This is a genomic window from Mesorhizobium sp. 43Arga, assembly GCF_053714255.1.
This window is the reverse complement of sequence record NZ_JBSKBO010000007.1, coordinates 166228-280521: the sequence shown is the minus strand read 5'-3', so window position 1 is coordinate 280521 and position 114294 is coordinate 166228. Positions and strand designations below refer to the sequence as shown.

General features: G+C 63.0%; 102 protein-coding genes, 1 tRNA gene, 2 pseudogenes and 1 riboswitch (2 of these 106 cut by a window edge). Of the genes and pseudogenes, 48 read left to right on the top strand and 57 right to left on the bottom strand.

Going from position 1 to position 114294, the window contains the following annotated elements; translation table 11 throughout:
- Positions 1 to 393, top strand: the 3' portion of a protein-coding gene (locus ACWGS8_RS24285; RefSeq protein WP_454583278.1) for a histone deacetylase family protein. The gene continues 510 nt to the left of window position 1, outside the view; 393 of the gene's 903 nt are visible here — the last part of the coding sequence; its start codon lies off the left edge, out of view; it ends in the stop codon at positions 391 to 393.
- A 13-nt stretch (positions 394 to 406) separates the two neighbouring features.
- Here the strand turns inward: ACWGS8_RS24285 and ACWGS8_RS24280 are convergent, their stop codons facing one another.
- Positions 407 to 670 carry a DUF6460 domain-containing protein gene (locus ACWGS8_RS24280; RefSeq protein ID WP_454583277.1) on the bottom strand — a complete coding sequence of 88 codons (264 nt, stop codon included), beginning with the start codon at positions 668 to 670 and terminating at the stop codon, positions 407 to 409.
- Positions 671 to 1109: 439 nt separating this feature from the next.
- Between ACWGS8_RS24280 and ACWGS8_RS24275 the strand changes: the two genes are divergently transcribed.
- The 10 genes from ACWGS8_RS24275 to ACWGS8_RS24230 all read left to right on the top strand — a co-directional run bounded on the left by ACWGS8_RS24275 (position 1110) and on the right by ACWGS8_RS24230 (position 11192).
- Positions 1110 to 1727, top strand: a complete 618-nt coding sequence (locus tag ACWGS8_RS24275; RefSeq protein ID WP_454583276.1) for an outer membrane protein — start codon at positions 1110 to 1112, stop codon at positions 1725 to 1727.
- 174 nt (positions 1728 to 1901) lie between these two features.
- Positions 1902 to 2288: a hypothetical protein gene (locus tag ACWGS8_RS24270; RefSeq protein ID WP_454583275.1), complete on the top strand. Its 387-nt coding sequence runs from the start codon at positions 1902 to 1904 to the stop codon at positions 2286 to 2288.
- 50 nt (positions 2289 to 2338) lie between these two features.
- Positions 2339 to 3013, top strand: a complete 675-nt coding sequence (locus ACWGS8_RS24265) for a response regulator transcription factor (RefSeq protein WP_454583274.1) — start codon at positions 2339 to 2341, stop codon at positions 3011 to 3013.
- On the top strand, positions 3010 to 4443 hold the full coding sequence (locus ACWGS8_RS24260) for a sensor histidine kinase (RefSeq protein WP_454583273.1): 1434 nt from the start codon (positions 3010 to 3012) through the stop codon (positions 4441 to 4443). The genes ACWGS8_RS24265 and ACWGS8_RS24260 overlap by 4 nt, the downstream gene beginning before the upstream one ends.
- A 103-nt stretch (positions 4444 to 4546) precedes the next feature.
- Complete coding sequence (locus ACWGS8_RS24255; RefSeq protein WP_454583272.1) at positions 4547 to 5572, top strand: glycosyltransferase family 2 protein; 1026 nt, start codon at positions 4547 to 4549, stop codon at positions 5570 to 5572.
- 204 nt (positions 5573 to 5776) lie between these two features.
- Complete coding sequence (locus ACWGS8_RS24250; RefSeq protein WP_454583271.1) at positions 5777 to 7270, top strand: hypothetical protein; 1494 nt, start codon at positions 5777 to 5779, stop codon at positions 7268 to 7270.
- A 213-nt stretch (positions 7271 to 7483) separates the two neighbouring features.
- The gene (locus ACWGS8_RS24245) at positions 7484 to 9370 is read left to right on the top strand and encodes an acyltransferase family protein (protein ID WP_454583270.1); all 1887 of its coding nucleotides are present in this window, start codon (positions 7484 to 7486) and stop codon (positions 9368 to 9370) included.
- 96 nt (positions 9371 to 9466) lie between these two features.
- Positions 9467 to 9540 (top strand) — tRNA-Gly (locus ACWGS8_RS24240).
- 211 nt (positions 9541 to 9751) lie between these two features.
- Positions 9752 to 10501: a glycosyltransferase family 25 protein gene (locus tag ACWGS8_RS24235; protein ID WP_454583269.1), complete on the top strand. Its 750-nt coding sequence runs from the start codon at positions 9752 to 9754 to the stop codon at positions 10499 to 10501.
- A 19-nt stretch (positions 10502 to 10520) separates the two neighbouring features.
- Positions 10521 to 11192, top strand: a complete 672-nt coding sequence (locus tag ACWGS8_RS24230; protein WP_454583268.1) for an FkbM family methyltransferase — start codon at positions 10521 to 10523, stop codon at positions 11190 to 11192.
- A 580-nt stretch (positions 11193 to 11772) separates the two neighbouring features.
- On the opposite strand, the gene ACWGS8_RS24225 is transcribed toward ACWGS8_RS24230, so the two are convergent.
- On the bottom strand, positions 11773 to 12762 hold the full coding sequence (locus ACWGS8_RS24225) for a LysR family transcriptional regulator (RefSeq protein WP_454583267.1): 990 nt from the start codon (positions 12760 to 12762) through the stop codon (positions 11773 to 11775).
- Between the two features lie 311 nt (positions 12763 to 13073).
- Here ACWGS8_RS24225 and chvE point away from each other — a divergent pair, with 311 nt between their 5' ends.
- The 4 genes from chvE (at position 13074) to araD1 (ending at position 18444) form a co-directional block, all read left to right on the top strand.
- Positions 13074 to 14144, top strand: coding sequence for a multiple monosaccharide ABC transporter substrate-binding protein (chvE, locus tag ACWGS8_RS24220; protein WP_454583266.1), 1071 nt, complete (start codon positions 13074 to 13076; stop codon positions 14142 to 14144).
- A 187-nt stretch (positions 14145 to 14331) separates the two neighbouring features.
- A complete protein-coding gene (mmsA, locus tag ACWGS8_RS24215) occupies positions 14332 to 15864 on the top strand; it encodes a multiple monosaccharide ABC transporter ATP-binding protein (protein ID WP_284273298.1) in 1533 nt (510 codons plus the stop codon).
- Positions 15861 to 17147 carry a multiple monosaccharide ABC transporter permease gene (gene mmsB / locus ACWGS8_RS24210; RefSeq protein ID WP_454583265.1) on the top strand — a complete coding sequence of 429 codons (1287 nt, stop codon included), beginning with the start codon at positions 15861 to 15863 and terminating at the stop codon, positions 17145 to 17147. The genes mmsA and mmsB overlap by 4 nt, the downstream gene beginning before the upstream one ends.
- Before the next feature lie 304 nt (positions 17148 to 17451).
- Positions 17452 to 18444 carry an AraD1 family protein gene (gene araD1 / locus ACWGS8_RS24205; protein WP_454583341.1) on the top strand — a complete coding sequence of 331 codons (993 nt, stop codon included), beginning with the start codon at positions 17452 to 17454 and terminating at the stop codon, positions 18442 to 18444.
- A gap of 42 nt (positions 18445 to 18486) precedes the next feature.
- Here araD1 and ACWGS8_RS24200 read toward each other — a convergent pair.
- Together ACWGS8_RS24200 and ACWGS8_RS24195 are read right to left on the bottom strand one after the other, a co-directional pair.
- Positions 18487 to 18561, bottom strand: a pseudogene (locus ACWGS8_RS24200) (amino acid ABC transporter); the annotation flags it as partial.
- A 28-nt stretch (positions 18562 to 18589) separates the two neighbouring features.
- Positions 18590 to 19684: a 2'-deoxycytidine 5'-triphosphate deaminase gene (locus ACWGS8_RS24195; RefSeq protein WP_454583264.1), complete on the bottom strand. Its 1095-nt coding sequence runs from the start codon at positions 19682 to 19684 to the stop codon at positions 18590 to 18592.
- A gap of 138 nt (positions 19685 to 19822) precedes the next feature.
- A riboswitch (SAM riboswitch) is annotated at positions 19823 to 19900 on the top strand.
- 55 nt (positions 19901 to 19955) lie between these two features.
- Here ACWGS8_RS24195 and ACWGS8_RS24190 point away from each other — a divergent pair.
- Entirely contained in the window at positions 19956 to 21146 is a 1191-nt protein-coding gene (locus ACWGS8_RS24190) for an O-succinylhomoserine sulfhydrylase (protein ID WP_454583263.1), read from the top strand.
- A 33-nt stretch (positions 21147 to 21179) separates the two neighbouring features.
- Here ACWGS8_RS24190 and ACWGS8_RS24185 read toward each other — a convergent pair whose 3' ends face one another.
- Complete coding sequence (locus tag ACWGS8_RS24185) at positions 21180 to 22331, bottom strand: ceramide glucosyltransferase (RefSeq protein WP_454583262.1); 1152 nt, start codon at positions 22329 to 22331, stop codon at positions 21180 to 21182.
- Between the two features lie 221 nt (positions 22332 to 22552).
- Between ACWGS8_RS24185 and apaG the strand changes: the two genes are divergently transcribed.
- The gene (gene apaG / locus ACWGS8_RS24180) at positions 22553 to 22945 is read left to right on the top strand and encodes a Co2+/Mg2+ efflux protein ApaG (protein ID WP_010913396.1); all 393 of its coding nucleotides are present in this window, start codon (positions 22553 to 22555) and stop codon (positions 22943 to 22945) included.
- A gap of 37 nt (positions 22946 to 22982) precedes the next feature.
- On the opposite strand, the gene ACWGS8_RS24175 is transcribed toward apaG, so the two are convergent.
- From ACWGS8_RS24175 to ACWGS8_RS24165, 3 genes are all read right to left on the bottom strand, one after another.
- A complete protein-coding gene (locus ACWGS8_RS24175; RefSeq protein ID WP_454583261.1) occupies positions 22983 to 24017 on the bottom strand; it encodes an Hsp33 family molecular chaperone in 1035 nt (344 codons plus the stop codon).
- Positions 24018 to 24183: 166 nt separating this feature from the next.
- Positions 24184 to 25095 carry an ornithine carbamoyltransferase gene (gene argF / locus ACWGS8_RS24170; RefSeq protein WP_095198318.1) on the bottom strand — a complete coding sequence of 304 codons (912 nt, stop codon included), beginning with the start codon at positions 25093 to 25095 and terminating at the stop codon, positions 24184 to 24186.
- A 16-nt stretch (positions 25096 to 25111) separates the two neighbouring features.
- A complete protein-coding gene (locus ACWGS8_RS24165) occupies positions 25112 to 26311 on the bottom strand; it encodes an acetylornithine transaminase (protein ID WP_454583260.1) in 1200 nt (399 codons plus the stop codon).
- Between the two features lie 358 nt (positions 26312 to 26669).
- Between ACWGS8_RS24165 and ACWGS8_RS24160 the strand changes: the two genes are divergently transcribed.
- Entirely contained in the window at positions 26670 to 27188 is a 519-nt protein-coding gene (locus tag ACWGS8_RS24160; RefSeq protein ID WP_019863137.1) for a GcrA family cell cycle regulator, read from the top strand.
- A 96-nt stretch (positions 27189 to 27284) separates the two neighbouring features.
- On the opposite strand, the gene ACWGS8_RS24155 is transcribed toward ACWGS8_RS24160, so the two are convergent.
- The 3 genes from ACWGS8_RS24155 to ACWGS8_RS24145 all read right to left on the bottom strand — a co-directional run bounded on the left by ACWGS8_RS24155 (position 27285) and on the right by ACWGS8_RS24145 (position 30494).
- Positions 27285 to 28292, bottom strand: a complete 1008-nt coding sequence (locus ACWGS8_RS24155; protein ID WP_140888139.1) for a magnesium and cobalt transport protein CorA — start codon at positions 28290 to 28292, stop codon at positions 27285 to 27287.
- Between the two features lie 96 nt (positions 28293 to 28388).
- Entirely contained in the window at positions 28389 to 29114 is a 726-nt protein-coding gene (gene phoU, locus ACWGS8_RS24150; protein ID WP_454583259.1) for a phosphate signaling complex protein PhoU, read from the bottom strand.
- A 114-nt stretch (positions 29115 to 29228) separates the two neighbouring features.
- Positions 29229 to 30494, bottom strand: a complete 1266-nt coding sequence (locus tag ACWGS8_RS24145; protein WP_454583258.1) for an ATP-binding protein — start codon at positions 30492 to 30494, stop codon at positions 29229 to 29231.
- A gap of 113 nt (positions 30495 to 30607) precedes the next feature.
- Between ACWGS8_RS24145 and ppk2 the strand changes: the two genes are divergently transcribed.
- Positions 30608 to 31516, top strand: coding sequence for a polyphosphate kinase 2 (ppk2, locus tag ACWGS8_RS24140; protein ID WP_454583257.1), 909 nt, complete (start codon positions 30608 to 30610; stop codon positions 31514 to 31516).
- 57 nt (positions 31517 to 31573) lie between these two features.
- Here ppk2 and ACWGS8_RS24135 read toward each other — a convergent pair whose 3' ends face one another.
- The 3 genes from ACWGS8_RS24135 to ACWGS8_RS24125 form a co-directional block, all read right to left on the bottom strand.
- On the bottom strand, positions 31574 to 32338 hold the full coding sequence (locus ACWGS8_RS24135) for an enoyl-CoA hydratase-related protein (protein WP_245437728.1): 765 nt from the start codon (positions 32336 to 32338) through the stop codon (positions 31574 to 31576).
- Positions 32335 to 32973: an acyl-homoserine-lactone synthase gene (locus tag ACWGS8_RS24130; protein WP_454583256.1), complete on the bottom strand. Its 639-nt coding sequence runs from the start codon at positions 32971 to 32973 to the stop codon at positions 32335 to 32337. Before ACWGS8_RS24130 ends, ACWGS8_RS24135 begins: the two co-directional genes overlap by 4 nt.
- A gap of 98 nt (positions 32974 to 33071) precedes the next feature.
- Positions 33072 to 33803 (bottom strand): helix-turn-helix transcriptional regulator, encoded by a 732-nt coding sequence (locus ACWGS8_RS24125; RefSeq protein WP_454583255.1) that lies wholly within the window; start codon positions 33801 to 33803, stop codon positions 33072 to 33074.
- A 260-nt stretch (positions 33804 to 34063) separates the two neighbouring features.
- Between ACWGS8_RS24125 and ACWGS8_RS24120 the strand changes: the two genes are divergently transcribed.
- Entirely contained in the window at positions 34064 to 34915 is an 852-nt protein-coding gene (locus ACWGS8_RS24120) for a transporter substrate-binding domain-containing protein (RefSeq protein WP_454583254.1), read from the top strand.
- Positions 34916 to 34946: 31 nt separating this feature from the next.
- Here the strand turns inward: ACWGS8_RS24120 and ACWGS8_RS24115 are convergent, their stop codons facing one another.
- Positions 34947 to 35360: a tellurite resistance TerB family protein gene (locus tag ACWGS8_RS24115; protein WP_454583253.1), complete on the bottom strand. Its 414-nt coding sequence runs from the start codon at positions 35358 to 35360 to the stop codon at positions 34947 to 34949.
- Positions 35361 to 35533: 173 nt separating this feature from the next.
- Between ACWGS8_RS24115 and ACWGS8_RS24110 the strand changes: the two genes are divergently transcribed.
- Complete coding sequence (locus ACWGS8_RS24110; RefSeq protein WP_454583252.1) at positions 35534 to 37180, top strand: lysine--tRNA ligase; 1647 nt, start codon at positions 35534 to 35536, stop codon at positions 37178 to 37180.
- Here the strand turns inward: ACWGS8_RS24110 and ACWGS8_RS24105 are convergent.
- The 8 genes from ACWGS8_RS24105 to ACWGS8_RS24070 all read right to left on the bottom strand — a co-directional run bounded on the left by ACWGS8_RS24105 (position 37146) and on the right by ACWGS8_RS24070 (position 46609).
- Positions 37146 to 38003: a thermonuclease family protein gene (locus ACWGS8_RS24105; RefSeq protein ID WP_454583251.1), complete on the bottom strand. Its 858-nt coding sequence runs from the start codon at positions 38001 to 38003 to the stop codon at positions 37146 to 37148. The two genes, ACWGS8_RS24110 and ACWGS8_RS24105, sit on opposite strands and share 35 nt — an antisense overlap.
- Positions 38004 to 38012: 9 nt before the next feature.
- Positions 38013 to 38651: a S24 family peptidase gene (locus ACWGS8_RS24100; protein ID WP_454583250.1), complete on the bottom strand. Its 639-nt coding sequence runs from the start codon at positions 38649 to 38651 to the stop codon at positions 38013 to 38015.
- Positions 38652 to 38777: 126 nt separating this feature from the next.
- The gene (locus ACWGS8_RS24095; RefSeq protein WP_454583249.1) at positions 38778 to 39323 is read right to left on the bottom strand and encodes a thioesterase family protein; all 546 of its coding nucleotides are present in this window, start codon (positions 39321 to 39323) and stop codon (positions 38778 to 38780) included.
- Between the two features lie 9 nt (positions 39324 to 39332).
- A complete protein-coding gene (locus tag ACWGS8_RS24090; RefSeq protein ID WP_454583248.1) occupies positions 39333 to 41552 on the bottom strand; it encodes a 3-hydroxyacyl-CoA dehydrogenase NAD-binding domain-containing protein in 2220 nt (739 codons plus the stop codon).
- A 14-nt stretch (positions 41553 to 41566) separates the two neighbouring features.
- Complete coding sequence (locus ACWGS8_RS24085) at positions 41567 to 42775, bottom strand: acetyl-CoA C-acetyltransferase (RefSeq protein WP_454583247.1); 1209 nt, start codon at positions 42773 to 42775, stop codon at positions 41567 to 41569.
- A 32-nt stretch (positions 42776 to 42807) separates the two neighbouring features.
- Entirely contained in the window at positions 42808 to 43977 is a 1170-nt protein-coding gene (locus tag ACWGS8_RS24080) for an acyl-CoA dehydrogenase family protein (RefSeq protein WP_454583246.1), read from the bottom strand.
- A gap of 102 nt (positions 43978 to 44079) precedes the next feature.
- Positions 44080 to 45870, bottom strand: coding sequence for an acyl-CoA dehydrogenase (locus ACWGS8_RS24075; RefSeq protein WP_454583245.1), 1791 nt, complete (start codon positions 45868 to 45870; stop codon positions 44080 to 44082).
- A 280-nt stretch (positions 45871 to 46150) separates the two neighbouring features.
- Entirely contained in the window at positions 46151 to 46609 is a 459-nt protein-coding gene (locus ACWGS8_RS24070) for a MerR family transcriptional regulator (RefSeq protein ID WP_202359559.1), read from the bottom strand.
- Between the two features lie 451 nt (positions 46610 to 47060).
- On the opposite strand from ACWGS8_RS24070, the pseudogene ACWGS8_RS24065 reads away from it, so the two are divergent.
- The 5 genes and pseudogenes from ACWGS8_RS24065 to ACWGS8_RS24045 all read left to right on the top strand — a co-directional run.
- Positions 47061 to 50627, top strand: a pseudogene (locus ACWGS8_RS24065) (peptidoglycan-binding protein); the annotation flags it as partial.
- Between the two features lie 300 nt (positions 50628 to 50927).
- Complete coding sequence (locus ACWGS8_RS24060) at positions 50928 to 51113, top strand: peptidoglycan-binding domain-containing protein (protein ID WP_454583340.1); 186 nt, start codon at positions 50928 to 50930, stop codon at positions 51111 to 51113.
- Between the two features lie 191 nt (positions 51114 to 51304).
- Positions 51305 to 52228 (top strand): sulfite exporter TauE/SafE family protein, encoded by a 924-nt coding sequence (locus ACWGS8_RS24055; protein WP_010913372.1) that lies wholly within the window; start codon positions 51305 to 51307, stop codon positions 52226 to 52228.
- Positions 52228 to 53019: a TIGR02186 family protein gene (locus ACWGS8_RS24050; protein ID WP_454583244.1), complete on the top strand. Its 792-nt coding sequence runs from the start codon at positions 52228 to 52230 to the stop codon at positions 53017 to 53019. The genes ACWGS8_RS24055 and ACWGS8_RS24050 overlap by 1 nt, the downstream gene beginning before the upstream one ends.
- A gap of 175 nt (positions 53020 to 53194) precedes the next feature.
- Complete coding sequence (locus ACWGS8_RS24045; protein ID WP_454583243.1) at positions 53195 to 54451, top strand: Hsp70 family protein; 1257 nt, start codon at positions 53195 to 53197, stop codon at positions 54449 to 54451.
- On the opposite strand, the gene ACWGS8_RS24040 is transcribed toward ACWGS8_RS24045, so the two are convergent.
- On the bottom strand, positions 54359 to 55354 hold the full coding sequence (locus tag ACWGS8_RS24040; RefSeq protein ID WP_454583242.1) for a LysR substrate-binding domain-containing protein: 996 nt from the start codon (positions 55352 to 55354) through the stop codon (positions 54359 to 54361). The two genes, ACWGS8_RS24045 and ACWGS8_RS24040, sit on opposite strands and share 93 nt — an antisense overlap.
- 278 nt (positions 55355 to 55632) lie before the next feature.
- On the opposite strand from ACWGS8_RS24040, the gene ACWGS8_RS24035 reads away from it, so the two are divergent.
- From ACWGS8_RS24035 to ACWGS8_RS24025, 3 genes are read left to right on the top strand one after another with little or no spacing between them, the layout of a single operon-like run.
- Complete coding sequence (locus ACWGS8_RS24035; protein ID WP_454583241.1) at positions 55633 to 58563, top strand: molybdopterin oxidoreductase family protein; 2931 nt, start codon at positions 55633 to 55635, stop codon at positions 58561 to 58563.
- On the top strand, positions 58560 to 59294 hold the full coding sequence (locus ACWGS8_RS24030; RefSeq protein ID WP_454583240.1) for a 4Fe-4S dicluster domain-containing protein: 735 nt from the start codon (positions 58560 to 58562) through the stop codon (positions 59292 to 59294). Before ACWGS8_RS24035 ends, ACWGS8_RS24030 begins: the two co-directional genes overlap by 4 nt.
- A gap of 2 nt (positions 59295 to 59296) precedes the next feature.
- A complete protein-coding gene (locus ACWGS8_RS24025; protein ID WP_454583239.1) occupies positions 59297 to 60232 on the top strand; it encodes a dimethyl sulfoxide reductase anchor subunit family protein in 936 nt (311 codons plus the stop codon).
- Positions 60233 to 60234: 2 nt separating this feature from the next.
- Here ACWGS8_RS24025 and pdeM read toward each other — a convergent pair whose 3' ends face one another.
- The 5 genes from pdeM to ACWGS8_RS24000 all read right to left on the bottom strand — a co-directional run bounded on the left by pdeM (position 60235) and on the right by ACWGS8_RS24000 (position 66263).
- Positions 60235 to 60951, bottom strand: a complete 717-nt coding sequence (pdeM, locus tag ACWGS8_RS24020; RefSeq protein ID WP_454583238.1) for a ligase-associated DNA damage response endonuclease PdeM — start codon at positions 60949 to 60951, stop codon at positions 60235 to 60237.
- Positions 60948 to 63482 (bottom strand): ligase-associated DNA damage response DEXH box helicase, encoded by a 2535-nt coding sequence (locus tag ACWGS8_RS24015; RefSeq protein WP_454583339.1) that lies wholly within the window; start codon positions 63480 to 63482, stop codon positions 60948 to 60950. Before ACWGS8_RS24015 ends, pdeM begins: the two co-directional genes overlap by 4 nt.
- Positions 63483 to 63579: 97 nt before the next feature.
- On the bottom strand, positions 63580 to 64440 hold the full coding sequence (locus tag ACWGS8_RS24010) for a C40 family peptidase (protein WP_454583237.1): 861 nt from the start codon (positions 64438 to 64440) through the stop codon (positions 63580 to 63582).
- 30 nt (positions 64441 to 64470) lie between these two features.
- Positions 64471 to 64821, bottom strand: a complete 351-nt coding sequence (locus ACWGS8_RS24005; RefSeq protein WP_454583236.1) for a MarR family winged helix-turn-helix transcriptional regulator — start codon at positions 64819 to 64821, stop codon at positions 64471 to 64473.
- A 77-nt stretch (positions 64822 to 64898) separates the two neighbouring features.
- Entirely contained in the window at positions 64899 to 66263 is a 1365-nt protein-coding gene (locus ACWGS8_RS24000; RefSeq protein ID WP_454583235.1) for a leucyl aminopeptidase family protein, read from the bottom strand.
- A 131-nt stretch (positions 66264 to 66394) separates the two neighbouring features.
- On the opposite strand from ACWGS8_RS24000, the gene ACWGS8_RS23995 reads away from it, so the two are divergent.
- The gene (locus ACWGS8_RS23995) at positions 66395 to 67216 is read left to right on the top strand and encodes a tetratricopeptide repeat protein (RefSeq protein ID WP_454583338.1); all 822 of its coding nucleotides are present in this window, start codon (positions 66395 to 66397) and stop codon (positions 67214 to 67216) included.
- An 86-nt stretch (positions 67217 to 67302) separates the two neighbouring features.
- Here the strand turns inward: ACWGS8_RS23995 and ACWGS8_RS23990 are convergent, their stop codons facing one another.
- From ACWGS8_RS23990 to ACWGS8_RS23950, 9 genes are all read right to left on the bottom strand, one after another.
- Positions 67303 to 68325, bottom strand: a complete 1023-nt coding sequence (locus tag ACWGS8_RS23990) for a type II secretion system F family protein (RefSeq protein ID WP_454583234.1) — start codon at positions 68323 to 68325, stop codon at positions 67303 to 67305.
- Between the two features lie 9 nt (positions 68326 to 68334).
- Positions 68335 to 69348: a type II secretion system F family protein gene (locus ACWGS8_RS23985; RefSeq protein ID WP_454583233.1), complete on the bottom strand. Its 1014-nt coding sequence runs from the start codon at positions 69346 to 69348 to the stop codon at positions 68335 to 68337.
- Between the two features lie 20 nt (positions 69349 to 69368).
- A complete protein-coding gene (locus ACWGS8_RS23980) occupies positions 69369 to 70877 on the bottom strand; it encodes a CpaF family protein (protein WP_454583232.1) in 1509 nt (502 codons plus the stop codon).
- 6 nt (positions 70878 to 70883) lie between these two features.
- Positions 70884 to 72173: an AAA family ATPase gene (locus tag ACWGS8_RS23975; protein WP_454583231.1), complete on the bottom strand. Its 1290-nt coding sequence runs from the start codon at positions 72171 to 72173 to the stop codon at positions 70884 to 70886.
- A 45-nt stretch (positions 72174 to 72218) separates the two neighbouring features.
- Entirely contained in the window at positions 72219 to 72956 is a 738-nt protein-coding gene (locus ACWGS8_RS23970) for a CpaD family pilus assembly protein (RefSeq protein ID WP_454583230.1), read from the bottom strand.
- Positions 72957 to 72970: 14 nt separating this feature from the next.
- Entirely contained in the window at positions 72971 to 74497 is a 1527-nt protein-coding gene (locus tag ACWGS8_RS23965) for a type II and III secretion system protein family protein (protein ID WP_454583229.1), read from the bottom strand.
- Positions 74494 to 75309: a Flp pilus assembly protein CpaB gene (gene cpaB, locus ACWGS8_RS23960; RefSeq protein ID WP_454583228.1), complete on the bottom strand. Its 816-nt coding sequence runs from the start codon at positions 75307 to 75309 to the stop codon at positions 74494 to 74496. The genes ACWGS8_RS23965 and cpaB overlap by 4 nt, the downstream gene beginning before the upstream one ends.
- Before the next feature lie 214 nt (positions 75310 to 75523).
- On the bottom strand, positions 75524 to 76042 hold the full coding sequence (locus tag ACWGS8_RS23955; RefSeq protein WP_454583337.1) for an A24 family peptidase: 519 nt from the start codon (positions 76040 to 76042) through the stop codon (positions 75524 to 75526).
- A gap of 174 nt (positions 76043 to 76216) precedes the next feature.
- Positions 76217 to 76393, bottom strand: coding sequence for a Flp family type IVb pilin (locus ACWGS8_RS23950; protein WP_454583227.1), 177 nt, complete (start codon positions 76391 to 76393; stop codon positions 76217 to 76219).
- A 356-nt stretch (positions 76394 to 76749) separates the two neighbouring features.
- On the opposite strand from ACWGS8_RS23950, the gene ACWGS8_RS23945 reads away from it, so the two are divergent.
- The 3 genes from ACWGS8_RS23945 (at position 76750) to ACWGS8_RS23935 (ending at position 78559) form a co-directional block, all read left to right on the top strand.
- Positions 76750 to 77172: a pilus assembly protein N-terminal domain-containing protein gene (locus ACWGS8_RS23945; RefSeq protein WP_172234562.1), complete on the top strand. Its 423-nt coding sequence runs from the start codon at positions 76750 to 76752 to the stop codon at positions 77170 to 77172.
- 138 nt (positions 77173 to 77310) lie between these two features.
- Positions 77311 to 77901 (top strand): TadE/TadG family type IV pilus assembly protein, encoded by a 591-nt coding sequence (locus tag ACWGS8_RS23940; protein WP_454583226.1) that lies wholly within the window; start codon positions 77311 to 77313, stop codon positions 77899 to 77901.
- A gap of 34 nt (positions 77902 to 77935) precedes the next feature.
- A complete protein-coding gene (locus tag ACWGS8_RS23935; RefSeq protein WP_454583225.1) occupies positions 77936 to 78559 on the top strand; it encodes a TadE/TadG family type IV pilus assembly protein in 624 nt (207 codons plus the stop codon).
- A 6-nt stretch (positions 78560 to 78565) separates the two neighbouring features.
- On the opposite strand, the gene ACWGS8_RS23930 is transcribed toward ACWGS8_RS23935, so the two are convergent.
- A complete protein-coding gene (locus ACWGS8_RS23930) occupies positions 78566 to 79489 on the bottom strand; it encodes a phosphate/phosphite/phosphonate ABC transporter substrate-binding protein (RefSeq protein WP_454583224.1) in 924 nt (307 codons plus the stop codon).
- Between the two features lie 279 nt (positions 79490 to 79768).
- On the opposite strand from ACWGS8_RS23930, the gene ACWGS8_RS23925 reads away from it, so the two are divergent.
- The 9 genes from ACWGS8_RS23925 to ACWGS8_RS23885 all read left to right on the top strand — a co-directional run bounded on the left by ACWGS8_RS23925 (position 79769) and on the right by ACWGS8_RS23885 (position 89467).
- Positions 79769 to 81010 (top strand): phosphopentomutase, encoded by a 1242-nt coding sequence (locus ACWGS8_RS23925; RefSeq protein ID WP_454583223.1) that lies wholly within the window; start codon positions 79769 to 79771, stop codon positions 81008 to 81010.
- Positions 81003 to 81893, top strand: a complete 891-nt coding sequence (mutM, locus tag ACWGS8_RS23920; protein ID WP_454583222.1) for a bifunctional DNA-formamidopyrimidine glycosylase/DNA-(apurinic or apyrimidinic site) lyase — start codon at positions 81003 to 81005, stop codon at positions 81891 to 81893. Before ACWGS8_RS23925 ends, mutM begins: the two co-directional genes overlap by 8 nt.
- A 31-nt stretch (positions 81894 to 81924) precedes the next feature.
- Positions 81925 to 82698: an enoyl-CoA hydratase gene (locus tag ACWGS8_RS23915; RefSeq protein WP_454583221.1), complete on the top strand. Its 774-nt coding sequence runs from the start codon at positions 81925 to 81927 to the stop codon at positions 82696 to 82698.
- A gap of 181 nt (positions 82699 to 82879) precedes the next feature.
- Positions 82880 to 83146, top strand: coding sequence for a 30S ribosomal protein S20 (rpsT, locus tag ACWGS8_RS23910; protein ID WP_010913342.1), 267 nt, complete (start codon positions 82880 to 82882; stop codon positions 83144 to 83146).
- Between the two features lie 926 nt (positions 83147 to 84072).
- Positions 84073 to 85545, top strand: a complete 1473-nt coding sequence (dnaA, locus tag ACWGS8_RS23905; protein ID WP_454583220.1) for a chromosomal replication initiator protein DnaA — start codon at positions 84073 to 84075, stop codon at positions 85543 to 85545.
- A gap of 305 nt (positions 85546 to 85850) precedes the next feature.
- A complete protein-coding gene (dnaN, locus tag ACWGS8_RS23900) occupies positions 85851 to 86969 on the top strand; it encodes a DNA polymerase III subunit beta (protein ID WP_010913340.1) in 1119 nt (372 codons plus the stop codon).
- Between the two features lie 83 nt (positions 86970 to 87052).
- The gene (gene recF / locus ACWGS8_RS23895; RefSeq protein ID WP_454583219.1) at positions 87053 to 88192 is read left to right on the top strand and encodes a DNA replication/repair protein RecF; all 1140 of its coding nucleotides are present in this window, start codon (positions 87053 to 87055) and stop codon (positions 88190 to 88192) included.
- Positions 88193 to 88223: 31 nt separating this feature from the next.
- Positions 88224 to 88976, top strand: a complete 753-nt coding sequence (locus ACWGS8_RS23890; protein ID WP_454583218.1) for a molybdopterin-synthase adenylyltransferase MoeB — start codon at positions 88224 to 88226, stop codon at positions 88974 to 88976.
- Positions 88977 to 88990: 14 nt separating this feature from the next.
- Complete coding sequence (locus ACWGS8_RS23885; RefSeq protein WP_454583336.1) at positions 88991 to 89467, top strand: GNAT family N-acetyltransferase; 477 nt, start codon at positions 88991 to 88993, stop codon at positions 89465 to 89467.
- Positions 89468 to 89517: 50 nt separating this feature from the next.
- Here ACWGS8_RS23885 and ACWGS8_RS23880 read toward each other — a convergent pair whose 3' ends face one another.
- Positions 89518 to 90519, bottom strand: coding sequence for a 2-hydroxyacid dehydrogenase (locus tag ACWGS8_RS23880; protein WP_454583217.1), 1002 nt, complete (start codon positions 90517 to 90519; stop codon positions 89518 to 89520).
- 148 nt (positions 90520 to 90667) lie between these two features.
- Between ACWGS8_RS23880 and ACWGS8_RS23875 the strand changes: the two genes are divergently transcribed.
- Complete coding sequence (locus ACWGS8_RS23875; RefSeq protein WP_032932909.1) at positions 90668 to 91228, top strand: SH3 domain-containing protein; 561 nt, start codon at positions 90668 to 90670, stop codon at positions 91226 to 91228.
- Here the strand turns inward: ACWGS8_RS23875 and ACWGS8_RS23870 are convergent.
- Together ACWGS8_RS23870 and irrA are read right to left on the bottom strand one after the other, a co-directional pair.
- Complete coding sequence (locus ACWGS8_RS23870) at positions 91218 to 91685, bottom strand: DUF4260 domain-containing protein (protein ID WP_454583216.1); 468 nt, start codon at positions 91683 to 91685, stop codon at positions 91218 to 91220. The genes ACWGS8_RS23875 and ACWGS8_RS23870 overlap by 11 nt on opposite strands.
- Complete coding sequence (irrA, locus tag ACWGS8_RS23865; protein ID WP_454583335.1) at positions 91682 to 92113, bottom strand: iron response transcriptional regulator IrrA; 432 nt, start codon at positions 92111 to 92113, stop codon at positions 91682 to 91684. Before irrA ends, ACWGS8_RS23870 begins: the two co-directional genes overlap by 4 nt.
- A 242-nt stretch (positions 92114 to 92355) precedes the next feature.
- On the opposite strand from irrA, the gene fabA reads away from it, so the two are divergent.
- The 4 genes from fabA (at position 92356) to ACWGS8_RS23845 (ending at position 96687) form a co-directional block, all read left to right on the top strand.
- Entirely contained in the window at positions 92356 to 92871 is a 516-nt protein-coding gene (gene fabA / locus ACWGS8_RS23860; protein ID WP_454583215.1) for a 3-hydroxyacyl-[acyl-carrier-protein] dehydratase FabA, read from the top strand.
- A gap of 49 nt (positions 92872 to 92920) precedes the next feature.
- Positions 92921 to 94141 carry a beta-ketoacyl-ACP synthase I gene (gene fabB, locus ACWGS8_RS23855; protein ID WP_454583214.1) on the top strand — a complete coding sequence of 407 codons (1221 nt, stop codon included), beginning with the start codon at positions 92921 to 92923 and terminating at the stop codon, positions 94139 to 94141.
- A 31-nt stretch (positions 94142 to 94172) separates the two neighbouring features.
- The gene (gene fabI, locus ACWGS8_RS23850; RefSeq protein ID WP_454583213.1) at positions 94173 to 94976 is read left to right on the top strand and encodes an enoyl-ACP reductase FabI; all 804 of its coding nucleotides are present in this window, start codon (positions 94173 to 94175) and stop codon (positions 94974 to 94976) included.
- A 166-nt stretch (positions 94977 to 95142) separates the two neighbouring features.
- Positions 95143 to 96687, top strand: a complete 1545-nt coding sequence (locus ACWGS8_RS23845) for a putative bifunctional diguanylate cyclase/phosphodiesterase (RefSeq protein WP_454583212.1) — start codon at positions 95143 to 95145, stop codon at positions 96685 to 96687.
- 5 nt (positions 96688 to 96692) lie between these two features.
- Here ACWGS8_RS23845 and ACWGS8_RS23840 read toward each other — a convergent pair whose 3' ends face one another.
- From ACWGS8_RS23840 to rimP, 10 genes are all read right to left on the bottom strand, one after another.
- On the bottom strand, positions 96693 to 97703 hold the full coding sequence (locus ACWGS8_RS23840; protein WP_454583211.1) for a class I SAM-dependent methyltransferase: 1011 nt from the start codon (positions 97701 to 97703) through the stop codon (positions 96693 to 96695).
- A gap of 124 nt (positions 97704 to 97827) precedes the next feature.
- Positions 97828 to 99975, bottom strand: coding sequence for a polyribonucleotide nucleotidyltransferase (gene pnp, locus ACWGS8_RS23835; protein WP_454583210.1), 2148 nt, complete (start codon positions 99973 to 99975; stop codon positions 97828 to 97830).
- A 408-nt stretch (positions 99976 to 100383) separates the two neighbouring features.
- On the bottom strand, positions 100384 to 100758 hold the full coding sequence (rpsO, locus tag ACWGS8_RS23830) for a 30S ribosomal protein S15 (protein WP_269465810.1): 375 nt from the start codon (positions 100756 to 100758) through the stop codon (positions 100384 to 100386).
- A gap of 78 nt (positions 100759 to 100836) precedes the next feature.
- Positions 100837 to 101931 carry a magnesium/cobalt transporter CorA gene (gene corA, locus ACWGS8_RS23825; RefSeq protein ID WP_454583209.1) on the bottom strand — a complete coding sequence of 365 codons (1095 nt, stop codon included), beginning with the start codon at positions 101929 to 101931 and terminating at the stop codon, positions 100837 to 100839.
- A 44-nt stretch (positions 101932 to 101975) separates the two neighbouring features.
- Positions 101976 to 102953, bottom strand: coding sequence for a tRNA pseudouridine(55) synthase TruB (gene truB, locus ACWGS8_RS23820; RefSeq protein ID WP_454583208.1), 978 nt, complete (start codon positions 102951 to 102953; stop codon positions 101976 to 101978).
- Entirely contained in the window at positions 102953 to 103438 is a 486-nt protein-coding gene (gene rbfA / locus ACWGS8_RS23815) for a 30S ribosome-binding factor RbfA (RefSeq protein WP_454583207.1), read from the bottom strand. Before rbfA ends, truB begins: the two co-directional genes overlap by 1 nt.
- A gap of 126 nt (positions 103439 to 103564) precedes the next feature.
- The gene (gene infB, locus ACWGS8_RS23810) at positions 103565 to 106147 is read right to left on the bottom strand and encodes a translation initiation factor IF-2 (protein WP_454583206.1); all 2583 of its coding nucleotides are present in this window, start codon (positions 106145 to 106147) and stop codon (positions 103565 to 103567) included.
- A complete protein-coding gene (locus ACWGS8_RS23805; RefSeq protein ID WP_454583205.1) occupies positions 106144 to 106794 on the bottom strand; it encodes an RNA-binding protein in 651 nt (216 codons plus the stop codon). The genes infB and ACWGS8_RS23805 overlap by 4 nt, the downstream gene beginning before the upstream one ends.
- Positions 106795 to 106832: 38 nt before the next feature.
- Positions 106833 to 108428, bottom strand: coding sequence for a transcription termination factor NusA (gene nusA / locus ACWGS8_RS23800; RefSeq protein WP_010913320.1), 1596 nt, complete (start codon positions 108426 to 108428; stop codon positions 106833 to 106835).
- Positions 108429 to 108476: 48 nt separating this feature from the next.
- Positions 108477 to 109124: a ribosome maturation factor RimP gene (gene rimP / locus ACWGS8_RS23795; RefSeq protein WP_454583204.1), complete on the bottom strand. Its 648-nt coding sequence runs from the start codon at positions 109122 to 109124 to the stop codon at positions 108477 to 108479.
- 286 nt (positions 109125 to 109410) lie between these two features.
- Here rimP and ACWGS8_RS23790 point away from each other — a divergent pair, with 286 nt between their 5' ends.
- Positions 109411 to 109575, top strand: a complete 165-nt coding sequence (locus ACWGS8_RS23790) for a hypothetical protein (protein WP_454583203.1) — start codon at positions 109411 to 109413, stop codon at positions 109573 to 109575.
- Positions 109576 to 109597: 22 nt separating this feature from the next.
- Here ACWGS8_RS23790 and trmB read toward each other — a convergent pair whose 3' ends face one another.
- The 5 genes from trmB to ACWGS8_RS23765 form a co-directional block, all read right to left on the bottom strand.
- The gene (trmB, locus tag ACWGS8_RS23785; protein WP_454583202.1) at positions 109598 to 110299 is read right to left on the bottom strand and encodes a tRNA (guanine(46)-N(7))-methyltransferase TrmB; all 702 of its coding nucleotides are present in this window, start codon (positions 110297 to 110299) and stop codon (positions 109598 to 109600) included.
- Positions 110300 to 110325: 26 nt separating this feature from the next.
- Positions 110326 to 111591 carry a methionine adenosyltransferase gene (gene metK / locus ACWGS8_RS23780; protein ID WP_454583201.1) on the bottom strand — a complete coding sequence of 422 codons (1266 nt, stop codon included), beginning with the start codon at positions 111589 to 111591 and terminating at the stop codon, positions 110326 to 110328.
- 170 nt (positions 111592 to 111761) lie between these two features.
- Entirely contained in the window at positions 111762 to 112181 is a 420-nt protein-coding gene (locus ACWGS8_RS23775; RefSeq protein ID WP_454583200.1) for a helix-turn-helix domain-containing protein, read from the bottom strand.
- A 138-nt stretch (positions 112182 to 112319) separates the two neighbouring features.
- Entirely contained in the window at positions 112320 to 113912 is a 1593-nt protein-coding gene (gene lnt, locus ACWGS8_RS23770) for an apolipoprotein N-acyltransferase (RefSeq protein ID WP_454583199.1), read from the bottom strand.
- Positions 113913 to 114112: 200 nt separating this feature from the next.
- Positions 114113 to 114294, bottom strand: partial view of a VOC family protein gene (locus tag ACWGS8_RS23765; RefSeq protein ID WP_454583198.1) — the final stretch only. 289 nt of this gene lie beyond the right edge of the window; the window shows 182 of its 471 coding nt (coding positions 290-471); its start codon lies beyond the right edge, outside the window; it ends in the stop codon at positions 114113 to 114115.

Here is a 114294-nt window from a genome sequence, read left to right as displayed (position 1 = left end):
GACGAGCCAGGTGTGTTCACCTTCTCCATGCATGGCGAGCGCAACTATCCCGTGCGCAAGATCGCTTCCGATCTCGATATCGCGCTTCCCGACGGCACGGGCGATGCCGCCTATCTCCGGAGGCTGGCCACGATCCTGCCGGAGCTGGCGGCCCGGGCGCGCTGGGACATCGTTTTCTACAATGCCGGCGTCGACGTCCATGCCGAGGACCGGCTTGGCAGGCTGGCGCTTTCCAATGACGGCCTGCGCGGCCGCGACGAGATGGTCATCGGCCATTTTCGTGCGCTCGGCGTGCCGGTCTGCGGCGTCATCGGCGGCGGCTACTCCACGGACGTGCCGGCCCTTGCCGCACGGCACGCCATCCTGTTCGAGGTCGCCTCGGCCCACACCTAGATTGCGCTAAAAGTCACTTCCGATAGTTGGCGATCCTGAGCAGGATGAAAGCCGGCACGACGATCGCGGCACCAAGCAGGATGTAGCCGAGGAAGCGGTCAATGGCGTGGAAGCCCAGGTTCCAGAGGTCGATGAAGAACTTCTGGATGCCGTAGAAGACATCCATCGGCAACCAGCCGAAGGCATTCATGACAAGGCCGACGAGGAACGACACCACCAGCAGCTTCAGGATCACCCTGAGCGGCGAGTCGCCGAGGAAGCGCGTCAGTGTGGACAAGGTCGTCTCCAGATTGAGATGCCCGGACTCACGGGCACGGCCCAGAGATACGTGCTTGGCGGCCTTCCATCAAGCCAGTGCGGTTTATGCCGAGAAAGCCCGGAGCAGGAGATCGAGACTCCGAGCTTCGGACGGCCCGCAATTCTTAAATATGGGTAAACAAGATCATTCTAATTTGTTGAAAATAAAGCACAAAATCGTCATTTTCCAATTTTGCGCAATGTGCGTGCAATTTTCACCTGCGAGACAGTCGGCGTCTTTCAGGTGACTGGTTGCGCGCCGCTCCGACCCCTACCACAGCTGGCGAACGCCAGTTTCGGGACCGTGCAGCCATCCCTGAAAGACACCGAACCGGAGCCCGGCCGCCGCAACGGCCAAGTTCCCCAGGAGTTAACCTGCGTGTCGATTGCTGGATGCGCGTTTGTGTTGGAGTAATGCTGTGTCCTCTCGCGTAAAGATCGTCCTGACGGCGGCTGGCCTCGCCTTTTGCCTTCTCGGGCCGGCGATGGCCGCCGACCTTTCACCCACCTACAACGACCCGCCCGCCTTTCAGTGGAGCGGCGCCTATGTCGGCGTCCATGGCGGCACGGCGTTCACCGGAATGCCAAACCCGTTTGCAGGCCGCAATGGCTTCAGCGGCGGTGTCCAGGCCGGCTACAACCAGCAGATGGGTCCCACCGTTCTCGGCGCCGAGATCGAAGGCTCTTATCTCGGCGGCGCCGAACACGACGTCCAGGGCGGCAAGATCAAGGAGAAATGGCGCGGCGCCGCCAAGGCCAAGGCTGGATTGAGCTTCGACCAGACGCTGCTGTTTGGCACCGGCGGTGTGGCCCTGACCAAATTCGACAAAAGCGACAACGTCAGCAGCACCGACGGATGGAAGGTCGGCTACCTCCTGGGCGCCGGCATCGAGCAGGGCTTCGCCGGCGGGCTGTCCGCCAAGGTCGAGTACGACTATGTCCGCACCCCCGGGGTCGAGACGACATCGGCTCTTGGCACGTCGAAGGCAACGATCGGCAGCCATGAACTGAAGGCCGGCATCAATTACCGGTTCTAGAACGAGCGAACCGGATTGCGCGATGCCGCTCTGCATCGCGCGATCCGGTGTCTCCATATGCACCGCACAGGACAGTGGCTTTTTCCACGATGCCCGCTTTCCGCGCCGCGCTGTAATGTCGATGCAATCTTCGCGATCTAGGTCCGCGCGTGAATTTTCACCATGGAATCCGATATGTCCACGCGTGGCGCCAGCCTCCTGACACGGGCCTTGAAGGCCATCTCCATCGCAATCGCGCTCGCGGGTTGTGCCTCCGATATCATGAAGAACTATGTCGGGCAGCCGGTCGAATCGGTCGTCCTCGATTATGGTCCGCCAACCGCCATCGTCGATCTTGGCCAGGGCGAACGCGCCTATCAGTGGCGCAAGGTGTCAACGTCGGCGGTTTCCGGGACATCCAGCGGCGAGGTTCGCGAGACAAAACACGGAACCGTCTACGAAGAGACCGAGACGCCCGGCTATATCGAGCGTCAGGAATGCTTCTACACATTCTATGCCCGCGCTTCCGGCGGTCGCTGGTTCATCACCAATTTCCGCCAGCCAAAGCTGGAATGCGAATGAAGTGCCGCGGCCGCAGACCCCGACCGGCCGCGGGATAAAGGAGAATATTCATGCGCGTCCTGTTGATCGAGGACGAACCGGAAATGGCCTCCGTGCTGAAGGCCGCTCTTGAGCGTGTGGACATCATCGTCGACCATGCCGCGACATTGGCCGATGCCGAGGCAATGGCCCGCCTGGGCTATCACGACGCGGTAGTGCTGGACCGCCGGCTGCCGGATGGCGACGGTCTCAGCCTCATACCGCGCCTGCGTGCCTTGCATCTGGATGTGCCTGTCATCGCACTGACGGCGATGAGCGGGTTGGACGACCGGGTCGCCGGGCTCGATGCCGGCGCCGACGATTACATGGTCAAGCCCTTCGCCACGGTGGAACTCGTCGCGCGGCTTCACGCCTTGCACCGGCGCTCGTTCACCTCGCGCGCCAACCAGACAATGGTCGGCCGCCTCACCTATGATTTCCGCCATCGCGAGGCGCTGATCGAGGATCAGGCGCTCGATCTGCCGCGGCGCGAAAGGCTGGTGCTTGAAACGCTGATCCGCCGGCCGGGCCGGACCATCATGCGCGGCGCGCTGGAAGAGGCCGTATACGCGCTCGACGACGAGATCGGCTCCAACGCGCTCGATGCGCATATTTCGCGACTACGCCGCAAGCTCGACGATGTCTCCGCCGGCATCGAGATCCGGGCGATCCGCAATCTCGGCTATCTCTTGCGGGCGGTCTCGTGAAGAAGAAGGGCCGGCCAGGCTCGCTGCAATGGGTCCTGGTCCGGCGGCTGATCCTGCTGCAGGCGGCCACGCTGCTCATCTTCATCGTGCTTTGCGCGGCAGCCCTTTGGATCGCCAATCCGCGTCTTTTGATCGACAATGAGGCCGCCGTCGCGGCCGTCAAGGATGCGGTCGACCGGGACAAGGACGGCAGGCTGATCGTGCGTGAAACGGAGGAACTCACGGCGTTTCGCGAGAGCTTCCCCAATGTCTGGTACATCGTTCGCGACGGCAGCGGCGGGAGCGTCCGTGCCGGCAAGATACCCGACATCTACACCAAGAGCTTCGGCGAGTTGCTTGACGGGGCCGATCACGCCACGATCGGGTTCTCCGACAAGGACATGCGGCCGGAAGCCTATATCGAAAACGCTTCGACGAGGGCCGGCACGGTGCAGATCATCGCCGCGACGCAGTCGTCGCGCCAACAGACAGATGGCCTCGAGATCAACATCTCGGCCACCGTCGAAGTCGCGCGCAATCCGGACGGCAGCAGGAACTGGGAGCGCGCGCTGCCGGCGCTCGCGCTCGTCGTCGCGATCCTGCTTTTGCCCATCATCCTCGTCATGGGCACGACGACGCTGGTGACGACGCCGGCCGTGGTGCGCCGCTCCTTCGCCGGTCTTGTCGAAACGGTCCGCCAGGCGGCGCGCATCGATATCGGCACCCGCGCCATGCAACTGCCGGTCAAGCAGGTGCCGCAGGAAATCGCGCCGCTCGTGCACGCCTTCAACGAGGCGCTTGCCCGCCTCGCTCAGGGCTACGACCGCCACAATCGCTTCCTCACCGACGCGGCGCATGAACTGCGCACGCCGATCGCCATCCTTCGTACGCGGGCCGAATTGCTGAAACAGGAGCCGCAGAGCGCGCGGCTGCTGCATGACATCGAACGCCTGTCGCATCTTGCCCAGCAACTGCTCGACCATCAGTTGCTCGACCGCCCGTCGGACCAGCGCCAGATCGTCGATCTCGACGATCTCGTCAGCCGGGTGGCGGCCGACTTCGCACCGCTCGCCATCGAGGCTGGCTATGACCTTGCCTTCGAGCCGTCGCCAACCAAGGCCCGAGTAGAGATCAATGTCCTGCAGATCGAGCGGGCGCTCGCCAACCTCGTGCGCAACGCAATCGAGCATGGCGGCGGCAGCGGCACGATCACGATCGCCATCGACGGGACCGGTGGCGTCGAGGTCCGCGACGAAGGGCCGGGAATTCCGGCGGAAGAGCGCGAGAACGTGTTCGAGCCCTTCTACCGCTTGCAGCCGCAGTCGCGCGGCGCGGGGCTGGGACTGAATCTCGCCCGGCAGATCGCGCTGCTGCATGACGGGACGATCCGCATCTTGATGGGCTCATGGCGCGGCGCCCGCATCCGCATGGAGTTACCGGTGCTTTCGTGACGTGCCGAGCCCATGGCGGCCGGCCGCCAGTCCTTCCCTGCGATTTATCTGTTTTCTAACCAATTGCCGCTATTGCCATTGCAAGAGCGGGAGCCAGGCTTTGGTGGGAACGGGAAAAATCGGCGCGCACCGCGCGGTCAAGCTGTCGGTTGTCGTGCCATGCTACAATGAGCGCGACGGCGTGGCCGAACTTCATCGACGCGTCAGCGCCGTATGCCTCGAGCAAAGCCCTTCCTACGAGATCGTGCTTGTCATCGACGGGGCGACCGACGGCACACGCGAGGCCATTTTCGAACTGGCCGAAAAGGACGACCATGTGGTCGCCATCGACCTTGCCCGCAATTACGGCCACCAGATCGCCTTGAGCGCGGGGCTGGAGTTCTGCCGCGGCGAGCGCATCCTCATTCTCGACGCCGACCTCCAGGATCCACCCGAATTGCTCGGCGCGATGATGGCGAAGATGGATGAAGGCTTCGATGTCGTCTACGGCCAGAGGGTCAAGCGCGACGGCGAAGGCTGGTTCAAGCTGGCTTCCGCCTCGATGTTCTACCGCCTGCTCGGCCGGATGGTCGATGTCGAGATCGCACCGGATTCCGGAGACTTCCGGCTGATGAGCCGCCGGGCCCTCGACCATCTGAACGCGATGCCCGAACGCTACAGGTTCATTCGCGGCATGGTGAGCTGGATCGGGCTGAGGCAGGTAGCCTTCCCCTATGAAAGGCACCGGCGCTTTGCCGGCACCACCCACTATCCGCTGAAGAAGATGGTTCTTCTGGCGGTCGACGCAATGACCAGCTTCTCGATCGTGCCGTTGCGGTTTGCCTCGCTGCTGGGGATGATGTTCGGCCTGCTCGGCCTGGTCGTGCTCGGCTATACGCTGTTTGAATGGTCCAGGGGCAACGTAGTGCCCGGCTGGACGAGCCTTGCGGCGATCATGCTGATCCTGGGCAGCGTCCAGCTTCTGGTGTTGGGCATTTTCGGCGAGTATCTCGGCCGCATGTACATGGAGACGAAGCGGCGGCCGCTCTACTTCGTCAACGAAATCGTTTCGCGCGACCTGCCGGCCAAGGGCAGCGACCTGCCCGTCCATCGCCTGCAGGAGATGGCGAAAAGAGCCGCGCGTGGCTGAGGCAAAGGTCGAGCGGATGCAACGGGAACGGCATGGGCAGGATGCGGTCGGCTCTTCCGTCTGATCTCTCGCGGATGCAGCGCTTTGGCGCCGCCATGTCTGCCGGCCTCATCGCAGTCGCGAAGGCGACACCGTCACCTGGAGCCGCGAAATGAGCCAGGCCACAGCAATCGTGGCGGCGAAGCCGCCACCCGGAGCCGTGACATGAACCAGGCCGCTGCAATCGCGACGGCGACGCCGTCGCTCGGGGACGCGCAACGCAGCAGGCTGATACTTTGCCTTCTCTGCGCTTGCCTGGTGGCCTATTGGCTTGCCACCAGTGCCAGCGCGATGCTTCAGGATCCCGACAGTTGGTGGCAAGTGAAAGTCGGATTGGACTTTCTGGGAAACCGGACGTTTCCCGTCGTCGACCCCTATTCCTATACGTTCGCCGGTCAGCCCTGGATCGCCAAGGAATGGCTGGGGCAGGTCTTTCTGGCCCTCGCCTACCGTGCCGGCGGCTGGAATGGCGTCGTCACACTGATCATCGCCACGATCAGCCTGACGGTCTTCCTGACGGGATGGTTCCTCAGCGCATGGCTAAAGCCGACACTGGCGATAGCGCTGGCCTTCGCCGCGGCTTTGCTGATCGCCCCGATCTATACGGCCCGTCCACACATCTTCACCTTGCCGATCATCGTCGTCTGGACGGCAATGCTGTTTCGCGCCGCGCAAGACGAGAGAGCCCCGCCTTTGTGGCTGCTGGTGCTTGTGGTCTTGTGGGCCAACCTTCATGCCACGTTCACCCTGAGCTTCGTCATCGCTGCCTTTGCCGGGCTCGATCTCCTGGCGCGCTCGGGTCTGTCGAAACCCGCTCTCCTGGCAAAATGGGTTGCTTTCGGCCTGCTCTGCCCAGTGGTCAGCCTGATGCATCCTTACGGGGTGAAGGCCATCCTGGCGACGTTCACAGTGGCCTATGGCAACGAGGCGGTGCCACTCATCCTGGAATGGCGGGCGTTCAACGCGCAGGAGCAGATCTTCCAGGAAGCGGTGATGCTGTTGGCGCTTTTTGGACTTTTGGTATCGAGGCTGCGGATCGGCTGGGCCAAGGCGGTGTTCATCGTCTTCGCCTTGCATGTCTATCTCACCCATCTGCGGTTTGTATATCTGCCCTTCCTGCTGATCCCCCTGGTGATCGCGGTCGAGGTCGCCCGGCAATACCCCTCGATCTCAACCACGACCTGGCTGGCGGAAAAGCGTGACGGACTGGAAAAACTCTTCGCCAGCCGGTTTTACGCGATCTGCGGCGCAATGGCTGTCCTGCTGGTCGGTGCGGTCTTCATCCTCGGCAGTGCCTACCAGGTGTCGCCGAGCCCGAAGACAGCGGCCAGCGGCGCCCTCGCATATGCAAGGGATCACCAGCTTTCCGGCAACGTGCTGAATTCCTATAATTTCGGCGGCACGCTGATTTTCCACGGCATCAAGACCTTCGTCGACGGCAGGACGGACCAGTTGTTCCTGGGCGGCTTCACGAAAGCCGACGACGCGACGGGACACAGCGACGGAAAACCGCTGCTCGAGGCGCAGCTGAAGAAATACGCCATCGGCTGGGCACTCCTGACGGCCGACGATACCCGCATCCCCTTCTTCGCGGAGTTGGGCTGGAAGCGAGCCTATGCGGACGACGACGCCGTGATCTACCTGCCTCCCGGCGCCTGACTTACAGCGTCCGGACGAAACCGGTTCCGTCCGCGTTCGACGGTCTGGCATCTGCCTTGACATGGATGTTGCAGTGCAGCAAACTTGTGTTGCAGAGCACAGTCCGTGAAACCACGAGCCACGATTTTTCGAACGACGGGGACATCGCCGCATGAGGAGCATGTCAGGTTCCGCCGCCCGGCTGCTACGGGCCACGGCCTACGGACCCGCCGAATGAACTACAGGCGCGATATTGATGGCCTGCGAGCCATTGCGGTGCTGCCCGTCGTGCTCTTCCACTTCGGCGTATCCGCCATTCCCGGCGGCTTCACCGGTGTCGATATCTTCTTCGTCATATCGGGCTATCTGATCAGCGGCAGCCTGCTCGACGATCTCGAGCGCGGCCAGTTCTCGATCGGCCGCTTTTACTGGCGCCGCGCGCGGCGCATCCTGCCGGCGCTGACCTTCGTCATCCTGCTCGCCAGTATCGCTGCCTGGTTCATCCTGCTGCCGTCGGATCTCCATGAGTACAGCCTTAGCGTAATCGCGGCCTCGACCTTCTGGTCGAACATCTATTTCTGGAAGACGACCAACTATTTCTCCATCGACGCGGAACTGCGGCCGCTTTTGCACACATGGTCGCTTTCGGTCGAGGAGCAGTACTACATCTTCGCGCCGATCCTCGTCTATCTGATCTACCGATACGCCTCGAAGCGCTGGCTGACGATATTGCTGCCGATTGCCATAGGCAGTTTTGCCCTGGCGGTCATGGCAACCACGCTGGCGCCGACCGCCGGCTTCTACCTCTTGCCGACGCGCATCTGGGAACTGGCGCTGGGCGCCATGCTGATGCTGAGAAAGCCGCCGGCGCTTGCCAGCCGTCCGCTGACTGAACTGATCGGGCTGGCCGGTTTTGGCCTGATCACCTTCGGCTTCCTGACGATTTCGGAGAGCGATCCCTTTCCGGGCTACAATGCCCTGTTTCCCTGCATCGGAACGGCGCTGCTCATCTATGCCGGCCAGCCCCATGCGGACAGGTCGGTCCCTGTCGCCACGCAAGTGCTGCGGCTGACACCGCTGGTGTGGATCGGCCTTATCTCCTATTCGCTCTATCTCGTTCACTGGCCGATCAATTCGTTCGTCCACTATCTCTCGCTCAAAGCCATCGGCGTGCCGACGATCATGGCGATGATCGTGGCCAGCGTCGCGCTGGCGACGTTCTCGTGGAAATATGTCGAGCAGCCCTTCCGCCAGAAGCGGGCCTTCACCGCCCCTCTGCCCATCTTCGCCTTCTCGGCGACGGCGATCGCCCTGCTGTGCGTCGGCGGCTTGGCCGGCGCGCTGGGCAAGGGTTTTCCGCAACGCTTCCCGGACTTCTCGACGGAACGGGTCCTGGTGGGTGACTGGCGCAATGGCGTCTGTTTCAACGAGGGCGCGAGCCGGATCGAGAACTGGAACCTCGCCGACTGCACCCGAACGCATGGCTTTCCCACCAATGTGCTGCTGTGGGGCGATTCCTTCGCCGCGCACTACGTATCGGGGCTGGAAGCCAATGCGCAGAAAATCCAGGCCAACGTCATCCAGTATACCTATGCCGGCTGCCCGCCCAATCTGAGCTACTTCTCCTATGCCCGGCCGGCCTGCACGCGCTTCAACGAACGGGCGCTGTCGATCATCCGCGATGCCAACATCCAGGCGGTGATCCTGAGCGGCAGATGGACCGACTACCAGGCAAGGGGCTTCGACGGTCTGCAGAAGACGGTCGACCGGCTGCGCGACATGGGCGTCAAGGTCTATGTCATCGGCCAGTCTCCGGAGTTCATCGCCGACGTCCAGAAAATCGCTTTCTTCGCAAGACGGGAGCACGTCGCGAACACATCCTGGCCGATGGCCATGGATCCGGACATCAACAAGCAGGTACTGCCATTCGTCAAAGGGGCGACTTTCATCGACCCGCTGGCCTATCTGTGCGACGCAGCCGGCTGCTCCTACGCCGACGCCGGCACCAGGCAGTTCCTGTACTTCGACTACGGTCATTTCTCGTCCGCCGGCGCGACGCTCGCCATCTCGAAATACTGGCCAAGCTTTGCCGCCAGCAACAAGGTCGCCAAGGCAAAATAGCAAGCGCGCCAGCGCTGAGGGAGGCGCGAAAGCGTTTGTTCGCGGGATCGCTTTGCGATTGCCCGAGGGCCGAACCTCATGGTAACGAGGGCACGCGCGGGTATGATGTAATGGTAGCCTGTCAGCTTCCCAAGCTGAACGCGCGGGTTCGATTCCCGCTACCCGCTCCAGCTTGTGCCCGGGCGCAATTGCGCCCCATGACTCTTCCTCACAGTTTTTGCGCAGGGTGGAGGAAGGTGGGGGAAAATTAAAGGCGCCTGACTGGTACTCTCATGACCATGCTGCTATTGCTGCCCAATTGGTGGGCCGCCTGACTAGCTATGGAAGTATAGGCTACCGATAGTTTAGTTGTTGGTCGCGGGGGCGACAATGAAATGCTTGGTGATTAATCTTGACCGATCAGTTGATCGGCTGGCCTCGGCTCGAGCGGAATTTTCTCGTATTGGCATTGATTTCGAGCGCGTTGCCGGTATCGACGCAATGAACGGGGTTCCGTTTACCGCGCCGCCGCTGACTGAAACGGAAATCTGTTGCTTTCTCAGTCACCGCCGCTGCTGGAAAAGCATCGCGGACGGTCCCGACGAGTATGTCGCGGTATTCGAGGACGACGTTGTTTTTAGCCCGGACGCGGGTAGCGTTCTGGCTGATGATAGCTGGATTCCGCCAAATGCCGATATCATCAAGCTGGAAACATTCCTCAGCCGAGTAAGGCTCGGGAGCCGGCACATCCCCGTCAAAAACGGATACTCGGCAAGGCGGCTTCTCGGGCAACACTTAGGTTCGTGCGGCTACGCGATTTCTAGAAGTGCCGCCTACGGCCTGCTCAGAAACACGGAACGCTTCAGGGCAGCAGTCGACGTCGCCCTTTTCAGCCCAAATCAGATGACGGCCGCGCGCAACACGATCTACCAATTGATGCCGGCTCTCTGCGCCCAAGGGGCTGTCGTTGGGACTGAGGGACCTTTGAGCTTGATCCAACTTGCTCCCAGGCCCCATGTAGACAAGCGAATGGCCGACAGAATCCATTCAGAGGCGACGCGCATTTTCTGGTACTTGCGTAACAGGAATTTCCTATCGACAGAGAAAGTTGACGCTGTGCGCCTAGGCGGCCCCTTAGTTTACCCAAAATAAAAACGGGTAGATCACGAATATGTTTGCGTTTCCAAGCAGCTTTTTTGAGATGTGGTTGAGATGGCATGGTTACAGGAAATACAAGCGCCGTAGCCGCCACTCGCTTAATCGGGCATGCTTCAAGCTCATATCTCTGATGCGGCGTCTCCCCGCCAATTCTCTCATTATCGATGCGGGTGCCAATGTCGGCGATGTAACGGCATATTTTCTAGGCCAGGGAATGCGAGTGATCGCATTTGAGCCGGATCCGACAGCGCTGGCGATTCTTCAAAACAGGTTCTCCGGCAACGACAAGGTGACCATTGAAAACAAGGCGGTCGGCGCGAAAGCCGGCCACGCACCTTTCTTTCAAACCGCAGCCGTCAGAAAAGGTGCCGTCTATCAAACAGAATGGTCATCGCTTGATCGGCGCGACGTGCACGCTGAAGCCGTAACGAGCGTCGAAGTTGTCGACCTCGTGGCCTACATCAATGCACTGCCGCGGAAGGTTTCCATCCTTAAACTTGACATCGAAGGAACAGAGGCCGAGGTATTGGAGGCTATTCTTGATGCTGGGCTTGAGACAAAAATAGACCTGATCGTCGCCGAGACACACGAGCGCTTTTCGCCAGAATTGGCGATGAGGATAAGCGCGTTAAAGGAGCGGATAGCGGCAAGGCACATAACCAACGTCGAACTCGGATGGCGCTGACCAATTAGGGCTGGCGTCTGCCGGATGTCAGCGGTCAATTTCGTCACAGACGAGTGATCGGTGCCAACCGGCACCGATTGTAAGATGCAGGCTTTCGATAGCCGCGCAATGACGACACCGGCCACGCCGCGGTAGCCGGCCTTTTCGTCAACGATTCGTCACCACCAGACCCGCTCGCGCCAGCAACGCACACGACGGCGGCCATGGCGCCAGTACTGACGGCAAACCCGTCTCCAGCCGCGGTGCCGCCGTCTTCCTCGGTGATAGTAGCGACGACCCCCACCACGGCGTGAGACCTTTTCCACCTCGACGTCTTCATCGCCTTCGAAGACCGCCGGGTCCGGCTTGTCCAGTTGATCTAGAATTCCGTTGCCCTGAGGAATACCGGCAACCGCGCGGCGGGGTCCGACTATGCCCGCAAACGCCACGGCCCCCGCAACGCCCAGCATCCCTGTGAGAAACAACCGACGTTCCATCAAAACCTCCCGAGTTGTTGACATCGGCACCTCGTTCCCTTGCCCAAAACAACTCCAGCGAGCATGCCGATTGGCCTGAACGCGCGACTGCACTTCTGGTTCCATCACCCCACTTCGCGCAGGATGAAATCGTGGAGCATCTTGGCGGCCGGCGACAGCGCGCGATTCCTAACCGTGATCAGGCTGTAGGGCCTGACCTCGATGTCGAATTCGGTCTGGACGACATCGATGGCGCCGGCGAGTCCGTCGGGGTTCTGGATGAATTTCGCCACCTGCACCGAGACCGGCGCGATGGCGTCGGACTGCGCGACCATGACCAGCGTCAGGAGCAGCGAACTGGTGTTGAGGATCCGGTCCGGCAGCGCGATGTTGCGATTGAGGAAATTGCTCTCCATCGCCTGACGCAAGGGCGAGCCGCCCGACTGGAAAACCCAGTCATAGGCGGCGGTGTCTTCCAGCCGCACCACGCTGCCCCTGGTCAGCGGGTGGCCACGACGCACGATCAGACAGGCTTTCTCGACGCCAATGACACGCGATTCGAACAGCCGCGGATTGAGATCGTCGGGGATGCGCGCAATGATGAAATCGTGGCGCGTGGCGATCAGTTCGCGCGCCAGCACATTCGAGGTCTCGACCTGCATGGTGATTTCGATGCGCGGATAGATGCGGCGGATTTCGCGGATCGCCGGCACCGCCAGTTCGATCGCCGGCGCCGTCACGGCACCAAGAAACACGGAACCGCCCTTGCCCGCCTTGAGCTCGGAAATCTCGCGATCGACCTCGCGCATCTCCAGCAGGATCGAACGCCCACGCCTTGCCAGCGCCTTGCCGTAGGGCGTCAGCGTGATGCCGCGCGGCAGCCTCTCGCACAGCTTGACTTCGAGCACCGCCTCCATCTCGGCAATCATGCGCGATGCCGCCGGCTGTGAAATGTTCATCACCTGCGCGGCCGCGCTCACGCGACCGTGATCATCGAGCGCGACGATCATGCGCATATGACGCAGGCTGAGTCCGCTGCGCAGCAGGGTTTCGCCATCGCCTGGGGTCTCGTTGTAATCATTTGAACCCGCAGCCGGATTCCGTAGCACCGCCATAATTTTCCCTGCCTCCGCTCGCGGTCGGCCGGCATTTGCCAGCAACCCGTCACGCGTCATAACATATACCACTTGCGGTATAGCAACCATCAAAGATCGCATTTGACAGTTATGGCAAAAGGACGGCAACGTCAGCGCGTTCCGAGACGCAACGGTCGCCGACGATAAAATCGTATCGATTGAAATAAGCGGCTCGGGGCCATGGGAGGATACCGGAGATCGATATGACGGCAGCAGTGCCTTGGCGCTTCTGCACGATTGCGCGGCCCGCGACCCCCGGGGTGCTGCGTCCATCAACCAGGGAGAGTTACGTGAAAATCATCAAGACACTGGCCGCAGTCGCGGCGCTTGGCATCGCTGCCATGACCTACTCGGCGCACGCGGCCGACAAGGGTCTCGTCGGCGTGCTGATGCCGACCAAGACTTCGCAGCGCTGGATCAATGACGGCGACGCCGTCAAGTCCCAGCTCGAGGCTCTCGGCTACACCGTCGACCTGCAATATGCGCAGGACGACATCCCCAACCAGCTCAGCCAGCTGGAAAACGAAATCACCAAGGGCCCGAAGGCGCTGATCATCGCCTCGATCGACGGCACCACCCTGTCGGATGCGCTGCAGAAGGCCGCTGACGCGGGCGTCGTCGTCGTCGCTTATGACCGCCTGATCAAGAAGACCGGCAATGTCGACTATTACACCACATTCGACAATTTCGGCGTCGGCGTGATCCAGGCGAATTCGCTAGTCAAGGGCCTCAAGGAGCGCTTCCCGAACACCAAGCCGTGGAACGTCGAACTGTTCGGCGGCTCGCCCGACGACAACAACGCGTTCTTCTTTTACAACGGTGCGATTTCCGTCCTGCAGCCGCTGATCGATGACGGCTCGATCAAGATCAAGTCCGGCCAGATGGGCATGGACAAGGTCGGCACGCTGCGCTGGCTCGCCGCCACCGCCCAGGCGCGCATGGACAACCTGCTCTCCGCCAACTATTCGGACGGCAGCCGCGTCGATGGCGTTCTGTCTCCCTATGACGGCCTGTCGCGCGGCATCACCGCCTCGCTGCGCGCCGTGGGCTACGGCACTGCCGCTCAGCCCTGGCCTATTGTGACCGGTCAGGACGCCGAGACCGCCTCGGTCAAGCTGATCATCACGGGCGAGCAGTACTCGACCGTGTTCAAGGACACACGCGACCTGGCCAAGGCCACTGTCGGTCTGGTCGACAAGGTGCTGTCGGGCGGCAAGCCCGACGGCCTCGACACCAAGACCTACAACAACGACGTCAAGGTCGTTCCCTCGATCCTGTTGACGCCGCATGAGGTCGACAAGACGAACTACCAGAAGCTGGTCGTCGACTCCGGCTACATCAAGGCCGAAGACCTGAAGTAATCTCTGTTATAAAATCTGGGGTCCTGCGCGACGCAGGGCCCCTTTTCGTTCACAAGCGACCCCGGTATTGTTACTGCCGGCCTAGAGCAGTTCCAGGAAAAGTGCGTAGCGCTTTTCCCGGGAAGAAAGCGTAGCGCTTTCCCCTTGGGAATTGCGTAAAAACAAGAAAGTCTGGGAGCTTGCCCTTATGACCTCGACGATTTTGGAGATGCGCGACATCACCAAGACGTTTCCCGGCGTGAAGGCGCTGTCGAATGTCAACCTCAGTGTCGAGGAAGGCGAAATCCACGCCGTGGTCGGCGAGAACGGCGCCGGCAAGTCGACGTTGATGAAGGTGCTGTCGGGCGTCTATCCCGCGGGCACCTATGACGGCCAGATCATCTTTCAAGGCCAGGAATGCCAGTTCAAAGGCATCCATGACAGCGAACACAAGGGCATCGTCATCATCCACCAGGAGCTTGCGCTGGTGCCGATGCTGTCGATTGCCGAAAACATCTTCCTCGGCAACGAACACGCCAAATATGGCGTGATCGACTGGGACGCCAACGAGGCGCGCACCAGCGCGCTGTTGAAGAAGGTAGGCCTCAAGGAAGACCCCAAGACGCTGATCACCAATATCGGCGTCGGCAAGCAGCAGCTGGTCGAGATCGCCAAGGCGCTGAGCAAGGAAGTCAAGCTCCTGATCCTCGACGAGCCGACCGCATCGCTCAGCGAAAAGGACAGCCAGGCGCTGCTCGACCTCTTGCTCGAATTCAAGCGGCAAGGCATGACCTCGATCCTGATCTCGCACAAGCTCAACGAGGTGAACCGTGTCGCCGACAAGGTTACCGTGATCCGTGACGGGCGCACCATCGAGACGCTGGCCAGGAAGGACATTTCGGAGGACCGCATCATCACCTCGATGGTCGGCCGCTCGCTCGACGACCGCTATCCGCCGCGCGAACCAAAGATCGGCGAGGTCGTCTTCGAAGTGAAGAACTGGTCGGTCTATCACCCGATCCATGCCGAGCGGCAGGTGATCAAGGGCATCGACATCAACGTGCGCAAGGGCGAGGTGGTCGGCATAGCCGGGCTGATGGGCGCCGGCCGCACCGAATTCGCCATGAGCCTATTCGGCCGTTCCTATGGCCGCCGCATCACGGGCGAGGTGCTGCTCAAAGGCAAGCCGATCGATGTCTCATCCGTCAGCAAGGCGGTCGAACATGGCATCGCCTACGTGACCGAGGACCGCAAGACCTATGGTCTCAACCTGATCGACCATATCAAGCATAACATAACGCTTGCCAATCTCGGCGGCGTGTCGCGTCACAGCGTGATCGACGATCTGCGCGAGCTCGCCGTCGCCAACGACTATCGCAAGAAGACCAACATCCGCGCTTCGAGCGTCTATCAGATGACCGGCAATCTTTCGGGCGGCAACCAGCAGAAAGTGGTGCTGTCGAAATGGCTGTTCGCCGATCCGGACCTGCTGATCCTGGACGAGCCGACGCGCGGCATCGATGTCGGCGCCAAATACGAAATCTACACGATCATCGCGCGTCTTGCCTCGGAGGGTAAGGCGATCGTGGTCATCTCGTCGGAAATGCCGGAATTGCTCGGCATCACCGACCGCATCTACGTCATGAACGAAGGCCGCATCGTCGGCGAAATGCCCGCGGCGGACGCAAGCCAGGAAAAAATAATGCGCGCCATCGTTCGCGGAGAAGGAAAAGCAGCATGAGCACCGACAGCGCCCCCGCCCCGCAGGGCAACATCGCCGAGGACCAGCGTCCACGCATTGCCGTCTCGGCGCTGACGACGAACCTGCGCGAATACGGTCTCATCATCGCGCTGATCGTCATCATGCTGTTCTTCCAGTTCACCACGTCGGGAACGCTGTTCAAGCCGGTCAACCTCAGCAATCTGGTGCAGCAGAACTCGTTCATCATCGTGATGGCGCTGGGCATGCTGCTGGTCATCGTTTCCGGCTATATCGACCTCAGCGTCGGCTCGGTCGCCGGTTTCATCGGCGCGCTGGCGGCAAACATGATGGTCATCTGGCAGCTGGGACCGCTCAGCAATCCACTGGTGGTTTCGATCGTCTGCCTGGTCGTGGGCGGCCTGATCGGTGCGGCGCAAGGCTATTGGATCGCCTATCACCGGATACCGAGCTTCATCGTGACACTGGCCGGCATGCTGATCTTCCGCGGCATCTGCCAGGCACTGCTGGGCGGCGGTTCCTCGGTGGGCCCACTTCCGGATGGCTTCAAGGCGCTGAGCTCCGGCTTCATCCCGGACCTTATCGGCCCGCTGACGCTGATCCCGCCGACGGTGAACGCCGCCGGCAAGACCATCGTGGGCAGCGGCCTGACGCTGCACATGACGACGATCGTGCTCGGCCTGATCGCCGTGGTGGCCTATGCCTATTTCGGCGTGAGGACGCGACGCAAGCGCGAGCGCCACGGCTATGAGGCCGAGCCGTTCCCGCTGTTCGTCGTCAAGACGCTGGTCGCCAGCGCGCTGGCGCTGTTCCTGGTCTATGAGTTCGCCAGTTACAGGGGCCTGCCGGTGGTGCTGCTCGTCATGGGCGTGCTGATCTCGCTGTTCGTCTTCGTCACCAAGCGCATGACCATCGGCCGCCGCATCTACGCGATGGGCGGCAATCCCAAGGCCGCGCAGCTGTCGGGCATCAACACCGAGCGGCTGACACTGCTGGTGTTCATCAATATGGGCGTGCTGTCGGCGCTGGGCGGCCTGATCATCGCGGCTCGCCTTGGCCAGGCCGTGCCGGCGGCCGGTCTGGGCTCAGAGCTCGACGTTATCGCTGCCGTCTTCATCGGCGGCGCCTCGGCGATGGGCGGCGTCGGCCAAGTCATCGGCGCGGTGGTCGGCGGCTTCATCATGGGCGTGATGAACAACGGCATGTCGATCATGGGCGTCAATGTCGACTGGCAGCAGGTGGTCAAAGGCCTGGTCCTGCTCGGCGCCGTGATCTTCGACGTCTACAACAAGAACAAGGCCTGACAGGGGCAATTCCAGGAAAAGCGCGTCGCGGTTTTCCTACAGGAATTGCGCGGAAACAAAATACCGGGAGCGGATCGACCACTCAAAGCTGAACCGCTCCAGCGAGGCAACAAGGAAGGCATACGGGTCACATCGCGGCGCTGCCGGCAACCAGCCGGTGCGAAGAAGTTCCCTCAAGGAACCAGGCCCCGCGAGCGCAATCCGAACGGAGAATTTCACCCGTGGCATGGGCGACGTCCCAGCCGCGCTTGGGAAGGTTTGCCGCGGCGGCAGCCATGCCAAGGCACATGAGAGAGGATTGATCATGCTGATCTCGCAGATTCTCGATGACGCCGAGACCATCCGCGTCGTTGCCCGCAATGGCGGCAGGACCCGGATCATCAACGGCGCCCGCAGCGTCTATTCGCTGGCGATGGAGGCGGCCCGCACCGGCGTCGGGCTGGCCACCCTGATCGAGCGCAAGGGGCTCGGCGAGACGGTCGATCTCGATGCCGCCTACAAGAAAGGGCGGCTGTTGTCGCCGATCAATCACCCCGATCCGGCGCATCTGCATCTCACAGGCACCGGCCTGACCCATCTCGGCTCGGCCGCGACGCGCGATTCCATGCACAAGAAGCTCAGCGCCGATGGCGAGGAGCAGCTTACCGATTCCATGAAGATGTTCCGCATGGGGCTGGAGGGTGGCAAGCCCGCCAAGGGCCAGGTCGGCGTGCAGCCGGAATGGTTCTACAAGGGCAACGGCACGATGGCCGTGGCGCCGGGTGCCGCACTCCTGTCACCGGCCTTCGCCAAGGACGCCGGCGAGGAACCCGAAATCGCCGGCATCTATGTCATCGGCGATGACGGCGCCCCCTTCCGCGTCGGCTTCACGCTGTCGAACGAGTTTTCCGACCACGTGACCGAGCGGGTGAACTATCTCTTCCTCGCCCATTCCAAGCTGCGTAACGCCTCGTTCGGACCGGAGATCCTGATCGGCGACCTGCCTGCCGACATCCGCGGCACCTCGCGGATCGTGCGCGACGGCGAGACGCTGTGGGAAAAGCCGTTCCTGTCGGGCGAAGCGAACATGTCGCACACCATCGCCAATCTCGAACACCATCATTTCAAATATTCGGCGTTCCGCCAGCCGGGTGACGTGCATGTGCATATGTTCGGCACCGCGACCCTGTCCTTCGCCGACGGCGTCAAGACCGAGGCCGGCGACGTGTTCGAGATCGAGGCCGGGGATTTCGGCCTGCCGCTGCGCAACCCGCTCGAGCTTGAGAAGCCGGTGAAGGTGGCGGTGAAGGCGCTTTGAGAGCGTGATCTCCCCCTTGTGGGGAGATCAGCAGCTTCAGCCTCAATAAATATCGAAGTCGAAATACTTCGCCTGGATCTTCTTGTAAGTGCCGTCGGCGACGATCGCGTCGAGGGCAAGTATCTTGCCTGGCGGCAATCGGGGTTCAGCGCGCGGCGCGGAAATGCTTGGAGAGCTTCAGGCCCTGTGCCTGGTAGTTGGAGCCGAGATCGGTGCCGTAGAGCGCCTGCGGCCGCTTCAGCATGTGCTCGTAGACCAGCCGGCCGACGATCTGGCCATGGTCGAGGATGAACGGCACTTCGTGGCTGCGCACTTCAAGCACCGCCCGGCTGCCGGTGCCACCGGCCGCCGAATGGCCGAAGCCCGGATCGAAGAAGCCGGCATAATGGACGCGGAATTCGCCGACCAGCGGGTCGAAGGGCGTCATCTCGGCGGCGTAGAGCGGCGGTACATGCACCGCTTCCTGGCTGACGAGGATGTAGAATTCGTCGGGATCGAGCACCAGCTCGCCGGCGCCGCTCTTGTGGATCGGTTCCCAGAAATCGACGACATCCTGCGCGGCGCGCTTGTCGACATCGACAAGGCCGGTGTGATGCTTGCCGCGATAGCCGACCAGCCCGTCACCATCGCCCTTGAGATCGATCGACAGCGCGATACCGCCGCCCGAAATATTCGGCGGCTCGGTGGCGACCAGCATCTGCGCGCGATGCAATTCATGCAATTCGGCTTCCGAGAGCAGCGCGTTGCCGGTGCGGAAGCGGATCTGCGACAGGCGCGAACCGGTGCGCACGACGATCGGGAAGGTGCGCGGGCTGACTTCCAGGTAGAGCGGACCGTTGTAGCCGGCGGCGATCTTGTCGAACTCGTGGCCACGGTCGGTCATGACACGGGTGAAGATGTCGAGCCGCCCGGTCGAACTCTTCGGATTGGCCGAAGCGGACACAGCTGGGGGCAGCGCAAGGCTTTCCAGCAGCGGCACGATGTAAACACAGCCCGTTTCCAGCACCGCGCCGTCGGCGAGGCTGAACTCATGCAGCTTCAGCCGATCGAGTTTGTCGGCGACCCGATGATCCGGACCCGGCAGGAAGGACGCCCGCACCCGCCAGGCCCTGTCGCCGAGCCTGAGATCGAGGCTGGCTGGCTGGATCTGGTCGGCGTCGAGCGCGCGCGGCGACTTCAGCGCGCCGGACTGGAACAGCGCCGAGATGTCCTGATCGGGAAGAATGCCTGTCTGCCGCAAGGCTCCGCTCCTAGGCCAGACGAATTTCCTGCCAACAGATTCTCGCCGCAAAACATCGAACAGTCTTGCGGAACCTGCCTGGTACAAACCTCTTAATGAAGCCGGCAATTGACGCAAGCGTGGTACGGGTCTAAAGGGTCGTTATCCCGTGGTGATTTGGCCGGTCGGCTTGCAGCCACGTTAAACAAGTCGCTAAAGGACCGTTGGCCGCGAGGCCGTATGGACCGGTTGCGACTTTCGCGGCCGGTTTTTTTGTGTCTGGAACAAAGCTATGAGCAGCAAGAAGCGCAACTGGAAGCCTCAGACAGCCCTCGTGCATGGCGGAACCCTGCGTTCCGGCTTCGGCGAGACCTCCGAGGCGATGTACCTGACCCAGGGCTATGTCTATCAAACGGCGCAAGCCGCCGAAGCCCGCTTCAAGGGCGAGGAACCCGGCTTCATCTATTCGCGTTACGCCAATCCGACCGTCGACATGTTCGAAAAGCGCATGTGCGCGCTGGAAGGCGCCGAGGACGCACGCGCCACGGCATCGGGCATGGCGGCAGTGACGGCGGCCCTTCTTTGCAGCGTCAAGGCCGGTGACCACATCGTGGCGGCGCGCGCGCTGTTCGGCTCCTGCCGCTGGGTGGTCGAGACGCTGGCGCCGCGCTACGGCATCGAGGCGACGCTGGTCGACGGCACCGACATCGCCAACTGGGAAAAGGCGGCGAGGCTCAACACAAAACTGTTCTTCCTGGAAAGCCCAACCAACCCGACGCTGGAAGTGGTCGACATCGCCGCCGTGGCCGCGCTCGCCAACTCGATCGGCGCGCGGCTTGTCGTCGACAATGTCTTCGCCACGCCTCTCCAGCAGAAGCCGTTGCAGCTCGGCGCGCATATCGTCGTCTATTCGGCGACCAAGCACATCGATGGCCAGGGCCGCTGTCTTGGCGGCGTGATCCTTTCGGACAAGAAGTGGATCGACGAGAATTTGCATGATTATTTCCGTCACACAGGCCCCAGCCTGTCGCCCTTCAACGCCTGGACGCTGCTGAAGGGTCTGGAGACGCTGCCGGTGCGCGTGCGCCAGCAGACGGAGAGCGCCGGCAAGATCGCGGATTTCCTGGCCGAGCAGCCGCAGATCGCCCGCGTCATCTATCCCGGCCGCGCCGACCATCCGCAGGCCGAGATCGTCAAGAGGCAGATGTCGGGGGGCTCGACGCTGATCTGCCTCGACGTCAAGGGCGGCAAGCAGGCGGCCTTTGCCTTGCAGAACGCGCTCGACATCGTGCTGATCTCCAACAATCTCGGTGACGCCAAAAGCCTGATCACCCATCCGGCGACGACGACGCACAAGAATCTGAGCGACGAGGCGCGCACCGAACTCGGCATTGGGCCGGGAACGCTCAGGCTGTCGGTCGGCCTGGAGGACACCGACGACCTTCTGGAAGATATCGCTCAGGCGCTGAAGGCCGCCAAATAGGGAGTCGTCGAGGCAGCGTCGTCGGCGCCGCGATCAGGCGCGCGACGGCGTTTCTTCCAGTTCGGCCGCCTTGGTGCCGATGGTCATGGCATTGCCGCGCCAGTCGACGGCGCCGCCGAGCCAGCCGCGCGCCCACATGGCGGGAAGCATCAAGTCCCGCGCAATCATCGCCGCGACCATGCGCGGCGACAGGGGCCAGCCCTTGGACCAGGCCAGGGCACATTCCGGAAGGTAGAAAGCCGCCAGGACGGCGATTGCCGTCAGCGGCAGGCTGAAGCCGGCGCTTGCCGCCGCAACCAGCGCAAGCGCCAGCGGCACCACCGCGCCAGTCAGGATTTCCGGCGCGAAGAACAGCGGGAAGGTGACGCGGCGCAGGCGCGCCCAGCGCGCCTGGCGTGACCAGATCGCGTCAAGCGTGCGCCGGCCAAGCGGCTGCTCGAAGGGTGCCGCGACAAGATTGACGCGCAGGCCAAGCCCATTGACCAGCTTGGTCGCGGCGGCGTCCTCGGCGATTTCACCGGCCAGCGCGCGGATGCCGCCATTGGTATCCAGCATCGGCTTGTTCCACAACATGCTCTTGCCCTGGGCAAAGCCAAGGCCGAGCGCCTCGCCGGCATACTGCCAGCGGGCCTGCAGCGTGTTGAGGAAGGCGCATTCGACCTCGGCCCAGAAGCCCTCCGCCCGCGAACCGATCGGCGTCGAGCAGACAAGGCCGGTATCCGGCCGCCACGCCGCCATCAGATGCTGGATGTAGTCTCTCGGCATCAGCACGTTGGAGTCGGCCAGGACGACCCAGTTGTGACACGCGGCTTCCCAGCCCTTGACGCAATTGTTGAGCTTGGGATTGGCGCTGACGCGGTCGTCGCCGATCAACAGCCGCGCCGGCGCTTTTGGAAAGCGGCCAATAGCAGCGCGGATCAACCTGACCACCGGGTCGTCGCCATGGGCAACACAGAAGATCAGCTCGTAGCGCGGCCAGTCGAGCGAGAAGGCGCGCTCCAGCGTCTCCTGCGTGAACGGCTCGACGCCGCGCGACGGTATGACGATCGATACTGGCGGCGATTTGCCGGCTGGCCGCGCGATCGTGGTGCGCCGTTTCAGCTGTGACGCGGCAAGCAGGATGCTGACGGCATTTGAAAGGATAAGAGCAATCGAAAGCGAAGCGGCTATGAGAGCGAGTTCCATCGAGATCTGGTCACTCCAGAAGCGACGGCCCGCATCGTGGCCGTTTTCAACAGTTCGACAGAGGGCCGAGTCGCCCGGTTCGTGCACACCACCATTGTCATGTGTCACTTAAATGACATTCTTTGCCGGCACCTGCGTTTCAAGACGAGGCGCGACAAGACGCCCACGTTGACCTGCCCGCCGGGAGCGCCGAAAGGTATCGGATTGTTTTGGAGCCGCTTATGTACCGCGCCGTCACGCGCAACATCGAAGTGCAGGTCAGGCCGTTCTACCTCGAGGATCGCTCGGATCCATCCGAGAACCGTTATGTCTGGGGCTATCAGATAACGATCGACAACCAGTCGGACGAATTCGTGCAGCTTCTGTCGCGCTACTGGCACATCACCGACGGCGCCGGCCGGGTCGAGGAAGTGCGCGGCCCGGGCGTCGTCGGCGACCAGCCCGAACTCAATCCCGGCGACAGCTATCAATACACGTCCGGCTGCCCGCTCTCGACGCCGTCAGGCATCATGGTCGGGCACTACACGATGCGCAACAAGCGCGGCGAGACCTTCGACATCGCCATCCCGGCATTTTCGCTGGATCTGCCGGGGACCAGGCGGACGGTGAATTAGCGTCCTTCTCCCCGTTTTACGGGGAGAAGGGATTGCCTCACTGAGCCGCCGCGAATTCCGCCGGGTCGAAGTCGTACTGCTTCGAGCAGAATTCGCAGGCGACGTGGATGCCGCCATCTTCGGTGCTGTCCTTGATCTCCTGCGCGGAGAAGCCCTCGAGGATGCCGCGGATCTTGTCCCTGGAGCATGAGCACTGGTCGGCGACGGGGACGCCGCCAAAGACGCGCACGCCATGCTCGTGGAACAGGCGATAGAGCAGCCGTTCAGCGCCGATCGTCGGGTCGATCAGTTCGGTCGGCTCGATCGTGCCGAGCAGCGCCAGCAATTCCTGCCAGGAATTGTCCGTGGGATCGTGGATCTCGTCGCGCGGATCGCCGTCGCCGCCGTGCAGGTCCGGAACGCGCATGCGCTCAGGCGACTGCGGCAGGAACTGCGCCAGGATGCCGCCGGCGCGCCACTGCTCGCGCGCGCCGCCGACGCTGGGCGTCAAAAGCTTGGCGACCGAGAGCCTGATATCCGTCGGGATCTGTTCTGACTGGCGGAAATAGGTGCGCGCCGCGTCTTCCAGGGTTTCGCCATCGAGCTGGACGATACCCTGATAGCGCTGCGTATGGGCGCCCTGGTCGATGGTCAGCGCCAGCACGCCGCTGCCGAGCAGCGTCTGCTGCGATGTCTCACCTGCCGCGACCAAAGCCTCGAGCCTGTCGGCATCGAAGCGCGCATAGGCGCGCAGCGCCGACGGCGTGCTGAAATCCGCCACCAGCATGTCGACCGGCCCATCGGTGCGGGTCTGCAGGATGAACTTGCCCTCGAATTTGAGCGAGGTGCCGAGCAGCACCGTCAGCACACAGGCTTCCGCCAGCAGGCGGGCGACCGGCTCGGGATAGTCGTGGCGGCTGAGAATGGCGTCGAGCATCGGCCCGAGCTGCACGGTACGGCCGCGCACGTCGAGCGGGCCGACCTCGAACGGCACGACATGGTCGTCGCCGGCATAGCCGAACTCGCCGAGTTTGGGGTGATGTTCAGTCACTTGATGCGTTTCCAACATGACAAAGCTCCAGGGCGCGGCCATGCCGCCCGCTGGGGTGCATGCGTCCAAACGCGCTTGATTTGCGTGATGCGGCGCAGATAGGCATCGCGCCCCCGCAGATCAAGCGCCCAGACCTTTCAAACCCCAAGCCACCTCAAGCCCCCAAGCCACCTCAAGCCCCCAGGACACGTCAAGCCCCCAAGACACCTCAAGCCCCAAGACACCAGGCAAGCACCGCTTTCTGGGCGTGGAGCCGGTTCTCGGCCTCGTCAAAGACCACCGAATGGGGTCCGTCGATAACCTCGTCGGTCACTTCCTCGCCGCGATGCGCCGGCAGGCAGTGCATGAACAGCGCATCCGGCTTGGCATGCGCCATCAGCTTGGCATTGACCTGGTAGGGCGAGAACACGTTGTGGCCGCGGGCGCGGTGCTCCTGACCCATCGACACCCAGCAATCGGTGACGACGCAGTCGGCCTGGTCGACGGCTTCCTCGGGCGAGCGGGTGAAATGCAGCTTGCCGCCATGCGCCTTGGACCAGTCGATATGCTTCTGCGCCGGCTCGCTGCCCTCGGGCACGGCGACGTTGAGGTTGAAGCGGAACCGCGCCGAGGCTTCAAGCAGCGAATGCAACACATTGTTGCCGTCGCCGGTCCAGGCGATGGTCTTGCCGGCCACCGGACCGCGATGCTCCTCGAAGGTCATGATGTCGGCCATCAGCTGGCACGGATGGGTGTCATCCGTCAGTCCATTGATCACCGGCACCGTGGCGTTCTCGGTCAATTCCAGCAGCCGCTCATGCGAGGTGGTGCGGATCATGATCGCGTCGACATAGCGTGACAGGACCTTGGCGGTGTCGGCAATGGTTTCGGAGCGGCCGAGCTGCATCTCGGTGCCGGTCAGCATGATGGTCTCGCCGCCAAGCTGGCGCATGCCGACGTCGAAGGAGACGCGCGTGCGCGTCGACGGCTTGTCGAAGATCATCGCCAGCACCTTGCCTTCGAGCGGCCTGGTGCGCTCGCCGGCCTTGAGGCGCGCCTTTCGCACCACCGCGTCGTCGAGCATGAAGCGCAGGTCGCCCTCGGAAACGGTGGAAAGATCGGTGAAATGGCGAACTGACATCAGCAATATTCCGGAATTACTTCGCGGCGGCCACGGCGATGGCATCCGCCAGGCCTTTGGCACCGGCACGGATGCGGTTGAGCGCTTCGTGGATCTCGGCGTCGGTGACGGTGAGCGGCGGCAGCAGGCGAATGACGTTGTCGCCTGCCGGAACCGCTAGCAAATGCTGGTCGCGCAGCGCCATGTGCACCTTGGTGTTGGGCATGGCGCATTTGAGGCCAAGCATGAGGCCGCTGCCCCGGATGTCTTCGATGACATCGGGAAACTCGTCGGCGATCGCCGCCAGGCCTTGCTTCATCAGCAATGCCTTGCGCTGGACGTCCTCGAGGAAGCCCTCTTCCAGCACCACGTCGAGCACGGCATTGCCGACCGCCATCGCCAGCGGATTGCCGCCGAAGGTGGTGCCGTGCACGCCAGCCGTCATGCCGACAGCTGCTTCATCGGTTGCGAGGCAAGCGCCCATCGGGAAGCCGCCGCCAATGCCCTTGGCGATCGCCATGATGTCGGGCGCAACACCTGACCATTCATGCGCGAACAGTTTTCCGGTGCGGCCGATGCCGCACTGGACCTCGTCATAGATCAACAACAGGCCGTGCTGGTCGCAAAGCTGCCGCAGCCGCTTCAGCGACTGTGTCGGGACCGGGCGGATACCACCCTCGCCCTGCACCGGTTCGATCAGGATCGCGGCGGTTTCCGGCGTGATCGCCTTCTCGGCGGCATCGATGTCGTCGAAGCCGACCTGGTCGAAGCCTTCGACCTTGGGACCGAAGCCTTCAAGGTATTTGTACTGGCCACCGGCCGCGATGGTGGCCAGCGTGCGGCCATGGAAGGCGCCTTCGAAGGTGATGACGCGGAAGCGCTGAGGATTGCCCTTGACGAAATGGTAGCGTCGCGCCGTCTTGATCGCGCATTCCAGGGCCTCGGCGCCGGAATTGGTGAAGAACACCTTGTCGGCGAAGGTGGCATCGACCAGGCGCTGGCCGAGCCGGCTCTGTCCGGGGATTTCATAGAGATTGGAGACGTGCCACAGCTTTGCCGCCTGCTCGGTCAGCGCCGCGACCAGATGCGGATGGCTGTGGCCGAGCGAATTGACCGCGATGCCGCCGGCGAAATCGAGATATCGCTCGCCCTTGTCGGTAACCAGCCAGGTGCCTTCCCCGTGGTCGAAAGCCAGGGGGGCGCGAGCAAAGGTCTCGTAAAGCGCCGAACCGCTCATTATATGCGTCTCCGGTACCGGAAAATCAAAAAAGCCGCCAAAGCGGCGGCCTTGTGCGGCTTATCGTGTTTTTCGGCCATGAAGTCAACGAAAACGTCGCGTAGTGGCACGCGGCAAGCCCCCTGACGCGACGCCGGCTCATCAGCGACCGGGCAAGTTGGGGAAAACCGAAAAAACCGATTCGTGTTGCCCTTGGGACTCTTGTCACCGAGTCAGCGCATAAGGTAATTGTAGTCGAGAAATAACTAGATTTCGTGCGGCGGACCTAATCACCAGATATATGTGGTGTCTGCCCCAGCAGTGGTGCTGGGTCGGGAATGGATTCTGATTGCCGCACGCTTAGCAGGAGCGCGGTCTCATGAACTGGACTGACGAGCGGGTCGAACTTCTCAGAAAATTGTGGTCGGAGGGTCTGAGCGCAAGCCAGATTGCTGCCCAGCTTGGAGGGGTGAGCCGAAATGCCGTCATCGGCAAGGTGCACCGTCTGAAGCTGTCGGGCCGCGGCCGCGCAACGGCGACGCCGGCACGCCAGAAGAAGACGACACAAGGCTCGACCGTTCAGAAATCGGTGGCGCGCGCCGCGAGCACGGCGCGTCACGTCACGACATCGATCGGCGCGACCGCCCTTCAGACGCAATTCGACGCCGAACCGGTGGCGCGGCACTATATCCGCCCAGTCGAGAATGTCGTGGTACCGATCTCACGGCATCTGCAACTCGTCGAACTGACCGAGCGCACCTGCAAATGGCCGAACGGCGATCCGCTGTCGGAGGACTTCAACTTCTGCGGCAACGAGGCCGCCGAAACGGGGCCTTACTGCAAATACCATGCCCGCGTGGCGTTCCAGCCGGCGGCGGAGCGGCGGCGGAATAGATAAGGGAATGGGCAGTAGGGATTAGGCACTAGGGCAACATGCTCTGAGCCGCGCTCGCGAGACGCTTTTACCCTACTGCCCACTGCCTACTGCCTACTCTCACAGCCAACCATTCTTGCGAAATCGCCAGTAGAGAAACGCGCAGATCGTCGCAATGGTGGCCAGAACGATGGGGTAGCCATATTCCATCTTCAGTTCCGGCATGTCGGTGAAATTCATGCCGTAGATGCCGGCGAATGCCGTGGGCACGGCCAGTATGGCCGCCCAGGAAGCAAGTTTCTTGGAAATCGCCGTTTCCTGGCTCTGACCGACCAGCAGGCTCGCCTCGAAGGCGAAGGCCAGCACCTCCCGCAGACTGTCGACCTTTTCCTGGACGGTGCGGATGTGGTCGGTCACGTCGCGAAACAGCGGGTGCATGGCTGAATGGATCTGCGGCAGATCGGCGCTGGTCAGGCGACGGCAGACCTCCACCAGCGGAAGCGCCGCATTGCGCAGCCGCAGCAGATCGCGGCGCAGCATGTAGAGCCGCTCAATATCGGGACCGGTCATCGGCTTCAAAAGCACCCTGTCCTCGATCACCTCGACCTCGTCCTCGATCTGCTCGAGCACCGGCATGTAGTTGTCGACGATAAAATCGAGAATGGCATAGAGGACGAAATCCTCGCCCTTGGCCAGCGAATGCGGACAGCTTTCCCAGTGCTGACGCACGGCGGCGTAGGAGGTCGACGGGCCGTGCCTGACGCTGACGATATAGCCCGAGCCGACGAACAGATGCGTCTCGCCGAAAGTGACCCGTCCTTCGATCAATTGCGCTGTTCGGGCGACGATGAACAGCGCATCGCCATATTGTTCGATCTTCGGCCGCTGGTGCGGATGCTCGGCATCCTCGATCGCCAGCTCATGCAGATGGAATTGCGCCTGAACACGCAACAGAAGTTCGCGATCCGGTTCGAGCAGCCCGATCCAGACGACATGTCCCGATTTCTTGGCCCATTCGCCGGCTTCCTCGATCGGAATGTCGGCGATGCGCCGCCCGGCCGTGTAGACACTGGAGGCGATAATGCCTGATGTCGGCGCCGCGGGCTTGAACTCTCGGACATATTCCATCGCAGCCTCCTGAAAGCAGGACCTTATCAAGGCCTGAGAAGCTTAACGCCGGGATAGTTTAGCGCAATACGATCTAGCGTTCGAGAGGATGAACGTTCATTTTGCCGGGAGCGCCGCCGAAACGCTGATCTTGTCCGTCTTGTCGCCCTTCGGCCGCTCGGCCGGCATCTGGTCACCGGTGACGATGTAATAGATGGTCTCGGCGATGTTGGTGGCATGATCGCCGATGCGCTCAATGTTCTTGGCGCAGAACAGAAGATGCGTGCAGGGTGTGATGTTGCGCGGATCTTCCATCATGTAGGTCAGCAATTCGCGGAACAGCGACGTGTACATGGCGTCGATCTGGTCGTCGCGGTCGCGCACGAAGCCGATCTTGTCGACCGAGCGCGATGCGTAGACGTCAAGAACTTCCTTGAGCTGGGTCAGCGCCAGATTGGCCAGGGCCTCCAGGCCGCGGAACAGGCTGGTCGGCTGGCGGCCGTCGGTGACGGCGACCACCCGCTTGGCGACGTTCTTGCCGAGATCGCCGACCCGTTCGAGGTCGGCCGAAATGCGGATGGCGCCGACGATCTCGCGCAGGTCCGTCGCCATCGGCTGGCGCTTGGCGATGATGATGATCGCCTTGTCGTCGATCTCGCGCTGCCCGTCATCCAGCACCGCATCGTCGTTAATGACCTTCTGGGCCAGCCCCGGATCGGCATTGACGAGAGCGGCGACCGCCTGCTCGACCATGCGTTCGGCATGGCCGCCCATTGCCGCGATACGCTTCGACAGATATTTCAGCTCCTCGTCATAGGCGCTCATTATGTGCACGGACTGCATGGATGAAATGCCTTCCCACGGGTTCTTGATCTTGAGTCGTTTCCTCGAATCCCCGCTGATACGCTAGCCGGATGACAGAAAAAAGAAACGGTTCCAGGGAAAACTAGGGCAGTATCAGTGCGTCGGCAAATGAACCGCGAAGGCGGCGCCCTTGCCGACCTCGGATTTGATCGTCAGCCTGGCATTGTGGCGCGTCAGGATGTGCTTGACGATGGACAGGCCAAGGCCGGTGCCTTTCTGGGTCCGGCTGGTCTCGACGTCGATGCGATAGAAGCGCTCGGTGATGCGCGGAATGTGCTCCTCAGGAATGCCGGGGCCGAAATCCCGGATGGTGACGTCGATGCCGGGTTCGGAACCGTCATCGGCGTGAGCGATCGACACCACGACGCGGCCGCCGGACTGGCCGTATTTGCAGGCGTTTTCCAGCAGGTTCTCGAAAACCTGAAACAGCTCATCGCGATCGCCCGGCACATTGAGAGATCCCTTGGCGAAATCGCGCTCGATGACGACGTTGTTTTCGCGGGCAAGCGGGGCCAGTGAATCGATGACGCTGTCGACGGTCTGACGCAGGTCGACCTCGGTTCCGGGCTTCAGATAGGGCTTCATCTCCAGCCGGGACAACGACAGGAGATCATCGATCAGGCGCGCCATGCGGCCGGTCTGGTTCTGCATGATCTGCAGGAATTGCTCGCGTGCCGCCGGATCGTTGCGGGCCGGTCCACGCAGTGTTTCGATGAAACCGGCGATCGAGGCGAGCGGGGTGCGCAATTCATGGCTGGCATTGGCGATGAAATCGGCGCGCATGCGGTCGATCCTGCGTGTTTCGCTCTGGTCCTTGAACACCAGCACATAGAGGTCGGTGCCGTGCCCGACCGAGGACGCGCTGACCCGGTAGGCCCGTTCGACCGGCAGCTTCTCGGTATAGTCGATTACATCGGAAGCGATCGTGCCCGACAGCACGCTGTCGAGCAGGGTTTGCATTTCCGGAGCCCGGAATTTTAGTGGCAGCGACAGGCCCGGCGCGATACCGCCGAAAGCGGCAAAGGCGGCGGCGTTGGCGTGGACGATGGTGGCGGAGCGGTCGAAAATGATCAGCGGGTCGGCGACGGCCGCCGCCAGATATTCGCCCGACAGGCGCTGCAGCCCGATCGCCTCGATCGCGGCGGAATTCTCGCCGGACTGGCGCAGGCCGGTGGCCGGCAACAGCGCGGCAGCGAACAGCAGAAGCAGCGCCGGCACCAGTACATAGGCGGAGATCCCCGCGAAGGCAAAAGCGATCAGCATACCGATAACGCCAGCGACGAGCACCCAGCGACTGCTCCACAGCCGGATGGCCATGGCTTGCGCCACACTTGCCTGCTCTGCGCTTTGCTCAGCCATCCGCGCGTCCTATAGCCCTTTCGGGCGCTGTCCGGCCGCATGGCAACTTCATGCTAGACCGGCATGGAGGCTCCCAATAGCATGAGTCCGCAAGCTGAAAAGGGTTCGTCTCGATGAAAAAAGCCAAGGAAAATCCAGCAACACCGACGTCAGGTCCGCTGAAGATCAGGATCGACGGCAAGGAGCGGGAGTTCGACATCGAAAATCCCAAGCTTCCGGACTGGGTCGAGGACAACAAGCTGACCGCGGGCGGCTACCCCTATGACAAGAAAATGAAAAGCGACGAGTATGACGAGGCGCTCGAGAAATTGCAGATCGAGCTGGTCAAGGCGCAGGCATGGCTGCAGGCGACCGGCAAGCGGGTGATGGCGTTGTTCGAGGGCCGCGACGCCGCCGGCAAGGGCGGCACGATCTTCGTGGTGCGCCAGTATCTCAATCCGCGCACGGCGCGTAACGTGGCCCTGACCAAGCCGACCCCCACCGAACAGGGGCAATGGTACTACCAGCGTTATGCCGACCATTTCCCGACGGCGGGCGAATTCGTCACCTTCGACCGTTCCTGGTACAACCGCGCCGGCGTCGAGCCGGTGATGGGCTTCTGCACACCCGAACAGCATGAGAAGTTTCTCGACGAGACGCCGCATTTCGAACGGATGATCGTCAACGATGACATCCACTTCTTCAAATTCTGGCTGAATATCGGCCGGGAAACGCAGCTCGAGCGTTTTCACGATCGCCGCTACAGCCCGCTGAAAAACTGGAAGTTCTCGCCCATCGATGTCGCAGGCATCACCAAATGGGACGATTACACCAAGGCACGCGACAGCATGTTCGAGCGCACCCACAAGGAATTCGCGCCCTGGATCATCGTACGGGCCAATGACAAGCGCCGCGCCCGGCTGGCGGTGATGCGGCGTATGCTGTTGTCGCTGCCCTATGAGGGGCGCGATCTCGATATCGTCGGCAAGGAAGACAAGAAGATCATCGGCGAAGGGCCGTCATTCCTCGGCAAGGAAGGTTAGGCCTTCTCGCGCCGCGCAGCCACAGGGCAGCGCGGCGCGTGACGCTTGACGGCTTGCTCAGGCCGCGAGCCGGGCGATCCGCTGCAGGCGCCGCAGCGTGGTGTCGTCCTGCAACGCCTGCTGGAACAGCGATATCTCCTGGTCGATGCGGTCGCACAGCGCGCCGGTGTTGCCCTTGAGCAGGCCGCGGGTCTGCAGCAGGGCGGCAACCGGCTTCTTGGCGAGCTGCCTGGCGCGGCCGAGTGTCGCCTCCTCCACGCCGTCATGCACGATCTCGGCGACGAGGCCGAGTGCCCTCGCGTCTTCGGCGTGGAGCGTGTCGCCGAGACAGAAGAAGCGGAAGGCGCCGGCATAACCGAGCTTCTGCGGCGCCAGGATGCTGGTCGCCGCATCCGGCACCAGGCCGAAATCGACGAACGGCACCCGGAACGTGCTTTCATTCGAGGCGATCACCATGTCGCAGTGGAACAAGATGGTGCAGCCGACGCCGACGGCATCGCCGTCGACGCAGGCCAGGATGGGCTTGGGGAACGTCGCCAGCGTGCGGAACATATCGGTGACGGCGGCGATCAGCTTCTGATGCTTGGTGGCGTCGAGGAATTCGGAAAAGTCGCCGCCAAGGCAGAAGCAGCCTGCCAGGCCGCGCAGCACGACGACACGCACCTCGTCATTGTCGGCGGCTTCGTGGAATGTCCTGGCAAGGCTTTCATAGGCTCTTCTGTCGAGCACCGGCCGGCCGTCATTCGACGACACGGTGACGATCAGCGTGTGGTTGCGCAGTTCCGGTTGCGGGTGCGGGTTCATGGCCGTCTCCAACCTCATGACGCCCTCCTTTGGCCGAACATGTCGGGATATCCCCGCGCCAGGACGGGAGCGTGGTGATTGCGGCGCGAACGCACCACGTCCAGCGTGTGCTCGTTGAAGGAAAGCAGGGTCGCCACGACCTGCTGATTGCCATAGGTGCGCTGATAGCCCAGCGGCGTCGCGAGGAAATGCAGTTGCAAGGCGCGCAACACCCACATCGGTTCGAACTCGATGATCACCTTGTCGACGCCGCGCTTCAGCCCCCACTCGACGAAGCCGGCAATCAATTCGGTGCCGACGGTCGAGACGCCGCGACGGCCATCGCGAAAGCCGGGAGCCACCGCATAGCGTGTCAATTCCCAGATGTTGGGTCCTGATGGCGGCGTTCCTTCGGAAAGGTCGGTCAAGACCTCGGTCAGCAGATGAGGCCGCGTGGTCGGTAACATCCGTTGATAGCCCGCGACTTCGTTGCCTCTGAGGACGATCTGGTGCACCGCCTCGTCATGGTCGAACTGGTCGACCTCGAATCCGTCCGGGCGCCGCAGGTCCTCCCACCCCATCTCTTCGACAAATATATGGTGGCGCAGGCGATGGACGGCTTCCCAAAGATCGGGACGTTCCATCAATTCCTGAGTTGTAAGACAAAAAAGCATGCCGTCGTCTCCTGGGTTTAAGAGGAAGATACGGCCGTGCTTCAACGAGAAAATTGCGTGATCACGTAGGCAAGAAATTCTAGGTCGGCACGGCCGACCTAGCTAATGTAGCCCCGCCTTATCGCTTCGGCGACCGCCTGGACCCGGTTGACGGCACCGAGTTTGCTTTTGGCGTTAAGAAGATGTTTCTCCGACGTGTGTTCGGAGATGCCGAGGATTTGCGAAATCTCCCATTCCGATTTGCCGACGGCGGCCCATTGCAGGCACTCGCGCTCGCGCGGGGTCAGTTCGATATGGTCGATGGTCTTGGTCGCCATGGTGTGGAGTTGCATGGCGCGGCCAACGGCATAGGTCGAGACGAGGGACACCAGGCCGAACTCGGCCTCCGACAGCTGCACGGCTTCGCCACCCAGCGACACCATGACGATCTGGCCATCCAGCGTGATCAGCGGGAAGGCCAGGCCGTCGCGCAGCTTGAAGGCGCCGGCATCGCCCATCACCTCGCCGCTGCTCTTGTCGAAGCTAATGCCCTGGGCGGCTTCGCGCCACTGGAATGGCGCCTGCAACTGCTTCATGTGGCTGACCACAGGATCGTGATCGACATAGTTGCGCGCCACGTAGCGCTCCAGCCATTCGACAGGCCAGTCGCAAAGGAGCACGTGCTGCTTCTGCTGCCCGCTCGGCGTGCCTGGCTGCGGAACGGTTCCCGCCATCAGCGCGGTCAGACCAAAATCCGACGTAATGCCCAACAGTTTCTCGCAAACCGCCGCCGCCGTTCCGGCGTGTTGCAGTTGGTCTATGTATTCCAGCGTACGATCGAATTGACCCATCGCAACATCAACCCCATGTTGCCTCATGCATTGAGATCAATGGTCCATGCGTTGTCTGCATTTGGCCACCGACCACGGATTGCAACGCGCACATTCTCGGTTGTGGTTCTCGACCCTGGTCCCCCAACCAAGGCAGCCACCGCTGTCTGCAAACGTCCTAAAGCATAGCCTGAAATTGGCGCGTTGAAATCAAAAACCATTGTGCCTGTACTATTTTCGTACCAAAACCGGTGCAAACACGAGTGCAGCGGAGTTCTGTCGTGGCGTTCCAATGGAGGTTCCCGGTCCTGGCGTCGCTGCTGATCGCGGCGCTGCCATTGGCTCCCGGGGCGCGCGCGGCCGAACCGCAGGTACCAGTGTTGTGGGACGCCAAGGAACGGTTGCCGAAGCCCGACCTCTCGGCACTGCCACGGCTGCGATTCCTGACGACCACCGATTTTCCGCCCTTCAATTTCCTCGATGGCGCGGGAAAGCTGTCCGGTTTCCATATCGACCTGGCGCGCGCCATCTGCGCCGAACTCGGCATTGCCGACAAATGCCAGATCCAGGCATTGCCCTGGGCCGAGCTTGAAGGGGCACTCGAGAAAGGCGAAGGCGAAGCGATCATCGCCGGCATCGCCGCGACGCCGCAATCGCGCCAGACATACGCCTTCTCGCGCTCCTATCTGCAGTTTCCGGCGCGCTTCATCACGCCGAAGAACAAGGCGTTTGCCGAACCGATCTTCGACAAGCTGCGCAGCAAGCGCGTCGGCGTTCTCGCCGGCTCGGCGCATGAGCGCATGCTGCGCGACTACTTCAACACGGTCCAAATCGTCTCCTTCGACGGAGCCGAGGCCCTCTACAGCGATCTCAAGGCGGGGAAGATCGATGCCGCCTTCGGTGACGGCATGCGTTTCGCCTTCTGGCTGGGCGGCTCGGATGCAGCCGGGTGCTGCCGTTTTGCCGGCGGTCCTTATCTGGCGCCCGAATATCTGGGCACGGGCATGGCTATCGCCACAAGGGCGGACAATCCGGCGCTGGCAGCCGCACTCGACTACGCGCTGCAGGAGATTTCGATGAAGGGCACCTTCGCCGAATTCTACCTGCGTTATTTCCCGGTCAGTTTTTTCTGATCCGGTACCGGTCAGCTTTTTCCAAATCTGCTCAGGTGAGCGTGCGCAGCCGCGCCTTGGCCGCGCGGCCGATGGCGGCTACGGTCAGCGTATCGAGATCGAGCTTGCGACGGATCAACTGCAGCACCCGAACTTCCTCCAGACGCATTTCTAGATCGACGGCGGCCACTTCGAAGGCGGCGGCATAGGCGGTGTCGCGCAAGCGCTCCGGCAGGGCTTCGGCAATTTGGGCCAGAACCCCTTCCAGGCCGTCCTTTGCCTGCAGCAGCTTCTGACAAGCCTGGGCGACAGGAACCAGCCGGTCCTGCTTGAAATCCTCGAACACCGGCCACGAGCGGACAACGTCGCCGATGCGGGCCAGTTCGACATCGGTCATGTCACGGTCGGACGCCGAGGTGATGACCATCAGGTAGATCAGGGCTTCATGCGGGGTCGGCGACGGCATTCTTTACTCCTTGAACGGGTTTCGAACGTAGGTAGGTGCCATCTGCGCCGCAAGGAAAAAGCGCCCCACGCGTTGACGCTCCGGCCATGCGCGCCTAGAGGACCGATTGAAAATCGACACCTGCGGCCGACCAGCGAGCAATCTGGCAGGCGAACACTTTGGAAAACAGGACAATGGCGGGATCAAACATAATCGATCTCAACCCCGAACTGCTGGCGGCGGCGGCCGAGAGCAAGGCATGGCCGTTCGAGGAAGCCAAAAAGATCATCGAGCGCTACAAAGGCAGCGACTTTCCCGAAACGATCCTGTTCGAGACCGGCTACGGTCCGTCCGGCCTGCCGCATATCGGCACGTTCGGCGAGGTGGCGCGCACCTCGATGGTACGCCATGCGTTCCGCGTGCTGACGCAGGACAAGGTCGCCACCAAGCTGCTGTGCTTCTCCGACGACATGGACGGCATGCGTAAGATCCCCGACAGCGTGCCGGATCGCGCAGCGCTGGAACCGCATCTGCACAAGCCGCTGTCTTCAGTTCCCAATCCGTTCGGCGGCGACTATGCGAGCTTCGCCGACCACAACAATGCGATGCTCTGCCGCTTCCTCGACACGTTCGGCTTCGACTATGAATTCGCCAGCGCGACGCAGTATTACAAATCAGGCCGTTTCGACACGATGCTGCTGCGCGCCGCCGAACGCTACGACAAGATCATGGCGGTGATGCTGCCGACGCTCGGGCCGGAGCGGCAGGCGACCTACAGTCCGTTCCTGCCGATTTCCCCGAAGAGCGGCCGTGTGCTTTACGTGCCGATGAAGCATGTCGACGCCAAGGCCGGTACCATCACTTTCGACGATGAAGGCACCGAGACCACGCTTTCGATCACCGGGGGCCGGGTGAAGCTGCAGTGGAAGCCGGATTTCGGCATGCGCTGGGCAGCGCTTGGCGTCGATTTCGAGATGTTTGGTAAGGACCACCAGACCAACGCGGTGGTCTATGACCGCATCTGCAACATATTGGGCGGGCGCGCACCGGAGCATTTCGTCTACGAACTGTTCCTGGACGAAAACGGCCAGAAGATCTCGAAGTCGAAGGGCAACGGCCTGACCATCGACGAATGGCTGACCTATGCGCCGACCGAAAGCCTTGGGCTCTACATGTATCAGCGGCCGCGGCAGGCCAAGAAGCTCTATTTCGACGTCATTCCGAGGGCGGTGGACGAATACTACGTCTTCCTGGCCGCCTACCCCAGGCAGGACTGGAAGGAGCGGCTGGGCAATCCGGTCTGGCACATGCATGACGGCAACCCGCCTGATATCGACATGCCGGTGCCGTTCTCGTTGCTGCTCAACCTAGTCAGCGCCTCCAATGCGCAGAACAAGGACGTGCTGTGGGGCTTCATCTCGCGCCATACGGTCAATGTGACGCCGAAGACGCACCCCGAGCTCGACCAGCTGGTCGGCCATGCGATCCGCTATTTCGACGATTTCGTGCGGCCGACGAAGACCTTCCGTGCGGCCGACGAGGTCGAGCGCGAAGCGCTCGAGGCCCTGGACGCGGCACTTGGCGCATTGCCGGCGGATGCCGGCGGCGAGGCGATCCAGAATGCTTCGCTCAACGTGGCGCGCAAGATCGAACGCTATCAGGATCACTCCAAGCAGAGCCCGGAAGGCGGCCCGGGCGTGTCTGGCGCCTTCTTCCAGATGATCTACCAGGTGCTTATCGGCCAAGAACGCGGCCCGCGCTTCGGTTCGTTCGCCGCGCTCTACGGCGTCGCCGAGACCCGCGCGCTCATTCAGCAGGCGCTGGCTGGTCAGCTGGCTTGAGGGCGCCGTCGACCTCTTCCAGGATCGAACCCGGCGCCTGAGGCGCCGGGGCTGGCGCGGGCGGCACCGCTGAGATGCCGCCAAGGTTCGGCGCCGACCCGAAAATACCCTTCTTGGCGCTTTGCGCCTTTTCACCGGCCTCGATATAGGGTCCGCCCTTGGCGGCGCGCGCCCAGCCATTGTTGACCAGCCATTGGCCGACGTCCTGCTTGCCGATCCGGCATTGCGCCGCGACGCGGTCGCGTCCGCCTTCGGGCGGCACCGTGCAGACCACGGCGCGGCCGCGCAGAAAGGCGCGGAACGCCGTGCGCGCACGAATGCCGCACGGCCAGGGCTTGCCGTCGGCGGTGCAGGTCTCGTCCTGCCCGACGACATCGATGCCGGAGATCGCGACCGAATAGCCCTTCGCCTCGATCATGCCGGCGGCCGTCGCGACCGGCTGGAACAGCTTCGTACCGTTCCAGTCATCGGGCATCTTCGGCTTGGGTGGCATGGCCAGCGCCAGCTTGCTCAGCGGCTCGCGCGGCTCGACCCGCTCGAGGTCGCCTGCGGGCATTTCCGGCGGCGCGACGACATCCGGATCGATCGCCCGCGAATGCACCGCCGGCTTTGGCGCGGGCGGAGCGGGCGCGGGAATGGCTGACGTGGCCGGCTCGTCAGGCCCGGCATCAGTAGCTGCTTGCGGGAGCGTGTCCACGCCGGGATCGATCTGATCCACCGCGACAGTGCTTTGGCTTCCTTTCAGCGTACGGCCGCCGGCGACGACCAGGGCCGCCATCACCGGGACCATCACAACCGCCACAATGAGATGAGGAAGCCGCACCAGCCCGACCTACTGGCTTGCCCAGACAATCCGCGCCACCCATTCGACCTCGCGCATGGGAATGTCGCGGTCGGGATGATCGGGATTGAGCGAAACCAGCGCGATCGACTTGACGGTCTGGCGCTCGAGCACCTTGGCCATCACCTCGCCCGACGTGGTCTTGACGACGACGCGATCGCCCTTGCGGGTGACCGCGCCCGGCTCGACGATGAGGACGTCGCCATTGCGATAGAGCGGCAGCATGGAATCGCCTTGCACCTGCAGGGCATAGGAGCTTTCGGTCGATTGCGCCGGCAGTTCGACCAGATCCCAGCCCTGCCCGGCCGGAAAGCCGGCATCGTCGAAGAAGCCGCCGGCGCCGGCTTGGGCGAATCCGAGCAGCGGCACGGAACGCCTGTGGGCGGGCGCGGCTGCCATGCGGCCTTCGATCAGCCCGGTGAATTCGTCGAGCGAGGCACCCGTCGCCTCGATGATCTTGGCCAGTGATTCGGTCGAAGGCCAGCGCGGCCGGCCATCCGAGGACAGGCGTTTCGACTTGTTGAAGGCGGTCGAATCGAGGCCCGCGCGCCTTGCCAGACCTGACGCCGAAAGCGAATAACGCTCGGCAAGAGCATCGATGGCGGCCCAGACGCGGTCGTGCGAGAGCATGTCGTGCTCTCCTTCCAGACAGGAAAAAATGCCTTTCCCTTCTAGTCTCTGCATCCCGGTTTGTCCACCGGACGCATTCCAGCGGCACACCTTCGTGAAGGCCGCGGAAATGATGATCTCCGCAGGTCAGCCGGTCCCTTTGGTCAGGCCGCGCAGCCCCTGGTGCGACGTCATGAAAATCCGCTCAGCCTCGGTTGGCGGACGCGGGTTCACCGAGCGACCAAGCGCGGCGACGACCTCGTCAATATCGACGAAGCGGCGGACCTTGCGGTCGTAGACGCCGGCGGTCGTCAGGATCAAGGCGGCCGTTTCGCCATTGTCAAGGACGAAACGGTGCCTGCCGATGACCTGGCTGCCTTCCCAGGTTTCGATCGACGACACCACTTCGAAGCGGCGCCACAGCCTGATCTCTCGCGCATAGACCGCCTGCAGCCCGCCCATCATCGGCGCCCAGCCATTCTTGCGCGCCAGTGCGATCAGGCCGGCACGGACGAACAGGTCGATGCGGCCGAGATCGGCCAGCATCATGTAGCGCGCATTGTTGAGGTGGATGTTGAAATCGATGTCGGTCGGCAGGCAGCGAAAAGCCAGCCGGCTTTCACCGCCCATCATATAGGGGCCACGGCTGCGCGCCGTGGCCAGCATGCGCGCCATGCGCGCCCAAACGTACATGGTCTTTCGTCAGGCGGCCTGTTTCACATCGCCCTTGGTGTAGGGGTCGAAGCGCTGGTAGAAGGTTTCGCCCTTCTCGGCCATGTCGAGTAGCAGCTTGGGCGCCTTGAATTCGGCGCCGTATTTCTTCTGCAAATCCTTGGCGATCTTGACGAAGCGCTTGGCGCCGATGCCGTCGATGTAGGACAGCGCGCCGCCAGTGTAAGGCGCGAAGCCGAAGGCCAGGATCGAGCCGACATCGGCCTCGCGCGGATCGGTGACGATGCCCTCCTCCATCACCCGCGCCGCTTCCAGCGCGACGGTGACAAGCAGCCGCTGCTGCAGTTCCTCATAGTCGACCTTCTCGGGCGCAAGCTGCGGATAGAGGTCCTTAAGGTCCGGCCACAGCTTCTTCTTGGCAGGCTTAGCCGGATAATCGTAGAAACCCTTGCCGTTCTTGCGGCCGAAGCGGCCATGGTCGTCGACCATGGTGTTGATCAGCGCCATCTGCTTGGGATCGACGGCCTTGTCGCCGAGATCCTTGATGGTCTGCTTCATGATCTTCTGGGCGAGGTCGATCGCCGTCTCGTCAGTCAGCGCCAGCGGACCAACCGGCATGCCGGCGGCCTTCGCCGCATTCTCGATCATCGGAGCGGGCACGCCCTCGATCAGCATCTTGTAGGCTTCCGACATGTAGCGCAGCACGCAGCGGTTGACGTAGAAGCCGCGCGTATCGTTGACGACGATCGGCGTCTTCTTGATGGCGCGGACAAAGTCGATCGCGGTGGCCAACGCCTTGTCGCCGGTCTTCTTGCCCAAAATGATCTCGACCAGCATCATCTTGTCGACCGGCGAGAAGAAGTGGATGCCGACAAAATTCTTCGGCCGGGCCGAATTCTTCGCCAGCGAGGTGATCGGAATGGTCGAGGTGTTTGAGGCGAAGATCGCGGAAGACTTCAACACGGCCTCCGCCTGTTCGGTGGCGGCCTTCTTGACGGCCGAATCCTCGAACACCGCCTCGACCACGAGGTCGCAGCCGGCAAGATCGGCATAGTCGGCCGTCGGCTTGATCAGCGACAGGAGCTTGTCTTTCTCCTCCGGCTTGGCGCGGCCCTTCTTGACCTGATCCGAGACCAGGCTGTCCGAATGCGCCTTGCCCTTTTCGGCCGACTCCCTGTCGCGGTCGAGCAGCACCACCGGAATACCGGCCTTGGCCGTCACATAGGCAATGCCGGCGCCCATGAAGCCGGCGCCGAGAATGCCGATCTTCTTGAATTTGGTATCCGGCACGCCGGCCGGGCGGCGGGCGCCCTTGTTCAGTTCCTGCAGCGACACGAACAGCGAGTGGATCATCGCCGCCGCTTCCCTGGTCTGCATGATCTCGGTGAAATAGCGCTGTTCGATCCTGAGCGCGGTGTCGAATGGCACCAACAGGCCTTCATAGACGCATTTCAGGATGGCGGCGGCCGCCGGGTAATTGCCATAGGTCTCGCGACGCAGAATGGCGATGGCCGGCGGCCACAGGTTGAAGCCGGCCGGCGAATAGATCTGACCGCCGGGCAGCTTGAAGCCCTTCTCGTCCCACGGCTGGACGGCTTTCAGACCGTTCCTGATCATGGCCTTTGCAGTCTCGATCAGCTTGGCCGGCTCGGCGATCTCGTGGATCAGACCCATGGCCTTCGCCTTCTGCGGCGAGAGATTCTGGCCGGAGGTCAGCATCTGCAGCGCCTGCTGCTGGTCGGTCAGCCGCGGCACCCGCTGGGTGCCGCCGGCGCCGGGGAAGATGCCGACCTTGACTTCCGGCAAGGCCATCTTGACCTTGTCTGAATCAGCGGCGACGCGACCGTGGCAGGCTAGCGACAATTCGAAGGCGCCGCCCATGCAGGTGCCGTTGATCGCCGATACCCAGGGCTTGCCTGATGTTTCGAGCTTGCGCCACAGGCCGCCCATACGGCCGGCATTGTCGAACAAAAGCTTCGCCGCCTTCTCCGGGTCCTTGGTCTTTTCCCTGGCGAACACAGCAAGCATCTGCTGCAGCATGGTGAGATCGGCGCCGCCGGAGAAGCTGTCCTTGCCCGAGGTGATCACCGCGCCCTTGGTGCCGGCGTCGGCCACCACCTGGTCGATGATCTTGTCGAGTTCGTTCATCACCTCCTCGGTGAAGACGTTCATCGAGCGGTCCGGCATGTTCCAGGTGACCAGCGCAATGCCGTCGGCGTCGATGTCGAGGGTGAAATTGGTGTAGCTCATTGTTTCTCTCCCCATCAGACGCGTTCGATGATCGTTGCGGTGCCCATACCGGCACCGATGCACAGCGTCACCAGCGCGGTGTTGAGGTCGCGGCGCTCGAGTTCGTCCAGCACCGTGCCGAAGATCATCGCGCCGGTGGCGCCGAGCGGATGGCCCATGGCGATGGCGCCGCCATTGACGTTGATCTTGTCGTGCTCGATATCGAAGGCCTGCATGTAACGCAGCACCACCGACGCAAAGGCCTCGTTGAGCTCGAACAGATCGATGTCCGACAGCTTCATCTTGGCGCGCTTGAGGAGCTTCTCGGTGACGTCGACCGGGCCGGTCAGCATCAGCACCGGCTCGGAACCGATATTGGCGAAGGTGCGGATGCGCGCGCGAGGCTTCAGCCCCATTGCTTTCCCCGCCTTCTTTGAGCCGAGCAGCACGGCTGCCGCGCCGTCGACGATGCCGGACGAGTTGCCGGCGTGGTGGACGTGGTTGACCTCTTCCACCTCGGGGTGCTTCTGCACCGCAACCGCATCGAAGCCGCCCATTTCGCCGGGCATGACGAAGGATGGGTTGAGCGAGGCCAGTGACTGCATGTCGGTCGAAGGCCGCATGTGCTCGTCATGGTCGAGGATGGTCAGGCCGTTCTGGTCCTTGATCGGGATCACCGAATTCTTGAAGCGGCCGTCGGCCCAGGATTTGGCGGCGCGCTTCTGGCTCTCGACCGCATAGGCGTCGACGTCGTCACGGGAGAAACCGTATTTGGTGGCGATCAGGTCGGCCGAGATGCCTTGCGGCACGAACCAGCCGGGCAGGCCGACCGAAGGGTCCATGAACCAGGCACCGCCGGAGGCACCCATGCCGACGCGCGACATGGATTCGACACCGCCGGCGATGACGATCTCGTCGGCGCCCTGCGCGATCTTGGCGGCGCCGAAATTGATGGCGTCGAGCCCTGAGGCGCAAAAGCGCGAGATCTGCATGCCGGGCGCCTTGGTGTCATAGCCGGCCTCGAAGGCGGCGGCGCGCGGAATGACCGAACCCGCCTCGCCGACCGGATCGACGCAGCCGAAGATGATGTCGTCGACGGTGCCGGTATCCAGCCCATTGCGGTCGCGCAACGCTTCCAGCGTCTTGGCGGCAAGCCGCACCGCCGGCACCTCGTGCAGCGATCCGTCCTTCTTGCCCTTGCCGCGCGGCGTGCGCACGGCGTCATAGACGTAAGCTTCGGCCATTTTCGTGCTCCTTGGGTTTGCCGACGCCGCTTTCAGAGCGAGCGGCCGATCAGCAATTTCATGATCTCGTTGGTGCCGCCGTAGATGCGCTGGACGCGAGCGTCGCGGAACATGCGGGCGATCGGGTATTCATTCATGTAGCCATAGCCGCCATGCAATTGAAGGCATTCGTCGACGACTTTGCCCTGCAGGTCGCTCAACCAGTACTTGGCCATCGAGGCCGTCACCGGATCGAGCCCGCCATTGATGTGGCGGGTGACGCAGTCATTGTAGAAGACACGGCCGATGGTCGCCTCGGTCTTGAGTTCGGCCAGCTTGAACTGGGTGTTCTGGAAGTCGATGATCGCCTTGCCGAAGGCCTTGCGTTCCTTGACGTACTCGATGGTCAGCGCCAGCGCCCGCTCGATCATGGCGATGGCGCCTGTGCCGATCTGCAACCGCTCCTGCGGCAATTGCTGCATCAGCTGGATAAAGCCCTGCCCTTCTTCGTGGCCGAGCAGATTGGCGGTCGGGACGCGCACGTCGTTGAAGAACAGTTCCGACGTGTCGTTGGCCTTCAGGCCGATCTTGTCGAGGTTGCGGCCGCGCTCAAAACCTTCGACCTCGTCGGTCTCGACGACGATCAGCGAGGTGCCCTTGGCGCCCTTTTCCGGATCGGTCTTGGTGACGACGATGATGAAGTTGGCCAGTTGGCCGTTGGTGATGAAGGTCTTGGAACCATTGATCCTGTACTGGTTGCCGTCCTTCTCGGCCCGCGTCTTGACGCCTTGCAGGTCGGAGCCGGCGCCCGGCTCGGTCATGGCGATGGCGCCGATCAATTCGCCGGTGGCGAGCTTCGGCAGCCACTTCTTCTTCTGCTCCTCGGAGCCGTAGTGGAGGATGTAAGGCGCGACGATCGAATTGTGCAGGCCGATGCCGAAACCGTCGACGCCGACATGGCCGATCGCCTCGATGATGGCGCTCTCATGCGCGAAGGTGCCGCCGGAGCCGCCATATTCCTCCGGCATCGAGGCGCAGAGCAGGCCGGCGGCGCCGGCCTTGCGCCAGCTCTCGCGGTCGACCATCTCGTTCTTCTCGAACTCGTCGTAGCGCGGCGCGATCTCCTCCGACATGAAGCGGGATGCCATGTCATAGAGCATGCCGACCTCGTCCGCCGCCCAGGCGGGCTTGGGAAGGCCAAGGATCTCGGCGGGGTTGGTCATGTGGATATGGTACTCCTCCCAGAGCGCATCGTCAGAACTCAGGTCGGGGCACGTCACCCTGGCCTCAACCGACCCTCCCCTAGAGGGAGAGGGCAACCATCTTTAGAACGCTTCCGCCGGCAGGGCCATCAGCGTGTCCGCACCACTCGAAATACGGGCGAGATGGGCCGACGTCTCCGGCATGATCCGCTCCATGAAGAAGCGCGCCGTCACCACCTTGTTGTCGTAGAAAGGCTGGGAGCCGTTGGCGCCGGTCTTGCCCTGAGCCGCCTTGGCCATCTGCGCCCACATGTAGCCCAGCGCCACAAGGCCGAAGAGATGCATGTAGTCGGTCGAGGCCGCGCCGGCATTGTCGGGCTTGGCCATGCCGTTCTGCACCAGCCACATGGTCGCCGCCTGCAGATCGTTGAGGCCCTTCTTCAACCCCTTGGTGAAGGGCGCCATCTTCTCGTCGGCGCGGTTCTCCTCGCAGAACTCGCCGACCTCCTTGAAGAAAGCCTGGATGGCGCGGCCGCCATTCAGGCCGAGCTTGCGGCCGACGAGGTCGAGCGCCTGGATGCCGTTGGCGCCCTCATAGATCATGGCGATGCGGGCATCGCGCACGAACTGGCTCATGCCGTGCTCTTCGATGTAGCCGTGGCCGCCGAACACCTGCTGGGCCATGACGGCGTGGTCAAAACCCTTGTCGGTGAGCAAGCCCTTGACCACCGGCGTCATCAGGCCGGTATAGTCGTCGGCGGCCTGCCGATCCTTGTCGTCGGCGGAGCGGTGCGCGATGTCGGACTTGATCGCAGTCCATAGCGCCAGCGCGCGGCCGGCCTCGTTGAAGGCCTTCATGGTCATCAGCGAGCGGCGGATGTCGGGATGGACGATGATCGGGTCGGCCTTCTTGTCCGGCGCCTTGGCGCCCGACAGCGAACGGCCCTGCAAACGGTCCTTGGCGTAGGCGACGGCGTTCTGGTAGGCGATCTCCGACAGCGAAAGCCCCTGCAGGCCGACTCCGAGGCGGGCCTCGTTCATCATCGTGAACATCGCCTTGAGGCCGCCATTCTCCTCGCCGAGCAGCGTGCCTTCGGCCTCATCATAGTTCATGACGCAGGTCGAATTGCCGTGGATGCCCATCTTCTCCTCGATCGAGCCGCAGGAGAGCGTGTTGCGTTCGCCCGGATTGCCCGAAGCATCGAGCTTGAGCTTCGGCACGATGAACAGCGAGATGCCCTTGACGCCTTCCGGCGCGCCCTCGATACGGGCCAGCACGAGATGGACGATGTTGTCCGACATGTCGTGCTCGCCGGCCGAGATGAAGATCTTCTGGCCTGAGATCTTGTAGGTGCCGTTGCCGTTCGGCACCGCCTTGGTGCGCAGCAGGCCGAGATCGGTGCCGCAATGCGGCTCGGTCAGATTCATGGTGCCGGTCCAGGAACCCTCGACCATCTTCGGCAGCCATTTGGACTTCTGCTCGTCGGTGCCGTGGGTGATGATCGCCGCGATCGCGCCTTGGGTCAGGCCCGGATACATCATCAGCGACATGTTGGCCGAGACCATGTATTCGGCGACGGCGGTGTGCACGGCATAGGGCAGGCCCTGGCCGCCGAACTCGACCGGCGCCGCCAGACCCATCCAGCCGCCCTCGCGATACTGGTCGAAGGCCTCCTTGAAACCTTTGGGCGTCGTCACCGAGCCGTCGTCGTGACGCACACAGCCTTCCATGTCGCCGACACGGTTGAGCGGATGCATGACGTTTTCAGCAAGCTTGGCGCCTTCGGCGAGGATCGCTTCCAGCACGTCGGGCGTGGCGTCGGCAAATCCGGGAAGGTTCGAATAGCGCTGATAGCCCAGCACGTCGTTGAGTACGAACAGCGTATCCTGGACCGGAGCCCTGTATGTCGGCATGCCTTTTCTCCACCCTGCGGACCTAGTCCGAAAGCCCCCGAATTCATGTCAGGGCGGCATGCGGACCCGTGTTGAAGCCGGGATAGCAAAAATTGACGTTTGCGTAAACGTCAATTTTTTCGATGCGACAAGATTTCTGCCCTGCCCCTGCTTGGTGAGCCTAGCGGCGCGACGTCATGCAAGCCAGCGCCGAGGGGCCAGAGAGGAAGATGCAAGGCAATGAAAAAGCCGCGCGGCAGAGTCGCGCGGCTTTTGATCGTCAGAAATTCAGCAGACTTGCTTAGCTCGCGACGCTCGCCTGCGCCGTGCGTTCGGTCAACATCTGGCGCACCGCCGACATCGAGCCCGAGAGCTCATTGATGGCGTCGTCGATCAGCGCCCGCTGCTTCTGCAGGCGGGCGAGCTGCTTCTCCGACTTGTCCAGCGCCAGCCGCAGCTGCTTGGTGTTGGAACCGGTCGGATCGTAGAGATCCATCATCTGCTTGACGTCGCGCAGCGAAAACCCGACCTTGCGGCCGAGCAGGATCAGCTTCAGCCGGGCCTTGTCGCGGCGCGTGTAGAGACGAGTGGAGCCGTCGCGCTGCGGGTTGAGCAGGCCCTTGTCTTCGTAGAAACGCAGCGTGCGCAGCGTCACGCCGTATTTCTTGGCCATTTCGCCGATGCGGGCGAGGTCCTCGCCCGCTTCGACGGATACATTATTGGTATTGGCCGCGGTCTCGCCGGCCGAGATAAGCTTCATGGTCACTGGCTTTCCCCGTCTGGTGGCGTCGCGGTCCTGGACCATGCGTCGCCTGACTGGAAGCGGGGGCGTGCTTCCGGCCGTGGTTTCGACAAACAAAATCGCAAACAGCACAATCAATGCGCCTTTTACGTCTACGTCAATTCTATACCGATAGCCGTCTCATGACGCAAGGGGCGTTCTGTGAAGGTGCTTTATGCCGCACCGCGGCAGCGGCCGCGAACTTCCTTCGAACTTCTTAAGCTTGGTTAACGCGTTGTTTACCACGTTGGGGGAAATGTGGGCGCGTCGGCTACCCGTGGTTATCCTGTATCGAATTTTTCACGGTTTTTCGGAGCGCGGGTGAACCCCGGGAAGCTTGTCTTCCACCGTGGAAGCGCGGTCGCCTTCGTTCCGGCAGGGACTTGGGGAGCTGGTCGCAAGCCGGCCAATCTGAAAGACGGACGCACCGATGAACAGCAAGCGGTCCTATCTCGACACACTCAACGCCGGCAGGCAGCGCAAGCCGCAGACCACGCTCGAGCAACTGAACCGCTCGCTGGAGACGCTGGAACAGCGGCTGGGGCAGACCCGCGAGGAGGTGACGGCCCGTCCCGCTCCGCGCCAATACGGCGCCGACCCGCGCTATCCAGCCACCGAGCCGCGCTATCCCGCAGTCGACCCGCGTTATCCCGCCGCCCAGCCGACCGCTCAGCAGCGCTGGTATGAGGATCCGCGGCCGGCGGCGCGCCCGCAGACCCCGGCGCCGGGCCCCAGCTTCGACCAGAACTACCAGGCCATCGCCCGTGACATCGACCGCGTGCGCGGCCAGGAAGACAGCGTCGCCATGGTCGGAAAGATCGCCGGCGAATTGCGCGGCTTGCGCGAGGAATTGCGCCACCAGATGACGGCGGGTCTGCAGCGCGAATTCGATGCGCTGCGCAAGGATATCGATCGCGCCTTCCAGGCGAACGCCAGGCCCGGCACAGCGGGCAAGGGCAGCGCCGAACTCGGCGTCGAATTCGAACGGCTTTCCGGCGCCATCAAGTCGCTGTCGGAGAAAAGCGACGACAGAAGCGTCAACATGCTGCGGCTGGAGCTCGAGCAGGTCAAGGCTGCGCTCGACACGCTGGCGCGCGAGGAGAGCGTGCAGAAGGTCGACCGCCGCTGGGACGATTTCGACCGCCGCTGGACGGCTTTCGAAGACCGCGTCGACGCCGACCAGCGCAAGCGCTCCGACGACCCCGCCCTTGCGGCCCTGACCGACCGGCTGGAGCAGATCAGCAACGCCGTCAACAATCTGCCGGAATCGCTGTCGCTGCGCTCGCTCGAGGAAAAGGTGCGCACGCTGGCCGGCGCCGTCGAACACTTCGCGGGCCAGCAGGACAATCGCGGCGGTGACACGCTTGCCATGATCGACGAACGGCTGGACGAGATATCCCGGGCCATCGTTGCCTCGACCGTCGCGGCACAGGCCAATTCGGTCGACCACGAAGCCTTCGACCGCATCGAGAAGCGCATCGACTCGCTCGCCCGGCAGATCGAGGAAGTGGCGCAGGATCGCCCCGGCAATGCGGTCATGGATCGCCTGAGCACGCTGTCGAGCCGCGTCGACGAACTCGCCGGCCGCGCCAATTTACCCGAACAGGCGATGGAACGGCTGGCCAAGCAGATCACGCTCATCGCCGACAAGATCGACCAGGCGCCGGCCATGCCCGACGCAGACTACATCTTCCACGGGCTTGAGCAGCGCTTCGACGTGCTGTCCGGCATGATGGAACGCCGCCAAGGCGATGCCATCGAACAGGGCAACATGCTGTTTCGCGATCTCGAGCGTCGTCTCGACGAGGTTGCCGACCGGCTCGACCAGCGCCTCGCGCCGCAGATCGACAGTGCCGGCATCATGGAAGCCATCGACGCCCGCTTCACCGCGCTCGCCACGCGCATGGAGACGCGCGCCGCCGATCCTGCAGGCGAAGCGGCAATCCGAGGACTGGAAAGCCGGCTCGAGGACATTTCCAGCAGGCTCGATGCATCGGCGGCCCAGGTGGCCGGCATCGATCCGGCTCTGATCCGCAGCCTGGAGGCGCAGGTCGCCGGCCTGTCCGCCCATCTGTCCAGGCCCAGCACGCCGCTGCCGGAATTCGAGGACATCAGCCCGCGCCTCGACGAGATCGAGAAGGCGCTGGCCGGCACCCGCGATTCCATCCTCGGCGCGGCACGCGAAGCGGCCGAGAACGCGGTGCGTTCGCTGGCCGGTTCGACCGCCAACACGACGGCCGTTTCCGGACTTGCCCAGGACCTGAAGACTCTGGAAACGCTGACGCGGCGCTCAGACGAACGCAATTCGCGAACTTTCGAGGCTATCCACGATACTTTGCTCAAGATCGTCGACAGGTTGGGTTCGCTGGAGACCAGCGAACCGTCCGAAGCGGTGAGCGAGCTTCTGGGCCAGGACGAGGCTATCGGCAAGCGCCGTGCGCGGACCGCCAAGATGGCTGTCGAGGCACCGTCCCTGGATATTGACGAGCCGATGCCGCTGACCGGCGACATGGCCGATCTCGACGGCCGGGCCGCGGCGATAATGCGTAACGAGGGCACGCGCACGCCGGCGGAAGCGGCTGCCGCCGCCGCCATGGCCGCACTCGGTTCCGACACCATCGCCGAGAAGGACCAGCCGGCAGGCCGCAAATCGATGTTCGGCGGGCTGGCCCGCGCCTTCAAGGGCAAGAAGGCGGCGACGGACGTCCCGCCGCTGGCCGGTTCGGCGCCGAGCGGCGATATTCCGACTGTCGATCTTGACGAGCCGCTCGACCCGAAAATGGCCAACCGCCCGCTGGAGCCAGGCTCCGGCGCGCCTGACCTCAATGCCATCATGAAGCGGGTTCGCGACGAGCGTGGCCAGCCGGCAAAGCTTGGCGAAAGCGACGCTGCGAAATCGGATTTCATAGCAGCCGCGCGGCGCGCGGCGCAGGCGGCCGCCGCGGAGGCCGACGCCCTGAAGCGCCAGTCGACGGTGAAAGGCCCGGTGAAGGCGCTCAGGATCGGCGATCTGCTCAAGGCGCGGCGCAAGCCGATCCTGATGGCGGCGGCGGCGATCATGCTGGCGCTTGCCGGCCTGCAGCTCGGCAAGGCGTTCCTCTCGGATCCCGCTCAGGTGGCAAGCAACGACGCCGCACCGATCGTTGCCGCGCAGCCCGTGCAGACGGCATCCGTCGACACGGCGAGCCAACCGAAGACGCAAACCCAGCCAGCAGCACCGGACAACCCACCGGCCCGCGCCGTCAGGCAAGCCGAAGCATCCGCGCCACCGACCAAGGGCGACATGGCGGCGCAGACCGCCCTGGCGATGCCATCGGACACGGACGCGATGGCGAATACGGCGCCGGTTGCAGAGCCCGCAGCACCGCCGGCCGCTTCGGCCGCCTCTTCCGGCCCAAGCGCCGCCGCTTCAGACGCGATGGCTTCAGTAGCTCCGGCGCCAATTGCCACGACGCCGATGGATGCGACGGCTTCCGAGCCGGCTGCTGTCGCCGGCGGTGCGCAAGCGACAAATGCCGATACGCAGCCGCCCGCGGCCATGCCAACGGCGGCCAACGAGACCATTGCCAAAGACACGACCGGCGCCGTTGCGCCGGCAGATGCTTCCAAGACGGCAGCCGCGAACAAGTTCGACATTCCGGCCGATGCCGGCCCGGCCGCGCTGCGCGATGCCGCCGCCGGTGGCGACGCCAAGGCGCTGTTCGAGATCGGCTCGCGCTACGCGGAATCGCGCGGCGTCAAGGAAGACATGGCGGCAGCCGCCAAATGGTACGAAAAATCGGCGGAACTCGGTTTCGCACCGGCCGAATACCGCATCGGCAATTTCTATGAGAAGGGCATCGGCGTGGCCCGCGACATCAAGAAGTCGAAGACCTGGTACCAGCTGGCCGCCGAGCAGGGCAATGCCAGCGCCATGCACAATCTGGCCGTGCTGTTCGCCATGGCCGCCGATGGCGTGACCGACAATGAATCGGCCGCGCACTGGTTCCAGGAGGCCGCCGATCTCGGCGTCAAGGACAGCCAGTTCAATCTCGGCATCCTCGCCGCCAAGGGCGTCGGCATGAAGCAGAACCTCGAGGAATCCTACAAATGGTTCGCGCTCGTCGCCAAGACCGGCGACAAGGACGCGGCCGCCAAGCGCGACGAGATCGCCAATGCGCTGCGGCCCGAGCAGCTCGAGCGGGCGCGCGCCGCGACCGAACTGTGGAAGGCCAAGCCGCTCAATGCGGCGACCAATTCGGCCGACATTCCCGAATCCTGGCAGGAAGGCACGCCGCAGACGACCGCCGGCATCGACATGAAGAAGGCGGTCAAGAACATCCAGCTTATCCTCAACAAGAACGGCTATGACGCCGGCGGCGCCGACGGCGTCATGGGCGAAAAGACCAAGAACGCGATCATCGCCTTCCAGACCGACAACAAGCTGCCGGCGACCGGCGCGGTCGATGAAAAACTGGTGCGGGCGCTGCTGGCGCGCAAATAACAGCGAAGCGTCGTTTCCACGACGCTCTTGCCACACATTTGCCTGTTAACTGATTGAGATATTTTTTGTTTCAGCGCGGCGGCGGGGTTTGACCCCGCCGCCGCGCTGGCGCAAGGAAAAATTGGCTTTTCGGTGCGAGACTGCCCAGAACGGCTGTATTCGCCGACAGGCAAACTGATCGAGACTGACGGGTGGGCATCTATCTCCCGATTGCGGAAATTTCCGTCAACGTCTTCGTGCTGCTGGCCATGGGCGCCGCGGTGGGCTTCCTGTCGGGCATGTTCGGCGTCGGCGGCGGGTTCCTGATCACGCCGCTCCTGATCTTCTACAACATCCCCCCGGCGATCGCGGTCGCCACCGGCGCCAACCAGGTCATCGCCTCTTCCGTCTCCGGCGTGCTTTCGCACATGAAGCGAGGCACGCTCGACTTCAAGCTCGGCGGCGTGCTCCTGGCTGGCGGCATCATCGGCTCCACCGCCGGTATCTACGTCTTCGCCTTCCTGCGCCGGCTTGGCCAGCTCGACCTGTTCATCTCGCTGCTTTATGTCGTGCTGCTCGGCACGGTCGGCGGGCTGATGCTGGTCGAAAGCATCAATGCGCTGCGGGCCACACGCAGCGGTGCCGCGCCGGTGCTGAAGAAATCCGGCCAGCACAACTGGATCCACCGGCTGCCGCTGAAGATGCGCTTCAGGGCGTCGAAACTGTTCGTCAGTGTGATTCCGGTGCTTGGCCTTGGCGCTGGCATCGGCTTCCTGTCGTCGATCATGGGTGTCGGCGGCGGCTTCATCATGGTGCCGGCGCTGATCTATCTGCTCAAAGTGCCGACCAACGTCGTTATCGGCACCTCGCTGTTTCAGATCATCTTCACCTCCGCCTACACGACGCTGGTCCACGCCACCACCAACCAGACGGTCGACGTCGTGCTGGCCTTCCTTTTGATGGCGGGCGGCGTCGCCGGCGCGCAATATGGCGCCAAGGCCGGCCAGAGGCTGCGCGGCGAGCAGCTCAGGGCGTTGCTGGCGCTCCTGGTGTTGGCGGTGGCGATCCGGCTCGCCATCGATCTCTTCGTCACCCCGCCCAATCTCTTTTCGCTGTCCGCCGCGGGCCTCAACTGATGACGGGTCCGAAAGCGTTCGCAACCGCCATTCTCCTGTCGTTGCTTGCGGCCGCCGTGCCGGCAAAGGCACAGACACCATTGGTGGAAGGCATCCAGATCGGACTCTCCACCGACAACGTCTCGATCACCGCCGGCTTTTCCGGCGCCGACCTGACCATCTTCGGCTCGCTGGAAAATCCCGACCCGCTGGTTGCCCGTCAAGGCAGATACGATGTCATCGTCGTGCTCGAGGGGCCGCCACGATCGGTGGTGGTGCGCCGCAAGGACCGGGTGCTCGGCGTCTGGGTCAATCTGGCCTCCGAAACCTTCGAGAACGTGCCGATGTCCTATTCGGTGGCGACGACGCGGCCGCTGCAGGACATCACCGAACCCAACAGCTACAGGCAGCTGTCGCTCGGCGCCTCCAACCTCTATATGCAGCCCGCCGACGCCGGCGACAGCCCGGCAACCATCGAGGAATTCACCGCGGCCCTGCGCGAGCGCAAGGCGGCGACCGGCCTCTACAGCGAGAATGTCGGCGGCGTGCAATTCCTGTCGCAGAACCTGTTTCGCGCCACCGTCAGGCTGGCGCCGAATGTTCCGGTCGGCACCCACAAGGCGCGCGCGTTCCTGTTCAAGAGGGGCGTGTTCATCAAGGAGAGCTCGGCCCAGCTCGAAATCCGCAAATCCGGCTTCGAGCAGTCGATCTTCCGTGTCGCGCACAATTATTCCTTTCTTTATGGTGTCTTCGCCATATCGCTGGCCATGCTGACGGGCTGGCTCGGCAGGCTGATCTTCCGCAAGGACTGAGACGTCCAAAAGGGGGTTTCCCTTTCCCGCGCCATGCTATAGACCGCACCTCCCCGCCCAACGGGCAAGCACGCACAATTCAATTCGGCAGAGCGGTCCGGTCGTCCGGAACCACAGCGCACGCTTCTCCCGCGGGCGCGGATCCGCTGTCTGCCGCCAATGACAGGAGGCTGCTTTGCGACCAGCATTCGCCGGTATCGATTTCGGCACTTCGAACTCCACGGTCGGCGTGGTCCGCAACGGGCAACCCCACCTCGTCGCGCTTGAAGGCGGCCAGGTCACGCTGCCCAGCGCGGTGTTCTTCAATTTCGAGGACGGCCGCATCTGTTTTGGCCGTCAGGCCATCGCCAACTACACCGACAGCGTGGAAGGCCGGCTGATGCGCTCGCTGAAGAGCGTGCTGGGCAGCTCGCTGGCCCATGAGAAGACACGCATCAAGGCGCGCTCGATCGGCTTCATGGAGATCATCGGCCTATTCTTCGGGCATCTCAGGAAGAAGCTTGAAGAAGATGGCGGCGATCTGGTCGAGACCGTGGTGCTCGGCCGTCCGGTGCAGTTCGTCGATGACGATCCGCAGGCCGACGCGAACGCGCAGAGCGACCTGGAAAAGGCCGCGCACGCACAGGGCTTCAAGCACATCGCCTTCCAGTTCGAGCCGATTGCCGCGGCGCTCGACTATGAGCAGAGGGTGACGCGCGAAGAGCTGGCGCTGATCATCGACATGGGCGGCGGCACGTCTGACTTCTCAGTCGTGCGCGTCTCGCCGGAGCGTGCCCGGTTGCCAGACCGCAAGGACGATATCCTGGCCAGCCGGGGCGTCCATATTGGCGGTACGGATTTCGACCGTCTGCTCAGCATCGCCCATGTCATGCCGCAGCTCGGCTATTTGACCCCGACCAAGGACGGCAAGCGCAATCTGCCGGCCAGCTACTTCATCGATCTGGCGACATGGCAGCGCATCAACCTGGTCTACACCGCCAAGGCGATGACGCATCTGCGCCAGATCCGCTACGAGGCAGCGCGCGCCGATCTGGTCGACCGCTTCATCCACATCGTCGAGCACCGCTATGGGCACGCGCTGGCGGCATTGGTGGAAAAGGCCAAGATACAGTTGACCGACCTGTCATCGGCCGAAGTCGCGGTGAGGCTATCCGACGTGGAGTTCGCCGCCGAAATCACGCGTGACGGGCTGGACGCCACCATCGCCCGGGACATCGAGCGGGTCACCGCAACGGTGGCTGAGACCATGCGCGACGCTGCGGTCAAGCCATCCGACATCACCGCGGTGTTCCTGACCGGCGGCTCGACCGCGATCCCGCTGGCAAGACGGGAAATCCTGTCACTGGTGCCGCAGGCTTCCGTCATCGACGGCGACATGTTCGGCTCGGTCGGGCTTGGCCTGGCCTTGGATGCCCAGCGCAAGTTCGGCTGACCGGGTCCCCTCACCATGGTTTGCTGACGCACCCAAATGCGCCTTGAGCGCCATCTGGGCCAGGCTCGCCTGGCGATCGCGGTGCGTGATCATGGCAAAGTCGCGTTTCGGCAGTTCGAGCGGCACGGAGCGCAGGCTGCCTTCGGCAACGGCGCGTCCGACGACGAGCTCCGAAATGATGGTGGCGCCGGCGCCCGCCTCGACCGCCTGGCGAACCGCCTCATTGCTGGGCAGCACCAGGAACACCTGCAAATCGGCAAGCGAAATCCCTTCGCGCCGCGCCAGATCCTCCAGCACTTCGCGTGTGCCCGAACCGCCTTCGCGGATGATCCAGCGCAGGCCCTTGATGTCGGGACGGCCCGGTGCGGTTTCGACGATCTCGGGATGTGACGCAGCGACCACCAGCATCAACCGGTCGGTGTCGACCTTGGCGCGGCGCAATATGTCGGATTCAGTGCGCCCCTCGACAAGGCCGAGATCGGCGGTTCCATCCAGCACGCTGGCCTCGACCTGCCTTGTGTTGCCGATGCTGACGCTCAGCCGGACCGCGGGGTAGGCCTCGTGGAAGGAGGCCAGCCTTCGCGGCAGCCAGTAGCTGGCGATGGTCAGACTGGCGGCGATGGAGAGGCTGCCGGCGACCGTCTGCGAGACATGTTCCAGCACATTGCGCGCGGCGGCGGCCCGCTCCAGCACGGCCTTGGCTTCCGGCAGGAACCGGTGGCCGGTCTGGGCAAGCTCGATGTTGCGGCCGACGCGGTTGAACAGATGGACGCCGTGCTGCTCTTCAAGCGCGCGGATGGCGGCCGATGCCGCCGACTGGGAAATGCCCAGAAGCTCCGCCGCCTTGGTCATGTGGCCGCGCTCGGCGACGGCGACGAAAATGCGCAACTGATCCAGGGTCATGATGACATTAAGAACCAATACCGATCGAATTTACAAGAACAACTGATTAGACGGATCGATAGCTTCATTCTACATTTTCACGCGACGTTAGAAAAAATTCGCCAGCGGATGGCAGAGAATAAAATGATCGGGCGGTTCAAGTCCCTTCTCGCGCATTGGACCCGCGGCATCCGCAGACGGCTGGCCGGTAATCGCTATCACCCGGAAGAGCATTACATGCGCGGCCCCGGGCCGAAGACTCGAGCCAAATCAGCCGGTCGCGCGGGCACATCCGGATCATGAGGCGTCCATCGCCGCGCGGCGCGAATTCGGCACCATCGCAACGCCCGCTTGCCGACACGCGCGCGCCCGATGAAGGCGACGGCGTCGACACCTCGCCTGGCATTTCCGACAGGATCGCCAAGACGACCTGCTATATGTGCGCCTGCCGCTGCGGCATCGACGTGCATATCAAGGACGGCAAGGTCCGCTACATCAACGGCAACAAGGACCATCCGGTCAATCGCGGCGTGATCTGCGGCAAGGGCAGTTCCGGCATCATGCAGCATTACAGCCCCGCCCGGCTGAAGAAGCCGCTGCTGCGCAGCGGGCCGCGCGGCTCCGGCGCGTTCCGCGAAATCGAGTGGGAAGAAGCGTTCTCGATCGCGACAGAGCGGCTCTCGGCAGTTCGCCGCACCGATCCGAAAAAACTCGCCTTCTTCACCGGCCGCGACCAGTCGCAGTCGCTGACCGGCTGGTGGGCAAGCCAATTCGGCACGCCGAATTTCGCCGCCCATGGCGGCTTCTGTTCGGTCAACATGGCGGCCGGCGGGCTCTATTCGATCGGCGGCTCGTTCTGGGAGTTCGGCGAGCCTGACTGGGACAACACAAGATACTTCATGCTGTTCGGCGTCGCCGAGGACCATGATTCCAACCCGATCAAGATCGGGCTGGGCAAGCTTAAGGCGCGCGGCGCCAAGGTGGTGTCGATCAACCCGTGCCGCACCGGCTACAATGCGATTGCCGACGACTGGATCGGCATCCGCCCAGGTACCGACGGCCTGTTCGTCTTCGCGCTCATCCACGAATTGCTGAAGGCCGGCCGCGTCGATCTTGATTATTTGCTCCGCTACACCAACGCCCATGTCCTCGTCGTGCAGGAGCCTGGCGCCGCTGACGACGGGCTTTTCGTCAGGGACGCCGACGGCGATCCACTTGCCTGGGACAGGATGGCGAAAACCGCCGTCAAGGCGACCGAGCCGGAAGCAAAGCCGGCGCTGACCGGCAGCTTCGAAATCGGCGGCCGCCGCTGCACGCCGGTGTTCCAATTGATCGCCGACCGCTATCTCGATGACAGCTACGCGCCGGATGCGGTCGCTGAGCGTTGCGGCATTCCGGCCGATACGATCCGCCGGATCGCCGCCGAGCTCGCCCATGTCGCCTTCGAAGAGGCGATTGAACTGCCGGTGGCGTGGACCGACTGGGCCGGGCGCCGGCACGAGACGATCAAGGGCCGGCCGGTTTCGATGCATGCCATGCGCGGTATTTCGGCCCATTCGAACGGTTTTCACTCCTGCCGCGCCATCCACTTGTTGCAAGTGCTTCTGGGCACGATCGATGTTCCCGGCGGCTTCCGCTTCAAGCCGCCCTATCCCCGGTCGGCGCCACCAGGCCCGAAACCCGCCGGCAAGACCGTCAAGCCGATGACGCCGCTGGACGGCATGCCGCTTGGTTTCGTCTGCGGGCCGGACGACCTGCTGGTCGATGAAGACGGCACGCCGACCCGCATCGACAAGGCCTATTCCTGGGACGCGCCGCTCGCCGCCCACGGCCTGATGCACACCGTCATCCGCAATGCCTGGGCGGGCGATCCTTACCCGATCGACACGCTGATGATGTACATGTCGAACATGGCGTGGAATTCCTCGATGAACACGGTCGAGACGATGCGTATGCTGACCGACCATGACGAGGCAGGCAACTACAAGATCCCCTTCATCATCTATTCCGATGCGTACTATTCCGAGACAGTGCCGTTCGCCGACCTCGTACTGCCGGATACGACCTATCTCGAACGGCATGATTGCATCAGCCTGCTCGACCGGCCGATCAGCCATGCCGACGGGCCGGGCGATGCCATCCGCCATCCCGTCGTCGAGCCGGACCGCGACGTCAGGCCGTTTCAGTCGGTGCTGATCGAGTTGGGCGCCCGGCTCGGCCTGCCCGGTTTCGTCGATGAGGACGGATCGGCCAGATATGCCGACTATGCCGACTATATCGTCAACCACGAGCGCACACCGGGCATCGGACCGCTGGCCGGCTGGCGCGGCAAGGACGGGACGTCGATCGGCAGGGGCGAGGCCAATCCGGACCAGTTGCAACGCTACATCGACAATGGCGGCTTCTGGCATCACGACTTCGCCGACGACCAGCGCTACTACAAGATGGCCAACCGCTCCTATCTCGATTTCGCGGTGCAGATGGGTTTCATCCCGAAGGCGGACCCGATCATCTTCCAGCTCTATTCCGAGCCGTTGCAGCGCTTTCGGCTCGCCGCGCGCGGCCATGGCCGTGTCCTGCCGCCGGAAGCCGAGCGCCAGCGCATCGAGACCTATATGGATCCGCTGCCGTTCTGGCACGTGCCCTTCGAGGAAGCGGTGGTCGACGTCGAAAAATACCCGCTGCACGCGCTGACGCAGCGACCGATGCACATGTATCATTCCTGGGGGGCGCAGAATGCGTGGCTGCGGCAGATCACCAGCCAGAACCGGCTGTTCGTGCATCACCGCACCGGCGCCGGCCTCGGCCTCGTCGATGACGACTGGGTGTGGATCGAAAGCATCAATGGCCGGGTGAAGGGGCAGATCAAGCTGGTCGACGGGGTGAACGAAAGCACGGTCTGGACCTGGAACGCGATCGGCAAAAGGCGCGGCAGCTGGGGCCTCAAGGACGATGCCGCCGAGAGCAATCGCGGCTTCCTGCTCAACCATATCATCGGCGACCAGACCTCGGCCGACGCGCAGGGCAAACGCTATTCGAACTCCGATCCGGTCACCGGCCAGGCCGCGTGGTTCGACCTGCGCGTGCGCATCGTCAAATGCGCTGATGAGGAAACCGGCTTCACCGAGCCGCAATTCGAGCGTTTCAGCCAACCGCCGCATTTCGAGCCTTCGCCCGACAAGCTGAGTTTCGGCGCCGAATTCCGGCGGGCAAGAGAGGCCGCCGAATGACTTGCCTCCCCGCCCATACCGGCAAGAAACTCGGTCTCGTCATCGATCTCGACACCTGCGTCGGCTGCCAGGCCTGCGTCACCGCCTGCAAGGAATGGAACACTGGTGGCCACATGGCGCCGCTGACCGACATCGACCCCTATGGCGGCCATGCCGACGGCGTCTGGTTCAACCGCGTGCACAGTTACGAACACACGACAGAGATGGGCGGGCGCACGGTCAACTTCCCGCGCTCCTGCCTGCATTGCGAGACGCCGGCCTGCGTCACCGTCTGCCCGACCGGCGCCTCCTACAAGCGCGCCTCGGACGGCATCGTGCTGGTCGACGAGGACAAATGCATCGGCTGCAAATTATGCAGCTGGGCCTGCCCCTATGGCGCGCGTGAATTCGACACCGATGTCGGCGTGATGAAGAAATGCACGCTCTGCGTCGACCGCATCTACAACGCAAATCTGGCCGAAGAAGACCGTGTGCCGGCCTGCGTCGCGGCTTGCCCGACAAGCGCCCGGCATTTCGGCGATCTCGGCGATCCCCTGTCCGCAGTCTCGCAACTGGTGGCGGAGCGCGGCGGCGTCGACCTGATGCCGGAGCTCGGCTACCACCCGACCAACAAATATCTGCCGCCGCGCGCTCATACGCAACGCGCCGCATCGGTGCCGGCAAAGGCGCTGGAGCCGGTGCGGGCCGAAGGCGGCTTCCTCGGCTGGGTCGATCGCATGCTTTCGAACTGACCATGCATCCAGCCTTTTCCGTTGTCTTCTTCACCACCGCCACGGGGGCCGGCTACGGCCTGCTCGCACTGCTTGGCGTGCTGGGTGGGTTGCAGATCGTCCCCGCCGACTTCTGGCTCGGCCTCGTCGGCCTGGGGCTGGCGCTCGGCCTGATCGCGGCGGGACTGCTGTCGTCGACCGGGCATCTCGGCAGGCCGGAGCGCGCCTGGCGGGCGTTCTCGCAATGGCGCAGTTCCTGGCTGTCGCGCGAAGGCTTGGCCTCCGTCATCACCTTCATCCCGGCGGGACTGTTCGGCATCGGCTGGATGTTCTTTGGCCGCACGGGCGGCTGGGTGGCCATTGCCGGATTGCTGGCCGCCATCGGTGCGGTGGTCACCGTCTGCACAACAGGGATGATCTACGCGTCGCTGAAACCAATCGCCCAGTGGCACAGCCGCTATACTTTGCCGGCCTATCTGATTTTCGCGGCCATGACCGGCAGCGTTCTGTTGAACGCGCTGCTGCAGGGCTTCGGCATCGGATCGATGGCCATGCTGGTATTGTCGCTGCTCGCCACTCTTGCCGGCTGGGGCTGGAAGCGCGCGACCTGGCGGCACAATGACCGGCTCGAGATTGCGGCCACCGCCAACACCGCGACCGGACTGGCCGGTGGCACCGTGCGGTCGCTGGAATGGCCGCATACCGAGGAAAACTACCTGCTCAAGGAAATGGGTTTTCGCATCGCGCGCAAGCACGGTGCGAAGCTACGCATGCTCACACAGGCATTGGCCTTCGCCCTGCCCGTCCTGCTGCTCGCCGCAACCTTTGCCTTGCCCTGGCCCTATGCGGCAGTGCCGTCGGTGCTCGCCGCGATCGTCCAGTTCGCCGGCATGCTGGTCGAGCGTTGGCTGTTCTTCGCCGAGGCGAAGCACACGGTGACCCTGTACTACGGACGTTGAGGTCAGCCCGGCCGCAGCATCGAGCGGGAGATGGCGAAGATGCGGTCGGCGCCAAGCATATAGGCCATCAGCGATTCCAGCCGGAACAGCCCGGCATAGGCGCGGTCGAGCACGTTGAGCGAGCCGGTATAGGCGCCGAAGGCCGGCATGATCATGCGACCGCCGTCGCCGGCAAAGCAGCGCCTCCGCACCGAACGGCCGCGCTGAACGATGCGCGCGCAGGGATGGAGATGGCCTGCAATCTCGCCCTCGACGCGCACCTTGGACGGCTCATGCCGGAACAGCAGCGAACCGATGGCCAGTTCCCGCACCGTTTCACCAGGAAGATCGGCCGGCGCTTCCGGATCGTGATTGCCGGCGACCCAGAACCAGTCGCGGCCTGCCATCAGCGCTTCCAGCCGCTCGCGAAAACTCGCATGCATGCGTTCGGCGCCGCCGCCATCGTGAAAGGAGTCGCCCAGGCTGATGACGATCGACGGCTGGTAGTCCGATATGACCGCCTGCAGTCTGAGCAAGGTCGCGCCGGTGTCATAGGGCGGGATCAGCGTGCCGCGCCTTGCCAGCGACGAGCCTTTTTCCAGATGCAGATCGGAGACCGCCAGCAGCCTGATCTCGGGAAAATAGAGCACGCCGCGCGGATCGCAGACCGCGCTCTCGCCGGCGACGGCGACCAGGTCGGCCTCGGCAACCAGCGATGCGCGTGCCAGCGAAAAATTCATTCCTCGACCATTTCCGGCCCCATGGCCTCCTCGACCAGCGTCGCCGCGTCCATCAGCAAGGTCTCATCGGCTTCGCCATTCACGGGCATCTTGCCGATCTCGAGCATTATGGGCACGGCCAGTGGCGAAATCTGCTCCAGATCCTTATGCATGATTCGACCCTGGATGCGCGAGAGCATGTCGGCAAGTCTGCTGACATCGAGCAAACCGGCCGCAGCATCGGCGCGTGTCGCCTGAAGCAAGATATGGTCCGGTTCGTGGCTGCGCAGCACGTCGTAGATGAGGTCGGTCGACACGGTGACCTGACGGCCGCTTTTCTCCTGACCCGGATGGCGTTTCTCGATCAGTCCCGAAATCAGCGCGCAGTTGCGGAAGGTGCGCTTGAGCAGCCAGCTGTCGGCCAGCCAGGCTTCTAGATCATCGCCCAGCATGTCCTGATCGAACAGTGCACCGAGCGACGGTTTTCGAGCTTTGAACATCGCGCCCATGTCACCCAGCGACCATATGGCCAGCGCATAGTCGGTGGCGACGAAGCCGAGCGGCCTTGCGCCTGCCCTGTCGAGTCGGCGGGTGAGCAGCATGCCGAGCGTCTGGTGGGCCAGCCTGCCTTCGAAGGGATAGGCGACCAGATAATGGCGGTTGCCGCGCGGAAAGGTCTCGATCAGCAGGTCATCGCGTTTGGGCAGCACCGACTTGTCGGCCTGGAATCTCAGCCAGTCGGCCACCTGCTCGGGCAGCTTCTTCCAGCGTTGCGGATCGTCCAGCATGATGCGGACCTGTTCGGCGAGATAGGTCGAAAGCGGAAACTTGCCGCCACCATAGTAGGGCACCTTGGCATCGCTGCCGGGCGCGTTCGACACGAAGCATTCGTTCTCGCGAATGCCTTCGAAGCGCAGCACCTTGCCGGCAAACATGAAGGTGTCGCCGTGCGTCAGCGTTTCGAGGAAAGCCTCCTCGATCTTGCCGAGAACGCTGCCGCCGCGCGTGGCCGAGCCTTTGCTGCCAGCCTTGACGTAACGCACGTTAAGCGCCGGCACTTCGATGATAGTACCGACATTAAGCCTGTATTGCTGGGCAACGCGCGGATTGGAAACCCGCCATAGTCCATCCTTGTTCAGGCGGATCCGGGCGTAACGCTCATAGTTCTTCAGCGCGTAACCGCCGGTGGCGACGAAATCGATAACGCGGTCGAAGGTCGGCCGATCGAGGCTGGCATAGGGTGCCGCCGTTCGCACTTCCTCGAACAGATCATCGGCGCGGAAGGCTGCGCCACAGGCGCAGCCGAGCACATGTTGCGCCAGCACATCGAGGCCGCCATCGACCAGCGGCGGTGTATCCTGTGCGCCAAGATAGTTGGCGTCGAGCGCGGCCCGGCATTCCAGCACCTCGAAGCGATTGGCGGGAATGAGGATCGCCTTGGACGGTTCGTCCATGCGGTGGTTGGCGCGGCCGATGCGCTGCGCCAGCCGGCTCGCCCCCTTCGGCGCGCCGACATGCACGACCAGGTCGACATCACCCCAGTCGATGCCGAGATCGAGCGTCGAGGTGGCGACAATGGCGCGAAGCGCGTTCTCGCCCATCGCCTTTTCGACGCGCCGTCGCTGGGCGACATCGAGTGAGCCATGATGAAGCGCGATCGGTAAGGTATCCTCGTTGACCCGCCACAATTCCTGGAACAATAGTTCCGCCTGGCTGCGGGTGTTGACGAACAGCAGCGTCGTCTTGTGGCGCTTGATCTCGCGATAAATCTCCGGCGTGGCATAGCGGGCCGAATGCCCTGCCCACGGCACGTGCTCTTCGGAATCGAGGATGGAAATCTCAGGCTTCGCGCCGCCCGTGACGACGATCAATTCGGACATGTCGCCGGGTGGATTCTGGCTCACCAGCCAGCGCCGCAATTCGTCCGGTTCGGCCACCGTAGCCGACAGGCCGATTGTCTGCAGGCCGGGCACAAAGCTGCGCAGCCGCGCCAGGCCGAGCGCCAAGAGATGGCCGCGTTTCGACGTCACCAGAGAATGCAATTCGTCGAGCACGACATAGCGCAAATCTTCGAAGAAACGTCTGGCATCGCCGGCCGCGATCAGCAACGCGAGTTGCTCGGGCGTGGTCAGCAGAATATCCGGCGGCGCCAGCTTCTGGCGCTGGCGCTTGTGGGAAGGCGTATCGCCGGTGCGCGTCTCGATGCTGATCGGCAGACCGATCTCCTCGACCGGCTTGCCGAGATTGCGCTCGATGTCGACGGCCAGCGCCTTGAGCGGCGAGATGTAGAGCGTGTGGATGCCGCGATGCGCCTGCCCCGGCTTTCGCCTTGGCCTGACGGCCAGTTCAGTCAGCGACGGCAGGAAACCGGCCAACGTCTTGCCGGCCCCGGTCGGCGCGATCAAAAGCACCGATTGGCCGCTTTGGGCCTTCGCCAGCAATTCGATCTGATGGGCGCGCGGCGACCAGCCCTTTTCCCCAAACCATCTGAGGAACGGCTCGGGCAGGGCAATGGCGGCATTCTGCTCGGCAAGGCGCGGCTCAACTGTCACGCGCCAGAGGTAGCGCGGCCACGGGCAATCGCCAAGCAAAATCGGAACAAAAGGGGATCGTAGCATTCCTCGCCCCGTTTACGGGGAGAAGGAAAGATCACGGCCTGCGAAACCCGGTCGGCCCGCCATAGAGATAACCTATCCGGGCGATGGCGTCTTTCAGCCCTTCGCGCGAGACCAGCATGGTGTGGCCGTTGGCATGGATCATGGTCTCGGCATCGGTCATGACGGCGACATGGCCTTTCCAGAAGACGAGGTCGCCCCGGCGCAATCCGGCATAATCCGGACCCGGTTCGAGCGGCTCGCCGATGCTTGACGCCTGCATGTCGGAATCGCGCAGCACATTTTCGCCCGTCATGCGCATCGCCAGTTGCACCAGGCCGGAACAGTCGATGCCGAAGCCGGATACGCCGCCCCACAGATAGGGTGTGCCAAGAAACGTTTCGGCGACCCCGACATAGTCGGCGGCAATTTCGCCAATTGGCCTGAGGTGGCCAGCGATGATCGCTTTGCCTGACGGCAGGACAGCATAGTGCGTGCCGCGCGTCTCGGCGGCGCCCGTCACCGTCACCGTCGATCCCATCGACAGCTGTCCTGCAATCGGAAAGCGCAGATCCGGACCTGGATAGAGGAAGGTGCGAGGCACCGAGACGATATGGGTGGGCGCGTGGTCCCGTCCGCCTAGCTCAGTTGCCGCGACATAGCCGACATAGCCATCGCGTTCGGCCTGGATCCAGGCCCAGCCTTCGGCATCCTCGAAAACCAGCACATCGTCGCCGAACAGGGCTTGTGTGTTGATGCCGGCATCCGCACGCGGCGCCTTGCGGATGTCGGCCACCGAGGCCGAAATCCGCGCCGGCCGGCCGGCGACAAAACGCTCAGCGGAAACCTCGCCTTTCAGCCTTGCGTCGGCAAGGTCGGAACGGAAGGCGTGGAGACGGGAATCGTGAGCAGTCAAAATCGGCAACCCTGTTGTACGGGCAAACGGTCAGATCGGCAGTTCATAGGCCCTGGCGATAATACCATCGCCGAAGCGCTCGACAAAGAGCGCGCCCTCGACCGTGCGCTTGATCAGCACGTTGCGCTTGTCGAGTTCGTCGCGATGGCGCGACACCAGCTTCAGCGCGCCCATGGTGTCGAGCGCGCGGGTGATCACCGGCTTGGTGACATTGAGGCGGGCGGCCAGCCCGCGCACCGTGTGCGGAGGCGGATCGAGATAGATGGTGAACAGGATCGCCGTCTGGCGCATGGTCAGGTCTGGCGCGTCGTCGCGCACCTGCGACAGCATGACCTGCTGCCACAGTCGCAAGGCCTGGCTCGGGCGCATCGCAATCGACATCGCGCCAGCATGACGGCAAATTGTTTCGGTTCCGTTTCAGTTTTCAGCGATTTGCCGGCTCTGCTTGCTGCCACCCATCAGCCAAAGCGCGTCGAGATGATCCGCTCGAGCGCACGAATGCCTTGCGCCTCGCCGCCGGGGGGGCCGTACGCACGGTCGGCGGGGTTCCAGGCAAAGATGTCGAAATGCGCCCAGCTCGCCGTCTTCTCGACAAAGCGCTTGAGGAACAGCGCCGCCGTGATCGAACCGGCGAAACCATCCGTGGTGACATTGTTGATGTCGGCGATCTTCGACGACAGTTTCGCGTCGTAGGGCCGCCACAATGGCATGCGCCACAGCGGATCCTCGACCGCCAGCGACGCCGTGGCGAGGTCTAAGGCCAGCGCCTCGTCGCTGGTATAGAAAGGCGGCAGATCGGGGCCAAGCGCGACGCGGGCCGCTCCGGTCAGTGTCGCCATGTCGACCAGCAGCTGCGGCTCCTCGTCATCGGCCAGCGCCAGCGCGTCGCCGAGCACGAGCCTGCCTTCGGCGTCGGTGTTGCCGATCTCGACACTGATGCCCTTGCGGCTCGTCAACACGTCGCCGGGTCGAAAAGCGTTGCCGGCAATCGAGTTCTCGACCGCGGGGATCAGCACGCGCAGCCGCACGTTCAGCCCGGCGGCCATGATCATCGAGGCCAGACCAAGCACATTGGCGGCACCGCCCATGTCCTTCTTCATCAAGAGCATGCCGGATGACGGCTTGATGTCGAGACCGCCTGTGTCGAAGCAGACGCCCTTGCCGACCAGCGTCACCTTAGGCGCCCCCGGTTGCCCCCAGATCATGTCGATCAGGCGCGGCGCGCCGGTCGAAGCACGGCCGACCGCGTGGATCATCGGGAAGTTCCGCGCCAGCAGCTCGTCGCCCTTGATGACGGAGACTTCGGCCTTGTGAGCCGCGGCCAGCGTGCGCGCCGCCTTCTCCAGATCATCCGGCCCCATGTCGCTGGTCGGTGTGTTGACCAGATCACGGGCCAGGAAGACGCCATCGGCGATGCGGCGAACGCGCGCCGCGTCGACACCGGCCGGCACGTCGAAACGCAGCGCCTTGCCCGGCTTCTTGCCGTAACGGGTAAAGACATAGCCTCCTAGCGCCAGCGCGATTGCCGCGAGTTCCGGCTCGGCGGGAATGGAGGCGAAATGCCAGTCGCCTTCCGGCAGGGTTTTCGACAGTGCACCGAGCGCGAGCGCGCCCTCCCCGTCGCCGATGCCGAACAGCGCGCCGGCAAGCGCGCCGTTTTCGCCGGGCACGGCGAGGGTCCTGCCCGCCTCGCCGGAAAAGCCGTTGGCCTTGGCCCATGCGACGGCAGATGGCGCAAGGCCCACGGCCTCCAGGCCGTCACGGGCCACCAGATGCACCGGCAGCGCACCTTGCAATTTCGTCTCGACGAGTTCGACAGGCATTCGATGTTCTCTCCTGCCGACCCTTCGCGAGTCGGCGCTTCTTAACCCTCCGTTAGGGTTAACAGAATATTTCTTCGGGAGGGAAGATGGCCACGCAATGGCCGCGCGTATGAATGGAGGCTTAGGTGTCGATGCCGACAAACCGCACAGTGAATGCCAGGGGAAAACGGTTCGTCACCACGGCCCTCATGCTGGCGCTCGCGGCTGCCGTCGCCGGGTGCGGAACCAGCAGGATGACGACCGGCTCGATCGGTCGTACCAGCGGCAAGCCGCTGGACAGCATGTCGGCGGGAGAAGTGCACAATGCCACGGCTGCCCTCGGCCAGTCCTACTCCAGGAATCCCAACGACAAGCGAATCGCAACCAACTTCGCGGCCGCGCTGCAGATGGACGGCGATGCCGACCAGTCGCTTGCCGTGATGCGCAAACTGGCGATCGCCTACCCAAAGGATCGTGACGTGCTCGCCGCCTATGGCAAGGCACTGGCCGCCAATGGTCAGTTCGAAGCAGCGCTCGACGCCGTGCGCCGTGCACAGACGCCGGAATATCCCGACTGGAAACTGGTGTCGGCGGAAGCGGCCATCCTTGACCAGCTCGGCCAGAAGGACGATGCGCGCCAGCTTTACCGCAAGGCGCTCGAGCTCAAGCCGAACGAGCCCTCGATTCTCTCCAATCTCGGCATGTCCTACGTGCTGGAAGGAGATCTGCGCACAGCGGAAACCTATATGCGTTCGGCCGCCCAGCAGCCCAATGCCGACAGCCGCGTCCGCCAAAACCTGGCGCTGGTCGTCGGCCTGCAGGGCCGCTTCGACGAAGCCGAGAAAATCGCCTCGCAGGAGCTTTCGCCCGAGCAGGCGCAGGCCAATGTCGCTTATCTCAGGCAGATGCTTGCGCAGCAGAATGCCTGGAGACAGCTCAAGGATCAGGACAAGTCGAAGGCTGCAACCAACTGAGGCGACGAGCTGCAAAGGCTCCCAATTGGACAAAGAGCCGCGCTGAACTCAGCGCGGCCTCTTCGTTTTCTTGGCGTGCCTCGCCGCTACTTGGCCGATGATGACGATCCCGAATGATCGCCGAAGATGCCGCGCTGGCTGACCTGGATGCCGGCAGGGCCCAGGATGATGGCGAAAAGCACCGGCAGGAAGAACAGGATCATCGGCACGGTGAGCTTGGGCGGCAAGGCGGCGGCCTTCTTTTCGGCGGCATTCATGCGCTGGTCCCGGCTTTCAGCGGCAAGCACGCGCAATGCGTGCGCCACGGGCGTGCCGTAGCGTTCGGCCTGGACGAGCGCCTGCGACACCGATTTGACCGATTCCAGACCGGTACGGTTCGCAAGATTCTCATAGGCCTGCTTGCGTTCCTGCAGATAGGAGAGCTCGGCGTTGGTCAGGATGAATTCTTCCGCCAGAGCCACCGACTGAGCGCCGATCTCATCGGCGACCTTGCGCAGCGCTGCCTCCACCGACATGCCCGACTCAACGCAGATCAGCATCAGGTCCAGCGCGTCCGGCCACGCCATCTGGATCGACTGCTTCCGCTTGGTGGCGCGATTATTGACGTAGACGACCGGCGCGTAGAAGCCGCCATAGGCGACCAGGATGCAGACGAACAGCCGGATGACCAGGGGTTTGTCGGGCAATCCTCCAAGCACGAATATGTAAACCAGACCCAGCGCGAAGCCGACAAAAGGCAGCACCAAGCGGAAGAAGAGAAACCGCGTCAGCGGGTTCTGGCCGCGAAAGCCGGCGACCTTGAGCTTCTGCAAGGTGCTCTCGTCGGCCAGTGCGCGCCGCAGGTCGAGCCGATCGACGATGTTGCGCATGCCGACCGACTGTTGCTCGCGCAGGCCCTTGCGGCGGCGATCGGCCTCGCTGGCGAGCCGGGCGCGCTGCTTGGCGCGAAGCTCGTCGCGCTCCAGCGCGACCGACTTCATGCGCGACTTGAGCTGGTTTCCGCCGAATGCCGGCAGCAATGTAAAGACCGTCGCGAAGACGGCGATGCCGACCAGCAGCGCGATCAGCAGGCTGGGGTCCGTCAGTGATTTGATGACTTGTTCGGTCATGCCACGGCCCTAGACTTCAAAGTTCATCATCTTGCGCATGACCAGGATGCCGATCGACATCCAGACAGCGGCACAACCCAGTATCAGATTGCCAACGCTGGTGTTGAACAGCGGCATCAGATAGTCGGGACTGGAAAGATAGACGAGAAAGGCAACGATGAAGGGCAGCGCGCCGATGATGGCGGCGGACGCCTTCGCCTCCATGGACAGCGCCTGCACCTTGGCTTTCATCTTCTTGCGATCACGAAGGACGCGCGAAAGGTTGCCCAGCGCCTCGGAAAGATTGCCGCCGGCCTGCGACTGTATCTGGATGACGATGCCGAAGAAACTCGCCTCGGTGCACGGCATGGTTTCGGGCATGCGCAAGGCCGCGTCGGGGATCGAAATGCCCATCTGCTGCGAATCGACGATACGGCGAAACTCCATCTTCACCGGCTCGGGGGATTCGTTGGCGATCAGGCGCACCGCATCGTTCAGCGGCAGGCCGGATTTGACCGCTCGCACGATGATGTCGAGCGCGTTTGGAAATTCGTTGAGGAATGCCTTGACCCGGCGCGTGCGGCGAAACGATACGAACCAGCGCGGCAGGCCGAGCGCGCCAGCCAACAGCACACCAGGCAAGACCAGCATCGGCGCGCCGACCACGAATGCGACCACCGTCAGCGCCAGACCGCATATGGCGGAATAGATGTAGAAGCGCTCGATCGAGACTTTCATCCCGGCCTGCCGGAGTTGCGCCTTCAGCGGCGGCTTCTTGATGGCGCTGTCCTTGGTCTTCTGCTTCTCATCGAGTTCCTTCAGCGAATCCTGCACGGATTTTCGGCGCTTGGCCGCATCCGTCGCGCGGTCGCGGGTGGCCTTGATGATGGACCGGTCCGTCTCGGCGGCCTTGATCGTCTCCAGCCGCTTGCCTGCCTGTTTCTCATTGCTGATCTGGGTGAACAGGAATGCATAGGCGACCGCGCCGGCGCTGAAGCCGGCGAGTACGACAAACGCCAGTACGGTGCCGTCAATTCCAAACATCGACCAGAACCCTCAACGCATCAGTCAGCGCGCTTCTCCATTGCCTCTAGCGCAACGGCGAGGCGCTGCTCCTCGCCGTAGTAGCGAGCCCGGTCCCAGAAATGCGGGCGGCCGATGCCGGTCGAGACGTGCTCGCCCAGCAGCCTGCCATTGGCGTCCTCGCCCTTGATGTTGTAGAGGACGATGTCCTGGGTGATGATGACGTCGCCTTCCATCCCGATCACCTCGGTGATGTGAGTGATGCGACGCGATCCGTCGCGCAGGCGCGCCGCCTGGATGATCACGTCGATGGAACCGACGACGATTTCCCGCACGGTTTTCTGCGGCAGCGAATAACCACCCATGGCGATCATGGATTCGATACGGTTCAGGCATTCGCGCGGGCTGTTCGAGTGGATCGTTCCCATCGAGCCGTCATGGCCGGTGTTCATCGCCTGCAGAAGGTCGAACACCTCGGGTCCGCGCACCTCGCCGACGATGATGCGCTCTGGCCGCATGCGCAGGCAGTTCTTGACCAGGTCGCGCATCGTCACCTCGCCCTCGCCTTCGAGGTTGGGCGGACGGGTTTCCAGGCGCACCACATGCGGCTGCTGCAGTTGCAGTTCGGCTGAGTCCTCGCAGGTGATGACGCGTTCGTCGCGATCGATGTAGTTGGTCAGGCAGTTGAGCAGCGTCGTCTTGCCGGAGCCGGTGCCGCCCGAGATGACGATGTTGCAGCGAACACGACCGATGATCTTGAGTACCTCGGCGCCCTGCGGCGAGATGGCACCGAACTTGACCAACTGATCGAGCGTCAGCTTGTCCTTCTTGAATTTGCGGATGGTGAGTGCGGTGCCGTCGATGGCGAGCGGCGGAGCGATGACGTTGACGCGGGAGCCGTCGGGAAGGCGGGCGTCGCAGATCGGGCTGGATTCATCGACTCGGCGGCCGACCTGACTGACGATGCGCTGGCAGATGTTGAGAAGCTGCTGGTTGTCGCGAAAGCGAATGCCGGTCTGCTCGACCTTGCCATTGACTTCGATGTAGACGTTCTTGGAGCCATTGACCATGATGTCGGCGATGTCGTCGCGGGCGAGCAATGGCTCGAGCGGCCCATAGCCAAGCACGTCGTTGCAGATGTCCTCGAGCAATTCCTCCTGCTCGGCGATCGACATCGCGAAATTCTTGATCGCGATGATGTCGTTGACAATGTCGCGGATTTCCTCGCGCGCGGTCTCCGGGTCGAGCTTGGCGAGCTGCGACAGGTCGATCGTGTCGATGAGCGCCGAGAAAACCTGGCTCTTGGTGTCGTAGTAGGTTTCGCTCTTTTCGCGCTGGGGTCGCCTTGCCTCCGGCGCGATGGGCGGCGCCTCGACGGCGCGGCGAGCCGGCGGCACCACAGGCGCGCTTGGCTGGGGTGGTGCCGCGGGCCGGGCAAGAACCGCCGTGTCCGCCGAACCCGCGGGCGGCGGGGCGGTCGGCGCCGGTGCCGGCTGGCGGAATTCCGGCGTGAACCGGTTGCCGTCGTCGTTGCCTCTTTTACCGAACATGATCGACTACTTCTTGTTGCGCGAGAGCTTGCCGAGCAGGCTGCCCAGACCAGCCTTCTTTTTCGTGCGGATTTCGCTTCGCCCGGTCAGCACGTGGGCAATCTCGTTGATGGTCGCGACAACCGGGTTCTTGGCATCCATCTCGCCGAGCATGCGCCCGTTATTGGCGGCATTGCCGAACAGCAATGGATCGAAGCCAATGACCGACATCGGAGTCAGGCCGAGCGGCTCGGCGAAATCGGTCGGCGAAATTTCCGGCCGCTTGGGGACGCCGGCCTGGTTGATGATCAGCTTCGGTGGCGGATCGTTGGGGCGAAGCCGCTTGAGCATGTCGACCATGTTCTTGGTGTTGCGCAGATTGGCCAGTTCCGGCGTCGCGGTGATGACGATGTCGTCGGCCTTGACCAGCGTGTTCTTGGCCCAGCCCGTCCAGACATGGGGGACGTCCAGGACCAGAAGCGGCACGCTGCGCTGCGCGGTATCGACAAGCTGCGCAAAGGCATCGGGATCGAAGTCGTAGACGCGTTCCAGCGTCGAGGGCGCGGCGAGCAACGACAGGTGCTCGGCGCACTGCGTCAGCAGCCGGTCGAGATAGACTTCGTCGACGCGTTCGGGCGAGAACACCGCTTCGGCGATGCCCTGTGCCGGATCCTGGTCGAAATTGATGTTGGCCGTGCCGAAGGCAAGATCGAGGTCGGCGACGACGACTTCGGATTTGAACAGCGAGGACATTGCCCAGGCGACATTGTGGGCGATGGTGGAAGAGCCGACGCCGCCCTTGGCGCCGACAAAGGCGATCGAACGGCCGATCGGTTCAGCCTCCGGATCGACGAAAATCGACGATACGACACTGACGATGTCGGCCATCGACACGGGCGCGATGACATATTCGGAGATGCCGGAGCGGATGAGCTCGCGATAAAGACCGACATCATTGTAATGGCCGATCACCACCACTTTCGAGGATGGGTCGCAGTATTCCGAGAGCTGGGCGAGTTGCTCCAGCAATTGCTTGGGTTCGCTGCGTGACTCCAGCAAGATCAGGTTCGGGGTCGGTGCCGACTGATAGAACTCGATTGCCGTGGGAACGCCGCCCATATGGACCTTGAGATGCGCCTTGGTCATACGGCGGTCCTCGCCGGCGCGCTCGACCGGATTGGCAACGCCCTCGGTCTCGCAGAATGCCTGGATCGAGATGCGCGGAACCGGCCGCAACGCCTGCATCGCGGCGATGTCCTGCGGCGATGTATCACCGCCGTCCACGGTGGCGTCATAGGCAAGGTTGCTCATGGTCATGCTCTTTCCGTGGCCTTTTCTTTCCCTGACTTTCCCGAAGGTGGCTTAGTAGGTCACTTCCGAATTGCCCAGGAATTCACCCGAAATGCCCCTGGTGCGATACACATCGATCACCGCGCCACGATTTTCCGCGTCGATGGTGGTCTGCTTGCGCGGCCCGAGCAGGTCGGACGGATTAGCCATCTGGGCAGCCAGATTGTTCTGATAGGAGCAGCCGAAGTCGGCGTAGTGCTTGTTTTCCGCCGTATCGAGCAGATCCTCGGGCCAGCGTCCGCATTTGTCGGTCTGGGCTCTCACCGCGATATACGAGACGCGAACCGGGGCCGATGTCTCACTCGAGCCGGCCTGATAGGAGGTAACGACGATCCGGTTGCGCTTGACACCGCTGGCAACCGCGAGCCTGGCGAAATCACGGCCGGCCGCCGTCGCGGCGACCTCGTTGGCCGATCCGCTCGGAATCTGGATGGTCAATGTCGGCGCGGCACTCTTGTCATAGCCGTCGAGGAAACCCAGCAGCGTGTCGCGCTGCGAACCGGTCATGCCGCGGTCGCCGGCGCCGACGGGCAGGTCGATCTTCTGGTTCTTCTCCGCGATGACGATCGGATGGTTGGTGCGATAGTCGTCCGGAATGGCGCCGACGGTGATGCTGTCGCGCTGAGCGCATCCGGCCAGCAGAGCGGTCATCGCTACCGCCAGAACCGACAACACCCGCAGGCCGGTCCGCGAACGGCTGGCGCGCATCGTCGTGGCGATGGTCCTTGTCTTCAACGCTGACTGAGACATGTCCGCTTCCCCATTCACTTGTAGATGTAGCCGACAACGCCATGGTACCGGCCGTTGGGCTTGTCGGTCTGCATGGTGCCGTAGACGCGATTGACCTTGCCAAGGAAATTGGCGGCACCGTCGCTGGCAGGGTTGAAATTGTCGTCCGGCTTGGCGAGATCGTTGCGGGCCACCGGCTTCGCCAGATAGGGCGTGATGAAAATCACCAGCTCGCTTTCGTTGCGCACGAAGTCCCTGCTGCGGAACAAGGTGCCAAGGACCGGGATCTTGGCGAGACCTGGCAGTCCGGAGACCGCCTGACGCACGTCGTCGCGGACCAGACCCGCAATCATCATGGAGCCGCCGGAAGGCAACTCGATCGTGGTGTCAGCCAGGCGCTTGCGGATCGACAACAGTGTGGTTCCAGGCAAGTTGCCCGCACCTTCAACCGTGGTGGCGCCTTCCGTCGTTGGCTCCGACACCGAGGTCCTGACCTTGAGGCTGATCCGGCCGGCCGACAGCACAACAGGCTGGAACTCGAGGCCAATGCCGTATTCGATCTGCTGGTTGGTGTATGTAATCTGGCCGGTCTGGTTATCCTGTGAAACGTTCTGTGAGCGCTGGGTAATGATGTTGAACTCACCGCCGACCTTGAATGTCGCCTTCTCACCCGACACCGCCGTCAGCGTCGGTTCAGCCAGGGTTTTCATGACTCCCGACTGTTCCATCGCATTTATGTAGGCCTGAAAGGGCGAGGTTGAGTTGCCAAGGCCAAAGCCTGAGTACTGTGATAGCGGTTTGCCCAAACCGTAATTCTGCGAGCCCAGCGCATTCCAGCTGATACCGTTGCTGTTGCCGCTGGCGATCATATTGACGCCGAGCTGCTTCATCACAGAGCGGCTGACTTCGGCGACCGTCACCTTGAGCGTAACCTGGTCGTCGCCGATGATCTGCAGAAGATTGACGATCTTCGAGACGCGTCGTTCCTGGTCGGGGTTGTTGATGTCGACGCCGCCTTGGGCCGAGCCGCCGGCCGCGGTCTGCGAATACTGCCCGGTCGTTGCTTCACCGCCGGAGACGAAGATCGTCGCCAGGTCGACCGCCCGCTTCGCGTCCAGCGGCGTATCGACCATTCCGGTCAAGACGACGTTGTCGTTCAGCAATTCCACCTTGACGGACGAGGTCGGAAGGAAACGCTTGATATAGTCCTCCAGGCCGGCGACGTCGCGTTCGACGGCCAGGTCCAGGCTGGCGATCTGTTCGCCGTTCGGACCGAAGACGAAAATATTGGTCTCGCCGACCGATTTGCCGAACAGATAGATACGCCTTGCGGTGCGGGTCACCGCATCGGCAACGGTCGGGTTGGCGACAAGAATGTCATAGGCATCGCTCGGCAGGTCTATGACCACCGATTTGTTGAGGCCAAGCTTGACGCGCTGCGAGGCCGTGGTGGCCGTCACCTGCGTGCTCTTCGCCTCGACGACGCCCTGCACATTCGTCCCGACGAGCAGCAGGCCGAATGCCGCGGCCACGATTGCCGGGAGTTTACCGCTTAGCCTCATTTCCTTGCCCCTACTTCGGAAACTTCGCCCGACTTGATCAGTCTCACCGTTCCCTTGCGGCCATTGCCGGAAACGAGATAGTCGGCCTCGCCCACATTCTTTTCCTGGGTGTCCGCGACCGCGCGCAACGCCAGCGTCAGGCGATCCGCCATCTGCTGGGCGACGGTGATGATCTCCGCCTGCTTGGGCGTCAGCTCCAGCGTGGCGGTCTGGCCTACCCTGGTCTTCTTGCCCTCCTCGTCTTCCTGGATCGTCTGGTCGATCGCCAGGACGCGGATGTTCTTGAGGATGGTTTCGGTGTTGAAGCCGGTGCTGCCGCTGTTGGCATCCGCCCTGCGGGTCATGATGACGTCGACGAAATCGTTTGGAAGGATGAAGCCGCCGGCCGAAGTGTCGGCCGATATGGTCGTGGCGACCGCCCGCATCCCGGAAGGCAGGATGGACGACATGAAGCTCTGCCCCTCGCCGATCAGCTTGGAACGCCGCACCGGCTCGCCCGCATACATCGGCACACGCGCGATCGACGTCTTCAATTTCTCCAGGGCGTCGGGAGCATTGGCCTTGGTGATGAAATTGGCGTTGACGCCGTCAGCCGGCCAGGATTGCCAGGAGATGTTGTTCTGAAGCGCGTTGCCCATCGCGACATCGCCCGAGAGCACAAGCACATCCTGCAGGGCTACGGCGGGAGCCTGGGGGCCGGAATCGACCACGATCTGGGGCGGCGGCGCGGCGACCATGTTTTTCGCCACATAGCCAGCACCACCCGCCGCGGCCACCGCCACGCTCAGAATAATAAGTCGGGATGCTGGCATCTGTCCGAACCTCGCCCTTGGCAAACCACGTAGCCAAGCCGGACTTTGCAGCGGCAATCGTCAAAACAAGGTTAATGCAATGCTTACGATCGTGATTAATTTAACGTTTACATAAATTAGACGGATCGCGCCGCCACGGGTTAAAGAGGCCCCGGCCTTGGCTCTTTTCAAGCCGGTCGGGCAATGCGGTCAAGGAACGGAAATCAGATCGTGTTCAGCTCGCAAGGCTGGCCAATGCCCACACCATCAAAGGCGAATCCGGATAGGTCAGCAGCCCGCCAAGGCCGAGCGCGATCCCGTAGGGGATCCCTACCGACTCTTCCGCGAAATGGCGCAGGAACGGATTGCGGCCGGTCATAACCGCCAGCGGCGACTTCCGGTAAAGCAGGATGGCGATCGTCAGCAGGCCGCCGATCAGTGTCGAGACAACAAGGTATTCGACGAGATGGATGTTCAACCCCATCCACACGGCCGTTGCGGCCAGCAGCTTGGCGTCACCGCCACCCATGCCACCCATTGCGAACAGGCCGAACGTCACGGCAAGGACCAGGGCGCCGGCGGCGAAATGCCAACCATAGGCTGCCCATTCCATGCCTGTCAGCGGCGCGACCAGCGCGAAGACGACGACAAGCAGCACCGACACGCGATTGGCAATTGTCATGGACAGCATGTCGGAGATCGCTGCAAACAGCATGCAGAACGGAAAGACCACGAAGATCAGGGCTTCAAGCATCGGCGCCATGCCTATTGTTCACAGGCTCAATCTAGAGTGGATCGATTAACGATTGATGAGGCTTGAGATGGACGACGCGGTCGGCAGCGACATCGACAAGCAACAATAAACAGGGGCCGCCCATGTGGGCGGCCCCTGTCCGAAAGATAATCTGAACGTTCAGCAATAAGCAGATTAGCTGCCGCTGGTGTTCAGGGTGTTTCCGATGTTGGAGAACTTGGAATTGATTGCATTGCCGAGGGCGCCGGCGCCGGTGATGATGGCGAGCGCGATGAGGGCGGCGATCAGACCATATTCGATAGCGGTCGCGCCGGATTCGTCCTTCACGAAACGTGCAAAAAGGTTAGACATTCGAGAGCTCCTACTCCACGTGTTACAGCACTTCCGTCAACTTCTGTGATGGTTGATCGGATGCTGCCAATCTAGGGAGAAGCTCTTTCGATCGGCTTAATAAACAGCCTTACCGATTCCTTTCCCGGCTCGAACGGAATGCGTGGTTAACTCGACGCTAAGCGCTGGCTAATGTACTGTTTCCCAAGCCAATTCCGCAAAAGGCAAGGGCTTTGGGAGAGCCGGCGACCGGCGTGGATCCACCAATGTGTACAGCCACGCCGATCGCCACATCCGGCGCCGGCAAGCCGACTTAACCGTTGGTTCACCAATCTCGTTCATGTTCCGTTGAACAGTTTGCTTGCGGGAGCGCATCGATGGCCGTGCAGAGATCCTCAATCCTGATTGCCGTGCTTCTTGCCGCCACCAGCTTGATCACGCCGGCCAGGGCCGCCGCCGATATTGAAGTCACGATGAATCAGGCCAAGATCGTGAAGTTGTCGCGCCCCGCCGACACGATCGTCGTCGGCAACCCGGCAATCGCCGATGCCTCCGTCCAGGACGCCTCGACGATCGTGCTCACCGGCAAGGGTTTCGGTGTCACCAATCTCGTCGTTCTCGACCAGGAGGGCAGCCCGATCGTCGACGCGCAGGTTACCGTGGTGCGGCAGGCAGCCTCGTCGGTTCGCATTTATCGGCGTGCCGAGGTCCAGACCATGTCCTGCACGCCCTATTGCGAAAGCTCCTACAAGAGCGAGGCTGAAAAATCCTCCGAGGCCGAGATGAGCGCAAGCAAATAGGTCGCGCGGCCCCGGCAGCCCCTCCAGGTTACCGGCCGGTTAAGGCGCCCGCGCCGAGTTTAACGATCATTCAAACCGGGCCTCAATTGGTTTGCGCTAATACCTGTCCGAACCGTCCAGGGGTGGCAGGAACAGGATATGGGCAACGAATTCGGCTCGACAGGTCAGCACAAGGCGGAGCGCGCCGGTTTTCTGACGCGCTTCGTTCGCAATCGCCGCGGCAGCACGGCCATCGAATTCTCGATACTTGCATTGCCGTTCGCCCTCCTCGTATTCGCCATCCTCGAAAGCTGCATCTCGTTTGCCGGCCAGGAGGTGATGGCCAACATCACCGACGATGTCGCGCGCCAGTTGCGCACCGGCCAGCTGCGGCCGGCCGATGTCGCCGGGAACAAATTGACGACCCTGATCTGCGGCAAGCTGCAGATCATCGTCTCCGCGGATTGCCCGCAACAGCTGCTCGTGGATCTTCGGGAGTATCCGACTTTCGCGGACGCGGCCACCGCGACCTTCAAGATCCAGAACGGCGATGTCGTGCTGATGCAAGGCACGAGCTCACAGACTTTCGCAAACACGCCTGGCCTGGCGGAATCGAAGAACATGCTGCGGGTCTTCTACAAATGGCCTGTCATGACCGATCTGATGGCCAAGTCCATGGCCAATCTGAGTGGTGGCAGGACGCTGCATTTTGCGTCGGTGACCTGGCAGAACGAGCCGTTCGACAATTGAGTTCGGAACGACCAACAACAAAAAGGCAAATGCCATGATGCGTGCGGGGGCACATCTGAAAATTGCGGAGTCCTGGAGCAGAGCGATCGGATTCTGGTCCAATCGCAAGGGCGTCGCGGCGGTCGAGTTCGCTCTTATCGTTCCGATCCTGCTGATCATGTACTTCATGACCATGGAGGCTTCGCAGGCCATCGAGACCAGCAAGAAGGTGAGCCGCATCGGCAGCATGGTTGCCGATCTCGTCACGCAACAGCCGACCATCGTCAAGGCGGATCTCGACGCCATCATGAAAATCGGCACCTCGACCATTCAGCCCTACAACCGCTCGACGCCGAACATCACCATCACGGCAATACAGGTCACCACCGATACACCGCCCAAGGTCCTGGTGGTGTGGTCGCGCCAGGTTGCCAGTGGCGTCTATAGTGCGGCGGCCACCGCGGGCACGGCCACAACGGTTCCGGCAACGCTCAAGGTGGCCGGCACCTTCCTCATCCGTGTCGACAGCAATCTGAGCTATACGCCGATCATCGGCTGGACGACGAGCACCCAACAAAAGCTTGGACTGACCAAATCCCTCACCACGACGATTCCGATGGGCGAGACCTACTATCTGCGTCCGCGCAGAAGCCTGACCATCCCCTGCGGCGATTGCTGAAGACTTTTACTGTTGGCCACCATCGACCGACAGCAGGCGCACGATGGCTTGCGCCGTCGCGTAGTCCTTTGGGGCCACGGTCAGAAAGCCGCCGGAGTGCTTCGATTCCAGGAGATCGTAGACATCCGGCGTCGTCGATTTGAGGTTGGTGAGGAACACGGTCAGGCGGCGCCTGGCTTCCGGGTCGAGATCGCTGCGCACGGCATGGGGACCGTATCGCAGCAGGCTCGACATCCACACCACCTGGAGAGCCGACGGCGAAAGGCCGGCCGCTTCGAGCCTGGCCTGCGTGCCGCCGGACAGCAGCGGCTGGCCGTCGGCCGCTGCCCTCACCCAGCCGAACGTGGCATCGGCATGGCCGTCGACAAGCATGGTTTCCGCAGCGGACGCCGTATCGGCATGGATCAGAAACGGGGCATCCCCGGCGATCTCCGAGTGTTCGGCGGCCAGCTCCGCCAGCGGCAAAAGCGAGCCCCCGACGCTGTCCGGCGGCGGCATGGCGATGCGGTGCGTCTCCATCGCCGCCAGGCCTGACAGCTTGCCGTCCCGCGTCAGCAGCACTGAGCGGATGCCGGCCGCACCATCGGAATCGACCGGAGCCACAAGCGGCTCGATGCATCCACAACGCTGCAGCGCCGTCGCATAGGCCGTCGCCGAATAGATGGCATACTCGATCCGGGCGTTGGCCTGCGCCTCGATCAGTGCCGCGTAATCGCGCGCAACGACGAACTCCACCTTCATGCCAAGCGCATTGGTAAAGGATTGCGTCAACAGCGCCAGCCCCGGAACGGTGTTGCCGGCGCCGGGCTCGGCGACGATGCCGACGCGGAATGTGCCGATATCGTCGCGCCAGTCGGCCCGCGCCGGACCACAGCAGAGCGCACCATGCATGGCCACAAGGGCCGCACATGCCTTCAGCGCGGCTTTCATGACAAGACCGTCCTGCGTTTCCTTCGATCCATGCCCAAGCCCGTGCGTCGTGACGCCTTACATCTCGGATTGTGCCTGCCGTCGTTGCCCCAAAACCGCCGTGCACTTTCGGGCGACATGGACTCTGGGTTTGTCCATGTCGTTACCCCAAAACCGCCGTGCACTTTTCGGGCGACATGGACTGAACTATCGCGCCAAGCCGTTGCCGTTTGGTTTCCGAATTGCCAATGCCGCCTTGGAACCCTATGTCTGGGCGTCCGAACTGGCAACAATGACCCGATGGCGCGCGCTTTCCTCTTCGTCCTGGACTCTTTCGGCATCGGTGGTGCGTCCGACGCCGAACGTTATGGCGACGCCGGCGCCAACACGCTTGCGCATATCGCCGAAGCTTGCGCCGAAGGGCGCGCGGATCGCGAGCGGCTTCGACAAGGGCCGCTGTTTGTCCCGCACATGGCATCGCTCGGGCTTGGCAAGGCAGCGGAGACGGCGACAGGGTTGGGTTTTGCCCATTTCGGAACGGATCTGGTCGCCAATGCCTTCCATGGCGCGGCGCAGGAAGTTTCGAGCGGCAAGGACACACCCTCCGGCCACTGGGAGATCGCCGGACTGCCGGTGCGTTTCGACTGGGGTTACTTCCCGGATTCGGTTCCCGCCTTTCCGGCTGATCTGACCGCGGCGATGATCCGCGAGGGCGAGGTTCCAGGCATTCTCGGCAATTGCCATGCACCGGGCACGGAGATCATCGAACGGTTCGGCGAGGAACACATCCGCACCGGCAAGCCAATCTGCTACACCTCCGTCGACTCGGTCCTGCAGATCGCCGCGCATGAAGTCCATTTCGGGTTGGATCGGCTTTATGAATTCTGTCAGGTGGTGCGCCGGCTGGTTGATCCGCTCAGAATCGGGCGCGTGATCGCACGGCCGTTCGTCGGCGAGACCGCCGCCACCTTCCAGCGGACCTACAATCGCCATGACTATGCCGTGCCACCGCCGGAGCCGACCTTGCTTGACCGGCTGACGGCACGGGGAAGCCGCGTCATCGCCGTCGGCAAGATCGGCGACATCTTCGCCCATCGCGGGATTTCGGAAGTGCGCAAGGCCGCAGGCAACATGGCCATGTTCGACAAGGCGCTTGGTGCGATGGAGGATGCCGGCGACGGCGATCTCGTTTTCGCCAATTTCGTCGATTTCGATACCGAATTCGGCCATCGCCGCGATGTCGCCGGCTATGCCGCCGCGCTCGAGGCCTTCGACCGGAGGCTGCCGGAAGCATTGGCGAGGCTGCGGCAAGGCGACCTTCTCATCCTGACGGCCGACCATGGCAATGATCCGACCTGGCGAGGGACCGATCACACGCGTGAACGCATCCCGGTGATCGGCATGGGGCCGGGTCTGGCAGGTGGCGACATCGGACTGAGAACGACATTCGCCGATATCGGCGAGACCGTCGCCGAACACCTCAGGCTGGCGCCCGGCCGCCACGGCACTTCTTTCCGTGCGATGATTGGCGGCCATGCCTGAATTGCCCGAAGTCGAAACGGTCCGGCGTGGCCTGCAGCCGGTTCTGGAAGGTGCCCGTCTGACCAGGGTCGAGGCGCGTCGGCCAGACCTGCGGTTTCCCTTTCCCGACCGGTTTTCGGAAAGGCTGACCGGCAAGACCATCACGGCGCTCGGTCGCCGGGCCAAATATCTGACCATGCATGTGCAGGACGGCCCGGTGCTGATCTGCCATCTCGGCATGTCGGGCTCCTTTCGCATCGAGACCGACGAAGACGGCGGGACACCTGGTGTGTTTCACCACGAGCGCTCGAAAAGCACGACGCACGACCATGTCGTGTTCGATGTCGTCGCCGCCGACGGCACCCGGTCCCGCGTGATCTTCAACGACCCGCGCCGCTTCGGTTTCATGCTGTTTGCGGAAGGATCGCCGGAGACGCATCCGATGCTCGCCGGACTGGGCGTCGAGCCCACGGGCAATACGCTGGACGGCGTGCTGCTCGCCTCGTTGCTGAAAGGCCGCGGATCGCCGCTGAAGGCAGCACTTCTTGACCAGAAGCTGATCGCGGGACTTGGCAATATCTATGTCTCGGAGGCGCTTTGGCGCGCCGGTCTGTCGCCCTTGCGCGAGGCGGGCACCATCGCCAAGCCGGGCAAGAAGGCCAGACAACAAAGCGAACGCCTGGCCGAGGCGATCCGTTCGGTCATATCGGATGCCATCGCCGCCGGCGGGTCTTCGCTGCGCGACTATATGCACACCGATGGATCGCTGGGCTATTTCCAGCATTCCTTCGCCGTCTACGACCGTGAGGGCGAGCCCTGCCCGAAGCCCGGCTGCGGCGGACATATCGAGCGCGTCGTGCAGAGCGGACGCTCGACCTTCTATTGCCGGACGTGTCAGAGCTGAGTTAGACCGACGCAAGCGAGGAGAAGCAGCCATGGCCTATGAAACGATCATCACCGAGACGCGTGGCAAGGTCGGACTGGTCACGCTGAACCGGCCAAAGGCGCTCAATGCGCTGAACCTTCAGCTTCTCGCCGAACTGGTCGCGGCCGTGAAAGACTTCGATGCCGACGCCGGCATCGGCGCCGTGGTCATTACAGGTTCCGACAAGGCCTTTGCCGCCGGCGCCGACATCAAGGAGATGCAGGCAATCTCCTTTGCGGATGCCTATCTGCAGGACCTGTTCGTCGGCTGGGAAGACCTGACGCGGGTGCGGAAACCCGTTATCGCCGCGGTGGCCGGCTATGCGCTCGGCGGCGGATGCGAACTGGCAATGATGTGCGACTTCATCATTGCCGCCGACACGGCCAAATTCGGCCAGCCCGAAATCACGCTCGGCGTCATTCCCGGGATGGGCGGGTCGCAACGCCTGACCCGGTTTGTCGGCAAGTCGAAGGCGATGGATATGTGCCTGACCGGACGGATGATGGATGCAGCGGAAGCCGAGCGCTCAGGCCTGGTGTCGCGGGTCGTGCCCGCCGCCGAGCTTGTCGAGGAAGCGGTCAAGGCGGCGGCCAAGATAGCCGATTTCTCGCTGCCCTCGGTGATGATGGCGAAGGAAGCCGTCAACCGCTCCTTTGAGACGACGCTGGCCGAGGGATTGCGGTTCGAACGTCGTCTGTTCCACTCGCTTTTCGCACTCGAAGACCAGAAGGAAGGCATGGCGGCCTTCGCCGAAAAGCGGAAGCCTAATTTCGCCAATCGATAGAGTCTTGCCCGCCCGCGATCGAAACCCTGTGGCGCGGGCCAAAAAGAACGCCAGGCGGCGTTGACGCGCCGGAAAAGCTGAACTATAAGCCGCACCAACCGAGGCGGCCCTGTGGCTGCCCGTTTGTTTTTTGCGCCCTGCGGCATGCCGCGTGCGCCGACCAGATCAGAAGAGAGGCATCATGGCCAACACATCCTCGGCCAAAAAGGCAACGCGCAAGATCGCCCGCCGCGCGGCGATCAACAAGAACCGCCGCTCGCGCGTGCGTACCTATGTCCGCCAGGTCGAGGAGGCGCTCGCCTCCGGCGACAAGGCAGCCGCGCAGGCCGCCTTCAAGGCAGCCGAGCCTGAGTTGATGCGTGCCGCGACCAAGGGCGTCATCCACAAGAACACAGCGTCCCGTAAGGTGTCGCGTCTGGCCGCACGGCTCAAGGTGCTGTCGGCCTAACATCGCTATACAGACTAGCTTGTCTAAACCCGGCCGATCGCGCCGGGTTTTTTTCGTTTGCCGGCAAGTACTTGAAAAGAATGCCCGGAAACGGCGCCCAAAGCAGATCCCAGACTTCGAAATGCTTTGCCGGCATATGCATGCCCGCCGATGGTTGACATGCTTGAAAAATGTCGCCCAGAAAATTCCTGGCTATCAGAAATAGGCAATATTTTTCAGACACTTACCCATGGTCATCCACAGCCTGTCCACAACACCCCAAGGGGATGGGAGGACAACTGGCTGTCAAGCGAATTATTTCAGAATATTTCCTATCGGCCCGGCTTTTTCATATTCGCCGGAAAAGGGTTTGAATCACAATGGCTTTGTCAAAATACGCCGCTGCGGCATGGCGCCCGAAGGCGCCGGAGGTAACCAGATTCCTTAAAAATCCGTTAGACGTGGCCTTGCCCTATCCACAGCGATTTCGGTAATGTCGATCCATCGAAAGGGGCGGGCCTCTGGCCCTCAACCCAGCCTGACGCAGCCAGCTTAAATTGGCGGGATTTGCGACGCGGATCAAGTCCGCGAACGGCTTTGGTTTGCTCTTTTTCGATACGGTAGGGGACTGGCGTAACGAGACATGGCAGGTTGACAGCGCGCCGGCGTTTTTCGCCGGACGACGTTGTATTGCCCTGAAATACCCAACGCGGACTGGCTTCCATGGGCCGGCACCGGTTCCCTCCGGATAGTGGCGACGTTCTTTGCCTGCGGCGGCAAAGGGCATCGTAGCGAAGACAAAGTCGCTGGAAACAAGGATGCAGGAGGCGCATCCCCAGCGAAAAAACAGGTACAGAAAGGCAAGGAACTCGATCATGCAGAGCGGCATCGAAAGGGAGCTTACGGGCGACCTCCCATTTCCTGGAACTTTGATCGGAGCAAACGAGATGGCGGTCTCCAGCGACGCGGAACAGAAGTTCGACCGGGTCAAGACCCAGTTGAAGGCGCGTCTGGGAGCTGAAGTCTATTCGAGCTGGTTCGGCCGCATGAAGGTCGCGGAAGCGTCCAAGGGCATTGTCCGCATCTCGGTCCCCACCGCGTTCCTGCGCTCGTGGATCAATGGCCACTATCTCGACCTCATCTCCGAACTGTGGAAGCAGGAGGATGCCGACCTCCTCAAGATCGAGATCGTGGTGCGCACGGCCACCCGTCAGGGGCGCAGCCATGCCGAACCGGAGTTGGCGCCGGCGCGCAAGATGACACGCCAGACGCAGACGGCACTGGCCGCCGGGACCGTGAGCCCCGGCAGGGTGGAACGGCCTCCCGTGCCGCGCCCGGGTGCGGCGGTCGAGAGCGAGTTCCGCCACAATGTGCTGGGGTCACCGCTTGATCCGCGCTACACGTTCGGCTCCTTCATCGAGGGGCCGTCGAACCGGGTGGCCTTCGCCGCCGCCAAGGCCGTGGCGGAATCGCAGTCGAGCGCCGTGCGCTTCAATCCGCTTTTCCTGCACGCGACCGTCGGGCTCGGCAAGACCCACCTCTTGCAGGCCATCGCGGCGGAATCGCTAAAGCAGAACCCGAAGTCCCGCGTCGTCTATCTCACCGCGGAATATTTCATGTGGCGCTTCGCCACGGCGATCCGCGACAACAACGCGCTGACGCTCAAGGAGCAGCTGCGCGACATCGACCTTCTGATCATCGACGACATGCAGTTCCTGCAGGGCAAATCGATCCAGCATGAATTCTGCCATTTGATCAACATGCTGCTCGACAGCGCCAAGCAGGTCGTTGTCGCCGCCGACCGGCCGCCGTCGGAGCTGGAATCGCTCGAGCCGCGTGTCCGCTCGCGCCTCAATGGCGGCGTCGCGCTTGAAATGTCGGCTCCCGATTTCGCCATGCGCCTCGGCATGCTCAAACTGCGCCTGGCCACGGCCAGGATCGACGACGCATCGCTCGGCATTTCCGACGAGATCCTCAATCACGTCGCCCGCACCGTGACCGGCAGCGGACGCGAACTGGAGGGCGCTTTCAATCAGCTGCTGTTCCGGCAGTCGTTCGAGCCGCAGATCACCATCGATCGTATCGACGAGATCCTCGGCCACATCTATCGCACCGGCGAGCCGAAGCGGGTCCGGATCGAGGATATCCAGCGCATCGTGGCGCGCCACTACAATGTGTCAAAGACCGAATTGCTGTCCAACCGGCGCACGCGCACCATCGTCAAGCCGCGGCAGGTCGCCATGTACCTGTCGAAGGTGATGACACCGCGCTCCCTGCCCGAAATCGGACGGCGCTTCGGCGGCCGTGACCACACCACGGTTCTGCACGCCGTGCGCAAGATCGAGGACCTTTCCGGCAACGACAACACGCTGGCCCAGGAACTCGAGCTGTTGCGGCGGCTGATCAACGACCAGGCCTGACCGACCCAGGACAGGCAAGCCGGAACTGCGCTAGAATTCAACGGCTTGCCTGCCCGGCAGTGAGCCCGAAATAGGCTCGCGGAATCGGCTGGCGACGATCCGGATTCCGGATTCAGCACACCGGCTGACGGTCTTGGCGGCGTTTATCCCCAGAAAGCCCGCGCAGCCGGCCCGAACCGGTGTCGCGGGCTTGCGTTTGCTGGCTTTTTCCTGTCAGTTTACGCAGATTCTGAGCCTGTTCAGACCTTTCGCGGGGCGACGCCAGCCGGAGACCCGCTCATCCTTTCAAGCGAGCCTGTTTCGTCATGCGTGTTATCCTGGAACGGTCAAATCTCCTGAAGTCGCTCAACCACGTCCACCGTGTGGTCGAACGGCGCAACACGATACCGATCCTGTCCAATGTGCTGCTCAGTGCCGAAGGCGCCAGCCTGGAAATGAAGGCCACCGATCTCGACCTGGAGGTGACGGAAGCAACGCCCGCCAAGGTGGAGCGTGGCGGAGCGACGACGGTTCCCGCGCATCTGCTCTACGACATCGTGCGCAAGCTATCGGACGGCGCCGAGGTGATGCTGAAGACGGACGAGGACGGCAATGCCATGACGGTGACGTCGGGCCGCTCGAGCTTCCGCCTGCAGTGCCTGCCGCAATCCGATTTCCCCGAACTTTCGGCCGGATCCTTCTCGCATATCTTCCGGCTCGACTCGGTTGCCCTGAAGGGTCTGATCGAGAAGACGCAGTTCGCCATTTCCACCGAGGAGACGCGCTATTATCTCAACGGCATCTACCTGCACACGCATGAAGTCGGCGGCAAGCTGAAGCTGCGCTCGGTGGCAACCGACGGCCACCGCCTGGCGCGCGCCGAAATCGACGCGCCGGCGGGTTCCGAAGGCATGCCGGGCATCATCATTCCGCGCAAGACGGTGAGCGAGCTGCAGAAGCTGGTCGACGATCCGGATGTCGCCGTGACCACCGAACTGTCCGATACCAAGATCCGCTTCACCATCGGCAGCGTGGTCCTGACCTCGAAGCTGATCGACGGCACCTTCCCCGATTATCAGCGGGTCATTCCGACCGGCAACGACAAGAAGCTGATCCTCGACCGCCAGAGCTTTGCCGCAGCGGTCGATCGCGTCTCGACTATTTCCTCCGAACGTGGCCGCGCGGTGAAGCTTTCGATCAGCGAAGGCCAGGTGACGCTTGCGGTCAACAACCCGGATTCCGGCAGCGCCACCGAGGAACTGGCGGCCGATTACTCGTCCGACCCGATCGAGATCGGCTTCAACGCCAAATATCTGCTCGATGTCGCCGCCCAGCTCACCGGCACGGAAGCCAAGTTCATGCTGGCCGACGCCGGTTCGCCGACGCTGATCCACGACATGGCCGACGAGACCGCGCTTTACGTGCTGATGCCGATGCGGGTGTAGCCGGCGCTGCATCATCGGTCCGGCTCTGCGGCAGGACCGGCGGCAAGAACAATGGTTGCGGCACTTCTACGGGCGGATAGCGGTTGCCGGCACAGACTCATATAAGTAAGCTTATACTTACTAATTTCCGCAACTATGCGGCGCTGGCGATCGATCTCGCCCCGGGCGCCGTCGTGTTTTCCGGCGACAATGGCGCCGGCAAAACCAACCTCCTCGAGGCGATTTCCTTTCTGACGCCCGGGCGTGGCCTGCGCCGTGCCCCTTACGCCGATGTCGCACGCGAAGGCGGTGATGGCGGCTTTGCGCTGCATGCCCGGCTCGACGGGCCCGACGGCCAGGTCGAGATCGGCACGGGCATTTCGGTTGGTGAGGGCGAAGGCGGCAGGCGGGTTCGCATCAACGGCGCGACCGCCCGATCGGCCGAAGACATGCTGGAATGGCTGCGCGTGGTTTGGCTGACGCCGGCCATGGATGCGCTGTTCACCGGACCGGCCGCGGATCGCCGGCGCTTTCTCGACCGGCTGGTGCTGGCGATCGATCCCGGCCACGGCCAGCGTGCCCTCGATTACGAAAAGGCGATGCGTGGCCGTAACCGCTTGCTTACGGATGGATCCCGGGATGATCGCTGGTTCGAGGCGATCGAGACGCAGATGGCCGAAACCGGCGTCGCCATTGCGGCGGCGCGCGCCGAACTGGTGCGCCTGCTCGCCGCCATGATCGACAGGCTGCCCGACACGGGGCCGTTCCCGCAGGCCGACATCAGCCTTTCGGGCGATCTGGAAGCCGAGGTCTCCAGAGCGCCGGCGGTCGATGTCGAGGAGCGGTTCCGCCGCGCGCTTGCCGGTGGCCGTGATCGCGATCGCGCCGCGGGGCGAACGCTCGAAGGCCCACACCGTTCCGATCTCCTGGTGCGGCATCGGCCCAAGGCGATGCCGGCCGAGCTTTGTTCGACCGGCGAGCAGAAAGCCTTGCTGGTCGGCATCGTGCTCTCGCACGCGCGGCTGACCGGCGAGATGTCCGGTATGACGCCGATCCTGCTGCTGGACGAGATCGCCGCCCATCTCGACGGCGGGCGGCGGGCAGCTTTGTTCTCGATCCTCGAGGAGTTGAACTGCCAGGCCTTCATGACGGGGACCGATGCCGCGCTGTTTTCCAGCCTCAGGGGGCGCGCGCAGTTCCTGACCGTCGACCATGGCACGGTTGGGCCAACCGAAGACGCCTGACAAGGTTTTTCGGCCGCTGTATTGTCCTGATATGACCACTGCGCTCACCGCCGACGAGATCGAACGCTATGCCCGCCACATCGTGCTGCCGGAGGTCGGCGGTGCGGGCCAACAGAAGCTCAAGCAGGCGCGCGTCCTGGTGATCGGCGCCGGCGGGCTGGGCGCGCCGGTGCTCGAATACCTCGCGGCGGCCGGCGTCGGCACGCTCGGCGTTGTCGACGACGACACCGTGTCGCTGTCCAATTTGCAGCGCCAGGTCATCCACGACACCGATACGGTCGGCAAGCTGAAAACCGATAGCGCCAGGGCGGCAATCGCCCGCATCAATCCCAACACCGCGGTCGAGACGCACACGTTCCGGCTGAGCGCGGACAACGCCCCTGACCTCGTCGCCCGCTATGACATCGTGGTCGACGGTTCCGATAATTTCGAGACCCGTTATACGGTCGCCGACGCCTGTGCGAGCGCGCGTAAACCCCTGGTACATGCCGCCGTCGGCCGCTTCGACGGTTCGGTGACGGTGCTGAAGCCTTTCGAGGTCGGCAAGGATGGCAAGCCGAACCCTGGGTATCGCGATCTCTTTCCCGAAGCCCCACCGCCGGGCCTTGTGCCGTCCTGCGCCGAGGCCGGGGTGCTTGGCGCGCTGACCGGCGTCGTCGGCACGCTGCAGGCGATGGAGGCGATCAAGCTGATCACCGCCATTGGCGAGCCGCTGGTCGGCCGGCTGCTGCTCTACGATGCGCTCGCCGCACGCTTCGAAACGATCCGCTACGGCAGGCGCTGACCTTGGAGCGGACCATACCCCTTACAATCGACCGCATTCCGGCCGATTTCGACCGCTGGGACGAGGTGCTCGCCTTGATCATGCATGCCTTCGCCTTCATGGATGGCGTCATCGACCCACCGTCCTCGGCTCACCTGCTCACCGTCGACACGCTGCGCGACAAGGCCTTGCGCGAGACCGGTTTCGTGGCTCTCGATGACGACAGGATCGTCGGCTGCGTCTTTGCCCAGGAAAGGGCTGGCGACTTTTACGTCGGCAAGCTCGCCGTCGCCCCGGACAGCCAGGGGCGAGGCATTGGCCGGCAGCTGATGCGGGCGGTCGAATGTCTCGCGCTCGACCGAGGCAAGGCGGCGCTGGAGCTGCAGACGCGCATCGAGCTCACCGGAAACCACGCCGCCTTTGCCCGCCTCGGCTTTCACGAAACCAGCCGGACGGCGCATGAGGGCTACGCCAGGCCGACCTCGATCACCATGCGCAAGGCTCTTTCGTAAGCCTTGGCTTGCATTCGAGAACCGACAGGGAGCGCGCCGCCGCGATACAGTCAGGTTCTGAGCGGCAGCACGCGATCCGGCGGGCGGTGACCGTCGACGAAGGCGCGGATGTTGATGATGACCTTCTCGCCCATGTCGATGCGGCCCTCGAGTGTGGCCGAGCCCATATGCGGCAAAAGCACGACCTTGTGCCGGGCGGCGAGCTTGAGCAGCTTGGCATTGAGCGCCGGCTCGTGCTCGTAGACGTCAAGGCCGGCGCCGGCGATCTTGCCGTCCTGGATCAGCTTGACCAGCGCTTCCTCGTCTATGATGTCGCCACGCGCGGTGTTGACGACATAGGCCGTGGGCTGCAGCAGCGCCAAGCGCCGCGCCGACAGAAGATGGAAGGTCGCGGGTGTCGACGGACAATTGATGGAGATGATGTCCATGCGGGCCAGCATCTGGTCGAGGCTCTCCCAATAGGTCGCCTCCAGCCCGTCCTCGACCGCCGTCAAAACGCGATGGCGGTTGTGATAGTGGATGGAAAGGCCGAAAGCCTTGGCCCGCCGCGCGACGGCCGTGCCGATGCGGCCCATGCCGACAATGCCGAGCCGCTTGCCCCAGATGCGGCGGCCAAGCATCCAGGTCGGCGACCAACCGGCCCATTTCTTGTCGCCGGTGAGCACATTGGCGCCCTCCGCGAGCCGGCGCGGCACCGCCAGCATCAGCGCCATGGTCATGTCGGCGGTATCTTCCGTCAGCACATTGGGCGTGTTGGTGACGGTGATGCCCCTTTTGGCGGCCGCGGCCACGTCGATCTTGTCGACGCCGTTGCCGAAATTGGCGATCAGCTTGAGGTTGTCGCCGGCCTGGGCGATCAGCGCCGCGTCGATCTGGTCAGTCACCGTCGGCACCAGCACGTCGGCTTCCTTGACCGCGGCGACCAGCTCCGGCTGCGTCATCGGCCTGTCCTCGACATTCAGCCTGGCGTCGAACAGCTCGCGCATGCGGGTCTCGACCGGGTCGGGCAGCTTTCGCGTGATGACCACGAGAGGCTTCTTTTTGCCTACCATTGTTTCCCTCGTTGAGACCTCTTTAACCAAGACCGGCGAAACTGAAAGCCGGTCGCGGTAGCCGATTTACCCATGTAACAAGCGGTGCCGCCGAAGACAAAGAAAAAGGGGTGCCAAGGCCACCGGGCCGGCGCCGAAAGGAACGAAAGTGTCTGGTTTCGCGTCGCTTCGCCTGGCCCTCAGCGCGGCATTTCTCGGCGCTCTCCTCTATTCCCCGCTTGCCGCGGCGCAGAGCGCGGCCGCGCCCGCCCAGAGCGCCGTCACGCTCGGGCCGAGCGGCCTGCCGCTGCCGCGATTCGTCAGCCTGAAGTCCGGCCGCGTCAATTCGCGCGTCGGCCCCGGCGCCAACTACTCGGTCGACTGGATGTATCTTAAGGCCGGCCTGCCGATGGAGGTCGTCCAGGAATTCGACACGTGGCGCCGCGTGCGCGACGCCGATGGCTCCGAGGGCTGGATCAACCAGTCGCTGCTGTCGGGCCGGCGCACGGCGATCATCGCGCCGTGGCAACGCGGCAAGGGCGCCCAGATCAACCTTATGAAAAGTCCCGACAAGGATGCCCGAGTGGTGGCGATCGTCGAGCCCGGCGTCATGGGCACGATCAAGTCCTGCGACGGCCAGTGGTGCGAAATGACGCTTGAAGGCCACACCGGCTGGCTCGCCCAGGCCGCGGTCTGGGGCGCCTATCCCGGCGAGCGGGTCAAGGACTGAGGTCGTCCCGCTTGCGTCCGATACGGCCAAGATGGGTGTCCTGAAAACCGGTTGACAGTTTCAGGCCGTAGCCCAGCGCACGGTCGATGGCGATATGGGCGATCCAGATCAGTGCGACCGCGATCGCGACCGCATGACCGGACAGGTATCCGACGAGCAGCAGCAGCACCGGTACGATGAGGATGTGCAAGGCGTTGTAGGCGATGGCACCGATGCGCGGCCCGCCGAGATAGCCGAACATTGACAGGTCCGGTGCCAGGATGAGCAATCCAAAGAGCCACCAGGAAACGCCTGACCAAGCGTAGAAGACGATCGCAACGGCGGCCACGACAGCCCATTCAAGCCGGATTGTCACGTCGAGGGGCTTCATCCCGGACAGATTATTCTGGCCGGACAGATTACTCTGGCCTGAGAGATCATTCCCGGCCGGGCCGATTGTCTTGGCCTCGCCGGTCATTCGTGGCGCTTGGGGCGCAGCCTCACCACGATATCGACATTGGCGATTTCCATGCCCTCGGGCGGATCCGGCAGGTTGGTAACCGCCACCGGACCGTTGGCGATGTCGAAAATCCGATTTTCGCCTTCGATATAGAAATGATGGTGGTCGGAGGTGTTGGTGTCGAAATAGGTCTTGGCACCCTCGACGGCGAGGATGCGCAGCAGCCCCGCCTGGGTGAACTGGTGGAGAGCGTTGTAGACCGTGGCCAGCGACACAGGCACGCCGGCGGCCAGCGCCTCCTCGTGCAGTTCCTCGGCCGAGAGATGGCGATCGCCCTTGGCGAAAAGCAGGTCGGCCAGCGCAATGCGCTGCCGCGTCGGCCTCAAGCCGGCTTCACGTACCCGCTTGTCCACAGCGACATTTTCCTTCCGGCAGCCCCGGTCCATCTGGTCTTCCAAGCCAACAGTCCCGCTTCAAGACACGCCCAGAATGGCAAAAAAATGAATGTCTGCCGAAACCGGACCCCTGTTGACATATATTCTGTCGTCCGAATGCGATCAATAGCGCGCATTGACCCGGGCAGACTGGCGGGTTAAGCGCAAGCGCCGGTTTCCGGCCTGAAACAGATTGTGTTAGGACACCAACGACAAGGGCGCGCTACCGCCCGGACGATATGGGGACGAGATTGATGGCGGGTAAATCCAGCTACGACTACGAAGAATTGCTGGCCTGTGCCCGCGGCGAGCTGTTCGGAGAAAGCAATGCCCAGCTGCCCTATCCGCCGATGCTGATGTTCGACCGTATCACCGAGATCAGCGAGACCGGCGGCGCCTTCGACAAGGGCTTCATCCGTGCGGAGTTCGACATCAAGCCGGACCTGTGGTTCTTTGCCTGCCATTTCATCGGCAATCCGATCATGCCAGGATGCCTCGGTCTGGACGCCTTGTGGCAGTTGACCGGCTTCTACCTTGGCTGGCTCGGCGAACCCGGCAAGGGAATGGCACTGTCGACCGGTGAGGTCAAGTTCAAGGGCATGGTCACGCCATCGGTCAAGAAGGTCGAGTATGGCGTGGATTTCAAGCGCGTCATGCGCGGCCGGTTGGTGCTGGGCATCGCCGATGGCTGGATGAAGGCGGATGGCGAGCCCATATATGCGGCGACGGACCTGAAGGTCGGTCTGTCCAAGCAGTCGGCGGTCGCTTGACCGCACCCTTGGCCGACCCACTGGCCAGCATCCCTGGAAGGAGTTGCGAATGAGACGTGTCGTAGTCACAGGCCTCGGCATCGTGTCGTCGATCGGCAACAATGCCAACGAGGTGCAGACCTCGCTGCATGATGCCAGGTCCGGCATCAGCTTTTCCGATTCCTTTGCCGAGCACGGCTTCCGCTGCCAGGTCTGGGGCGCACCGACACTCGACCCCTCCGCCATGATCGACCGCCGCGCGATGCGCTTCCTGAGCCAAGGTGCTGCCTGGAACCATGTCGCCATGGACCAGGCGATCGCCGATGCGGGCCTCGGCGAAAGCGACATCACCAGTGAGCGCACCGGCATCGTCATGGGCTCGGGCGGCCCCTCCACCCGCACCATCGTCGAGGCGGCCGAAACCACGCTGAAGAACGGCAGCCCCAAGCGCATCGGCCCCTTCGCGGTGCCGAAGGCGATGTCGTCGACCGCGTCGGCAACGCTGGCCACCTGGTTCAAGATCCACGGCGTCAACTATTCGATCTCATCGGCCTGCTCGACCTCGGCGCATTGCATCGGCAATGGCTATGAGCTGATCCAATGGGGTAAGCAGGACATGGTCTTTGCCGGCGGCCACGAGGATCTCGACTGGACGATGTCGGACCTGTTCGACGCCATGGGCGCCATGTCGTCGAAGTTCAACGACAGGGCCTCGGCTGCTTCCCGCGCCTATGACGTCAATCGCGACGGCTTCGTCATCGCCGGTGGCGCCGGCGTGCTGGTGCTGGAGGAGCTCGAGCATGCCAAGGCGCGCGGCGCCAAGATCTACGCCGAGATCGTCGGCTACGGCGCGACCTCGGACGGCTACGACATGGTGGCCCCGTCCGGCGAAGGCGCGGTCCGCTGCATGCGCCAGGCGCTGGCGACGGTTTCCACGCCGGTCGACTACATCAACACCCACGGCACCTCGACGCCGGTCGGGGATTCCAAGGAAATGGGCGCTATCCGCGAGGTGTTCGGCGACAAGATGCCGTTCATCACCTCCACGAAATCGCTGACCGGCCATTCGCTGGGCGCGGCCGGCGTGCAGGAGTCGATCTATTCCATCCTGATGATGCAAGGCGGCTTCATCGGCGAAAGCGCCCATATCGAGACCCTCGACCCCGAATTCGAGGGCATGCCGATCGTGCGCAAGCGCATCGACGACGCCAAGATCGACACCGTCCTGTCAAATTCTTTCGGTTTCGGTGGCACCAACGCAACGCTCGTTTTCCAGCGCTATTCCGCATAAGGCCAGCGGTTTTCTAGGGGGATTGCCTGCCATGGACGGATTGATGAAGGGCAAGCGCGGGCTTGTCATGGGTGTCGCCAACGATCATTCGATCGCCTGGGGCATCGCCAAGAAATTGTCCGAACATGGGGCGGAGCTCGCCTTCACCTATCAGGGCGACGCCTTCGGCCGCCGGGTCAAGCCGCTCGCTGACAGGCTCGGCGCCGCGCTGGTCGTTCCCTGCGATGTCGAGGACAGCGCTTCGGTCGCCGCCACGTTCGAGACGCTCGGCAAGGAATGGGGCGGACTGGATTTCGTCGTCCACGCCATCGGCTTTTCCGACAAGAATGAGTTGAAGGGCCTCTACGCCGACACGAGCCGGGACAATTTCGTCCGCACCATGGTGATCTCCTGCTATTCCTTCACCGAAGTGGCCCGCAACGCCGCGGCACTGATGACGGAAGGCGGCTCGATGATCACGCTGACCTATGCCGGTTCGGTCCGCGTCATGCCGAACTACAATGTCATGGGCGTCGCCAAGGCCGGCCTCGAGGCGAGCGTGCGCTACCTTGCCAACGACTACGGTCCGCGCGGCATCCGGGTGAATGGCATCTCGGCGGGCCCGGTGCGCACGCTCGCCGGCGCCGGCATTTCGGACGCCCGTCACATGTTCTCCTACCAGCAGCGCAACTCGCCGTTGCGCCGCACCGTGACCATCGACGAGGTCGGCGGCTCGGCGCTTTATTTGCTGTCCGACCTTGCCTCGGGCGTCACTGGCGAAATCCACTATGTCGATTCCGGCTATCACATCGTCTCGATGCCGACGCTCGACGAGTTGAAGCAGACGGATGGCTAACTGGCCCTGAGACGGATCAAAGCGACACGCTTTGGGTAACCGTTTTCGGAGAAATGGCCCTTTTCCAGTAAAGAAAATAATCTTCTCCAGTAAAATTGGATACATTCGCGGAAACTCATTTTAAGAGGATTTCCGCTATGGAGTCCCGCGATCCGGGGACCTTTGAATGACTGCCATCAGCAACCCGAAGCGAACACCGGTGTTCCGACTGCTCACCATAGCAAGTTCGGGCATTGGCAGTTTTGTCCTTGGCATCTGGGGGCTGAAGCACGGCCTCGGCGACGGGTTTGCCGGCATATCGATAGACATGATGGTCGCGATCATGGCCGCACTTTGCGCGCTGGCGGCGTCGGTGGCGGCCATGTCGTTCTTCGCCGGCGTCGATGAATCGGCGGATTTCGTCTTCAACGAAACTCATTTCGACAAGCTGACGGGACTGCTGGCACGCCCAGCGATGGTCGGCAAGATCGCCGAGGCGGCATGCGCGACAAGCCGGACCGGAGAACCGGTGTTCCTGATCGACATCGACATCGACCGGTTCAAGCAGATCAACGACGCGATCGGCTATACGCAGGGCGACGAGTTGATCCGCGCCTTCACCAGGCGGCTGCAGGCCTGCGTGCCCGCGCGCGCCCTGATCGGGCGCATCGGCGCCGGCGAGTTCGCGGTGCTGCTTGCGGATCATCAGATCCATGGAACGATGGAAAGCATGGTCGAAAGGCTCATCGACGAAATGATGGAGCCCTATGAACTGAGCACCCATCAGCAATCGGTGAGCCTGTCGGTGGGCATCGTGGCCATGCCCAAGGATGGCGTCGATCCGGTCCTTATCCTGCGCCGCTCCAATCTGGCGCTGCAGAATGCGCGCGCCGGCGGGGTCGGCAACTGGTCGGTGTTCGATAGCGAGATGGGGCGCGTCGCCGATCATCGCCAATGGGTGGAATCCGAACTGCACACCGCCTTCGAGCGCGGAGACTTCGACCTCCACTATCAGCCGCAGCTCGACCTGCCGAGCGGCCGCATCATCGGCTACGAGGCGCTCATCCGCTGGAACCATCCCGAACGCGGCATGATCCCTCCCATGGAGTTCATCCAGATCGCCGAGGAAACCGGCATGATCAACCCGATCGGCGAATGGGTTCTGCGCAAGGCTTGCAGCGACGCCCGCCATTTGCCGGACGACTGTTTCGTCGCCGTCAACATCTCGCCGGTCCAGTTCATGACCAAGGACTTCGTCGGCATCGTGCGCGACACGATGCGGGCCACCGGCATCAAGCCGTCGCGGCTTGAGCTGGAAGTCACCGAGACGGCGATGATGCAGGATCGCGACCGCGCGGCCGCCATCCTGAAAGAGCTTGCTGAAATGGGCATCTCCGTTGCCGTCGACGATTTCGGCACCGGCTATTCGAACCTCAGCTACCTCATCGACTTCTCGTTCGGCAAGCTGAAGATCGACCGTTCCTTCGTCAGCCGCATCGATACCGATTCCAGCTCAGGCGCTGTCGTCTCGACCATCGTCGGGCTTTCGCGCGCGCTCGGCGTCAGCATCATCGCCGAAGGCGTCGAGACCGAGAGCCAGGCGACGCTGTTGCGGGCCGCCGGCTGCGAGGTGGTGCAGGGTTACCTGTTCGGCCGGCCGGCGCCGCTCAAGATCAGGCTTGGCGACGAGCACGCCATCGACGAGGTCCGGCGCGTCGCCAACCTGCATTGAGCAAATCAGCGCCGAGCGGAAAACACCTTGAACATGCCGTCGCGGGCAAGCTCCGCGTGGCTGGCAAAGGCGGCCGACAGCACGGGCTCATAGGGAAGCTGACGGTTGGCGACCATGAACAGCCTGCCACCGGCCTTCAACGCCTTGGCTGCCGCGCGGATCATGCCGGCGCCGATCTCCGGCTCGGCCGCACGGCTGCGGTGGAAGGGCGGGTTCATGGCAATGACGTCGTAGCGGCGCTCGACAGGCTCGGCGAGCAGATCCGTCCAGAAGAAGCCTTGCGCGACTGTGCTGGCGAGGTTGCCCTTGGATGCCTCCAGCGCATCGAAATCGGCCTCATAGAGATCGAGGCCCGACAGGCCTGACGAGCGGGCAGCCATCTCAGCCGCGACATAACCCCAGCCGGCGCAGAAATCGGCCGCATGGCCGCGAAGGTCACCGGGCAGGTTGTCGACCAGCAGTTTCGAACCCGCATCGACGCGGTCGAAAGAGAACATGCCGGGCGCGGTGTGGAACCGCTCCTCGATCAGCAAAGCCGGATTGGCGGCGCGAAGTGTGGCGGCGGCCTGCACATCCACCGGACGGCGCAGCCAGAAGGCGATGCCATGATATTTCGGCATATGACCGTCGAGCGGCACGAGCTCGTCGACGCGCTTGCGCAGGCTTGCAATGCCGTCGTCCTTGCCGCCGGCGATGACGACAAGTCCGCCCGGCGTCACGCGCTCGAGGGCCTCGGCGATACGCAGTTCGTTCTGGCCGCGGTGGCGGCCCGCAAGCACCAGGGCGGCCTCAAAACCGTCACCCTCGGTTTGCGGCGTGACGGTAAAGCCCGCCGCCTGCAAAGCGCGGAAATATGGCCGGAAGCCCTGTACGAGGTGCAGCGTGGCCTCGAAACCCGACGGCAAGCGCAGGCCGGGCTCGGCACCAAGGAAGAGGACGCGCTCGCCCTTTCGCGGCAAGGAGAGAGCCTCGACCTCAAACGGATGGAAAAGCGTCTTCAGCGCTTCAGCGGCCATAGAAGTGCTCCCAGAGTCTTACGCAATTCCCAAAGGAAAGCGCTTCACATTTTTCCTGGAACTGCTCCAAACAAAAACGGGCGCGACATAAGCCGCGCCCGCTTCGATTTTTCTGTCAGATCGCTCAGGCGGCGTCTTCTTCGCCTTCGGCCTTCTTGTCGCGCACGATTTCCTTGCCGGTGGCCTGGTCGACGACCTTCATGGACAGGCGCACCTTGCCGCGCTCGTCGAACCCCATCAACTTGACCCAGACCTTGTCGCCTTCCTTGACGACGTCGGAGGTCTTGGCGACGCGCTCATTGGCGAGCTGCGAGATGTGGACGAGGCCGTCACGCGGACCGAAGAAGTTGACGAAAGCGCCGAAGTCGGCGGTCTTGACGACGGTGCCTTCGTAGATCTCGCCGACTTCCGGCTCGGCGACGATGGTGTGGATCCACTTCTTCGCCGCCTCGATCTCCTTGGCGTTCGAGGAAGCGATCTTCACCGTGCCGTCGTCCTCGATGTTGATCTTGGCGCCGGTCTTTTCGACGATCTCGCGGATGACCTTGCCGCCCGAACCGATGACGTCGCGGATCTTGTCGGTCGGGATGTGCATGACCTCGATGCGCGGTGCGAACTCGCCCAGTTCAGGGCGTGCGCCGGTCAGGGCATGCGCCATTTCACCGAGGATATGCTGGCGGCCATCCTTGGCCTGGTCCAGCGCGATCTTCATGATCTCCTCGGTGATGCCCTCGATCTTGATGTCCATCTGCAGCGAGGTGATGCCGTTGGCGGTGCCGGCGACCTTGAAGTCCATATCGCCGAGGTGATCCTCGTCGCCCAGGATGTCGGAGAGCACGGCGAACCGCTCGCCTTCCTTGATCAGGCCCATGGCGATACCGGCAACGGGCTTCGCCAGCGGCACGCCGGCATCCATCAGCGCCAACGAGGTGCCGCAGACGGTGGCCATCGAGGACGAGCCGTTGGACTCGGTGATCTCAGAGACGACGCGCAGCGTGTAGGGGAACTGGTCGGCGCTCGGCAGCATCGGCCGGATGGCGCGCCAGGCGAGCTTGCCGTGGCCGATTTCGCGGCGGCCCGGCGAACCCATGCGGCCGGTCTCACCGACGGAATAGGGAGGGAAGTTGTAGTGAAGGAGGAACTTCTCCTTGTACATGCCGGTCAGCGAATCGACATATTGCTCATCTTCGCCGGTGCCGAGCGTGGCAACGACCAGCGCCTGGGTCTCGCCGCGGGTGAACAGCGCCGAGCCATGGGTGCGCGGCAGGACGCCGACTTCCGAAACGATCCTGCGGACCGTCTTCAGGTCGCGGCCGTCGATGCGCGAGCCGGTGTCAAGGATGTTCCAGCGCACGACCTTGGCCTGGAGTTCCTTGAAAACCGAGCCGATCTGCTCGGAGGTGTATTTGGGCTCCTCGCCTTCGGCCGGAGCAAAGGCTGCCTTGACCTTCGCCTTGACGGCGTCGACGGCGGCATAGCGCTGCTGCTTGTCGGTGATCTTGTAGGCATTGCTGAGCTCGTCGCCGACGATCTTCAGCATCTCGCCTTCGAGCGCGGAATAGTCCGGCGCGGTGAAGTCACGTGGCTCCTTGGCGGCAACTTCAGCCAGCTTGATGATGGCGTCGATGACCGGCTGGAAGCCCTTGTGGCCGAACATGACGGCGCCGAGCATCAGCTCTTCGCCAAGTTCCTTGGCTTCCGACTCAACCATCAGCACGGCGTCGGCGGTGCCGGCGACGACGAGGTCGAGCTTGGATTCCTGCATTTCGTCGATGTGCGGGTTCAGCACGTATTCGCCGTTGATGTAGCCGACGCGCGCGCCGCCGACCGGACCCATGAAGGGAACGCCCGACAGGGTCAGAGCGGCCGAGGTGGCGACGATCGACAGGATGTCCGGGTCATTTTCGAGATCGTGCTGGACGACGGTGACGACGATCTGGGTGTCGTTCTTGTAGCCGTCGGCGAAGAGCGGACGGATCGGGCGGTCGATGAGGCGCGAAACCAGCGTTTCCTTTTCGCTCGGACGGCCTTCCCGCTTGAAATAGCCGCCCGGGATCTTGCCGGCGGCATAGGTCTTTTCCTGGTAGTTGACGGTCAGCGGAAAGAAATCGAGGCCGGGCTTGGGCTCCTTCATCGAAACGACGGTGGCCAGAACCTTGGTCTCGCCGTAGGTGGCGAGCACAGCGCCGTCAGCCTGACGGGCGATCTTGCCGGTTTCGAGGATGAGCGGGCGACCGCCCCATTCGATTTCCACTTTGTGCTGATTGAACATGTCTTGTCCTTTGTATGAGGAAGGGCCGCGCCGTTTCAGCGTGCGCGGGTGCCCTTTCCTCTGGCTTCCTTTCTCGGGCAGCCACGGGCAAGACAACGGGAGGCTCGGGTTTATCGGCACGGTGGCCAAACGAGCGTCCTGCAATCCTGCCCCATGACCGTCCATGGGTGGCTTAGAATGGCCCTCTGCGCGCTCTAAGCCGGATATGGCCAATCGATCGACCGGCCTGCGCATGACCCCGAAACCCACGGCTTGCGGAACGCGTCATGCGCAATTCAACTTTTCGGAGCGTCCGTCCGGCATCCCGATGGGGTGCGCGGCGCTCCAGTCCTGCATTCGAGATCGGATTGGTCCTGGGCTCGAATGCGCGACCGGCGGACTCCTTGAGAGAGCCCGCCGGTCAATTCGTCAACGGCGCAGACCGAGCTTCTCGATCAGTGTCTGATAGCGCGCGTCGTCCTTGCGCTTGAGGTAATCAAGCAGGCTGCGGCGCTGGGACACGAGAGCGAGCAGACCACGGCGGGAATGGTTATCCTTCTTGTGGTCCTTGAAGTGGTCGGTCAGGTTCTTGATGCGCTCGGAAAGGATGGCCACCTGGACTTCCGGAGACCCGGTATCGCCCTTGGCGGTCGCGAATTCACCCATCAATTCCTTCTTGCGCTCGGCAGTAATCGACATCGTGTTTTTCCTTATCTGTTTGAGGAAACGGGTCGCCCTCAGCCGGGATGTCGTCCAGCAGGGGCCGGTGCAGGCAAAGCGTCGTGGCGCTATGCTGCGGCGCATATAGTGCAATTCCCGGCAAAACACCAGCCCAATTCACCAAGCCGGCTTTTCAGCCCCAAATGCCGAGTTTTATCGCCATCAAAGCCATTTTTTCCATTTGAAGAAGGCAATCAGGCCGACCGCGACAAGCAGCATGAAGACGAGCGCCGCCGGATAACCATAGTAGGACCGCAGCTCCGGCATGTTCCATGGCGAGGCATCCGGACTGAAATTCATGCCCCAGACGCCGACCAGAAAGGTGAGCGGCATGAAGATGACAGAGACGATGGTGAGATAGGAGATGACGTCGTTGGTGCGCGCCTGGCTCAGCGACAGATGCATCTCGATCAGCCCGGTCAGCATGTCGCGCTGGGTCTCGACCAGTTCGATCAGCCTGAGCGAATGGTCGAGCGTGTCATTGAGAAAAACCTTGGTCTCGGCTTTGACATAGGGCACGTCGTTGCGGATCAGCGTCGCCAGCGCATCACGCATCGGCCACAGCACGCCTTTCAGTACATTGGCGTCGCGCCGCAATTCGTGCAGTTGCCGCATCTGATGCTTGTGCGTTGAATGCAGCATCTCGTCCTCGATACCGTCGACCAGGTCGCCGGCCGCCTCGATCGGCGGGAAATAGCTGTCGACGATGGCGTCGATCAGCGCGTAGGCCAGATAGTCGGCGCCGCGTGTGCGCAGGCGGTTGGGCGCCGAACTCCCGATACGCTTGCGTACCGGATCGAACGGATCGCCCTCGCGTTCCTGGAAAGTGACGACGAAATTCTTGCCGAAGAACACGGCGATCTGCTCGTAGCGATGGGATGTGACATCGTCGATCATGCGCACGACGACGAAGGCGTGGTCCTCGAAGAAATCGACCTTCGGCCGCTGGCCAGTGTTGACGACATCCTCCAGGGCCAGCGGATGCAGGTTGAAGATCCGGCCGATCTCCTCGATCAGCGGGATGTTGGCGAGCCCGGTGCAGTCCAGCCAGACGACCGGCCAGCGTTCGCAATGGACATTGAGATCATCGATGCTGGCATTGTCGATGGTCTTGAATTTTTCGGGCGAAATCAGCGTCAGCCTAAGCTCGCTGCGCCGCGCCGCCGGATCGGCGATCAGCGTGCCCGGCGAGGCGCCAACCGGCGGCCGCCGCGTCTTCACCGGCGCTCGCTTCTTCACCGCATCGGCCTTTGCCATCTGCCCCTCGATCGTAGAATCGACGTGAAGTTAGACGAGAGCCGTCACCCGGCAAAGACCCGCTTGGGCTTGAACATGCCTTGTTCGATCGCGCCGATGGCAACCAGCTTGCCACGGGCCGTGGCACAGGCTTCCTCCGCCTCGACGGGCGCGTCGCGGCCGCGAATGATGACCGGATTGCCGAGGCGGATCTTGGTCGCCGCATCGTCGCTGATGGCGATCTGCGGCAGGCAGTCGAGGGCCGCTGAGGTGTCGACCAGAAGCGCGTCGATCGCGCCAAAGTCCACCGGCACGTCAATCGCATCGGCGTCGTCGGCAGGCTCCGGCTTGTCCTCGCCTTGCGCACCGAAACGGGCCGCTTCCAGCTCTGCGATGGTGACGAAATCCTCCGATGTGAACGGCTCGACCTCGACCCGGCGCAAATCGCTGATATGGCCGAAGCAGCCGAGGTCGCGGCCCATGTCACGGGCCAGCGAGCGCACATAGGTGCCCTTGCCGCATTCGACCTCGAAAACGGTGTGGTCGGCGTGGTGCTCGACGATGTCGAGGCGGCCGATTTCGATCTCTCGCGCGGGGATGTCGACCGTCTCGCCTTCGCGGGCGAGGTCGTAGGCGCGTTCGCCCGCGATCTTGATGGCCGAGAATTGGGGCGGCGTCTGCATGATGACGCCGGTGTATTTCGGCAGCAGCGCCTTGACCTCGGCTTCCGCCGGACGGAGGTCTGAGCTCTTCGTCACCGGCCCTTCAAGATCGTCGGTCGAGCGCTCCTGCCCCCAGGTGACGGTGAAGCGGTAGATCTTGGCACCGTCCTGCACATAGGGAACGGTCTTGGTGGCTTCGCCGAGCGCGATCGGCAGCATGCCGGAAGCCAGCGGATCGAGCGTGCCGGCATGGCCGGCCTTTTCCGCCTGGAACAGCCATTTGATCTTGGACACGGCCTCGGTCGAGCCCATGCCGACCGGCTTGTCCAGCACCACCCAGCCGGAGACCGGCCGGCCCTTCTTCTTGCCGCGGCGCCCCATTATTCGCTGTCCTTGTCGTCTCTGGCCTTGTCGTCTCTGGCCTTGTCGTCTCTGGCCTTGTCGTATTTGGCCTTGTCGTCGTCTTCACTGTGATCGTCGGAACCAAGATCGCGGGCCACTTCGGGCGACTTCAGCAGATCGTTGATCCTGGCGAAATTGTCGAAAGAGGTGTCGAGCCGGAAGCGGAATTCCGGCATGTACTTCATTTGCCGCAGCGCGCCGGAGACGCGGCCTCGAACGAATTTCGCATGCTTGTTGAGCGCTTCGATCACGGCGTCTGCATCCTTGGCGCCGAGCGGAGAAACAAAGGCCGTGGCGATCTTGAGATCGGGCGACATGCGCACTTCCGAGACGGAAACGACCGAATTCTCAATCAACGGGTCGAGGATCTCGCGGCGCTGCAAGGTTTCGGAGAGCGCGTGGCGCACCTGTTCGCCAACGCGCAGCATGCGCTGGGATGGGCCGGATGTGGTGGAACGGGGCATTTTTCTCAATCCTGAAAGCGTGGGGCGCGGGATAGGACCGTGCCACATGTCTCAAATGGGTCATTCTCAACAGGCTTTGGGCGGCGGTCTTTCGACCACCGCCCGGTACCGACAAGTCACGCGAACTCAGAGTGTCCGGGTCACCATCTCGACGCGGAAGCATTCGATGATGTCGCCGACGCGCATGTCCTCGTAGTTCTGGAAGGCCATGCCGCACTCCTGGCCGCCGGGGACTTCCGAAACCTCGTCCTTGAAGCGCTTCAGCGTCTTCAGCGTGCCTTCGTGGATGACGACGTTGTCGCGGATCAGGCGCACGCCCGCGCCACGCTCGACCTTGCCTTCGGTGACACGGCAGCCGGCGATCTTGCCGACCTTGGTGATGTCGAAGATCTCGAGGATCTCGGCATTGCCGATGAAGGTCTCGCGACGCTCCGGCGACAGCAGGCCCGACAAAGCCGCCTTCACATCATCCACGAGGTTGTAAATGATCGAGTAGTAGCGGATTTCGATGCCCGCGGCCGCAGCGGCGGCACGTGCCTGTGCGTTCGCACGGACGTTGAAGCCGATGATCGCCGCACCAGACGTTTCCGCCAGCGAGACGTCGCTTTCGGTGATGGCGCCGGCGCCGGCATGTACGATGCGCGCACGCACCTCGTCGGTGCCAAGCTTGTCGAGTGCCGCGTTGATTGCCTCGATCGAACCCTGCACGTCGCCCTTGATGACCAGCGGGAATTCCTTCAGCCCGCTCGTCTGCAACTGCGACATCATCTGTTCGAGCGAGCCGCGCTGGCCGGCATGCTTGGCCACCGCCTTCTCACGCGCCAGACGCTGGCGATATTCGGTGATCTCGCGGGCGCGGGCCTCGTTGTTGACCACCGCGAAGCGGTCGCCAGCCAGCGGGGTTCCCTGAAGGCCGAGCACCTCGACCGGCATCGCCGGCGGCGCTTCCTTGATCTGCTCGCCGCGATCATTGACCAGCGCGCGCACGCGGCCCCATTCGTTGCCGGCGACGAGGATGTCGCCCGGCATCAAGGTGCCGGTCTGCACCAGCACGGTGGCCACCGGGCCACGGCCCTTGTCGAGCTGCGCTTCGATGACGACACCCTCGGCGGTCCGGTCCGGATTGGCCTTCAGGTCGAGGATTTCGGCCTGCAGCAGGATCGCCTCAAGCAGCTTGTCGAGATTGATGCCCTTGGTCGCCGACACTTCGACGTCAAGTACTTCACCGCCCATCGATTCGACGAAGACCTCATGGCGCAGCAGTTCGGAGCGGACCTTCTGCGGATCGGCGTCGTGCTTGTCGATCTTGTTGATGGCCACGATAATCGGAACGCCGGCCGCCTTGGCGTGGCTGATCGATTCGATCGTCTGCGGCATGACGCTGTCGTCGGCCGCCACCACCAGGATGGCGATGTCGGTGGCTTGGGCGCCGCGGGCACGCATCGCCGTGAAGGCGGCGTGGCCGGGCGTGTCGATAAAGGTGATCTTCTGACCGTTCTTCTCGACCTGATAGGCACCGATATGCTGGGTGATGCCGCCGGCCTCGCCAGAGACGACATTGGCATTGCGGATGGCATCGAGCAGCGAGGTCTTGCCGTGGTCGACGTGGCCCATGATGGTCACGACCGGCGGACGCGGCACCAGGTCCTCGGCATTGTCGGCGATGTCGAACAGGCCTTCCTCGATGTCGGACTCGGCAACGCGGCGGACCGTGTGGCCGAATTCGGTGGCGACCAGCTCGGCCGTGTCGGCGTCGATGACGTCGCCCGGCTTCAGGATCTGGCCCTGCTTCATGAAGAACTTGACCACATCGACCGCACGTTCGGACATGCGCTGCGCCAGTTCCTGGATGGTGATGGTCTCGGGCAGGATCACTTCGCGCATGACTTTCTCGCGCGGCTCATTGTGCATCGCGCGCTTGAACTTCTCCTGGCGGCGACGCATCGACGACAGCGAACGGGCCCGCGCATCCTCGTCGGAAAGAGCGGAATTCAGCGTCAGCTTGCCACGGCGACGATCTTCCTCACCCTTGGTCGGCTTGGCCGGACGTGCCACTTCGGGCGTGACCAGGCGACGCACAGGCGCGCCGGCGCCAACCCGCTTCGGCTTGACCTCTTCTTCTTCGTCCGCCGTTGCCAGCTCCGCGGCCAGCGGCGCGCGGCGGCGGGCCTCTTCCTCGGCGCGGCGGCGCGATTCGGCCTCGGCCTGCAGACGCGCCTCTTCCTCGGCCTGGCGGCGCGCGGATTCCTCGCGCTCACGCTTGCGGCGCTCTTCGTCCTCGGCCCGGCGCTTGGCTTCCTCGGCGGCGCGCTGACGGTCTTCGACCTCACGGACCTTGGATCCTTCCAGCGCCCTGCGGCGGGCTTCCATTTCGCTGCGCGACAGTTCGTTCAACACCATGCCGCTGCGCTCGACCGGAGCCCGCGGGGGAGGTGGAGGCGCGGCCTTCGGCGCTTCCTGCACGACAGGGGCCGCGGCCACCGGCGGTTTCGGCGTGAAGACGGGCACAGGGGCAGCGGCCACCGGCTCCGGCTTGTCGCCGGGCAGGGAGAATTTGCGCTTCTTGGTCTCGACCACGACCGACTTGGTACGGCCATGCGAGAAGTTCTGGCGCACGGTGCCCTGTTCCATGCCGGGGCGCTTCAGCGTCAAGGTCTTCTTCGGTGTAACACTCAACGTCTTGTCGTCGCCCGATTTCGTATCGCTCATTCCATATCCTCTGCGGCCTCATCTTCGTCAGCAACGGCCGCAAGCATTGCCAGATCGTCCGGGGTACCGCCCCGATACCGGTCGAGCGCAACCATGCGCTTCTGGACCGCCCTACCCGCGTCTCCCGCGAGGACGGCAGCATGTATCACATTTGTACCCCCCAATGCCAAGCTCAACTCGGCCTCGGAGAAAAGTTTGTAGGCAAGGATGGAAGGGCCGCCAATATGGACGGTCGCCCGCCGCGCCTGGCTGATCTTGCGTACGCCATCATCCGACGCTTCGGTCGCGTGGAGCACGAAAAGCGCAAGCCCACCGCGCACGGCACTCTCAACCTTGGTGGCACCAAGAGAAATTGCGCCTGCCTTGCGAGCGAGACCCAACATGCCCAGAGCGGATCTGGAAAGCAACCCATCGACCATGCCGCCAAGATCCGGCGGCACGACCACCTGTGCCTTGAAGGCGCGCGCAAAAAGGTTCTTGGCCGCCGCCTTGTCGATATGTAGGCGGTCGGCGCTCACCCAGCAACCGCGGCCAGGCAGATTTCTCTTGAGATCGGGAACGACGGCCGAATCCGGGCCGACGACGAACCGGATCAGTTCATTCGGTTCGGCCTGCTTGCGGGTAACGATGCAGGTGCGATCGTTCATCTCGTCCAAGGGCGGGTTGTGTGCGATGCGGTTTCACCTCACGCACCAACGGCTTCGTCAGCCGATGCTTCTTCGGCCGCAAGCTCGTCCTCGGAAATCCAGCCGGCCTTGAGACGGGCATTGAGCACCATCTGTTCGGCGTCGGCGCGCGAAACACCGTGATTGGCCAGCACGCCCGGATAGACCTTGGTCTCACCGTCCTTGCGTTCCTTCCAGCCGGTCAGGTCGTCGGCGGCATAGCCGGCGAAATCCTCGATCGTCTTCACACCGTCCTCGCCGAGCGTCACCATCATGGCGGTGGTGATGCCGGGGATTTCGCGCAGCTCGTCCTTGACGCCCAGCGCCTTGCGCTTCTCGTCATGCTCGGCCTCGATCTTTTCGAGGTACTCGCGGGCGCGGGTCTGGATTTCGGAAGCGGTATCGTCGTCAAAGCCGTCGATCGAGGCGATTTCGCCGGCGTCGACATAGGCGACTTCCTCGACGCTGGTGAAGCCCTCAGAGGCCAGCACCTGGCCGACCATCTCGTCGACATCGAGGGCTTCCATGAACAGCGCCGAACGCTCGACGAATTCCTTCTGGCGGCGCTCGGATTCCTCGGCCTCGGTCAGGATGTCGATATCCCAGCCGGTGAGCTGCGAGGCGAGACGTACGTTCTGGCCGCGGCGGCCGATGGCCAGCGACAGCTGATCGTCTGGAACCACCACTTCGATGCGCTCGGCGTCCTCGTCGAGCACGACCTTGGCGACTTCCGCCGGCTGCAGCGCATTGACGATGAAGGAGGCGGCCGAAGGCGACCACGGAATGATGTCGATCTTCTCGCCCTGCAATTCGCCGACGACGGCCTGGACGCGGCTGCCGCGCATACCGACGCAGGCGCCGACCGGATCGATCGAACTATCACGCGAGATGACGGCGATCTTGGCGCGCGAGCCCGGGTCGCGGGCGACCGACTTGATCTCGATGATGCCGTCATAGATTTCCGGCACTTCCATGGTGAACAGCTTGGCCATGAACTGCGGATGCGTGCGCGACAGGAAGATCTGCGGGCCGCGCTGCTCGCGGCGCACGTCATAGACATAGGCGCGGACGCGGTCGCCATACTTGTAGTTCTCGCGCGGAATCAGCTCGTCGCGGCGGATGATCGCCTCGCCACGGCCGAGATCGACGATGACATTGCCGTATTCGACACGCTTGACGGTGCCGTTGACGATCTCGCCGATGCGGTCCTTGTATTCGTCATACTGGCGGTCGCGCTCGGCCTCGCGCACTTTCTGCACGATGACCTGCTTGGCCGACTGGGCGGCGATGCGGCCGAAATCCATCGGCGGCAGCTGTTCGGCGATGAAGTCGCCAAGCTGGGCGTCGGGATTGCGCTCGCGGGCCGAGGAAATGGCGATCTGGGTGGCATAGTCGTCGACTTTTTCGACCACTTCCATCAGCCGCTGCAGCTTCATCTCACCGGTGTTCGGGTTGATGTCGGCGCGGATGTTGGTCTCCTGGCCGTAACGCGAACGCGCCGCCTTCTGGATCGCATCGGCCATGGCGGCGATGACGATCGACTTGTCGATCGACTTTTCACGTGCGACCGCGTCGGCAATCTGCAGCAGTTCAAGTCTGTTGGCGCTTACAACCATGTTTTTCTCCCGAGCCTGTTAGCCGGACCTTTGGACCCGGCAGCTCAATCAACTTTGCTGTTCGTGTTCTTCCGTGGCGTTCGCTTCCGCACCCTCGGGCACGTCGTCATCCGGTTCGCCGCGGCGTTTCTTGGCTTCCTTGCGCGCCCTGTTGTCCTTCGACAACGCATCGCGGATGAGGTCGTCGGTCAGGATCAGCCGGGTTTCGGCAATGGCGTCGTAAGGCACACGCACCGTCGGTTCCTCGCCATAGGCCGCCTTGTCGCGCTCGATCAGCACGTCGTTCTCACCCGCCTCGGCGATCTTGCCCTTGAAGCGCTTGCGGTCGGCGACGATGACCGATGTTTCCATCTTCACCAGATGACCGGTCCAGGTCACGAAATCCGATTTGCGCACCAACGGCCGGTCGATGCCGGGCGAAGACACTTCGAGATGATAGGCCTTTTCGATCGGATCATCGACATCGAGCGCCGGCGACACAGCGCGGCTGACCTCTTCGCAATCCTCGACGGTCATGGTGCCGTCCTCGCGTTCGGCCATGATCTGCAGCGTCAGCCCGTTCTGGCCGGACAGATGCACCCGCACGAGGCGAAAGCCGATGCCGCGCAGCACCGGCTGGACGATCAGCGCAATGCGCGCATCGATGCCGCTTTCGCGGATGATGCGGTCGTCACCTTCGCTTGCCGTTGCAGTCATCAAGTACCTGTCGTTTCGAACCTTTCGGCAGGTAATAAAAAAGAGCGGGACCGGGTGGACCCACTCTTCGTCATACCGACCAAGAATTTGATGCTGATATAAACGAACATGGCCGGTGTTTCAAGCCCGCCGTGCCGGTTCGGCAAAAGCCCTGACAGCATCAGCATTGCTCCAGGCGCATGGCCACCATGCGCCAATCCCCCTGTGAGAGCCGGCGGCGCGCTCTTATTTGTTAGCCACGACACGAACAGAAGCAGCGCGCGGTGGCGCGCGAAAGGGCAAGACCATGAGCAATCGCAGACTATTTTCCGCCTTGGGCGACATCTTCACCGCATTTGGCGGCGCGGTTGCCGCGTCGCGCGCCGTGGAAGCCGGCCGCAAGCCGCGTGCCGACGATTTGCGCAAGCTCGGCATGGATCCGGCCATCTTCAACAGAATCGGCCGTTTCTAAAAATCTGGCGAGGCGCGCGCGCCTACTTCCTGACAAAGGTCAGATAGGCAGGCCGCCGGCCCTCGCGAATGGCTTTCGCCTCGTAACGCGTGCCCGGCCAGCCCTCATAGGGGCGGTGCCAGTCGGCAGCTTCGGCTGCCTGCCATGCGAAGGCGCCGTGCGCCCGGCAATGCAGCAAGGTCCAGTTTACATAGGTATCGATATCGGACGCGAAGCGGAATTTTGAGCCCGGTTTCAGGACCCGCACGAAACGCTCGAGATTGACCGGGCTGACGAAACGCCGCTTCCAGTGCTTTTTCTTCGGCCACGGATCTGGATAGAGAAGATCGATGCCGTCGAGCGAGGCCGGCGGCAGCCAGTCGAGCAGCCGGGTGGCGTCGTCGTCATGGACCCGCAAATTGGTCAGCGGCCTTGCTCGCACCGCCATCATCATCTTGGCCATGCCGTTGACGAACGGCTCGACACCGATGAAGCCTGTTGTCGGCGCCTCGATGGCGCGGTGCAGCAGATGCTCGCCCCCGCCAAAGCCGATCTCGAGCCGGACGGTCGAAACTTCAGTCTCGAACAGAGTGCGCAGATCCGACGGCGCATGGGCCGTCAGATCGAGCCGGTAGGCGTCAAGCCCGCTTTCCAGGGCCGCCGCCTGCTGCGGACGGACGGGCTTGCCGCGCCGACGACCGAAAAAGGCTTCGGTCATACGGCTTGGCCGGTCTTGCGGGCTCATCTGGCGGCGCAGGTCTGTCGTGGCGCTCAGGCCGCGACAGCATCCTTGAGCGCTTTGGCGAGATCGGTCTTTTCCCAAGAGAAAGACCCGTCACGGCCGGCCTTGCGGCCGAAATGGCCATAAGACGACGTCTTGGCGTAGATCGGCTTGTTGAGGTCGAGATGACGGCGGATGCCCGACGGCGACAGGTCCATCACCGTGCGCAGCGCATCCTCGAGCTTTGCCTCGTCGACCTTGCCGGTGCCGTGCAGGTCGACATAGACCGACAGAGGCTGGGCGACGCCGATGGCATAGGAGAGCTGGATGGTGCAGCGGTCGGCAAGCTTGGCGGCCACGACATTCTTGGCCAGATAGCGCGCCGCATAGGCTGCCGAACGGTCGACCTTGGTCGTGTCCTTGCCCGAGAAGGCGCCGCCGCCATGCGGTGCCGCGCCGCCATAGGTGTCGACGATGATCTTGCGGCCGGTGAGGCCGGCGTCACCGTCCGGGCCGCCAATGACGAACTTGCCGGTCGGGTTGATGTACCACATGCAATCCTCGGCGATCTTGAGATCACCAAGCGCCTCACGGATATAGGGTTCGACGACCTTGCGGACCTTCTTGGAGTCCCAGGTCGCGTCGAGATGCTGGGTCGACAGGACGATCTGCGTCGCCTCTGCTGCCTTGCCGTCGACGTAGCGGACGGTGACCTGGCTCTTGGCGTCCGGGCCGAGCTTGCCGGCCTCGCCGTTGTTTTCGTGACGGGCGGCGGCCAGCAGTTCGAGGATCTTGTGGCTGTAGTAGATCGGCGCCGGCATCAGGTCCGGCGTCTCACGGCAGGCATAGCCGAACATGATGCCCTGATCGCCGGCACCTTCCTCGCCCTGGCGGTCGGCGGCGTTGTCGACGCCCTGGCCGATGTCTGGCGACTGGCCATGCAGGAGAACCTCGATCTTGGCCGTCTTCCAGTGGAAGCCGGCCTGCTCGTAGCCGATCTCTCGGATCGCCTTGCGGGCGACGGATTTGAATTTTGCCGGGTTCACGACCGGGTGGCCCGCGGCATCCTTGAGGATGTTGCCGGCCTTGTCCTTCTTCAGCAGCGTCTCGGGGACGCGCACTTCGCCGGCGATGACGACGCGGTTGGTGGTCGCGAGCGTCTCACAGGCAACACGGACCTTCCATGGATCCATGCCGGTTTTCTTGGCTTCACGGTAGACCAGATCGACTATCTCGTCGGAGATCCGGTCACAGACTTTGTCGGGATGGCCCTCGGCAACGGATTCCGAGGTAAAGAAGTAGTTCTGCCGCGTCACGGGTGTCCCCTCTTGAAAAACGATCGGCAGGCTGCCGATTTTGGCGCGCCACGTGTTAGCGGGGCAAAGCGCCGCTCGTCAAGCGTTGCCGCCATTCTGGCACGACTGTCGATGTCGATATATCTTGTGCCACCGGCGGCGAATGCCGCCGGTTCGAGGCGTATCGAGGGTCAGTCCAGGTCGTCCGCTGCGAGCGACTTCACCAGGTCGATGATCCTGCGGCGCACCTTGACGTCGGCGATCTTAACGAAGGCCCGGTTGAGCTGAAGGCCTTCGGGACTGCCACAGAACTCGACGGCGAAAGCCATTGACGCATCCTCGGAAAAGCCGCGGCCGGCCGCCACTTCCTGGCCCGGCGCATCCTCAAAGAAGAAGGCGACGGGCACGCCGAGTATCGAGGCTATCGCCTGTAGCCGGCTGGCGCCGACGCGGTTGGTGCCCTTTTCATATTTCTGGATCTGTTGAAATGTGATGCCGAGATTTTCGCCCAGCTTTTCCTGGCTCATTCCGAGCATGTTGCGGCGAAGCCGGACGCGGCTTCCAACGTGGATGTCGATGGGATTGGGTTTCTTCTTGTTTTCTTCTGTCATTTTTTCCTCGCCGAATTTTTTCGGCTTTGTGATTTTTTCCCGTCCAAAAAAAGCCGGGGGCGACTGCCCCAACAGAACGATCCACCGGCTTCGAGAAATTTTCAGGCGGTACAGTATGAGTTTCTAATGTGTCGACTGTCAATTCACCCGTAGCCTTTGCCTTACGTTCAACAGCGCTCCTACAAGCGCAAACAGCAACATGATCAGCATTCCGTTAATGCGTCGCTGGCCCGAGGAAACGACCGTCTGTCCGGCAATCGGCACCTTCACATCGATGGCGCCGCGCGCGTCGATCGCCAACGCATCGACGATGCGTCCATGTGGATCGACGACGGCCGAGATGCCGTTGTTGGCAGCACGCAGCAAGGGCAATCCATTCTCCACCGCGCGAACCTGGGCCTGCCTGAAATGCTGATACGGTCCCGGTGTGTCCCCGAACCAAGCATCATTGGTAACGTTCACAATAAGCTGCGCTGACGTTGCGTCAACTGCCACAAGATCGGGAAAGATCACCTCGTAACAGACAAAAGGCAGGGCACGGATGCCGCCCGGCAGTGTGATGGCGTGGCGCTCGTTGCCGGCGGCGAACGTCACCGGTCCGGCGACAAGCTGCGCGATGCCGAAACGGTTGAGCAGGTCGGCGAAAGGCAGGTACTCGCCAAACGGCACCAGATGGACCTTGTCGACGGCGTCAGTGATTTCGCCCCTGTCGTTGATCGCCACCACGGAATTGTAATAGCGGCTATCGGTGCCGGCCGCCGAGCCGCCTTCCTCGCGAACGACGCCGGCGATCAGCATCTGGCCATCGGCCAGCATGTCGCCCAGCGCCGTCAGCGCGTCGGGGCGTTCGGTGAAGAGGAACGGCACCGAGGTTTCCGGCCAGAGTATGAGTTGTGGCTTGCCGTGGCCGGGGTCCGGCGCCTTGGCGGACAGGCCGAGCAAGGTTGCGAAGATGCGGTCGCGCACCGAGGCATTCCATTTTTCACTGAGGTCGACCGCCGGTTGGACAATGCGGACATCGAGGCTGCGCTCGGCCGGTTTTTCAGGAGCGGCAAGCCTGATGTAGCCGAAACCGACATGGGCTGATGCAAGCAGCACGAACAATGCCGCGCCCAGGCGCAGATGCCGGCGCGCCGCCAGCAGCGCCGGCAATGAAAAGAGGAACACGGCAAGCACGTTCATGCCGATCATGCCGGTCACCGACACGCTCTGCATGAGGAGGGGCACGGGCATTGCCGCGTAGCCAATGGCATTCCAGGGAAAACCGGTGAACAGAAAGCCGCGCAGCCACTCCGTCAGCCCGAAGCTGAAGGCAAGGGCCGCGATGCGGCCGATATCGCCGCTCCATAGAAGCCGGGCGACCATCGTCGCGAAGCCGTAGAAAAAGGCGAGCGCGAAGGGAATGCCGACCACCGCGAAGGGAAGCGCCCAGGCAAAGTCATCAGCCTCGACCAGCAGGGCCGAGCCGATCCACCAGAGACCGGCGAGGAAATAGCCGAAGCCGAACCACCAGCCGACGGCGAAGGCCGGCCGCAAGCGTCTGAAAAGGCTGCCTGAAGCTTCGCCGGTCGCGCCGTCAAGCAGCCAGACCAGCAGCGGAAACGAGATGAAGCAGGCGGCGAAGAAATCGTAGGGCGCCTGTCCGAGCACCGCCAGCGCTCCGGCAAGAAAGGCCACGAGCGCACGCCGCCAACCCCAAAGCAGAATTATCCGGCCGGCCAGGCGCTCCATGCATACTTCCGAGTCGCGCGAATCAGGACGCAAGATTTATCAGGCCGCGGCCCGGGCTCCAAACGCCGGCCTGTCGGCTGCAACGATCCGATCGCGTCCTTAAGCGCGTCGCGTTGAAGCGGATTCATGCGACGCACTTCAGGTCTTTGTTTTTATGCATGTCGTTCGCCCAAGCCGAGGTCGCTTTTGGGCGACATGCATTACCGGTGCCAGCCGTCGATGCGCAGGCCGCTCAATCGCTCGGCCTCTTCGCGGGAAACGCAACGGATGGGCTGGGTGAAGGTCCAGACATGGCCCTCGGGATCGCGGGCCCGATACTGGCGTTCGCCGTAGAACTGGTCCGTCGGCTCCTGGATAATATCGGCGCCGGCCGCCCGCGCCT

What these genes read in the sequence shown, in the direction of transcription:
- ACWGS8_RS24270 (WP_454583275.1), top strand. Translation starts at nt 1,902, where the DNA reads ATGTCCACGCGTGGCGCCAGCCTCCTGACACGGGCCTTGAAGGCCATC.
- ACWGS8_RS24265 (WP_454583274.1), top strand. Translation starts at nt 2,339, where the DNA reads ATGCGCGTCCTGTTGATCGAGGACGAACCGGAAATGGCCTCCGTGCTG.
- ACWGS8_RS24250 (WP_454583271.1), top strand. Translation starts at nt 5,777, where the DNA reads ATGAACCAGGCCGCTGCAATCGCGACGGCGACGCCGTCGCTCGGGGAC.
- ACWGS8_RS24245 (WP_454583270.1), top strand. Translation starts at nt 7,484, where the DNA reads ATGAACTACAGGCGCGATATTGATGGCCTGCGAGCCATTGCGGTGCTG.
- ACWGS8_RS24230 (WP_454583268.1), top strand. Translation starts at nt 10,521, where the DNA reads ATGTTTGCGTTTCCAAGCAGCTTTTTTGAGATGTGGTTGAGATGGCAT.
- ACWGS8_RS24225 (WP_454583267.1), bottom strand. Translation starts at nt 12,762, where the DNA reads ATGGCGGTGCTACGGAATCCGGCTGCGGGTTCAAATGATTACAACGAG.
- mmsA (WP_284273298.1), top strand. Translation starts at nt 14,332, where the DNA reads ATGACCTCGACGATTTTGGAGATGCGCGACATCACCAAGACGTTTCCC.
- mmsB (WP_454583265.1), top strand. Translation starts at nt 15,861, where the DNA reads ATGAGCACCGACAGCGCCCCCGCCCCGCAGGGCAACATCGCCGAGGAC.
- araD1 (WP_454583341.1), top strand. Translation starts at nt 17,452, where the DNA reads ATGCTGATCTCGCAGATTCTCGATGACGCCGAGACCATCCGCGTCGTT.
- ACWGS8_RS24190 (WP_454583263.1), top strand. Translation starts at nt 19,956, where the DNA reads ATGAGCAGCAAGAAGCGCAACTGGAAGCCTCAGACAGCCCTCGTGCAT.
- ACWGS8_RS24185 (WP_454583262.1), bottom strand. Translation starts at nt 22,331, where the DNA reads ATGGAACTCGCTCTCATAGCCGCTTCGCTTTCGATTGCTCTTATCCTT.
- apaG (WP_010913396.1), top strand. Translation starts at nt 22,553, where the DNA reads ATGTACCGCGCCGTCACGCGCAACATCGAAGTGCAGGTCAGGCCGTTC.
- ACWGS8_RS24175 (WP_454583261.1), bottom strand. Translation starts at nt 24,017, where the DNA reads ATGGCCGCGCCCTGGAGCTTTGTCATGTTGGAAACGCATCAAGTGACT.
- argF (WP_095198318.1), bottom strand. Translation starts at nt 25,095, where the DNA reads ATGTCAGTTCGCCATTTCACCGATCTTTCCACCGTTTCCGAGGGCGAC.
- ACWGS8_RS24165 (WP_454583260.1), bottom strand. Translation starts at nt 26,311, where the DNA reads ATGAGCGGTTCGGCGCTTTACGAGACCTTTGCTCGCGCCCCCCTGGCT.
- ACWGS8_RS24160 (WP_019863137.1), top strand. Translation starts at nt 26,670, where the DNA reads ATGAACTGGACTGACGAGCGGGTCGAACTTCTCAGAAAATTGTGGTCG.
- ACWGS8_RS24155 (WP_140888139.1), bottom strand. Translation starts at nt 28,292, where the DNA reads ATGGAATATGTCCGAGAGTTCAAGCCCGCGGCGCCGACATCAGGCATT.
- phoU (WP_454583259.1), bottom strand. Translation starts at nt 29,114, where the DNA reads ATGCAGTCCGTGCACATAATGAGCGCCTATGACGAGGAGCTGAAATAT.
- ACWGS8_RS24145 (WP_454583258.1), bottom strand. Translation starts at nt 30,494, where the DNA reads ATGGCTGAGCAAAGCGCAGAGCAGGCAAGTGTGGCGCAAGCCATGGCC.
- ppk2 (WP_454583257.1), top strand. Translation starts at nt 30,608, where the DNA reads ATGAAAAAAGCCAAGGAAAATCCAGCAACACCGACGTCAGGTCCGCTG.
- ACWGS8_RS24135 (WP_245437728.1), bottom strand. Translation starts at nt 32,338, where the DNA reads ATGAGGTTGGAGACGGCCATGAACCCGCACCCGCAACCGGAACTGCGC.
- ACWGS8_RS24130 (WP_454583256.1), bottom strand. Translation starts at nt 32,973, where the DNA reads ATGCTTTTTTGTCTTACAACTCAGGAATTGATGGAACGTCCCGATCTT.
- ACWGS8_RS24125 (WP_454583255.1), bottom strand. Translation starts at nt 33,803, where the DNA reads ATGGGTCAATTCGATCGTACGCTGGAATACATAGACCAACTGCAACAC.
- ACWGS8_RS24115 (WP_454583253.1), bottom strand. Translation starts at nt 35,360, where the DNA reads ATGCCGTCGCCGACCCCGCATGAAGCCCTGATCTACCTGATGGTCATC.
- ACWGS8_RS24110 (WP_454583252.1), top strand. Translation starts at nt 35,534, where the DNA reads ATGGCGGGATCAAACATAATCGATCTCAACCCCGAACTGCTGGCGGCG.
- ACWGS8_RS24100 (WP_454583250.1), bottom strand. Translation starts at nt 38,651, where the DNA reads ATGCTCTCGCACGACCGCGTCTGGGCCGCCATCGATGCTCTTGCCGAG.
- ACWGS8_RS24095 (WP_454583249.1), bottom strand. Translation starts at nt 39,323, where the DNA reads ATGTACGTTTGGGCGCGCATGGCGCGCATGCTGGCCACGGCGCGCAGC.
- ACWGS8_RS24090 (WP_454583248.1), bottom strand. Translation starts at nt 41,552, where the DNA reads ATGAGCTACACCAATTTCACCCTCGACATCGACGCCGACGGCATTGCG.
- ACWGS8_RS24085 (WP_454583247.1), bottom strand. Translation starts at nt 42,775, where the DNA reads ATGGCCGAAGCTTACGTCTATGACGCCGTGCGCACGCCGCGCGGCAAG.
- ACWGS8_RS24080 (WP_454583246.1), bottom strand. Translation starts at nt 43,977, where the DNA reads ATGACCAACCCCGCCGAGATCCTTGGCCTTCCCAAGCCCGCCTGGGCG.
- ACWGS8_RS24075 (WP_454583245.1), bottom strand. Translation starts at nt 45,870, where the DNA reads ATGCCGACATACAGGGCTCCGGTCCAGGATACGCTGTTCGTACTCAAC.
- ACWGS8_RS24070 (WP_202359559.1), bottom strand. Translation starts at nt 46,609, where the DNA reads ATGAAGCTTATCTCGGCCGGCGAGACCGCGGCCAATACCAATAATGTA.
- ACWGS8_RS24060 (WP_454583340.1), top strand. Translation starts at nt 50,928, where the DNA reads ATGAAGAAGGCGGTCAAGAACATCCAGCTTATCCTCAACAAGAACGGC.
- ACWGS8_RS24050 (WP_454583244.1), top strand. Translation starts at nt 52,228, where the DNA reads ATGACGGGTCCGAAAGCGTTCGCAACCGCCATTCTCCTGTCGTTGCTT.
- ACWGS8_RS24040 (WP_454583242.1), bottom strand. Translation starts at nt 55,354, where the DNA reads ATGACCCTGGATCAGTTGCGCATTTTCGTCGCCGTCGCCGAGCGCGGC.
- ACWGS8_RS24035 (WP_454583241.1), top strand. Translation starts at nt 55,633, where the DNA reads ATGAGGCGTCCATCGCCGCGCGGCGCGAATTCGGCACCATCGCAACGC.
- ACWGS8_RS24030 (WP_454583240.1), top strand. Translation starts at nt 58,560, where the DNA reads ATGACTTGCCTCCCCGCCCATACCGGCAAGAAACTCGGTCTCGTCATC.
- ACWGS8_RS24025 (WP_454583239.1), top strand. Translation starts at nt 59,297, where the DNA reads ATGCATCCAGCCTTTTCCGTTGTCTTCTTCACCACCGCCACGGGGGCC.
- pdeM (WP_454583238.1), bottom strand. Translation starts at nt 60,951, where the DNA reads ATGAATTTTTCGCTGGCACGCGCATCGCTGGTTGCCGAGGCCGACCTG.
- ACWGS8_RS24005 (WP_454583236.1), bottom strand. Translation starts at nt 64,821, where the DNA reads ATGTCGATTGCGATGCGCCCGAGCCAGGCCTTGCGACTGTGGCAGCAG.
- ACWGS8_RS24000 (WP_454583235.1), bottom strand. Translation starts at nt 66,263, where the DNA reads ATGCCTGTCGAACTCGTCGAGACGAAATTGCAAGGTGCGCTGCCGGTG.
- ACWGS8_RS23995 (WP_454583338.1), top strand. Translation starts at nt 66,395, where the DNA reads ATGCCGACAAACCGCACAGTGAATGCCAGGGGAAAACGGTTCGTCACC.
- ACWGS8_RS23990 (WP_454583234.1), bottom strand. Translation starts at nt 68,325, where the DNA reads ATGACCGAACAAGTCATCAAATCACTGACGGACCCCAGCCTGCTGATC.
- ACWGS8_RS23985 (WP_454583233.1), bottom strand. Translation starts at nt 69,348, where the DNA reads ATGTTTGGAATTGACGGCACCGTACTGGCGTTTGTCGTACTCGCCGGC.
- ACWGS8_RS23980 (WP_454583232.1), bottom strand. Translation starts at nt 70,877, where the DNA reads ATGTTCGGTAAAAGAGGCAACGACGACGGCAACCGGTTCACGCCGGAA.
- ACWGS8_RS23975 (WP_454583231.1), bottom strand. Translation starts at nt 72,173, where the DNA reads ATGACCATGAGCAACCTTGCCTATGACGCCACCGTGGACGGCGGTGAT.
- ACWGS8_RS23970 (WP_454583230.1), bottom strand. Translation starts at nt 72,956, where the DNA reads ATGTCTCAGTCAGCGTTGAAGACAAGGACCATCGCCACGACGATGCGC.
- ACWGS8_RS23965 (WP_454583229.1), bottom strand. Translation starts at nt 74,497, where the DNA reads ATGAGGCTAAGCGGTAAACTCCCGGCAATCGTGGCCGCGGCATTCGGC.
- cpaB (WP_454583228.1), bottom strand. Translation starts at nt 75,309, where the DNA reads ATGCCAGCATCCCGACTTATTATTCTGAGCGTGGCGGTGGCCGCGGCG.
- ACWGS8_RS23955 (WP_454583337.1), bottom strand. Translation starts at nt 76,042, where the DNA reads ATGCTTGAAGCCCTGATCTTCGTGGTCTTTCCGTTCTGCATGCTGTTT.
- ACWGS8_RS23950 (WP_454583227.1), bottom strand. Translation starts at nt 76,393, where the DNA reads ATGTCTAACCTTTTTGCACGTTTCGTGAAGGACGAATCCGGCGCGACC.
- ACWGS8_RS23945 (WP_172234562.1), top strand. Translation starts at nt 76,750, where the DNA reads ATGGCCGTGCAGAGATCCTCAATCCTGATTGCCGTGCTTCTTGCCGCC.
- ACWGS8_RS23940 (WP_454583226.1), top strand. Translation starts at nt 77,311, where the DNA reads ATGGGCAACGAATTCGGCTCGACAGGTCAGCACAAGGCGGAGCGCGCC.
- ACWGS8_RS23935 (WP_454583225.1), top strand. Translation starts at nt 77,936, where the DNA reads ATGATGCGTGCGGGGGCACATCTGAAAATTGCGGAGTCCTGGAGCAGA.
- ACWGS8_RS23930 (WP_454583224.1), bottom strand. Translation starts at nt 79,489, where the DNA reads ATGAAAGCCGCGCTGAAGGCATGTGCGGCCCTTGTGGCCATGCATGGT.
- ACWGS8_RS23925 (WP_454583223.1), top strand. Translation starts at nt 79,769, where the DNA reads ATGGCGCGCGCTTTCCTCTTCGTCCTGGACTCTTTCGGCATCGGTGGT.
- mutM (WP_454583222.1), top strand. Translation starts at nt 81,003, where the DNA reads ATGCCTGAATTGCCCGAAGTCGAAACGGTCCGGCGTGGCCTGCAGCCG.
- ACWGS8_RS23915 (WP_454583221.1), top strand. Translation starts at nt 81,925, where the DNA reads ATGGCCTATGAAACGATCATCACCGAGACGCGTGGCAAGGTCGGACTG.
- rpsT (WP_010913342.1), top strand. Translation starts at nt 82,880, where the DNA reads ATGGCCAACACATCCTCGGCCAAAAAGGCAACGCGCAAGATCGCCCGC.
- dnaA (WP_454583220.1), top strand. Translation starts at nt 84,073, where the DNA reads ATGGCGGTCTCCAGCGACGCGGAACAGAAGTTCGACCGGGTCAAGACC.
- dnaN (WP_010913340.1), top strand. Translation starts at nt 85,851, where the DNA reads ATGCGTGTTATCCTGGAACGGTCAAATCTCCTGAAGTCGCTCAACCAC.
- ACWGS8_RS23890 (WP_454583218.1), top strand. Translation starts at nt 88,224, where the DNA reads ATGACCACTGCGCTCACCGCCGACGAGATCGAACGCTATGCCCGCCAC.
- ACWGS8_RS23880 (WP_454583217.1), bottom strand. Translation starts at nt 90,519, where the DNA reads ATGGTAGGCAAAAAGAAGCCTCTCGTGGTCATCACGCGAAAGCTGCCC.
- ACWGS8_RS23870 (WP_454583216.1), bottom strand. Translation starts at nt 91,685, where the DNA reads ATGACCGGCGAGGCCAAGACAATCGGCCCGGCCGGGAATGATCTCTCA.
- irrA (WP_454583335.1), bottom strand. Translation starts at nt 92,113, where the DNA reads ATGGACCGGGGCTGCCGGAAGGAAAATGTCGCTGTGGACAAGCGGGTA.
- fabA (WP_454583215.1), top strand. Translation starts at nt 92,356, where the DNA reads ATGGCGGGTAAATCCAGCTACGACTACGAAGAATTGCTGGCCTGTGCC.
- fabB (WP_454583214.1), top strand. Translation starts at nt 92,921, where the DNA reads ATGAGACGTGTCGTAGTCACAGGCCTCGGCATCGTGTCGTCGATCGGC.
- fabI (WP_454583213.1), top strand. Translation starts at nt 94,173, where the DNA reads ATGGACGGATTGATGAAGGGCAAGCGCGGGCTTGTCATGGGTGTCGCC.
- ACWGS8_RS23845 (WP_454583212.1), top strand. Translation starts at nt 95,143, where the DNA reads ATGACTGCCATCAGCAACCCGAAGCGAACACCGGTGTTCCGACTGCTC.
- ACWGS8_RS23840 (WP_454583211.1), bottom strand. Translation starts at nt 97,703, where the DNA reads ATGGCCGCTGAAGCGCTGAAGACGCTTTTCCATCCGTTTGAGGTCGAG.
- pnp (WP_454583210.1), bottom strand. Translation starts at nt 99,975, where the DNA reads ATGTTCAATCAGCACAAAGTGGAAATCGAATGGGGCGGTCGCCCGCTC.
- rpsO (WP_269465810.1), bottom strand. Translation starts at nt 100,758, where the DNA reads ATGCGCCGCAGCATAGCGCCACGACGCTTTGCCTGCACCGGCCCCTGC.
- corA (WP_454583209.1), bottom strand. Translation starts at nt 101,931, where the DNA reads ATGGCAAAGGCCGATGCGGTGAAGAAGCGAGCGCCGGTGAAGACGCGG.
- truB (WP_454583208.1), bottom strand. Translation starts at nt 102,953, where the DNA reads ATGGGGCGCCGCGGCAAGAAGAAGGGCCGGCCGGTCTCCGGCTGGGTG.
- rbfA (WP_454583207.1), bottom strand. Translation starts at nt 103,438, where the DNA reads ATGCCCCGTTCCACCACATCCGGCCCATCCCAGCGCATGCTGCGCGTT.
- infB (WP_454583206.1), bottom strand. Translation starts at nt 106,147, where the DNA reads ATGAGCGATACGAAATCGGGCGACGACAAGACGTTGAGTGTTACACCG.
- ACWGS8_RS23805 (WP_454583205.1), bottom strand. Translation starts at nt 106,794, where the DNA reads ATGAACGATCGCACCTGCATCGTTACCCGCAAGCAGGCCGAACCGAAT.
- nusA (WP_010913320.1), bottom strand. Translation starts at nt 108,428, where the DNA reads ATGGTTGTAAGCGCCAACAGACTTGAACTGCTGCAGATTGCCGACGCG.
- rimP (WP_454583204.1), bottom strand. Translation starts at nt 109,124, where the DNA reads ATGACTGCAACGGCAAGCGAAGGTGACGACCGCATCATCCGCGAAAGC.
- ACWGS8_RS23790 (WP_454583203.1), top strand. Translation starts at nt 109,411, where the DNA reads ATGAGCAATCGCAGACTATTTTCCGCCTTGGGCGACATCTTCACCGCA.
- trmB (WP_454583202.1), bottom strand. Translation starts at nt 110,299, where the DNA reads ATGAGCCCGCAAGACCGGCCAAGCCGTATGACCGAAGCCTTTTTCGGT.
- ACWGS8_RS23775 (WP_454583200.1), bottom strand. Translation starts at nt 112,181, where the DNA reads ATGACAGAAGAAAACAAGAAGAAACCCAATCCCATCGACATCCACGTT.
- lnt (WP_454583199.1), bottom strand. Translation starts at nt 113,912, where the DNA reads ATGGAGCGCCTGGCCGGCCGGATAATTCTGCTTTGGGGTTGGCGGCGT.